The 112,664-nt window shown below is 50.7% G+C and carries 111 protein-coding genes and 1 other RNA gene (2 of these 112 running past the window's edge); 56 read left to right on the forward strand and 56 right to left on the reverse strand.

Annotated features, from left to right (window positions below; genetic code table 11):
- The 5 genes from ACNA05_RS03180 to ACNA05_RS03200 form a co-directional block, all read right to left on the reverse strand.
- Window positions 1–11, reverse strand: partial view of an S-methyl-5'-thioadenosine phosphorylase gene (locus ACNA05_RS03180; protein WP_415809923.1) — the start only. The gene continues 871 nt to the left of window position 1, outside the view; the window shows 11 of its 882 coding nt (coding positions 1–11); the start codon lies at window positions 9–11; its stop codon lies off the left edge, out of view.
- A 105-nt stretch (window positions 12–116) separates the two neighbouring features.
- Window positions 117–2,198 (reverse strand): M13 family metallopeptidase, encoded by a 2,082-nt coding sequence (locus ACNA05_RS03185; RefSeq protein ID WP_415809924.1) that lies wholly within the window; start codon window positions 2,196–2,198, stop codon window positions 117–119.
- Between the two features lie 114 nt (window positions 2,199–2,312).
- Window positions 2,313–5,525, reverse strand: a complete 3,213-nt coding sequence (locus tag ACNA05_RS03190; RefSeq protein WP_415809925.1) for an efflux RND transporter permease subunit — start codon at window positions 5,523–5,525, stop codon at window positions 2,313–2,315.
- Window positions 5,522–6,898, reverse strand: a complete 1,377-nt coding sequence (locus ACNA05_RS03195; RefSeq protein WP_415809926.1) for an efflux RND transporter periplasmic adaptor subunit — start codon at window positions 6,896–6,898, stop codon at window positions 5,522–5,524. The genes ACNA05_RS03190 and ACNA05_RS03195 overlap by 4 nt, the downstream gene beginning before the upstream one ends.
- 8 nt (window positions 6,899–6,906) lie before the next feature.
- Complete coding sequence (locus ACNA05_RS03200) at window positions 6,907–8,364, reverse strand: efflux transporter outer membrane subunit (protein ID WP_415809927.1); 1,458 nt, start codon at window positions 8,362–8,364, stop codon at window positions 6,907–6,909.
- Between the two features lie 262 nt (window positions 8,365–8,626).
- Between ACNA05_RS03200 and ACNA05_RS03205 the strand changes: the two genes are divergently transcribed.
- The 3 genes from ACNA05_RS03205 to phoB all read left to right on the forward strand — a co-directional run bounded on the left by ACNA05_RS03205 (window position 8,627) and on the right by phoB (window position 11,494).
- Window positions 8,627–9,973, forward strand: a complete 1,347-nt coding sequence (locus ACNA05_RS03205) for an ATP-binding protein (protein WP_415809928.1) — start codon at window positions 8,627–8,629, stop codon at window positions 9,971–9,973.
- Between the two features lie 105 nt (window positions 9,974–10,078).
- Complete coding sequence (phoU, locus tag ACNA05_RS03210) at window positions 10,079–10,783, forward strand: phosphate signaling complex protein PhoU (RefSeq protein ID WP_415809929.1); 705 nt, start codon at window positions 10,079–10,081, stop codon at window positions 10,781–10,783.
- Between the two features lie 18 nt (window positions 10,784–10,801).
- The gene (gene phoB / locus ACNA05_RS03215) at window positions 10,802–11,494 is read left to right on the forward strand and encodes a phosphate regulon transcriptional regulator PhoB (RefSeq protein ID WP_415809930.1); all 693 of its coding nucleotides are present in this window, start codon (window positions 10,802–10,804) and stop codon (window positions 11,492–11,494) included.
- Between the two features lie 3 nt (window positions 11,495–11,497).
- Here phoB and ACNA05_RS03220 read toward each other — a convergent pair whose 3' ends face one another.
- Together ACNA05_RS03220 and ACNA05_RS03225 are read right to left on the reverse strand one after the other, a co-directional pair.
- Window positions 11,498–12,901 carry a gliding motility protein GldB-related protein gene (locus ACNA05_RS03220; protein ID WP_415809931.1) on the reverse strand — a complete coding sequence of 468 codons (1,404 nt, stop codon included), beginning with the start codon at window positions 12,899–12,901 and terminating at the stop codon, window positions 11,498–11,500.
- A gap of 82 nt (window positions 12,902–12,983) precedes the next feature.
- Window positions 12,984–14,177, reverse strand: a complete 1,194-nt coding sequence (locus ACNA05_RS03225) for an amino acid aminotransferase (RefSeq protein WP_415809932.1) — start codon at window positions 14,175–14,177, stop codon at window positions 12,984–12,986.
- 190 nt (window positions 14,178–14,367) lie between these two features.
- Here ACNA05_RS03225 and ACNA05_RS03230 point away from each other — a divergent pair, with 190 nt between their 5' ends.
- The 9 genes from ACNA05_RS03230 (at window position 14,368) to ACNA05_RS03270 (ending at window position 24,261) form a co-directional block, all read left to right on the forward strand.
- Complete coding sequence (locus ACNA05_RS03230; RefSeq protein ID WP_462937953.1) at window positions 14,368–15,837, forward strand: alanine/glycine:cation symporter family protein; 1,470 nt, start codon at window positions 14,368–14,370, stop codon at window positions 15,835–15,837.
- A 112-nt stretch (window positions 15,838–15,949) separates the two neighbouring features.
- The gene (locus tag ACNA05_RS03235; protein WP_415809934.1) at window positions 15,950–16,585 is read left to right on the forward strand and encodes a histidine phosphotransferase family protein; all 636 of its coding nucleotides are present in this window, start codon (window positions 15,950–15,952) and stop codon (window positions 16,583–16,585) included.
- A gap of 171 nt (window positions 16,586–16,756) precedes the next feature.
- Complete coding sequence (locus ACNA05_RS03240; protein WP_415809935.1) at window positions 16,757–17,824, forward strand: hypothetical protein; 1,068 nt, start codon at window positions 16,757–16,759, stop codon at window positions 17,822–17,824.
- Complete coding sequence (locus ACNA05_RS03245) at window positions 17,821–18,195, forward strand: response regulator (RefSeq protein WP_415809936.1); 375 nt, start codon at window positions 17,821–17,823, stop codon at window positions 18,193–18,195. Before ACNA05_RS03240 ends, ACNA05_RS03245 begins: the two co-directional genes overlap by 4 nt.
- Window positions 18,196–18,197: 2 nt before the next feature.
- Window positions 18,198–19,133: a CheR family methyltransferase gene (locus ACNA05_RS03250; protein ID WP_415809937.1), complete on the forward strand. Its 936-nt coding sequence runs from the start codon at window positions 18,198–18,200 to the stop codon at window positions 19,131–19,133.
- Window positions 19,134–19,253: 120 nt separating this feature from the next.
- Window positions 19,254–20,321, forward strand: coding sequence for a phenylalanine--tRNA ligase subunit alpha (gene pheS / locus ACNA05_RS03255; RefSeq protein ID WP_415809938.1), 1,068 nt, complete (start codon window positions 19,254–19,256; stop codon window positions 20,319–20,321).
- Window positions 20,321–22,708: a phenylalanine--tRNA ligase subunit beta gene (gene pheT, locus ACNA05_RS03260; RefSeq protein ID WP_415809939.1), complete on the forward strand. Its 2,388-nt coding sequence runs from the start codon at window positions 20,321–20,323 to the stop codon at window positions 22,706–22,708. The genes pheS and pheT overlap by 1 nt, the downstream gene beginning before the upstream one ends.
- A gap of 48 nt (window positions 22,709–22,756) precedes the next feature.
- Window positions 22,757–23,905, forward strand: a complete 1,149-nt coding sequence (locus tag ACNA05_RS03265; protein ID WP_415809940.1) for a DNA recombination protein RmuC — start codon at window positions 22,757–22,759, stop codon at window positions 23,903–23,905.
- Window positions 23,902–24,261, forward strand: coding sequence for a n-acetylglutamate synthase (locus ACNA05_RS03270; protein WP_415809941.1), 360 nt, complete (start codon window positions 23,902–23,904; stop codon window positions 24,259–24,261). Before ACNA05_RS03265 ends, ACNA05_RS03270 begins: the two co-directional genes overlap by 4 nt.
- On the opposite strand, the gene ACNA05_RS03275 is transcribed toward ACNA05_RS03270, so the two are convergent.
- From ACNA05_RS03275 to ACNA05_RS03285, 3 genes are all read right to left on the reverse strand, one after another.
- Window positions 24,258–24,917, reverse strand: coding sequence for a DUF6498-containing protein (locus ACNA05_RS03275; protein ID WP_415809942.1), 660 nt, complete (start codon window positions 24,915–24,917; stop codon window positions 24,258–24,260). The genes ACNA05_RS03270 and ACNA05_RS03275 overlap by 4 nt on opposite strands.
- 20 nt (window positions 24,918–24,937) lie before the next feature.
- On the reverse strand, window positions 24,938–25,543 hold the full coding sequence (recR, locus tag ACNA05_RS03280; protein ID WP_415809943.1) for a recombination mediator RecR: 606 nt from the start codon (window positions 25,541–25,543) through the stop codon (window positions 24,938–24,940).
- A 61-nt stretch (window positions 25,544–25,604) separates the two neighbouring features.
- The gene (locus tag ACNA05_RS03285) at window positions 25,605–26,528 is read right to left on the reverse strand and encodes an endonuclease/exonuclease/phosphatase family protein (RefSeq protein ID WP_415809944.1); all 924 of its coding nucleotides are present in this window, start codon (window positions 26,526–26,528) and stop codon (window positions 25,605–25,607) included.
- A 243-nt stretch (window positions 26,529–26,771) separates the two neighbouring features.
- On the opposite strand from ACNA05_RS03285, the gene ACNA05_RS03290 reads away from it, so the two are divergent.
- On the forward strand, window positions 26,772–27,911 hold the full coding sequence (locus ACNA05_RS03290; RefSeq protein WP_415809945.1) for an endo-1,4-beta-xylanase: 1,140 nt from the start codon (window positions 26,772–26,774) through the stop codon (window positions 27,909–27,911).
- Here the strand turns inward: ACNA05_RS03290 and ACNA05_RS03295 are convergent.
- From ACNA05_RS03295 to ACNA05_RS03305, 3 genes are all read right to left on the reverse strand, one after another.
- Window positions 27,908–28,231: a YbaB/EbfC family nucleoid-associated protein gene (locus ACNA05_RS03295; protein WP_415809946.1), complete on the reverse strand. Its 324-nt coding sequence runs from the start codon at window positions 28,229–28,231 to the stop codon at window positions 27,908–27,910. The two genes, ACNA05_RS03290 and ACNA05_RS03295, sit on opposite strands and share 4 nt — an antisense overlap.
- Before the next feature lie 3 nt (window positions 28,232–28,234).
- Window positions 28,235–30,016: a DNA polymerase III subunit gamma/tau gene (locus ACNA05_RS03300; RefSeq protein ID WP_415809947.1), complete on the reverse strand. Its 1,782-nt coding sequence runs from the start codon at window positions 30,014–30,016 to the stop codon at window positions 28,235–28,237.
- Between the two features lie 110 nt (window positions 30,017–30,126).
- Window positions 30,127–30,255 (reverse strand): hypothetical protein, encoded by a 129-nt coding sequence (locus tag ACNA05_RS03305; protein WP_415809948.1) that lies wholly within the window; start codon window positions 30,253–30,255, stop codon window positions 30,127–30,129.
- Window positions 30,256–30,317: 62 nt separating this feature from the next.
- Between ACNA05_RS03305 and ACNA05_RS03310 the strand changes: the two genes are divergently transcribed.
- Window positions 30,318–31,613, forward strand: a complete 1,296-nt coding sequence (locus ACNA05_RS03310) for a cation:proton antiporter (protein WP_415809949.1) — start codon at window positions 30,318–30,320, stop codon at window positions 31,611–31,613.
- 27 nt (window positions 31,614–31,640) lie between these two features.
- Here ACNA05_RS03310 and ffs read toward each other — a convergent pair.
- Window positions 31,641–31,739: signal recognition particle sRNA small type (ffs, locus tag ACNA05_RS03315), an RNA gene on the reverse strand.
- A gap of 122 nt (window positions 31,740–31,861) precedes the next feature.
- On the reverse strand, window positions 31,862–32,389 hold the full coding sequence (locus tag ACNA05_RS03320) for a porin family protein (protein ID WP_415809950.1): 528 nt from the start codon (window positions 32,387–32,389) through the stop codon (window positions 31,862–31,864).
- Window positions 32,390–32,599: 210 nt separating this feature from the next.
- Between ACNA05_RS03320 and nudC the strand changes: the two genes are divergently transcribed.
- Window positions 32,600–33,499 (forward strand): NAD(+) diphosphatase, encoded by a 900-nt coding sequence (nudC, locus tag ACNA05_RS03325; RefSeq protein WP_415809951.1) that lies wholly within the window; start codon window positions 32,600–32,602, stop codon window positions 33,497–33,499.
- A 9-nt stretch (window positions 33,500–33,508) separates the two neighbouring features.
- On the opposite strand, the gene ACNA05_RS03330 is transcribed toward nudC, so the two are convergent.
- Together ACNA05_RS03330 and ACNA05_RS03335 are read right to left on the reverse strand one after the other, a co-directional pair.
- The gene (locus ACNA05_RS03330; RefSeq protein ID WP_415809952.1) at window positions 33,509–33,973 is read right to left on the reverse strand and encodes a YHS domain-containing (seleno)protein; all 465 of its coding nucleotides are present in this window, start codon (window positions 33,971–33,973) and stop codon (window positions 33,509–33,511) included.
- A 54-nt stretch (window positions 33,974–34,027) separates the two neighbouring features.
- Window positions 34,028–34,867: a prephenate dehydratase gene (locus tag ACNA05_RS03335; RefSeq protein WP_415809953.1), complete on the reverse strand. Its 840-nt coding sequence runs from the start codon at window positions 34,865–34,867 to the stop codon at window positions 34,028–34,030.
- A gap of 175 nt (window positions 34,868–35,042) precedes the next feature.
- Between ACNA05_RS03335 and ACNA05_RS03340 the strand changes: the two genes are divergently transcribed.
- Window positions 35,043–35,828, forward strand: a complete 786-nt coding sequence (locus ACNA05_RS03340) for a c-type cytochrome (RefSeq protein WP_415809954.1) — start codon at window positions 35,043–35,045, stop codon at window positions 35,826–35,828.
- Between the two features lie 25 nt (window positions 35,829–35,853).
- On the opposite strand, the gene ACNA05_RS03345 is transcribed toward ACNA05_RS03340, so the two are convergent.
- From ACNA05_RS03345 to ACNA05_RS03355, 3 genes are all read right to left on the reverse strand, one after another.
- Window positions 35,854–36,669 (reverse strand): C40 family peptidase, encoded by an 816-nt coding sequence (locus ACNA05_RS03345; protein WP_415809955.1) that lies wholly within the window; start codon window positions 36,667–36,669, stop codon window positions 35,854–35,856.
- A 3-nt stretch (window positions 36,670–36,672) separates the two neighbouring features.
- A complete protein-coding gene (locus ACNA05_RS03350) occupies window positions 36,673–37,131 on the reverse strand; it encodes a MarR family winged helix-turn-helix transcriptional regulator (protein WP_415809956.1) in 459 nt (152 codons plus the stop codon).
- A gap of 139 nt (window positions 37,132–37,270) precedes the next feature.
- The gene (locus ACNA05_RS03355; RefSeq protein WP_415809957.1) at window positions 37,271–38,707 is read right to left on the reverse strand and encodes a leucyl aminopeptidase family protein; all 1,437 of its coding nucleotides are present in this window, start codon (window positions 38,705–38,707) and stop codon (window positions 37,271–37,273) included.
- 204 nt (window positions 38,708–38,911) lie between these two features.
- Between ACNA05_RS03355 and ACNA05_RS03360 the strand changes: the two genes are divergently transcribed.
- Window positions 38,912–40,273 (forward strand): tetratricopeptide repeat protein, encoded by a 1,362-nt coding sequence (locus tag ACNA05_RS03360; protein ID WP_415809958.1) that lies wholly within the window; start codon window positions 38,912–38,914, stop codon window positions 40,271–40,273.
- Between the two features lie 83 nt (window positions 40,274–40,356).
- On the opposite strand, the gene ACNA05_RS03365 is transcribed toward ACNA05_RS03360, so the two are convergent.
- The 10 genes from ACNA05_RS03365 to ACNA05_RS03410 form a co-directional block, all read right to left on the reverse strand.
- Window positions 40,357–41,322 (reverse strand): type II secretion system F family protein, encoded by a 966-nt coding sequence (locus ACNA05_RS03365; RefSeq protein WP_415809959.1) that lies wholly within the window; start codon window positions 41,320–41,322, stop codon window positions 40,357–40,359.
- A 12-nt stretch (window positions 41,323–41,334) separates the two neighbouring features.
- Window positions 41,335–42,318 carry a type II secretion system F family protein gene (locus ACNA05_RS03370; RefSeq protein WP_415809960.1) on the reverse strand — a complete coding sequence of 328 codons (984 nt, stop codon included), beginning with the start codon at window positions 42,316–42,318 and terminating at the stop codon, window positions 41,335–41,337.
- Between the two features lie 2 nt (window positions 42,319–42,320).
- Window positions 42,321–43,727 carry a CpaF family protein gene (locus ACNA05_RS03375; protein ID WP_415809961.1) on the reverse strand — a complete coding sequence of 469 codons (1,407 nt, stop codon included), beginning with the start codon at window positions 43,725–43,727 and terminating at the stop codon, window positions 42,321–42,323.
- A gap of 6 nt (window positions 43,728–43,733) precedes the next feature.
- On the reverse strand, window positions 43,734–45,407 hold the full coding sequence (locus ACNA05_RS03380; protein ID WP_415809962.1) for an AAA family ATPase: 1,674 nt from the start codon (window positions 45,405–45,407) through the stop codon (window positions 43,734–43,736).
- A 76-nt stretch (window positions 45,408–45,483) separates the two neighbouring features.
- Complete coding sequence (locus ACNA05_RS03385; RefSeq protein WP_415809963.1) at window positions 45,484–46,161, reverse strand: CpaD family pilus assembly protein; 678 nt, start codon at window positions 46,159–46,161, stop codon at window positions 45,484–45,486.
- Between the two features lie 9 nt (window positions 46,162–46,170).
- Window positions 46,171–47,691: a type II and III secretion system protein family protein gene (locus ACNA05_RS03390; protein ID WP_415809964.1), complete on the reverse strand. Its 1,521-nt coding sequence runs from the start codon at window positions 47,689–47,691 to the stop codon at window positions 46,171–46,173.
- Window positions 47,691–48,554 carry a Flp pilus assembly protein CpaB gene (gene cpaB, locus ACNA05_RS03395; RefSeq protein WP_415809965.1) on the reverse strand — a complete coding sequence of 288 codons (864 nt, stop codon included), beginning with the start codon at window positions 48,552–48,554 and terminating at the stop codon, window positions 47,691–47,693. Before cpaB ends, ACNA05_RS03390 begins: the two co-directional genes overlap by 1 nt.
- A 251-nt stretch (window positions 48,555–48,805) precedes the next feature.
- Window positions 48,806–49,312 carry an A24 family peptidase gene (locus tag ACNA05_RS03400; RefSeq protein ID WP_415809966.1) on the reverse strand — a complete coding sequence of 169 codons (507 nt, stop codon included), beginning with the start codon at window positions 49,310–49,312 and terminating at the stop codon, window positions 48,806–48,808.
- Between the two features lie 113 nt (window positions 49,313–49,425).
- A complete protein-coding gene (locus ACNA05_RS03405; RefSeq protein WP_415809967.1) occupies window positions 49,426–49,587 on the reverse strand; it encodes a Flp family type IVb pilin in 162 nt (53 codons plus the stop codon).
- 121 nt (window positions 49,588–49,708) lie between these two features.
- The gene (locus tag ACNA05_RS03410) at window positions 49,709–49,900 is read right to left on the reverse strand and encodes a Flp family type IVb pilin (RefSeq protein ID WP_415809968.1); all 192 of its coding nucleotides are present in this window, start codon (window positions 49,898–49,900) and stop codon (window positions 49,709–49,711) included.
- A 321-nt stretch (window positions 49,901–50,221) separates the two neighbouring features.
- On the opposite strand from ACNA05_RS03410, the gene ACNA05_RS03415 reads away from it, so the two are divergent.
- The 3 genes from ACNA05_RS03415 (at window position 50,222) to ACNA05_RS03425 (ending at window position 52,191) form a co-directional block, all read left to right on the forward strand.
- Window positions 50,222–50,830 carry a pilus assembly protein N-terminal domain-containing protein gene (locus ACNA05_RS03415; protein WP_415809969.1) on the forward strand — a complete coding sequence of 203 codons (609 nt, stop codon included), beginning with the start codon at window positions 50,222–50,224 and terminating at the stop codon, window positions 50,828–50,830.
- 135 nt (window positions 50,831–50,965) lie between these two features.
- Window positions 50,966–51,559 (forward strand): TadE/TadG family type IV pilus assembly protein, encoded by a 594-nt coding sequence (locus tag ACNA05_RS03420; protein WP_415809970.1) that lies wholly within the window; start codon window positions 50,966–50,968, stop codon window positions 51,557–51,559.
- Window positions 51,559–52,191, forward strand: coding sequence for a TadE/TadG family type IV pilus assembly protein (locus tag ACNA05_RS03425; RefSeq protein ID WP_415809971.1), 633 nt, complete (start codon window positions 51,559–51,561; stop codon window positions 52,189–52,191). Before ACNA05_RS03420 ends, ACNA05_RS03425 begins: the two co-directional genes overlap by 1 nt.
- 21 nt (window positions 52,192–52,212) lie before the next feature.
- Here the strand turns inward: ACNA05_RS03425 and ACNA05_RS03430 are convergent, their stop codons facing one another.
- The 3 genes from ACNA05_RS03430 to ACNA05_RS03440 form a co-directional block, all read right to left on the reverse strand.
- Complete coding sequence (locus tag ACNA05_RS03430; RefSeq protein WP_415809972.1) at window positions 52,213–52,992, reverse strand: tyrosine-protein phosphatase; 780 nt, start codon at window positions 52,990–52,992, stop codon at window positions 52,213–52,215.
- Between the two features lie 99 nt (window positions 52,993–53,091).
- Complete coding sequence (locus ACNA05_RS03435; RefSeq protein WP_415810114.1) at window positions 53,092–54,126, reverse strand: ribonucleotide-diphosphate reductase subunit beta; 1,035 nt, start codon at window positions 54,124–54,126, stop codon at window positions 53,092–53,094.
- A 212-nt stretch (window positions 54,127–54,338) separates the two neighbouring features.
- Window positions 54,339–54,467, reverse strand: coding sequence for a hypothetical protein (locus ACNA05_RS03440; RefSeq protein WP_415809973.1), 129 nt, complete (start codon window positions 54,465–54,467; stop codon window positions 54,339–54,341).
- On the opposite strand from ACNA05_RS03440, the gene ubiB reads away from it, so the two are divergent.
- Both ubiB and ACNA05_RS03450 read left to right on the forward strand, forming a co-directional pair.
- Window positions 54,466–56,022, forward strand: a complete 1,557-nt coding sequence (gene ubiB, locus ACNA05_RS03445) for a 2-polyprenylphenol 6-hydroxylase (protein WP_415809974.1) — start codon at window positions 54,466–54,468, stop codon at window positions 56,020–56,022. The two genes, ACNA05_RS03440 and ubiB, sit on opposite strands and share 2 nt — an antisense overlap.
- A gap of 110 nt (window positions 56,023–56,132) precedes the next feature.
- Window positions 56,133–56,390: a hypothetical protein gene (locus ACNA05_RS03450; RefSeq protein WP_415809975.1), complete on the forward strand. Its 258-nt coding sequence runs from the start codon at window positions 56,133–56,135 to the stop codon at window positions 56,388–56,390.
- A gap of 114 nt (window positions 56,391–56,504) precedes the next feature.
- Here the strand turns inward: ACNA05_RS03450 and ACNA05_RS03455 are convergent, their stop codons facing one another.
- Entirely contained in the window at window positions 56,505–56,897 is a 393-nt protein-coding gene (locus ACNA05_RS03455) for a hypothetical protein (protein ID WP_415809976.1), read from the reverse strand.
- A 146-nt stretch (window positions 56,898–57,043) separates the two neighbouring features.
- Here ACNA05_RS03455 and coaBC point away from each other — a divergent pair, with 146 nt between their 5' ends.
- The 3 genes from coaBC to dut all read left to right on the forward strand — a co-directional run bounded on the left by coaBC (window position 57,044) and on the right by dut (window position 59,387).
- Complete coding sequence (gene coaBC, locus ACNA05_RS03460; protein WP_415809977.1) at window positions 57,044–58,267, forward strand: bifunctional phosphopantothenoylcysteine decarboxylase/phosphopantothenate--cysteine ligase CoaBC; 1,224 nt, start codon at window positions 57,044–57,046, stop codon at window positions 58,265–58,267.
- Window positions 58,268–58,270: 3 nt separating this feature from the next.
- Window positions 58,271–58,792, forward strand: a complete 522-nt coding sequence (locus ACNA05_RS03465; protein ID WP_415809978.1) for a hypothetical protein — start codon at window positions 58,271–58,273, stop codon at window positions 58,790–58,792.
- 142 nt (window positions 58,793–58,934) lie between these two features.
- Window positions 58,935–59,387, forward strand: coding sequence for a dUTP diphosphatase (gene dut / locus ACNA05_RS03470; RefSeq protein ID WP_415809979.1), 453 nt, complete (start codon window positions 58,935–58,937; stop codon window positions 59,385–59,387).
- A gap of 10 nt (window positions 59,388–59,397) precedes the next feature.
- Here the strand turns inward: dut and ACNA05_RS03475 are convergent, their stop codons facing one another.
- Window positions 59,398–60,501: a hypothetical protein gene (locus ACNA05_RS03475; protein ID WP_415809980.1), complete on the reverse strand. Its 1,104-nt coding sequence runs from the start codon at window positions 60,499–60,501 to the stop codon at window positions 59,398–59,400.
- 112 nt (window positions 60,502–60,613) lie between these two features.
- Entirely contained in the window at window positions 60,614–61,003 is a 390-nt protein-coding gene (locus ACNA05_RS03480; protein ID WP_415809981.1) for a VanZ family protein, read from the reverse strand.
- 258 nt (window positions 61,004–61,261) lie between these two features.
- Here ACNA05_RS03480 and ACNA05_RS03485 point away from each other — a divergent pair, with 258 nt between their 5' ends.
- The 3 genes from ACNA05_RS03485 (at window position 61,262) to ACNA05_RS03495 (ending at window position 64,051) form a co-directional block, all read left to right on the forward strand.
- A complete protein-coding gene (locus ACNA05_RS03485; RefSeq protein WP_415809982.1) occupies window positions 61,262–61,534 on the forward strand; it encodes a 4a-hydroxytetrahydrobiopterin dehydratase in 273 nt (90 codons plus the stop codon).
- A gap of 147 nt (window positions 61,535–61,681) precedes the next feature.
- Window positions 61,682–63,544, forward strand: coding sequence for a DUF885 domain-containing protein (locus tag ACNA05_RS03490; protein WP_415809983.1), 1,863 nt, complete (start codon window positions 61,682–61,684; stop codon window positions 63,542–63,544).
- Window positions 63,545–63,598: 54 nt separating this feature from the next.
- Window positions 63,599–64,051: a hypothetical protein gene (locus ACNA05_RS03495; RefSeq protein WP_415809984.1), complete on the forward strand. Its 453-nt coding sequence runs from the start codon at window positions 63,599–63,601 to the stop codon at window positions 64,049–64,051.
- Window positions 64,052–64,074: 23 nt separating this feature from the next.
- On the opposite strand, the gene ACNA05_RS03500 is transcribed toward ACNA05_RS03495, so the two are convergent.
- From ACNA05_RS03500 to ACNA05_RS03530, 7 genes are all read right to left on the reverse strand, one after another.
- Complete coding sequence (locus tag ACNA05_RS03500; RefSeq protein ID WP_415809985.1) at window positions 64,075–64,851, reverse strand: NAD(P)H-hydrate dehydratase; 777 nt, start codon at window positions 64,849–64,851, stop codon at window positions 64,075–64,077.
- Between the two features lie 51 nt (window positions 64,852–64,902).
- On the reverse strand, window positions 64,903–65,454 hold the full coding sequence (locus ACNA05_RS03505; protein ID WP_415809986.1) for a gamma-glutamylcyclotransferase family protein: 552 nt from the start codon (window positions 65,452–65,454) through the stop codon (window positions 64,903–64,905).
- Between the two features lie 5 nt (window positions 65,455–65,459).
- Window positions 65,460–66,044, reverse strand: a complete 585-nt coding sequence (locus ACNA05_RS03510) for a poly-gamma-glutamate hydrolase family protein (protein WP_415809987.1) — start codon at window positions 66,042–66,044, stop codon at window positions 65,460–65,462.
- Between the two features lie 57 nt (window positions 66,045–66,101).
- Window positions 66,102–67,052: a class II glutamine amidotransferase gene (locus tag ACNA05_RS03515; protein ID WP_415809988.1), complete on the reverse strand. Its 951-nt coding sequence runs from the start codon at window positions 67,050–67,052 to the stop codon at window positions 66,102–66,104.
- 202 nt (window positions 67,053–67,254) lie between these two features.
- Window positions 67,255–67,650, reverse strand: coding sequence for a YidH family protein (locus tag ACNA05_RS03520; protein ID WP_415809989.1), 396 nt, complete (start codon window positions 67,648–67,650; stop codon window positions 67,255–67,257).
- 20 nt (window positions 67,651–67,670) lie between these two features.
- Window positions 67,671–70,112 carry a DNA topoisomerase (ATP-hydrolyzing) subunit B gene (gene gyrB / locus ACNA05_RS03525; RefSeq protein WP_415809990.1) on the reverse strand — a complete coding sequence of 814 codons (2,442 nt, stop codon included), beginning with the start codon at window positions 70,110–70,112 and terminating at the stop codon, window positions 67,671–67,673.
- Between the two features lie 123 nt (window positions 70,113–70,235).
- Window positions 70,236–70,706, reverse strand: coding sequence for a hypothetical protein (locus ACNA05_RS03530; RefSeq protein ID WP_415809991.1), 471 nt, complete (start codon window positions 70,704–70,706; stop codon window positions 70,236–70,238).
- A gap of 239 nt (window positions 70,707–70,945) precedes the next feature.
- Between ACNA05_RS03530 and ACNA05_RS03535 the strand changes: the two genes are divergently transcribed.
- The 6 genes from ACNA05_RS03535 (at window position 70,946) to ACNA05_RS03560 (ending at window position 74,196) form a co-directional block, all read left to right on the forward strand.
- Window positions 70,946–71,476, forward strand: coding sequence for a DUF421 domain-containing protein (locus tag ACNA05_RS03535; RefSeq protein ID WP_415809992.1), 531 nt, complete (start codon window positions 70,946–70,948; stop codon window positions 71,474–71,476).
- Window positions 71,477–71,577: 101 nt separating this feature from the next.
- Window positions 71,578–71,805 (forward strand): hypothetical protein, encoded by a 228-nt coding sequence (locus ACNA05_RS03540; RefSeq protein ID WP_415809993.1) that lies wholly within the window; start codon window positions 71,578–71,580, stop codon window positions 71,803–71,805.
- Between the two features lie 8 nt (window positions 71,806–71,813).
- Window positions 71,814–72,551 carry a guanitoxin biosynthesis heme-dependent pre-guanitoxin N-hydroxylase GntA gene (gene gntA / locus ACNA05_RS03545; RefSeq protein ID WP_415809994.1) on the forward strand — a complete coding sequence of 246 codons (738 nt, stop codon included), beginning with the start codon at window positions 71,814–71,816 and terminating at the stop codon, window positions 72,549–72,551.
- The gene (locus tag ACNA05_RS03550) at window positions 72,548–73,153 is read left to right on the forward strand and encodes a DUF1989 domain-containing protein (protein ID WP_415809995.1); all 606 of its coding nucleotides are present in this window, start codon (window positions 72,548–72,550) and stop codon (window positions 73,151–73,153) included. The genes gntA and ACNA05_RS03550 overlap by 4 nt, the downstream gene beginning before the upstream one ends.
- 13 nt (window positions 73,154–73,166) lie before the next feature.
- Window positions 73,167–73,430 carry a DksA/TraR family C4-type zinc finger protein gene (locus ACNA05_RS03555; RefSeq protein WP_415809996.1) on the forward strand — a complete coding sequence of 88 codons (264 nt, stop codon included), beginning with the start codon at window positions 73,167–73,169 and terminating at the stop codon, window positions 73,428–73,430.
- Between the two features lie 94 nt (window positions 73,431–73,524).
- Window positions 73,525–74,196 (forward strand): DUF2959 domain-containing protein, encoded by a 672-nt coding sequence (locus ACNA05_RS03560; RefSeq protein WP_415809997.1) that lies wholly within the window; start codon window positions 73,525–73,527, stop codon window positions 74,194–74,196.
- Window positions 74,197–74,221: 25 nt separating this feature from the next.
- Here ACNA05_RS03560 and ACNA05_RS03565 read toward each other — a convergent pair whose 3' ends face one another.
- Window positions 74,222–75,124, reverse strand: a complete 903-nt coding sequence (locus ACNA05_RS03565) for a DMT family transporter (RefSeq protein WP_415809998.1) — start codon at window positions 75,122–75,124, stop codon at window positions 74,222–74,224.
- Window positions 75,125–75,650: 526 nt separating this feature from the next.
- Between ACNA05_RS03565 and ACNA05_RS03570 the strand changes: the two genes are divergently transcribed.
- The 3 genes from ACNA05_RS03570 (at window position 75,651) to ACNA05_RS03580 (ending at window position 79,656) form a co-directional block, all read left to right on the forward strand.
- Window positions 75,651–77,327 carry an AIPR family protein gene (locus ACNA05_RS03570; RefSeq protein WP_415809999.1) on the forward strand — a complete coding sequence of 559 codons (1,677 nt, stop codon included), beginning with the start codon at window positions 75,651–75,653 and terminating at the stop codon, window positions 77,325–77,327.
- 753 nt (window positions 77,328–78,080) lie between these two features.
- Window positions 78,081–78,410 (forward strand): hypothetical protein, encoded by a 330-nt coding sequence (locus tag ACNA05_RS03575; protein WP_415810000.1) that lies wholly within the window; start codon window positions 78,081–78,083, stop codon window positions 78,408–78,410.
- 79 nt (window positions 78,411–78,489) lie between these two features.
- A complete protein-coding gene (locus ACNA05_RS03580) occupies window positions 78,490–79,656 on the forward strand; it encodes a BaiN/RdsA family NAD(P)/FAD-dependent oxidoreductase (protein ID WP_415810001.1) in 1,167 nt (388 codons plus the stop codon).
- Here the strand turns inward: ACNA05_RS03580 and ACNA05_RS03585 are convergent.
- Window positions 79,653–80,402: a sulfite exporter TauE/SafE family protein gene (locus tag ACNA05_RS03585; RefSeq protein ID WP_415810002.1), complete on the reverse strand. Its 750-nt coding sequence runs from the start codon at window positions 80,400–80,402 to the stop codon at window positions 79,653–79,655. The genes ACNA05_RS03580 and ACNA05_RS03585 overlap by 4 nt on opposite strands.
- 83 nt (window positions 80,403–80,485) lie before the next feature.
- On the opposite strand from ACNA05_RS03585, the gene ACNA05_RS03590 reads away from it, so the two are divergent.
- The 11 genes from ACNA05_RS03590 (at window position 80,486) to ACNA05_RS03640 (ending at window position 92,029) form a co-directional block, all read left to right on the forward strand.
- The gene (locus ACNA05_RS03590) at window positions 80,486–81,271 is read left to right on the forward strand and encodes a 5-oxoprolinase subunit PxpA (protein ID WP_415810003.1); all 786 of its coding nucleotides are present in this window, start codon (window positions 80,486–80,488) and stop codon (window positions 81,269–81,271) included.
- Between the two features lie 22 nt (window positions 81,272–81,293).
- On the forward strand, window positions 81,294–81,968 hold the full coding sequence (pxpB, locus tag ACNA05_RS03595) for a 5-oxoprolinase subunit PxpB (RefSeq protein WP_415810004.1): 675 nt from the start codon (window positions 81,294–81,296) through the stop codon (window positions 81,966–81,968).
- On the forward strand, window positions 81,965–82,912 hold the full coding sequence (locus tag ACNA05_RS03600; RefSeq protein ID WP_415810005.1) for a 5-oxoprolinase subunit C family protein: 948 nt from the start codon (window positions 81,965–81,967) through the stop codon (window positions 82,910–82,912). Before pxpB ends, ACNA05_RS03600 begins: the two co-directional genes overlap by 4 nt.
- An 18-nt stretch (window positions 82,913–82,930) precedes the next feature.
- Complete coding sequence (gene pabB / locus ACNA05_RS03605; protein WP_415810006.1) at window positions 82,931–84,691, forward strand: aminodeoxychorismate synthase component I; 1,761 nt, start codon at window positions 82,931–82,933, stop codon at window positions 84,689–84,691.
- A 54-nt stretch (window positions 84,692–84,745) separates the two neighbouring features.
- A complete protein-coding gene (locus ACNA05_RS03610) occupies window positions 84,746–85,714 on the forward strand; it encodes a zinc transporter ZntB (protein ID WP_415810007.1) in 969 nt (322 codons plus the stop codon).
- Between the two features lie 72 nt (window positions 85,715–85,786).
- A complete protein-coding gene (locus tag ACNA05_RS03615; protein ID WP_415810008.1) occupies window positions 85,787–86,503 on the forward strand; it encodes a hypothetical protein in 717 nt (238 codons plus the stop codon).
- Entirely contained in the window at window positions 86,500–87,774 is a 1,275-nt protein-coding gene (locus ACNA05_RS03620) for a hypothetical protein (RefSeq protein WP_415810009.1), read from the forward strand. Before ACNA05_RS03615 ends, ACNA05_RS03620 begins: the two co-directional genes overlap by 4 nt.
- A complete protein-coding gene (locus tag ACNA05_RS03625) occupies window positions 87,771–88,736 on the forward strand; it encodes an AAA family ATPase (protein ID WP_415810010.1) in 966 nt (321 codons plus the stop codon). The genes ACNA05_RS03620 and ACNA05_RS03625 overlap by 4 nt, the downstream gene beginning before the upstream one ends.
- Before the next feature lie 4 nt (window positions 88,737–88,740).
- On the forward strand, window positions 88,741–90,099 hold the full coding sequence (locus ACNA05_RS03630) for a DUF58 domain-containing protein (RefSeq protein ID WP_415810011.1): 1,359 nt from the start codon (window positions 88,741–88,743) through the stop codon (window positions 90,097–90,099).
- Window positions 90,099–91,151 (forward strand): stage II sporulation protein M, encoded by a 1,053-nt coding sequence (locus ACNA05_RS03635; protein ID WP_415810012.1) that lies wholly within the window; start codon window positions 90,099–90,101, stop codon window positions 91,149–91,151. Before ACNA05_RS03630 ends, ACNA05_RS03635 begins: the two co-directional genes overlap by 1 nt.
- Window positions 91,148–92,029, forward strand: coding sequence for an RDD family protein (locus ACNA05_RS03640; protein WP_415810013.1), 882 nt, complete (start codon window positions 91,148–91,150; stop codon window positions 92,027–92,029). The genes ACNA05_RS03635 and ACNA05_RS03640 overlap by 4 nt, the downstream gene beginning before the upstream one ends.
- Window positions 92,030–92,060: 31 nt before the next feature.
- Here the strand turns inward: ACNA05_RS03640 and ACNA05_RS03645 are convergent, their stop codons facing one another.
- Window positions 92,061–92,309 (reverse strand): helix-turn-helix domain-containing protein, encoded by a 249-nt coding sequence (locus ACNA05_RS03645; RefSeq protein ID WP_415810014.1) that lies wholly within the window; start codon window positions 92,307–92,309, stop codon window positions 92,061–92,063.
- A 303-nt stretch (window positions 92,310–92,612) separates the two neighbouring features.
- Window positions 92,613–93,449 (reverse strand): WecB/TagA/CpsF family glycosyltransferase, encoded by an 837-nt coding sequence (locus ACNA05_RS03650; RefSeq protein WP_415810015.1) that lies wholly within the window; start codon window positions 93,447–93,449, stop codon window positions 92,613–92,615.
- A gap of 88 nt (window positions 93,450–93,537) precedes the next feature.
- Here ACNA05_RS03650 and ACNA05_RS03655 point away from each other — a divergent pair, with 88 nt between their 5' ends.
- Window positions 93,538–95,424, forward strand: coding sequence for an ABCB family ABC transporter ATP-binding protein/permease (locus ACNA05_RS03655; protein ID WP_415810016.1), 1,887 nt, complete (start codon window positions 93,538–93,540; stop codon window positions 95,422–95,424).
- Here the strand turns inward: ACNA05_RS03655 and ACNA05_RS03660 are convergent.
- A complete protein-coding gene (locus tag ACNA05_RS03660; protein WP_415810017.1) occupies window positions 95,421–96,230 on the reverse strand; it encodes a porin family protein in 810 nt (269 codons plus the stop codon). The two genes, ACNA05_RS03655 and ACNA05_RS03660, sit on opposite strands and share 4 nt — an antisense overlap.
- A 220-nt stretch (window positions 96,231–96,450) precedes the next feature.
- Here ACNA05_RS03660 and ACNA05_RS03665 point away from each other — a divergent pair, with 220 nt between their 5' ends.
- From ACNA05_RS03665 to ACNA05_RS03680, 4 genes are read left to right on the forward strand one after another with little or no spacing between them, the layout of a single operon-like run.
- Window positions 96,451–97,332, forward strand: coding sequence for an SDR family oxidoreductase (locus tag ACNA05_RS03665; protein WP_415810018.1), 882 nt, complete (start codon window positions 96,451–96,453; stop codon window positions 97,330–97,332).
- 2 nt (window positions 97,333–97,334) lie between these two features.
- On the forward strand, window positions 97,335–97,757 hold the full coding sequence (locus ACNA05_RS03670) for a DUF1330 domain-containing protein (protein ID WP_415810019.1): 423 nt from the start codon (window positions 97,335–97,337) through the stop codon (window positions 97,755–97,757).
- Window positions 97,758–97,767: 10 nt separating this feature from the next.
- Window positions 97,768–98,853 carry a DUF2855 family protein gene (locus ACNA05_RS03675; protein WP_415810021.1) on the forward strand — a complete coding sequence of 362 codons (1,086 nt, stop codon included), beginning with the start codon at window positions 97,768–97,770 and terminating at the stop codon, window positions 98,851–98,853.
- 9 nt (window positions 98,854–98,862) lie between these two features.
- The gene (locus ACNA05_RS03680; RefSeq protein WP_415810022.1) at window positions 98,863–99,696 is read left to right on the forward strand and encodes an enoyl-CoA hydratase-related protein; all 834 of its coding nucleotides are present in this window, start codon (window positions 98,863–98,865) and stop codon (window positions 99,694–99,696) included.
- 49 nt (window positions 99,697–99,745) lie between these two features.
- Here ACNA05_RS03680 and ACNA05_RS03685 read toward each other — a convergent pair whose 3' ends face one another.
- The 3 genes from ACNA05_RS03685 to ACNA05_RS03695 form a co-directional block, all read right to left on the reverse strand.
- A complete protein-coding gene (locus ACNA05_RS03685; RefSeq protein ID WP_415810023.1) occupies window positions 99,746–100,687 on the reverse strand; it encodes an electron transfer flavoprotein subunit alpha/FixB family protein in 942 nt (313 codons plus the stop codon).
- Complete coding sequence (locus tag ACNA05_RS03690) at window positions 100,687–101,436, reverse strand: electron transfer flavoprotein subunit beta/FixA family protein (RefSeq protein ID WP_415810024.1); 750 nt, start codon at window positions 101,434–101,436, stop codon at window positions 100,687–100,689. The genes ACNA05_RS03685 and ACNA05_RS03690 overlap by 1 nt, the downstream gene beginning before the upstream one ends.
- Window positions 101,437–101,616: 180 nt before the next feature.
- Window positions 101,617–103,254, reverse strand: coding sequence for a hypothetical protein (locus ACNA05_RS03695; protein ID WP_415810025.1), 1,638 nt, complete (start codon window positions 103,252–103,254; stop codon window positions 101,617–101,619).
- A gap of 64 nt (window positions 103,255–103,318) precedes the next feature.
- Here ACNA05_RS03695 and ACNA05_RS03700 point away from each other — a divergent pair, with 64 nt between their 5' ends.
- Together ACNA05_RS03700 and ACNA05_RS03705 are read left to right on the forward strand one after the other, a co-directional pair.
- Complete coding sequence (locus tag ACNA05_RS03700) at window positions 103,319–104,050, forward strand: M48 family metallopeptidase (protein WP_415810026.1); 732 nt, start codon at window positions 103,319–103,321, stop codon at window positions 104,048–104,050.
- Between the two features lie 109 nt (window positions 104,051–104,159).
- Entirely contained in the window at window positions 104,160–106,868 is a 2,709-nt protein-coding gene (locus ACNA05_RS03705; protein ID WP_415810027.1) for a porin family protein, read from the forward strand.
- Between the two features lie 27 nt (window positions 106,869–106,895).
- Here the strand turns inward: ACNA05_RS03705 and ACNA05_RS03710 are convergent, their stop codons facing one another.
- The 3 genes from ACNA05_RS03710 to rimM all read right to left on the reverse strand — a co-directional run bounded on the left by ACNA05_RS03710 (window position 106,896) and on the right by rimM (window position 110,303).
- The gene (locus tag ACNA05_RS03710; protein WP_415810028.1) at window positions 106,896–107,381 is read right to left on the reverse strand and encodes a hypothetical protein; all 486 of its coding nucleotides are present in this window, start codon (window positions 107,379–107,381) and stop codon (window positions 106,896–106,898) included.
- Between the two features lie 16 nt (window positions 107,382–107,397).
- Window positions 107,398–109,620 carry a phosphoenolpyruvate--protein phosphotransferase gene (gene ptsP, locus ACNA05_RS03715; protein ID WP_415810115.1) on the reverse strand — a complete coding sequence of 741 codons (2,223 nt, stop codon included), beginning with the start codon at window positions 109,618–109,620 and terminating at the stop codon, window positions 107,398–107,400.
- A gap of 149 nt (window positions 109,621–109,769) precedes the next feature.
- Window positions 109,770–110,303, reverse strand: a complete 534-nt coding sequence (gene rimM / locus ACNA05_RS03720) for a ribosome maturation factor RimM (RefSeq protein ID WP_415810029.1) — start codon at window positions 110,301–110,303, stop codon at window positions 109,770–109,772.
- 53 nt (window positions 110,304–110,356) lie between these two features.
- Between rimM and ACNA05_RS03725 the strand changes: the two genes are divergently transcribed.
- Entirely contained in the window at window positions 110,357–110,866 is a 510-nt protein-coding gene (locus ACNA05_RS03725; protein ID WP_415810030.1) for an energy transducer TonB, read from the forward strand.
- A 4-nt stretch (window positions 110,867–110,870) separates the two neighbouring features.
- On the opposite strand, the gene ACNA05_RS03730 is transcribed toward ACNA05_RS03725, so the two are convergent.
- Both ACNA05_RS03730 and ACNA05_RS03735 read right to left on the reverse strand, forming a co-directional pair.
- Window positions 110,871–111,119, reverse strand: a complete 249-nt coding sequence (locus tag ACNA05_RS03730; RefSeq protein ID WP_415810031.1) for a GlsB/YeaQ/YmgE family stress response membrane protein — start codon at window positions 111,117–111,119, stop codon at window positions 110,871–110,873.
- Between the two features lie 182 nt (window positions 111,120–111,301).
- Window positions 111,302–112,664, reverse strand: partial view of an amidohydrolase family protein gene (locus ACNA05_RS03735; protein ID WP_415810032.1) — the 3' portion only. It continues 56 nt past the right edge of the window; only the last 1,363 of its 1,419 coding nucleotides appear in the window; the start codon falls outside the window, past its right edge — the gene reads right to left on this strand; its stop codon occupies window positions 111,302–111,304.

The raw sequence follows: 112,664 nt of genomic DNA on the forward strand, positions 1-112,664 counted from the left end.
TCTTTGCTCATATTCTTCTCCATCGACCCGCCTTGGCAGAGACAAGGCATTTGCTCAAGCGGCTGTCATAAAAAAACCCGCCAGATGGCGGGTTTGTGATCATTTATTTGGGAATGCTACCAAATTTTGACGCGCTCTTCTGGCGGCAAGTAAAGATCGTTTTCTGGCGTAACATTAAAGGCCTCGTACCAGGCATCGAAATTACGCACGATACCGTTGGCGCGATACTCACCCGGGCTATGCGGGTCAGTTTTCAGCCGGTTGCTGAGCGCTTCATCCCGGAACTTAATCTGCCATATCTGAGCCCAAGCGAGGAAGAATCTTTGATCCCCTGTCAAGCCGTCAATGACAGGCGCTTCTTCGCCATTCAAGGAACGCTTATAAGCATTATAAGCCATTTGGACGCCGGTCAGATCACCGATATTTTCGCCCAAAGTGAGCTTACCGTTTATATTTTCGCCTGGTAGCGGCTCAAAGGCAGCATATTGGGCAACCAGCGCATCTGATCTTTCGGAAAAGGCTTTTCCGTCTTCTTCCGTCCACCAGTCGCGTTGTAATCCGGTGCCGTCGGTTTTGCGGCCTTGATCATCGAAACCGTGACCCATTTCGTGGCCAATCACCGCGCCGATACCGCCGTAGTTAACGGCTGCATCTGCATTTGGATCAAAGAATGGCGCCTGTAAGATAGCTGCCGGAAAAACGATCTCGTTCAAAGACGCATTATAATAGGCATTTACAGTTTGCGGATTCATACCCCATTCGTCACGGTCAATCGGGCCGCCGAGCTTGTCGATGTCTTTTTTCCAATCCCAAGCACTGGCGGATTTTACCGTGCCGATAAGGTCGTTTCGATCAACTTCTAATGTGCCGTAATCCGTCCACTTGTCAGGATATCCGATTTTCGGATTGAATTTGGCGAGTTTATCTTGCGCTTCAACTTTCGTTTCTTCGCCCATCCACTCGAGGTTCGTGATACCTTCTTTAAAAGCGGCCCGAAGGTTTTCGATTAGATCGTCCATTTTTGCTTTGGACTCTTCTGGGAAATGCTTTTCAACATACACCTTGCCGACGATTTCGCCCATGCGTCTGTCGATTTGGTCAACGGCGCGTTTCCAGCGAGCTTGTTGTTCAGGTGTGCCGCTGAGCGTGGTTCCGTAAAAGGCAAAGTTCGCATCATCAATCCGCTTAGGAAGGTAAGCCGATTTTCCGCTTACGTAGCCCGCCGCCATATAGTCTTTCAACACATCTAAGTCAGCTTCGGCGAACGCCTCGGCCATGCCTTTAAAGGCATCCTTTTCACGAATAACAAACTCTGTCTGGCCAGTAAGACTAGCTGCATCCAGCATCGGATCGAATGGGAAGCCTTCTGCGTAAGCTTTCAGCTCTTCCAGGGTCATTTTATTATATGTCAGGCTCCGGTCACGGCGTTTTTCAGGCTTCCACTGCGGTTCAGCCAGTGTTTTCTCAAATTCGAAAACATTTTGAGCGCGCTCTTCTGGGTTTTCCTTGCCAAGCTCGGTCATCAGCGTTGTGAGATAATCAATGTAACCCGCGCGGATTGCGTCGGATTTTTCACCCTCATCAAAATAATAATCGCGGTTAGGCAAGCCTAGGCCGGACTGCGTCATATACACAATGTAAGCAGTTGGGTTTTTCAAATCGACACCAACATAAGGCACCATCGGCGCGCGAATGCCCAGGGAAGGATCGCCCATCAACGTTGCGACGCCATCTTTACTGTCCACTGCCATGATACGGTCAATATCAGCTTGGATTGGCTCTAAGCCAGCGGCTTCAATTGAGTCTGTGTCCATAAAGGCAGCGTAAAAATCACCAATTTTTTGCTCATCAGACCCCGGAGCCGCATCTTTCGCGGCGGCTTCTTCGATGATTTCGCGGACGTCCGCCTGTGATTCATCCCGTAAAACGTTGAAGCTACCATAAGACGATCTGTCGGCCGGAATTTCTGTTTGGTCCAGCCATTTGCCGTTCACATATTGAAAGAAATTATCCCCGGGATCGACGGTTTCATCAACATATTCCATCGCGATACCAAATTCACCCAGCTTAGGCTTGGCAGGTACAGTTTCAGTTACTTCTGTCTGGGTATCTGTTACCTCTGGCTCGTCTGAATTACCGCCACAGGCGACCAGACCAATCACCATCAGGCTTGGAATAATCAATTTCAAAGATTTCATTTTTTTGTCCTCAGTTTCTTATTTTTATGTCTAACCCGATTATCGGATTAAACCATATGCGTTGGTTATTAATTGGGCCTTTTTCCTGCTTTTTCAACTTTTCTCAAAAAATACCTATTCCGCTGGAGCTGGAACGCCGCTGCCTGAAGTCGGCTTAGAAGGCGTACCTTCGACGATTTCCATATCCTCCAACGCCAGAATCATATCCGGATCATAGTTAGCCCCGAGCCCAGGTTGTTTCTCCCCTCGCCACAGCCCGCGGAAGGTCCGGGTGATATCAACGCCAATACCATACATGGCAGGCACTAGCATCAGCGTGAGGAAGAAATCGAACAATACGCCGAAGGCAAGAGCCACAACCATCGGCTTTAGAAATTCCGCCTGGCTGGATGTTTCGAACAGAATAGGCGTAATCCCGACAAAGGTCGTCACAGAGGTCAGCAAGATAGGCCGGAAACGGGCCACGCAGGCATCAAGCATAGCTTGGTAAGCGCCTACGCCTTTCGCCCTCAACCTATTGACATAATCAATCAGGACGAGGTTATCGTTCACAGCCACCCCGCCAGCGGCGAAAAGCCCGAAGAGAGAGAACATTCCGAAAGGAACTCCGGTAATAATATTCCCAAAAATCATGCCGACCAGCGCAAAGGGTAGAGCCACCATGATCAATAAGGGCTGTGCATAGGAGCGGAAAGCAATCGCCAGCAAAATATACATCGAAAATAGAATGACAATTCCGGACACTTTGAGTTCGGTCATAAGGTTCGCCTGAACCTCATCATCACCCACGTTAATGCGCGTGACGCGAGGGTTGCGAAGTTCCCATTGCGGGAAGAAGTTCTCATTCATATCGGCTTTAATCTCAGCGACTTCCGTCTGTTCCCCGCGAACCCGTCCGCCTGTATAGGTCACCTGCTTTCGGTCACGGCGCTGAATGCGTCCAATGCCGTCGGCGAAGGTCACATCAGCGACAGAGAAAAGCGGGACTTCGACGCCGTCCGCCGCACGAATGCGTAAGGACTGAAGGCTGTCTATGCTCTCCCGCGCGGCCTCAGGATATCGCACCATCACACGAACGTCTTCGCCGTTACGCGGAAGGCGTTGAACTTCCCGTCCAAAAAAGGCTTCTCGGACCTGGCGGGTAACATCCTGCAGCGTGATACCTAGCGTTTCGGCGCCCGGTTTCAGAGTAAACTGGATTTCACGCGCTGAACTTTCTAACCCGTCCCAGGCTCTTGGAACCTGAGCGTAGCTTTCAATTTGCTCTTTGATTTCTTTAATTGCGACTTCCAACGCATCAGCATCCGCAGAGGCGACGCCGTAATAGAGACCACCACCGCCTCCATTGCCGCCTTCGGTGGTGCCGTAATTCACACGATAAGCATCCGGAATAGGACCAACATATTGTTCAAGCTTATCGGCAATCATTTTCGTCGAAACGCCAGGTCTTTCCGAATTCAACCCGAGGAAACCTTCTACGCGATTGCCCTCGGCAATCGTGGCCGGGCGCGTAATCAGATCCCAGTCAATCTCAAAATCACCCTGAGTGTTCTCATTCAATTGAGCAATTCCGTTATCGAGCTGGTCACGTACCTGATTGAGGCGTTTGAATGTCGTGCCTTCCGGGAAACGCGCCGAGAATTGAATCATATCGGCTTCGACTTCCGGCAAGAACGCTGCCGGCGCCACACCTGACATCAACAAGGCCATGGCCATGCCGAATAATCCGACAAAGGCGGAGACAGTCACATATCGCCAATGGATGAGCGTCGCGACCAGAGGTCGAAAAACTTTTACCGCAAATGTATTGAGGCTGTCCGCCACACGCGTCTGGAATCTAAGCAAGCGATTTTGACTCGGCTCGACATGGCGCAAGTGACGCAAGTGAGCCGGGAGCACGAAAAAGGCTTCAATTAGGGAGAAAGCCAGCACAGCAATCACAACCAGACTAATTTGGGCCGTGATGGCGCGAATAGGCCCGGTAAACAACATGAAGGGGACAAACATCAAGATAGTTGTAATAACCGCAAAGAATACCGGCTTGATGACCATATTGGCGCCGGCAATTGCGCCGCGTTGACCTGAAATTCCATTTTCCACGTGAAAATGAACCGATTCCCCGACCACGATGGCGTCGTCCACCACGATCCCGATCACTAAGAGGAACGCGAACAAGCTGATCATATTCAAGGTAATGCCAAGAAACGGCGCAATAGCGATTGCGCCCGCAAAGGCGGCAGCAATACCGACGGTGACCCAAAGCGCGACGGCTGGTCGTAGGAATAACATCAGCACAATCAAAACTAGGATCATCCCTGAAATCGCATTGCTGCCAATCAGACTCATCCGGCTGTCAAACATTGTGGAGCCGTCGAAGTGAATCTCGAAATGCAAATTTGGCGGGAGTTTGTCGACAATATCTTTTTCAAACTGACGAATAGCATCGCCAGATTCCGATATGTCCATAGTATCCGGAGATGAAACTCGATAAATTGCTGTAGGCTGCCCTTTAAATCGGGCGTCAAATTTTTGGTCTTCGAACCCGTCAATAACGTTGGCGATGTCGCGGACGCGTACCGTGCCGCCCTGATTGGTCTGGCGGACAATAATATTCTCAAATTCTGTCTGGGTATTCGCCAGGCTGCGGGCACGCAGCTGTAAATTGCCTCCGGTGGTCTCCACGGTTCCGGCAGAGAGATTTACGGATGAACCCGAGATGGCTTGAGCAACTTGAGAGAAAGTCAGATTGTAGCGTAAAAGAGCGTCTTCTGAGACTTCAATTGTAACCTGCTCAGGAATTTTCGAGACTTGCTCGGTTAATTGCAAGCCCGGCAATTTGGTCAGCTGTTGACGAAGATCAGTCGCTTCGCGTTGAAGGGTCAGTCGATCCACGTCCCCGTAAAGGACAAGATACATGATATCTGCGCGAGCGTCCCATCTAAAAATCTGGGGTCTGAAAGAGTCTGGGGGAAGGTTCTGCACAGCGTCGACCCGACCTTTGACCTGATCGAGCATTTTTTCATAATCAATGTTGAGCTTGGTGCGCACATTGATGCTGCCGCTGCCTTCACTCGCCGTACTTTCCATATAATCGATACCGTCCAGGCCATCGATGGCTTCTTCCAGACGGGTGACAAGTTGCTGCTCAACGTCGCGCGGGCTGGCACCGGGCCAGGAGACGCTGACGGTCATTCCATTGACAGTGGTTTGAGGAATAAATTCGCGCTCTAACGAGAAATAGCCGTAAGCACCGGCGGCAAACATGACGACCATCATGAGGTTTGCCGCAACAGGGTTGCGAACAAACCAAGCGACTAAGTTTCTCATTCTGATCCTCCAGAGCTCTCAGATGTCGAAGCAGTTTTATCAGAATTGCCGCCAGCCGTCTTATCACTCTCTTGTGTCTCAGACTCATCACCTGAATTTTCGTCAGAATCTCCGCTCTGCTTCATCCAGTCCGGACGGGGTGGATCCACGATAACGGTCTGAGGGTTATTGATATCAAGGACCTTCAAAGGGGTTGCAATTCGCGAGCGCTCGAGCGGAGAAACAACAACCAAATCGCCTGGTTCGACTCCGGATGTAATGACAGCCCGCGTCGCGTCACTATCGGCGACTGTCGCTTTTCGCACTTCGGCATTCCCTTTTTCGTCCACAACATACACTTCGTTCTGCGGACGCAAGCCATCCCGAGACAGCACAATCACATTCTCAAGTTTTTTACCCTCGATCATTGCGTCTACAAATAGACCCGGCGCGAGAGGAACGCCATTTTGTGAAGCCCCTTTCCCGTAAGGATCGAAAACCTCAACGATTGCGAAAAGAGCACGAGACTGAGTATCATAAGTCGAATCCGTTCTCATGATATAGCCCGTCCACTCCTGTCGTTGCCCTGCAATGTTCGTGCTGAGCATAACTTTCGGCGCGGCTTCCCGGCTTGCCGCATTGAAAGCGATCGGGAGATCGACCTTAGCTAAATCGGCATCAGTCAGTGGCAACCGGACCTGAACAATATTGGTCGAGAATATACGGCCAAGAGGAGAGCCCGCAGATACAAATTGGCCAACATCCGACGATTTAGTTCTAACCCGTCCGTCAAAAGGCGCCCGAACATTTGTCCGGCTTAATTGCAAATTCGCTGACTCAAGATCCGCCTTCGCCGCGAGTAAAGAGGCCTCTGCCTCTTGTCGCTGAGGCAGTCTCATGGCGAGAGCACTTGGTTCCCCGCGCCCTAACTCCTCGAAGTCGCTTTTGGCAATTTCGCCTTCAGCAATTTCACGCGCGAGCACCTGTTCAGCTTGGGCAATTGTAGCTTGCGCCCGAATTTTAGATATTTTGAAATTGCTATCATCAATCCGAATGAGCGTTTCACCCTTTTTGAAAAAGCCGCCTTCGATAAAATTCGGAGAAACATATACAATTTTGCCACCGACTTCTGGCACCAAATCGATTTCTGTCAAAGGCTGAACCTCGCCCTGGGTCTGGACTCTAAGGGTAACGTCCTCCTCAAAAGCCCGCGCGCCCATAACAGCCAAACTATTAAAGGTGCGTTCTTTTTCTTCAGGTTTAGAAGTTACCTTTATCCATATAAAAGTCGCAACCCCAAGCGCAACCAGGACTAAAATGGAAAAAACGAACGCCCGAAATTTGGGATATTTTTCGTTTTGCTCGGGCGCGCCGACAGTCTGTGGCTGTGTCATTTTTTGTCCTAGTTTTCGTTTTCGGCTAGTTGGACGAAATTGGCTTCCGAGCCATATAGTCCACCGCCCATCGCAACATGCATACGAACGCGATTGTTTAACCGTTCGGTTCGTGCGTTAATTAATTGTCCTTCAGCCGACAAACGACGTGATTGAGCGTCCAATAACTGCAAAATCGTTGCCAAACCCTCAATATATCGAGATTCAAGTCTGTCCTCGGCTTTCTGCGCTTCTTCAACAGATATGCGCAAGGCCGCCTCACGTTCGCCCAATCGTTGTTCTGCATCTATCGCGTTTTCAACTTCGCTGTAAGCTTGCAATACAGTTTCTACATAAGTTTCAACTTGAGAACGGAGCTGCGCTTCTTGCCCGTCAATCTGCCCCCTTATACGGCCACCTTGAAAAATTGGCGCCGTGAGCTGAGCCGTCAGTCGAAACGCAATTTCCGCGAAATCAAAAGTATCTGCCAGGTTCAGCGCTTGTTCGGACGCCCCTCCTGAAAGGCTCAAACTCGGATATAGATTTTTCCTCGCCGCATCGACATTGAGTCCGGCTTCAGTAATTCTGCGTTCGGCAGCCAAGATATCCGGCCGGCGATTTAGAAGATATTCCGGATTTGACAAACCTTGAAGTGCGGGAAGCTCTGGCAAGTCTTCAGGAACAAGAAGATCCGCATCCGGGTAGTCGCGCAAGAGAATTTTCAAGTTCCGAATTTGAGCGTCTCGGTTTTGGAGCCGCGTTGCTTGTAACGCTTGTGCGTTTGCAACGGCGGACCGGGCCAAACGCACATCTGAAGAACCTGTGATTCCGCTTTCAAAACGTCTCAATGTGAGGCGCTGAGCGCGTTCCTGTGTTTCAATATCCCGCTCGGATAAATCTACGAGCAAGTTGCTCTGAATAATATTAAACCAAAGCTGAGACACTTGCCCCGCTACAGACACTCGTACGCCGGCCAGATCTGCCGAACTCGCCGCCGCCGCCGCTTCTGCTGAGCTGACTTGGTCTCTGATCCGGCCAAATAAATCAGCTTCCCAGCTGGCGTTCAGCCCGAAATCGTAGCTGGTTTGACCTGCCAGAAATCCTGTTCCGCCTTCACTTCGAGACACCGAAGAGCTTAGACCCAAAGTAGGGTACAGCTCAGATCGACTTGTTCTTATGCGGGATAATACGACATCCAATTGAGCTCTACTCCGCCCAACCGTTGGGTTTTCCGCCAAGGCTTCGTTGACGAGTTCAACCAATCTTTGATTTTGAAAGCTGGCGACCCAATCCGCATTGGGCAAAGCGTCCGGCGCGGGTTCAATCCAATCCGGCTCGACCGGAACTGTGGATTTTGCCTCTACAATGGTCGGGTCAGGCCCCAACCCGCTCAGCGTTTGACAGGCCGGCAGGGTCAAAACAGCCGCGCCCATCATTAACCCACGCGACCACGCGCTGACTTTCATATGTTTCTTAAATGACGGCATAGTAACTCCTTACCCTGTCATTGGCGAATATCATGCCGAAAGTCAACGAAATATTATCGAAAAACAATAATTCTCTGAATTTCCCCCAAAGTGAGCGCCCTTTAGCAACCTGCCGTTATTCGCGCAATCTACAAAGCTTTGAACTAAGACTACAAATTCGTCATAATTGACGTGAAGTGCAGAGCCTGATTAAAGGCCACAACCCTTGGATTTTTAAATTTGAAAAGGGAAATATCAGGATCGCTTCAGGGGCCCTTATCGGATGACGTCATACCCAGAATACGGCCTTCTCGCCTGTATCGGAATCATCGCGCTCCTCGTGTTGGGCGTCGTGATCAACGCCCCGATTTTGACGACCCTTTTACTTGTCGCGGCCTTTACACTCCTCTCCTTTGGTTTGAATCAGCTTAGCAAAATGAGGCGAGAGCGGGCGGATAAGCTCTATGGAGGAGGGAGACGCACCCAGCGTCATATTGATAGTTGGGTCACTGTGATTGACGCCCTACCTGTCGCTTGCGCTCTCATTGATAGCGACAAACGCGTTGTCCATGCCAATACCTTGGCGCAAGAGCTCGCCACCATGGATAAATTTGGATTGCCTTTAACCAGTTACCTTCGCAGCCCCGCAATTTCCCAAGCTCTCACTAAGGCTCAAGCCGGCTATAAAACAAACGCGGTCGAGATACACAAACTTACCCCCACAGAACGATATTTACGGGTAAAATTGACGAAGGCGAGCCTAATCCGTCCTAGCAATGGCCAAAGCTATCTCATGGCCGTTTTTCACGACATCACCGAAGATCGTCTCAGCCAAATGCAAAAAGCGGACTTTCTCGCCAATGCGTCACACGAGCTAAAAACCCCAATCGCCTCTCTGATGGGGTATATTGAAACGCTCCGCCATCACGCCAAAGACGATCCGTCGGCGCAAGAGAAATTTCTTGGCATAATGCAATCCCAAGCCGAGCGCATGGTCCGGCTGATAGACGACCTTCTGTCTTTGCGGAAGATTGAGCAAACCGAACATATCGCTCCGGAAGAAACAGCTAATTTGAACCAGTCTATCACCGCTGCAATGGAGGCCGTAAAACCGCTCGCCGACAAGCGCGGCGTAACTCTCTCTTTTAACAGCCCCGGTCCGGCGATTACCCGGGCCAATTCGGATGAATCCGTTCAGTTGTTTCTAAACCTGATTGACAATGCGGTTAAATTCACCCCGTCAGGAAAGTCCGTAAAAATTAAATTACGGTTCGTCCCTGACTGGTCGTCCGCCCTGGCTTTTCGCGACAGTAAACTTGCCGCAACCTCCCCTAGTCGCCGTATTGCCGAAATGACAAAACCAATGGGAACTCAAGGGGCCTGGCAAGTTCAAGTGAGAGATCGTGGTCCGGGCTTTGCAAGAGAACATTTGCCGCGGATTGGCGAACGGTTTTACCGGATCGCAGGGGACCTTTCCTCAAAGGAGAAAGGCACGGGTCTTGGGCTGGCGATCGTTAAACATATCGTTATTCGACACCGCGCGGGACTTTATATTCGCAGTGCCCATGGCAAAGGGACAGAATTTACGGTCGTCTTTCCCAACAGCAAGCCAGAAGAAGAAAACGCGTAAGACTTCTAGGAAGAAAGGGCGAAGACCCTTTGTCACAGACATGTCGCCACGGTGTCATAAATCTGCTATAAAAGCGACATAGAGCAAGCTCCAAGAGGAGATAACATGGCAGCTATGGCCGATCATATTGTTAGCGGATACGACGCAGACCTTAATGCCCTTAATGCGCAAATCTCTGAGATGGGTAGTATTACAGAGACCATGTTGTCCGATGTTATACGCTCTCTTAAAAAACGCGACAATGAGTTGGCGGAAGCCGTTATTGAACAGGACAGTGAAGTTAATCGTCTCCAAAGAGAGGTCGATGAAAACTCTATGCGGATCATGGCCCTGCGCCACCCTATGGCCTCTGACCTCCGCCGTGTCATCGGAGCCGTCCGAGTCGCCAATGATCTGGAACGCGTTGGCGATCTATCTGAAGGCGTTGCCAAGCGCACCCTCTCTCTGAATGAGGTTGACCGCATCAGCCACGCCAAAGGTGTGGCGCGTATGGGTAAAATGGTTAAATCCCAGCTTTCTCAAGCGCTGGACGCCCTGCTACGCGAAGACGCCGATTTGGCTGTCCAGGTCTGGCTGGCGGACGACGATGTTGATGAGATGTACAACTCTATTTTTCGGGAATTGCTGACATATATGATGGGCGATCCGAGAACAATTTCCGCCTGCGCCTCGCTTTTATTTGTTGCAAAAAATCTCGAGCGCATCGGCGACCATGCTAATAATATCTGCGAAGCTATTTATTTCACGGTGAATGGCACACAATTGATTGCGGACCCCCGTGTCATCAAAGCTAGAAAGGGGGGAAAGTAATTTCCCCAGCCCATCTCTATGAAACCTTTTGTCCTGATTGTCGAAGACGAAGACGCCCTGTCAACGCTTCTAGAGTATAACTTTTCCAAAGAAGGATATGACACGGCGATTGCCGAGGATGGAGAAGAGGCTCTCTTAATTGCCGAAGAACGCGCTCCGGATCTGATATTACTGGACTGGATGCTCCCTAAACTCTCTGGCGTTGAAGTCTGCCGCCGCCTGCGCCGTCGCAAAGAAACCGTCAGCACGCCTATTATCATGCTCACCGCGCGCGGAGATGAAACTGATAAAGTGACAGGTCTGGATTACGGGGCGGATGATTATCTGGTGAAGCCTTTTTCCATGCCCGAGCTTTTTGCGCGGACACGGTCTCTCTTGCGGCGCGCCCAGCCATCTCTCCTGCAGGACATCATCACGCAAGGCGATATCGAAGTAGATATGCAAGCATTTCGAGTAAAACGCGGCGAAAACACCGTGCATTTGGGCCCGACGGAATTTCGCCTTCTAGAACATTTCATCAAAAACCCAGGGCGCGTTTTTTCGCGAGAACAACTTCTCGACGCCGTCTGGGGCCGAGACGTCTATGTCGAAGCCCGCACCGTCGATGTCCATATTGGCCGGTTGAGAAAAGCCCTCGGCGCGCCAAAGAAACCAGACCCAATCCGAACCGTCAGGTCTGCCGGATACGCGTTCGAGCCTAAACTGGCTTAAAAATTAGTGGAACTTTTCCGCATACCCGCTAGCGACTAAAATATCATGCGGGTTTTTAACGTATAAGAGGTCTCTGACCGCCTGCTCTTTGTCCTCTGCCTGTTTATAGTAAGCTTCGGCAATTCTAGCCCCTAGAAAATATCCGACATCTGCATGCCAATCCGCTGAGATATTGGAACTGTTATTTCCGATCCAGTTGCTTAAGTCGTTTCCATCCATTTCCTCTACAAACCGGGCCCAAATGCGGGTCTCATGTTGCAAGCCCCACTCATAATAAGGTGGATTAGATTGTTCAGGAAGAGCGAGCTTTGCAAGAAAATCCGCCGAACCCTCCTGAAGAACTGACAATAAAAGAGAAGGTTCGCCAGAATAAGATTGCATTGCATGAACCTGCTCATGCACGACGACCCAAGGCAAGCTTTCCAAGCTAAAGGACTGAAGCACTTTTTGGAACCCCTTGGAAATGCCGTCTAGCGGAACACCTTCTGTCCATGACCAAACATCAAGTCCGATCAACATTCCCTCCTCACCCGCCGTGCCCCCGGAATTTAATCGACCAATAACGAACGTGACAGGGGGAAAATAGGCCTCCGGATAGATCGCCTTAAATCGGCGAAATCCAGCTCTGATATCAACGCCATAGCCTTCCGCTGTTAAGGTTCTATCTCGAATACCGTCATAAAACCCAGGGATTTCATCTATTCTTTTAACGAGCTCTTCGGCTGTTCCCGTTTTTATCCAATGATAATCAATCAGTCCCGGAGACCCTTCGGCGAGATAAAAATGGCGGAAAATGGCAGCTTTTTTTTCATCACTCTCTTCATTCAATGCTAAGTCATAAGCCTTCCAAAACCTTTTAACATCGGAGAAAACAAGTGGGGTTTTTTCCGGGTCTTGATAGCGTTTCTCAAAAATATTGCGATTATTTTCTAGTTTGGAAATAATGGATTGAAAGGCCTCTTCGTCACGTAAGGCGGAATACTTCGCAGAAAATTCCACGTAATCCGACCATCTTGCTCCTTTCTCCGCAGCCTCTTGCAAGGCGTTAAGGGCCAACGCTTTCTCACTTGCTTTCACATAGTGCTCCGCCGCACTCAACAAGAGCGTACGGCTTGAGCTCGATGGAAAACTCTCCCCAAGGTTGGCTGCTTTTTCATAAAGCTGGGCGGCCTGAAAATAGTTCTCTTCTTCAACATATAATCCCGCTTGCTCTCTAAGAATACGGACTGAGGCATAGTCCCCTAGCCATTGGGCGGCGGACATAGGGTGAGCTTCATTGACAACATTGCTCTCAGTTTGAGCTTCAGCTATCTCATCAGGTAAGACTACGTGCTTTTCCAGAGCATTATAGTTGACACTTTCTTGTTCGGCCGGAGAGCATGACACCACGAAGAGGCACAACGTCATGCAACCCAAAATTCGTGCCAACATTCTCACCCGTAAACCTAAAATTCGTGCCAACATTTTCATCTGTTGCTAGGCTAACTTCTTACAAAACATCCAGAATGGCTTTGGCCAATTGCGGGATGTTATTTTTATTGGCTCCGGCGATATTTATCCGTCCGGAATTTGTCATGTAGATAGAATATTTCTCCCGCAAGGCTTCCGCCTGCTCCGGCGAGACAGGCAAAGTCGAGAACATGCCATTCTGGTTTTTCACCGCGGCCGCAATCGTTTCGGCGCCCTGCACAGACAGCGCTTCTGAGAGCTGACGGCGCAAATCAATCATGCGGGTGCGCATTTCATCCAACTCCTCAACCCACAATTTACGAAGAGACTTGTCGCCTAGAATGCGCGCCACGAGCGCCGCTCCGTGATCAGGCGGCATAGAGATGATCTTACGCTGTATAGACCCAAGCTGGCTCTGCGCGATTTTGGCAGTATCTTCGTCTTTTGCGACAACTACAATCAGGCCGACGCGTTCGCGGTAAAGACCAAAATTCTTAGAGCAACTTGCGGCGACCAAGGCCTCCGGGCAAATTTCCAATATCTTGCGAAGGCCGTAAACGTCGTCTTCCATACCGCGTCCCAGACCGAAATAGGCGAGGTCGACGTAAGGAATTAAGGACTCATTTTTCAAGAAATCAGCGAGAATATCCCACTGAGCATGTGTCAGGTCAGCACCTGTGGGGTTATGGCAGCAGCCATGCAAGAGCACGACATCGCCCGGTTTGGCTTTGGCGCGTAAGTGATCCAGCATGTCATGAAAATCGACGCCCAAAGTCTCGCGGTTATAATAGGGGTAATAATCAATCTTAAGTCCCGCAGAGCTGATAAGCGGAATATGATTGGCCCAAGTCGGCGTGCTGGCCCAGACCGTCGTGTCCGGCGCGGCTGATTTAATCACCTCTGCGCCAATCCGCAAAGCTCCGGAGCCACCTGCTGATTGAGATGTGGCAATTCGGTTTTCAGTAATAACCGGATTTGTCTCGCCAAACATCATTTCGACCATAGCTTGACGAAAATCGGGACGACCCACAGTGGAGACATAAGTTTTAGTGGTCTCTTCTTTCCACCAAAGTTTCTCGGCCTCTTTGACGGCTTTCATGACGCGTGTTTCTCCGGCGTCATCCTTATAAACGCCAACGCCCAAATCAATTTTATCAGGGTTTTTATCCGCTTTGCAGGCTTCCATCAGAGCAATAATGGCATCCGGCGGGCGAGGTACGAGATATTCAAACATAATGTGTTTCCGGCTAGCTAAGAATTAAGGCGTCATGATTTAAAATAGGGCTATATCAGGGCACAAGGATTTTTAAAGCGCTCAAAGCGCAGTTTACTCCCAGAAATCACGCTTTTTCATTTGGCATGAGTCAATTCCCTCGCCTATGGTCGCAAAAATTTTGAAGGACCCCTCAAGAGGGCTGGGAGATATAATGTCATTTGAAGAAATTCTTAACTTCGTCAATTCGCAGGTCTGGGGTTGGCCCATGTTGGGGCTATTGCTTTTAACGGGTTTGTATCTGACCTTTGGTCTGCGCCTTCTTTCGGTCGTGCGCATTCCTTATGCTTTCAAACAGCTCTTCAAAAAACGAACCGGGAATGAAGATGAGGGAGATGTCTCGCCTTTTGCGGCGCTAATGACGGCCCTCTCCTCCACTATCGGGACGGGTAATATTGCGGGCGTCGCCGCGGCCATTGCGATTGGCGGCCCCGGCGCCGTTTTCTGGATGTGGATGACCGCCATTGTCGGCACAGCCACAAAATTCTCCGAAGGCGTATTGGCCGTTCGATTTCGTGAAATCGACAAAAACGGTAATCGTCAGGGCGGACCCATGTATTATATCAAAAACGGTTTGGGCCCGAAATGGAAATGGCTCGCCTATACTTTTGCCTTTTTCGGATTCTTTGCGGCGCTCGGAACGGGCGCCTCTATTCAGTCCAATTCTGTGGCCGATGCTCTGAGAAGTACTTATGGTCTCAGCCCGTGGATTACGGCGGTCTTTATCGCCGGCGGCGCTGCGGCGGTGATTATTGGCGGAATTAAACGGATCGGCGTGGTGGCCTCTTCCGTTGTGCCGATCATGGCGGGACTTTACCTCTTGGCAGGAATTACCGTCATAATTATGCATGCCAACGCAATTCCAGAGGCGTTCGGAAGAATCTTTGCAGGCGCGTTTGGTCTGCAAACAGCCGGAACAGGTATCTCTGTCGGTCTATTAGTGCTTGCAATGCAAAAAGGTGTCGCCCGCGGCATTTTCTCGAACGAAGCCGGACAAGGCTCCGCGCCGATTGCTCACGCCGCGGCGCGGAACAATGACCCCGTAAACCAGGGCATCATCGCCATGTTGGGCACAATTATCGATACACTTATTGTTTGTACGATTACCGCTTTGGTAATCCTGACCTCCGGCGTCATCCCAACGGAATGTATCGCCAGCCCTGAAAACCTACAGACCCTCATGACCGGTTTACAGCCTCCGGGATGTGATACAGGCGCGCCTCTAACGGCCTCGGCTTTTGACGCCAGCTTGTTTGGATGGGGCGGTCATATTGTGGCCATCGGCCTGACGGTCTTTGCGTTCACCACCATTCTTGGTTGGAGTTATTATGGCGAGCGTTGCTCTGCCTTCTTGTTCACCGAGAAGTCCATTCCGATTTATCGTATTCTGTGGATATTGGTTGTCTTCTCATCAGCCGCCGCAATTGCGCTGCAAGATCAAGTCGGAAACATCGTCAACCTCTTCTGGCTGATGGCCGATACTTTGACGGGGCTCATGGCCGCGCCAAACCTCATCGGTATCATCCTGCTGTCACCCATCGTCTTTAAATTGGCGAAAGAATATTTCGACAAGGACAAAACCGCGAGAGACGGTCTGATCGATCAGGAAGACCTGCCTTAATCTTTAGTAAAATTTAAAAATTGGAACCCCGGCACTGTGCCGGGGTTTTTTATTTGTCGTGCAGAGCAAATCAGCCCAGAAGAGAAATATAGAAATTTTCGGAGTGTGACTCATGAGCGCCAATGTCATCAAACTTACCCCGTCAAGCCTCGCGGCCCTTTTGTGTTCGCGCGTCTGTCACGACTTGATCAACCCGGTTGGAATGGTCAATACGGGTCTCGAAGTCTTGGATGATGAGAACAATACGGACATGCACGCAGACGCGATTGACCTCATCCGCAATGCCTCCCGGCAAGCCAATGCCAAGCTGAATTTCCTTCGTGATGCCTTCGGCGCCGCCGGATCTGCTCCGGGCGTTTTTCCTATCGGAGATATTCAGAAAAAAACAATGGATATGTACGCCGATAGCAAGGCAACTCTGAAATGGGAGCTTTCCACTGACGGGTTAGAGAAATCGAAAGCGCGGCTATTAATGAATATGGTTATGATCGCCGCAAACGCGATTCCGCGCGGCGGGGATGTTGTCATTTCGGGCGATGAATCACAGCTCAAACTTGTCGCCACAGGCCGCCGAGCCGGCCTTAAACCGGAAATAGAGAAAGCCCTGAGCGGGAAAACCCCTGAGGACGGGTTTGACGGACGCTCAATCCAGCCTTTTTATGCCGGAATGATCGCGCGTGAATTGGGCGGCGCCCTAACCCATCAGTCGGACGAAGAGTCTGTTACCCTGACAGCTGATTTCGCCTAATCTGCCACCTCGCCCTCCTGCGACATAAATTCTATCATTTTTCTGAGGGTCAAACTGGAAATTGTGACGACGCTTTAGTCCGTCTTAACCCTTTTTGGTCATGATTTACACAAGATGTCGTGGATGATCCGCGAACATCGTTTGGTGAAACAGTTTGGATGATCAGACCATATGGGTGATTGCATAAAACAGGCCCGCGCCTTCGTGCAGTGCTGTCACAAAGCCCTGGACCGGGCAAATGTGGACTGCGCGCAGGATATGACAGATGTTTTGGCGGAAATCCAAAGCGGCGCAAAGTTAAACCATGCCCGCGCCATTTACCGTTCAGCTCAAGATGCCCTGCAATCGCTGGGGGATGAACACCGTCTCCCTTTACGCCTTCACGCCCTCTCCAATGTCGTAGCGCTATACGAAGTCGGCCTAACAGAAATGGAAGAAGGCCAAGAAGACGTGTCTATAGAATCAGAGCCGAAGGAAAGCGCCGATATTATTCCCGTCGACTTTTCTGAAACGGCCCGTCAGGCCCGCGCCGTAGAAGCTATGCAATCCACATTGCCATTTGTCGACGCTGCGCATAAACCTGCTTTTGACTCGCTTCTGGCATCTTTTCAATCATCGTCGAATCCTGAAAACATCGTTCCAGAAGACCCTTCTGATGCAATCGACCTTCAAGTGGAAACTCTCGCAGAACCGATAGAGCCTGACGTCGTTGCAGCATCTGAGCCTGCATCTCGAGAATCCAAAGTGGCGCTTGAAAGTTTTATCCGGGACATTATTCAAAATGGCCTCTCTGTTGCCCGGCAGGCGGCCCTCACCCTCAGCCTTTCTTATGATATGGGCGGCGTCGCGCTCCCGGAATCAAAAGCTGATCTATTGAAACACCGAGCCGAAACTTGGCTCTCTTGTCTCATTCGGCATTTAGCGGCCACCACAAAACCTGAAACGCTCTGTCAGATTGATATTAGCGCAACAGCAAAAACTATGACATTTCGTACTAATGCGGATCCTCTCAGCGAGGCTTGGGCTAACGTCTGTGACCATCCCGATTTGGTGTCGATTGAACATGACCCGATGAGCAATTCGCTCAAGTTAATGCTCAATTACACTGCCAAAAAAGAAAAACCCATACCGAAAATGCCCGTTGAAGAAGGAATAAGCTCTCGGCTTGAAGCTTTACTCGACACGACATTGGCTGACGGGTTCTCACCGAATGAATTTAGGGTCGGAGCCATTTCATGAGCAAAGTAAAACACTGCCTGATTGTCGATGATTCCAAAATGATCCGCCGTGTCGCCACGCGTATCCTGAAGGATATGAATTTTGAGGTATCCGAAGCTGAGAACGGAAAGGACGCTCTGGATCTTTGTAAATTAAGCATGCCTGACGCTGTTTTGCTGGATTGGCGCATGCCGGTTTTGGACGGATTCGGATTTTTGCAGGCCTTGAGAAAATTACCCGAGGGCGACGCCCCTGCGGTCGTTTTCTGCACCGCCGAGCGTAGCGTTGAACGGATTACTGAGGCCCTGCAAAACGGCGCCGACGAATATATTATGAAGCCTTTTGATTCAGATATTATCGAATCGAAATTCCAACTTGCCGGTTTGATATAATCATGGCGGGGGCGCTCAGCTTAAACCCTCCCTATTACGAGGCTTTGAAACGGCTCACTTTAGAGCTGGCAGGCGTCAATTTAGGGTCGGATCATGCTTTTTTGGTAGAAACGCGGCTCTCTGCCCTCGCGAGGAAAGAAGGATTTCAGTCTCTCGACGCCCTTGTGGATGAGTTATTCGGCACCGGAGAAAGCCGGCTAGCCGTTCAGGTGGTCTCGACTTTGTTAGAGCGTGACAGCCATTTCAATAAAGACCCAAAAAGCTTTACCCTTTTTACGGACAAAATTCTCCCTGATTTATATGCCGTCCGGGGCGGAGGTCAGGTGAGACTTCTCTCTTTTGGCTGCGCGGCCGGACAGGAAGCTTATGGCATGGCCATGGCGTTTGAACGGGTCAAAGATCAATTTCCCGGACTGAGCCTGGAAATCATCGGGGTCGATTACCCCTCCGCTGCCTTGGATCGGGCCAAAGCTGGGCGCTATACACATTTCGAAGTGCAGCGAGGCTTACCCGCCCGCGATCTTATTAGATTTTTTGATCCGTCGCCCGAACCGAGTAGTAGCGATTGGATTGTCAAAGACTCGTTGAAAGCCATGGTACAGTTCAAAGACGTGCACTTGCTCTCAAGTCTCGGTAGCCTCCCAAAATTTCACGGGGTCCTCTTTCGCGGCGCGTTGCCGCATTATTCCGGCCCGGCGAAACTTCGGGTTTTGCGCGGCCTTTCGTCCTTAGTGCTTCCTTATGGCTATCTCTTGCTCGGCAGCCATGAAACGTTGAAACAGATCAATTTCGGCTTCGACTCGGTTGATGAAGCGAGCTGTCTTTATCGCAAACGAGAAGAGATTGCCGAAGACTTAGATCCTCTCGACGATCCCGCCGCTAAAAAATCCAATGGCCGGACAACTTTTACAAAAACGAAAAAGAAAAAATCCGGCTGATCCTCAATCGCAGACCGGCCCAGGCTTTTGGTTGACGGACGCGGCGCAAAACGTCAAAACGCGGCTCATATAAAGCGGGCAATATGTCCGCCTGTCAGCTACGCCGAAAGACCCGCCACTATGGCCGATATCGACTCCGTCAAAACAAAGATTGCCGCCCAGATAGAGGCCGCTTCAGACCTTCAGACCCTGGATGACGTTCGTGTCGCCGCGCTCGGCAAAAAGGGCGAAGTCTCTCTGATGATGCGCGAGCTCGGAAAGATGAGCGTTGAAGAGAAGAAGGTCATGGGCCCAGCGCTGAACGGTTTGAAAAACGACCTGAACACTTTAGTCGAGCACAAGAAATCAGAGCTTGAGAACAAAGCGCTCGACGCAGCGCTCGCCTCTGAAACCATGGACATGTCGCTACCGATTGCCCGCCGCAAAGGCACGCTCCATCCTGTGCCGCAAGTCATGGAAGAAATGGCCGTCATTTTTTCCGATATGGGGTTTTCTGTCGCCGAAGGCCCGGACATCGAAGACGACTTTCATAATTTCACCGCGCTGAATTTCCCGCCCGGCCATCCGGCCCGCGATATTCACGATACATTTTTTATGTCCCCTGTGGGTGACGAAGAAAAAAAGGTTTTACGGACTCACACCTCGCCAGTGCAAATCCGCACGATGATTTCGCAAAAGCCGCCCATTCGCATCATTGCGCCGGGCCGGACATACCGATCTGACTCCGACCAAACCCACACGCCGATGTTCCATCAGGTCGAGGGTCTGGTGATTGATAAAGGCATTCACATGGGCCACCTCAAAGGCGTGCTCATGGATTTTGTCAGCGCGTTTTTCGAAACAGATGTCGATGTTCAATTCCGCCCGCATCACTTCCCTTTCACCGAACCCTCGGCTGAAATGGATGTACGCTATGAGCGCGACGGCGCGGCCATCAAGATTGGCCAGGGCGAAAGCTGGATGGAAATTCTTGGCTGCGGCATGGTGCACCCGAATGTGCTGCGCGCCTGCGACCTCGATCCCGAAGAATATCAGGGCTTTGCCTTCGGCATGGGCGTCGACCGCCTTGCCATGCTGAAATATGGCATGCCGGACCTGCGCGACATGTTCGCCGCGGATACACGTTGGCTCGGCCATTACGGCTTCGACCCACTCCTACAAGCTAACCTCGCGACGGGGCTATCCTAATGAAATTCACACTCTCATGGCTGAAAAAGCACCTCGAGACAGAGGCGACGATTGACGAAGTGGTCAAGGCGATGACGCTGGCCGGTCTCGAAGTCGAGGACGTTGAAAATCCGGCAGAGAAACTGTCAGAGTTTTCTATCGGCAAAGTTCTTACGGCGGAAAAGCATCCTGACGCGGATAAACTCAAGGTCTGCACGGTCGAAACCCGTGACGGCACCAAGACAATCGTCTGCGGCGCCCCGAATGCGCGCGCTGATATGACCGTCGCCTATGCCCCGCTTGGCGCCTATATTCCGGGTCTGGATTTCAGCCTAGATAAGAAGCCCCGCAAAATTCGCGGCATTGAGTCCTCCGGTATGATGTGTTCCGGCAAAGAGCTTGAAGTCGATGAGGAAAATGACGGCATTATGGATTTGCCGCAGGAGCTTGAAATGGGCACGCCTCTGGCCGACGCCCTGAATATGAATGACCCCGTCATTGATTTCGAAGTGACGCCTAATCGCCCGGACTGGCTTGGCGTGAATTCGATAGCGCGCGATTTGGCCGCGGTCGGGCTGGGCAAATTAATTACCCCACCGACAAATCTGACCCCGCCAAAATTCGAGACGGATCAGAAAATTCGCGTGGACGATACGGAGGGCTGTCCGGCTTTTGTTGGCCGCCACATTCGCGGCGTCAAAAACGGCCCCTCGCCGAAATGGCTTCAGGACCAATTAAAGGCTATCGGCCTGCGCCCGATTTCAGCGCTCGTCGATATTACAAATTACATCACCTATGACCGCGCGCGGCCTCTGCATTTCTATGACATGTCCAAGCTGACCGGCTCTATCATAGTGCGCCGGGGCAAAGACGAGAAATTCGAAGCGCTGGATGACCGCACTTACACAGCAACCGCAGACGATGTCGTCATTGCGGATGAGAGCGGCATTCTTGGCCTTGGCGGAATTGTCGGCGGCGAGGACTCGAGCTGTGATGAAAACACGACGGATATTTTAATTGAAAGCGCCTATTTCGATCCGCTGACCATTCGCCGCTCCGCCAAACGGCTCGGCGTCAATTCCGATGCGAAATACCGGTTCGAGCGCGGCGTCGATACGGGCGGACTGATTGACGGCTGCGAACTCGCAACACAGCTCGTTCTGGAAATCTGCGGCGGTGAAGCCAGCGATATCGTGATTGGCGGCGAAATTCCGACTGACCCTGACCCCATCGAATTTGATCCCATGCAGGTCAACAAACTGACAAGCCTCAGCCTGTCAGATGAGGAGATGAACACAATTTTGACCAAACTCGGCTTTACCGTCAAACACGGCCCAATCTGGAAAGTAACCGTGCCAAGCTTCCGCCGCGATTGTACCGAAGGCGCGGACCTAGTCGAAGAGATCGCCCGTATTCACGGCTATCATAATCTGGAGGCCGTCAGCCTGCCGCCTTTGCCCGGGCGGCGCGAACCCACCGCGACCCTGACACAAAACCGGACGCGGCTTGCGCGCCGGGCGTTGGCCCTGCGCGGCCTGTCCGAGTCTGTGACGTGGTCGTTCGCATTAGACGAACACGCCGCGCTTTTCGGCGGAGATAATCCCGCCCTGCGCGTCGATAATCCGATTTCGAATGATTTGAATACCATGCGCCCTAGCGCGCTGATTCACCTTTTGCTCGCCGGACAACGCAATGCTGATAAAGGCTATCCGGGCGCGGCCTTGTTCGAGCTTGGCCCCGTCTTTGCCGGGCAAGAGCCGAAAGATCAGCGTCTTTCCCTTGCGGGAATGCGCCGCGTTGAAAGCGCGCGGGATTGGGCCGGAGCGGAAGAGGTTTCTGCCTTGACCGCCAAAGCAGACGTTATCGAAGCTTTAGACGCCATGGGCGCCTCTACCGACAACCTCATGCTTATGGAAGCTGTTGGAGACTATTGGCACCCGGGCCGCTCGGGGTCGCTTCGGATGGGGCCTAAAAAGGTTTTAGCGAGTTTTGGGGAACTGCACCCGCGCGTTTTGAAGGCTTTAGGTGTTGAAGGTCGTGTGGCGGCCTTTGAAATTTGGCCAGAAGAACTGCCGGCCCCGCGAAAGAAAAACGCCTCTAAATCCAAAGGCGCTCTGACCTTATCAGATTTCATGCCTGTGACGCGCGATTTCGCCTTTATCGTTCCGGAGGCGACAGCGTCGAATGATGTGTTACGTGCGGCCCAGGGCGCGAACAAAAAGCTCATTACCAATGTGAGCTTGTTCGACGTCTATCAGGGCAAGGGCGTAGAAGATGGTCACAAATCTCTGGCAATAGAGGTGACTTTGTCTCCGACAGACGCCACTCTTACGGATAAGGAAATCGACGCAGTCAGTGACAAAATCATCGAAAGCGTGATGAAAGTCGGGGGGCGTTTACGAGGTTAAGCTTGTAGCCCCTTCCCCGACTCGATTTTCCGTGTCATTAGAACAAATATGGAACCTCTCCTTTCATTTGGCGGGCTAGACCTTTCTCTGGTCCACATTATTCTGCTCTTGGCCTTTGCGTTAATCGGCGCAATGATCACGATGATATTTTCGAGCGGGCGCAAGGACCCCGAAGGCGTGAGACAGGCCGCGCAGCTTCGGGAAAAATTACTGGAAATGCAGGCCCAGCAAGGAGAGCTTCAGGGACGCTTGTCGCAATTTGCCGAGGATAGCGCCCAGCGCGATACCATGTTCCGCCAGAGCCTGGACGAACGCCTATCCAAAGTGTCTGAGCGGGTGGGGAAATCCATTGTCGACACGCAGGAACGAAACTCTGCCAATCTGAAACAACTCCATGAGCGGCTGGCGCTGATTGATCGTGCGCAAAAGAATATCGAGACTTTGTCCGGCGAGGTGTCCGGCCTGCAATCTCTGCTTTCCAACAAGCAAGCCCGCGGGGCATTTGGCGAAAAACAGATGCAGGACCTCATAGAGACCTATCTTCCGCCCAACGCCTTTTCCTTTCAGCATACTCTTTCAAACGGCAAACGTGTGGACGCGCTTATCCATCTGCCCGGAGAGCAAGGCGATGTCGCGATTGATTCCAAATTTCCAATGGAAGCCTGGCGGCGGCTAACCGAAGCGGACAATACGGATCAAACCACCGTCGCCAAACGAGGATTTGCCGCAGATGTCACCCGTCATATCAATGATATCGCCGGCAAATATCTTATTTTTGGCGAGACACACGATATCGCGATGCTCTTCCTTCCGAGCGAAGCCGTTTATGCCGAGCTCCACACGCATTTCCCGCAAGTCATTGAGCACGGCTTCACAAAAAAAGTTATGATTGTCTCGCCGACGACCTTTATGGCGACGCTCCATACTATGAGGGCCGTGATGCGCGACGCCGCCATGCGGGAGCAAGCGCATATTATTCAAAGCGAAGTCGGGAAAATGTCCAAAGACGTTACTCGTCTGGATGAAAGAGTCGCGAAGCTTCAAAGTCATTTTAATCAAACCACGGAAGATATGCGTCAAATTCGAATCTCTACCGAAAAGATTTCCGGACGAGCCGATAAAATTGAGAGCCTCGAATTGAAAGAGCGGGACAGCTCGACCGGCAATATCGCTCAATTTCCTAAGACAAGTGAATGACCAAGCGGCCGAAGATCCCCATCTATTATGGCGGAAAACTTTTCCGGCCCGTCCAAACGCAAGGGGCGTCAGAGACCACGTCCGAGACAATCTTCATCTATCAACAAGATCATGACTTGGTTACGGCCACTTATTCAGGCGGCGAAATTGCCTTTGGGCAGCTTATCGGCGTCATAGCGCGCGACGGTTCACTCGATCTGAGGTATCACCACCGAAATAAGTCAGGCACCCTGATGACCGGAAAATGTCATACCGTGCCGGAAATTTTGCCGTCGGGTAAATTACGCCTGCATGAGACGTGGCACTGGACGAGCCCGGATCAAGGCACGGGGACCTCCATACTCGAAGAATTTTAAGGTTTAACCCTGGCCGGATCTGATTTCTGAAATAGGTTTTGATGTTCTGCCCCATGCGCAAACAGATCAATTCCGATTTTAAGAACCACCAAAAGGATCAGCGCCAAAACAGGCGCGCCAAAGGATTGCACCAAAGCGCCCCCGATAATGATCACCACATGCATGATAACGATTCGCCCGTAAGGGATAAACATCTGCATGTCGGGGGAGCGAGTTTTATATTCTTGTTTTCCGTAAAAATTGATTCCCATTGAAATCAAGTGACTGACCAGCAAGCCCAACGTCGCAAAGAAGAGGCCTGTCGCAGAAAACAGAGTTTTTCCAAGCTCAAATAGGGGCGGAACGGCGTCGAAAAAACTGCCTAAAAAGGCGTAATGCCCAAAGCTGAAACCTCCAAAGTGGACGGTGAAAAAAGCGCACAAAAAGAGTTTGCCCCCCAATCCCATTTTCGATTTAGAGTTTTCCGCAACGCCTTGGCAGCTGAGCATTTTAGGTATGTTGAACAGGCCAACAATGACGGTCTCCAACCAGTAAAGCAGTAGCAGCGTGCCGACATCCCAGCCGAAAAAATAAACTCCGGCGATCGGAATAAGATTCATTGCGAAAAGAATGGTGACGGAAAACGTCAGCTCTAGTTTTTTCCCGAAAAATGACATTCCGCGCCCCCGCTATTTTGTCAGAATGGTCGCCGGCTTTTCATCGCGGTGGAAATGGTCCCGTCATCCAGATAATCTAATTCTCCGCCAACCGGTACGCCATGCGCCAGACGCGAGACGGAGACACCCGTCCCCGAAAGATGATCCGTGATGTAATGCGCCGTGGTTTGCCCGTCGACAGTGGCGTTCATTGCCAGGATAACCTCCTTGAGGTCTGGATCGGAAGCCCGCTCTATCAAAGCAGCAATATTCAGATCCTCAGGCCGGATACCGTCCAGCGCTGATAGCGTCCCGCCGAGAATATGATACTGGCCTTTAAAGGCGCTCGCTCGCTCCATCGCCCAAAGATCGGCGACGTCCTGCACGACGCAGATTATAGATTTGTCCCGCCCGGGCGCGGTACAGATATGACAGGGGTTTCGGGAGTCCACATTACCGCAAATGCGGCAGGTGGAAATGCGCTCTGCCGCCTCGCCCAAAGCAAGTGATAAGGGCCGCATCAGGGCGTCCGGTTTTTTCAGAAGATCAAGAGCCGCGCGCCGCGCCGAACGCGGTCCCAGCCCCGGTAATTTTGCCAAGAGCGAGATTAAGCGCTCTATTTCCGGACTGACATTCAAACCTGACATAACCATCCTTTTGATTCGCGGTCAGCTTAGCAGGCAAAGGACCCAGCAATAGAGACTGAATTCAGTCTTCGAAAGATTCCAGTTTTAATTCGACAAACATGGGGAAATGGTCCGAGCCAAATTTAGGCAACCGTTCCATACGCACCAATTTGAAATGCGGCGTATGAAAAATATGGTCCAGCGGCCACCGCTCAAGAATATTTTTGGCGTTAAAAGTGTTGTAAAGACCTCTGCCCCGTCTCGGATCCTGCATCTCACTGATCGCGAGGAAGCGCTTTGTTGTGGGCGACCACCCCACGTCGTTCAAGTCCCCCATGACCAGAGTTGGTCCATCGGTCTCTCTGACTTCTTTGGCAATAATTAGCAGCTCGTGATCCATATCTTCGGTATCGTCTTGCGGACGCGGAGGGCGAGGATGAACGCCGTAAAGTCGGAAATTACGACCTTTCTCCAGCTCAAGATCAATTTTTAGCGAGGGAATATGATCCTGAATTAAGCGCCTGTCCTGAACATCTAAAATCGGAAATTTGGAATAAAACAACATCCCATTATGGTCCGGCAGGGGCAGTAAGAAGCTATGCGGATAGCGGGCTTCGACATCTTTCATAAAACCGCGCCATTTCTCATCTGTCTCAACCATAAGAATAACATCCGGGTCTTTGTCCTCTATGGAGGTCAGTAACCCGCGGGCGTCGTCATTCTCCATCAGAACATTCGCCGCGAGCAGTTTAATACTGGGCGCGGTAGAGTTCGGGTCGGCGTCTTCTGTGAGCTTCCGTCCAAACACGGTGAAGGCAAAAATATCCTTCAGACAAAAACCCACAATAATGAGTAGCCCGACGAGCATGAACACGTTCAATCCGAAGAGTATGTGATAAACAATATAGAGAATTGCGGCGAGATATAAGAGTTGAATTCGTGTATAGGTCCAGGCTCTCAACCACCAGATTTGGAGGTTGAAAAGCGGGATTATGGCGCCGGCCACCCCCACCGCCATTAAAACGAAAAATATATATTCGATGAAATGTATGACTCCGTCCCCCTTTTGTTGCCCTTTATATAAAGCAATAATCCGAAACTTGTTCCAATTCACCTATAAACTTAAATATTCGCTCGTGGTGCAGGTATTGATGAGGCTGCGGAGCTTAAAAACGAAAAAAGACAACGTTGTCATTATCACCTTCGGATGGTAGCTTGACGAAACGATACATAAATGAGGGAGAGTCCAATGGACTTTAATCGCCGCAAACTAATGACTTTAATGGGCGGAGCGGGACTCGCCGCATTAAGCGCTTGCGCAAGCACGCGTCAAAACACTGGAGTTTCCGTCACGAATGGATTGAATGATCTGGCCGAGAGCAAAGGCTTGCGGTTTGGCACGGCGATAGGCTCTGACGCATTGCAAGACCCAGCCTATCTGGACCTAATTAAACGCGAATGCGGTATCCTCGTCGCTGAAAACGAACACAAAATCTATGTTACACAAGGCGTTGAAGGCCCAATGGATTACGCCCGCGGTGACGCCATCGTAGATTTCGCTGAAGAAAATGACATGGCGATGCGCGGCCATGTTTTGCTTTGGAATCGGGATGACTTCCTCCCGTCCTGGATGCCGGAACACGATTTTGGCCCTGACCCGCGCCAAGGTATGAAGGGCTATCTGAGTGACTATATCCGTGATCTCGCAACGCATTATAAAGGGCGTATATCCAGTTGGGATGTGGTGAACGAAACTATTACGCCAGAAACGGGCTTGATGCGCGACACGGTTTTCACACGAAACTATGGTCCGGATGTTGTTGATTTTGCTTTTCGGGAAGCCCGGAAACACCTCCCAGATACACAACTCGTTTATAATGACTATATGATTTGGGAGCCCGGAAATGAAAAACATATTTCGGGCGTCTTAAAGCTCTTGGAACATTTCCGTAAAAATGATGTGCCAATAGATGCGTTCGGCGTGCAATCCCACCTGGGAACAGGGGACGGAAGCCTTTATCCGTCCGGACGTTATCCGGATCCCCAGCGTAAAGAGTTCCGCCAATTTATCGATGAAATCGTCGCTATGGGCTACGACCTCATTTTATCCGAATTTGATGTGAACGACACTCGCCTGCCGGCGGATGTCGCTACCCGCGACCGATTGGTGGCGGATTATGGCGGCGCTTTCCTCGACATGATGTTGGATTACAGCGAAGTCAAAGATGTTCTCGCCTGGGGTCTGTCAGATAAATATAGCTGGCTACAGGAATGGTGGCCGCGCGAAGACGGAATAGAAAAGCGTTCGACTCTATTTGATAAAAATATGGAACCGAAACCGCTTTATTACGCCGTAGAAAAATCGTTCAAGGCGGCCAAACCGCGTTAAAACGGCATTTTCATCCCGGGCGGTAGCTGCACGTCGCCCATGGCATTCTTCATAGTTTCGCCTTGCGCCGTATCCAGCTTGGCCTTGGCGTCTTGGAAAGCCGCAACGATCAAATCTTCAAGAATCTCGGCTTCTTCGTCAGATAAAAGGCTCGGATCAATTTTGAGCCCTTTCATATTGCCGCCGCCTGTCAGCGTGACTGTGACAAGCCCGCCTCCTGACTTTCCTTCAACAACCAGGTCGGCGACTTCTGCCTGAGCCTGTTCCATTTTCTTTTGCATGTCTTTTGCCTGTTTCATCAGGCCCATCAAATCTTTCATGATTTAATCCTCTTCATCGTCTATCTCGGCAGATGTCGGCTCATGTCCGAAATCGCCTTTAATGACGTTATGGTTTTCTATTTCCGTAATTCCGAGTAATTTGGCGTTTTTAAGAAGCGAGTGGGAGAAAGCCGGATGCGCCCGGTCTTTCTCGGCTTGGTCTTTTTTTGCCTTGCGCCGAAGCTCCGCAAGAGTCGGCCCTCCGCCAGTTTTTTCCGTCGAGATAATCCAAAGTTCGCCCGTAATGTCCTGTATGGCGCTCACCATTTTTCCGACCATTGCAGGCGGCGCGGCATTGACTAATTCGATCGTGAGGCTGCCACGGCGAAACCGAATGGGGCGAACATAACGTTCAATGTCCGACCGCAATTTGATTTGGGTTTCCGGCAATGCCTCCACCAAATCTTGAAGGCTCTTTAGATCAACAGGGGGCGGGCCTGCAGAAACGGGCTTTGGCGCCTGGAGCTGGGCCGTAGCTGTAGATGAGCCGCTAGCTTCAATATTACTTTTAGTGGGGGAAGCGCTAGCCGACGGCATTGTAGCCTGAGGTGCTGTCGTGGCCGGCGACGAAGACGGCAGGACGGGTAATCCCTCCCCGCCCTCTTTTGCGGCTTTCTGCGCGCGCTCAATAATTTGAGCGGCGAGTTCCGGCGGCGGCATTTGTCCAGATACAGCCAATTTCAGCATCGCCATTTCTGCGGCCGCCAATGGCGCAGGAGCCATGCGAACTTCGTTATGAGACTGTGTCAGAATTTGCCAGAGGCGGGTCAACTGTCCCATGGAAAGTTGCTCTGCTAGTTTTTCAATCCGCTCTATCTGATCCGGTGCGGCATCAAAATCCGCGTCATCGCCCAAAGTTTTCGCTCGGCTAATTTCGTGGCAAATATCCATGAGATCGCGGAGCACCACTGCCGGGTCAGCCCCGTCGTCATATTGCCCCCGCATTTCTGTAATTGCGCCTTTGCCGTCGCCAAGCGCCGCCATGCCAAATAAATCGAGCACCCGTACGCGGTCGGCCAAACCCAACATGGATCGGACCTGCTCGAAACTAACTTCGTCGCCTTTCAGTCCCGCCTGTACAATGGCTTGATCCAATAGAGATAAAGAATCTCGAACAGACCCTTCGGCCGCTCGCGCGATCAGAGCCAAACCGTCTTCGGAAACTTTGACATTTTCTTTTTCGCAAATACCGCGCAAGTGTTTGGCAAGCGCCCCGGCTTCCACCCGCCGAAGGTCAAATCGCTGACAGCGGGATAAAACCGTGATCGGCACTTTACGGATTTCGGTTGTCGCGAAAATAAATTTCGCATGGTCAGGCGGCTCTTCGAGAGTCTTTAGGAGCGCATTAAACGCCCCGGCCGAGAGCATGTGTACCTCGTCAATAATATAAACTTTATAACGCGCCGTCGCCGGAGCGTAACGCACCCCATCCAGCATTTCGCGCATATTTTCGACACCCGTCCGAGACGCGGCGTCCATCTCCAGCACGTCCATATGAGAGCTGGCCATGATAAGCTCGCAATGTTTGCCGGGGTTAGAGAGATCCGTTGACGGATGATCGATTTCATCTGTCTCGTAATTTAAGGCCCGCGCGAGAAGCCGAGCTGTAGTTGTTTTCCCGATACCGCGAACACCGGTCATCATAAAGGCATGAGCAACGCGCCCCGCCTCAAACGCATTGGTGAGGGTTGTCACCATCGCGTCCTGACCGATCATATCTTCAAAGGTATAGGGCCGGTATTTCCGGGCCAGAACCTGATAGGATTGTTGCGGTGTCGTATTCATCCCAAAATATATAGGCAGAATGAGTGAGCGGGGAAAGGGTGAAGACCGTAAACTCCGCTGCGCGTCCACAGTTTATGCAATCCATGGAAGGATTGAATTTCGATTCCTATTTAAAGGAACACGACGATGGCTATAACGCCAATAAATACGGCGAGAATAATAAAAGTACTCAACCGTTTATGATGAGGCTTAGGCGTGCTTGGCATATCATCTGTTCTGGCTTGTTCATTGTCAGGCATATAAGCTCCTTTTTTTATAAACGAACTGGAGCCAAAGCGGTTCCCCGCGCGTAAGGCAAATAATGGCCGATTTCATCATGCAAAACCAAATTGCCTTCTATTATAGCTTGATAGGAGCAGCGTTTATGGGGCTGACGTTCCAGCCCGCCTTCCGCGATAAAATGTTATTCAACATTCCGATTATCTACATCCTTGTAGGCATTATAGGCGCGCTGATAGGACTCCCTGTCATCAACCCAATGGGCACTGAGACAGAAGCTAAAATTGTCGAACATGCCTCGGAGTTAATCGTTATTATTTCTCTTGCGGGTGCGGGACTTTCTATTGACCTCAAAGCCCGCTGGCGAACATGGCAACCGACTTGGCGCCTATTGGCAATCGCCATGCCTTTAACAATCTTATGCGTTGTCTGGCTCGGAGTTAATCTTGCGGGACTGAGCGTAGCGGGCGCAATTCTATTGGCAGGGGCCCTGGCCCCAACAGATCCGGTGTTAGCAAGGTCCGTCTCCGTCGGCTCGCCGCATAGCGAGCAGAACGGAACGCGGACAGCGCTCACCTCCGAGGCAGGATTGAATGATGGATTGGCTTTTCCCTTCATTTGGCTAGCCGTAGGCGTGGCCCTAGCCACAGGCGATTTTTCATGGGGAAGCTGGGTTCTGGAAGATGTCCTATACCGCACCACGGCAGGGGTAATCGCGGGACTCGCCGTAGGGTGGTGCCTGACGAAGATCCTATTTTCTTCTATCGGGGACGCCACCAACAATCGCTCCAACGCTGCCTTGGTCTTATTGGCAGCTACCTTCCTCTCATACGGACTTGCGGAACTGGTTCATGGCTACGGATTTTTGTCTGTCTTTATTTCCGCCCGCGCCGCCAGGGCATTTACCAAAGACACCAAAGCAGAACCTTACGAGAATAAGGCACACAAATCGGCCGACCAGCTGGAGGCAATTTTACTCGCCGTCATACTTTTATGGTTCGGAACCTTCATCGGAGGGTCGCTCTGGCATGTCTGGACATGGCAGGATTTTGCGATTGCTATGGCAGTCGTCTTTGTAATCCGCCCGATCGCTGCGTGGATTTCCCTATTAGGTCACGATATGGAAAAGGTCGACCGCGCCAAAATCGCCTTTTTCGGTATTCGGGGGATGGGCTCAATTTTTTACGCCGCGTTCGGTCTTAATCAGGTTGAATTTGCCGATCCGGAGAGAATTTGGTGCGTCATTAGTTTCACTATACTGATCTCCGCACTGGTACATGGGAGCCTTGCTAATCGCTGGATGGCTGACGCCGGCGTCGACGAGCCGGACGACACCGAACAACGCAACGCCAATACAAACGACAAAAAGACCGCTTAAAAACTGAGATAGAAATTTTAGAAAAAGAGTGGAAGGCTGAACCCTGACCCGAAAAAGCCACGTTACGGCTGCTTCGTTCCCGACCTGACCGGGTTGGCGCGGATTCCCGTCCAAAGCCAACCTTCCGGGCGGCTATATGGACAATAGGTAACGACGGGGCAAGTCCTAACCCCATAAAAAAACCCCGGCCAGATGGCTGACCGGGGCTCTGGAGAGACGGTAATCCCGCCCCCTTTAAGCTAAAGTGCTTAGAACTTCCGCACATAGGAAACATCCCAAACGTCGGCATCGACATCAACACCGTCTATTTCGCCTTCCTTATAGGTATAGCCAGCGCGAATTCCGTTTCTATCGTCGATATTATACTGAAGTCCGCCGCCGACTGCGTAGCCGTCTGCTTCATCCTGAATGCTGACGCCGCCGCTTTCGGCCTTAAGGCTGACGACAGAATAACCTGCACGCGCAAAGGCATCCACGCGTTCCGTAATCGGGAGACGGCCTACAGCGTAAGCGCCCAAATCCCAGTCAGTTTTCACATCGACGCCATTTTGCTCTTCACCGGCAATGCCAACGGAGCCTTCACCTTCGACGCCAAAATACTGGTTGAAATTATACCCTAAACGCCCCGTCGCGTTATAGGTATCGAATTCATAGGTGCTGGCACCGATCGTACCGTAAGCGCCTGAGTCTTGAGCCTGAGCAACACCTGTTCCCGCAAAAAATGCCATGGAAAGTGCCATTGAACCCGCTAGGGCGGAAGTTGTTAGTTTTCTCATTTTATTTTCCTTTCGTGATGAATCACGGAGAAGGATATGCGGATAGCGATAGGTTCGTTCCCGTCCTTTCTGCACCCGGCAGGAGCCGTTGTAATTTTGCCACGGTTTCTAAATTCGAGGTAATTTTGGGTAAGCTCTCCCTTAGCCCGGAAAACTCACCCTTCATGATTTCAGTCGTGTCTTTTCCGGCTGACATCGTTATAGAGCCGCATGACCTATACTGACCTTATGCCCTTTGCCGGCAGCCCTATCGATTTTTGCGAAACTCAGCGCTCCCCCGAGGAGCTTCAAGATTTCATGGCGAAACCGGCGGCGCGCGCCATTTTGTTTTATAAAGGTCAGCCCGCTGTCGATGCGAAAGGAAAACTTATCCGCGTGCATCCAACGGAACTCATCGGTCAAAACCTGGTCGACCCGCATGTTATTTTCGTAGGATTGGAAGGAAACCGACCTATATTCGTCGGCAATCTACAGAAGAACGACGCTATCACCTTAGAAAAGGACTTCCAGAACCTACGTACGGTGGGCGGACAAATGAGCGCGGAAGAACTCTCGCTGGCCGGTCGGGCGAAATCCATCCTTGATTGGCATTTTCAGCATCCATTCTGCGCCAAATGCGGAGCCCCGAGTAATCCCGGCGAGGGCGGCAATAAGCGAATTTGTTCGCGGGAAAGCTGCGCGACGGAGCATTTCCCGCGGGTCAATCCGGTTGTGATTATGCTGGTTGTACATGATGACAAACTCCTTCTGGGCCGCGGACCTGGCTGGCCGGAAGGTTTTATGTCTGCTCTGGCTGGATTTGTTTCTCCCGGCGAGACAATAGAAGAAGCTGTCGCGCGCGAAGTTGAAGAAGAAAGCGGTATAAAAACAAAAAATCATCGTTACATCGCCAGTCAGCCCTGGCCGTTTCCGAGCCAGCTTATGATTGGGGTCATCAGCGACGCCATAAATACGGATATTACAATTAACAAAGACGAGCTGGAGGACTGCCGCTGGTTTACCCGCGAAGAGGTGAAAGCGGTTTTTGATAAAACTGGCGACGCCTTTACTTGTCCGCCGCGCGTCACCATCGCTCATCAGCTTATGAAATACTGGGTCGAGCAAGGTTAAAGGCTCGTTTTACTTTAAAATCTCAGGCCATCTTGAGTTGGCTTTGCTGATAAAGTCATTTTTATCGGCGAGCCAGCGATCACGAATGCGTTCACTAAAATTCAGATAGAGTTTGCCGTCCTCGACATACCAATGTTTTGGAGAGCCTTTGGCCAGTTTGCCTTTTGCCACAGCCCATGCGCAATAGCCGCCAAATTGCGGTTCAAATGCGCTCGGATTAGCTAAAAACAGATCGCGATTGGCTTCGGTCTGGAAATACCATTTTGCGCTTTTATAAAAAGTGGAGAACTCTCTTTCTCCTCTCTGAGGATTGCCAGAGTAAAAGCTGACAGCGTCATACCCCCCAATGGCGGCATTATTCCGCCATGAAGTATAGATCACATCATGCCCGGCATAGGCGCTTAGCGGCGTGAGCGTAGAAAAGCCGAGAATTGCGGCTGTCGTAATGAAAATAATTGATTTCATGACCTTCATATAAGACGTCCTCTGTCGCGGGAAAAGCCATACGCGCTCAATTTGATGTGTTCGCTATCCCAAATTTCGGCTGGAATCGGCCGGATAGGTCCCAAGGATCGTCAAATTTTCCGAGAAAAAGGCGAGCTCTTCCAGCGCGTGACGCATTGCCGGGCTATCCGGATGTCCCTCTACATCGGCGTAAAATTGCGCTGCTTGGAACGACCCTCCGACCATATAGCTTTCAAGTTTCGTCATATTGATACCGTTCGTCGCAAACCCGCCCAGCGCCTTATAAAGGGCAGAAGCGACACTTCGGACTTTAAACACAAAACTGGTAACAACAGGGCCGTCTGTCTGGATCGGCATAACCGGATTTGGCGATAAGATAAGAAACCGGGTCGTATTATGAGACTCATCTTCAATATTCTCGGCTAGGATGTCCAGATCATAGGTTTCCGCGGAAAGCTTGGACGCAACCGCTGCAACCGATTTGTCCCCTTCTTCGGCAACTTTGCGCGCCGCGCCGGCCGTATCCACATCCGCAACAGAGCGTATATTCCACTCGAGCAGTTTTTTTCTGACTTGTCCCAACGCCATAGGATGCGAGCGGGCCGTCTTAATGTCTTCTTTTTTTGCCCCCTTGACGCCCAGAAGCTGATGGTGAACCGCCAGATATCGTTCTCCGACAATATGCAGCCCGCCCTGCGGCAAAAGGTGATAAATATCCGACACACGCCCCGCGACAGTGTTCTCGACAGGAATCATGGCGAGTTGCGCTTCCCCGTCCCGAACGCGCGCAAACGCACTCGCAAAACTTGCACAAGGCATCGGAGTGTGGTTCGGGAAAAAAGCCTGACAGGCCAGATGGGAATAGGCCCCGGATTCCCCCTGATAAACAATCACATCGCTCATATTGGTCTCAATCCTGAAATAAACGTCTCAAACAGGGCTTAAACCCTTTGCGACTGTGTGCCGCAAGTGGTTTTCCATTTGCTTTCGCGTGATATGTTTATATTAAGACCACGAAACAAAACGGGACGGGCACTGCTCGGCCGTCTAAGAATAAGATTACGAAGGAAATCGTCCCATGGATGAGCTTGGTTTCAACAAAATCGCCGGCGCCATTTTGGCAACCGCTTTGGGTGTCATGGTTCTACGTGAAGTGCCGCACTTCCTTATGCACACAGACGCCCCTGAAGTTCCGGTTTATTCCGTTGGCGCCATTGATTTAGGATCAGGCGAAGAAGAAGTCTTGGACCTGCCCTTCCCTCAGCAAAGCTGGGTAGATGCCATGGACGCCGATGAAGGCGCCAAGGTCTTTAAAAAATGCCAGTCTTGCCATAATGTCGAAGCCGGCGGGCCCAACGGCACAGGGCCGAACCTTTACGGCGTTGTCGGAGGCCCAACAGCGCATAAATCTGACTTCAGCTATTCCTCCGCCATGGCCTCCGCCGGTTATGACTGGACGTATGAGCAATTGGACGGATTTCTGACGAGACCTGCGGCTCACCTAAGCGGCACCAACATGGCTTTTATCGGCCTTAAAAATGAAGAAGACCGCGCAGCTGTGATTGAATATTTGCGCGTTAATGCGGCCAGCCCGGTTGATAGACCTGAACCCAAAGCCGCTCCTGAACCAGAAGAGCCAACCGAAATGGTTGAAGGCGAAGAAGTACCCGTTGTTGATGAGGACGGAGACGTCGTGGAGGCCAGCACTGAAAACCCAGTTGCCGACCCAACCGACTCCGAAAATGAGGGTGAAGATACCACGTCGACGACAGAAGAAGCAGCTGGGGATGAAACAGCTGAAACTGAATCCGATTCTTCAGATAATTCTGCGGCTAACGGAAATGATGAAACTGAGCCTCAATAAGCTACACTCGGCGCTTCTGAGGTAATTAGAAGCGCTTAATCGAGCGAGGCGTTCCGATTCGGTTGACCGCTTGGTCATAAGGCTCTTTTGCCGTGATCATGTGAAAGGCGTTAGCGTGAAGCAATGTCTCTTCATCTGACATAATTCCAATATGCCCCGGCCAGAAAATAAGATCGCCGCGCCGCAGCTCATCCGTTTCGCCTGTGGTCTTAAGCCGTTCCCCTAAATCCTGCTCCTGCATATCGGCATCCCTAGGCGCGTCCCGGCCGACAGCACACAGAGCCATTTGCAAAAGTCCTGAGCAATCCAGCCCCTTGTCACCGGTCCCGCCCCAAACATAAGGCGCGCCCAGATACATTTCGGCAAAATCGACGTAATCTTGTCCAGAAGGTAAATTTGATAAGGCCTTCAAATGGCGGGAGTGGATAAAGGCCCCGACGCCGACTTCAATGAAATCGCCCTCCTCCTTGCCGCCTTGGACTTGCGCATTAAGAGGCAGAAACTGTGTAATATGAGATTTTATATCCGGATTGTTAAAGACGGGAGCGCGTAGCGCAGACACGCTATGGCTTGGTTCGAAGGGATCACCCGATATGGATTTTTTCGGGATGTATCCGACATAGCCCGGACGCTCACTCCCCGCGATTAACGGGATAGCCTGACCAAAAACCCAACCACGGCCTTCGCCGTAAATATTAAACCTCTGTCCGTGAAGGAGTTCGGTCTGCAACCCTTTACGCCATCCCCGATTATCCCGCAAAGGCGCAGAAGAGCTAATGATATGAGCGGTAGAGAGAAGCGGCGCCTGCGCTTCCGGTAAGCTGATACGAGAGTCAGCCATGGGTTAAGACGTGAATTCCGTCTGGATTACCCGCGCAAAGTTACGCAGGTAATGTATCCCGCCCGAAGTTCGGCACATAACTACAGATCGTTTATCCCGGTGATCCGGGGCGCGTTCGACATATCCGTGATGCGTGAGCCGGTCTATAGCCCGAGAAATAACCGCTTTGGTGACTTGTAAATGCTGAGCGAGCGAACGAACCGTATGAGGCCCTTCTGATAGATATATCGTCATAAGAACGGCCATTTGCCGCGTCGATAAGTCCGGCTCGCTGGCGCGCACAGATTCGACTGTCACGCGGTGCCAAAGATCCAGCCCTTCAGACAGGTTTATTTTGGGTCTCGAAAGGGCTGTGGGCGCTTTATTATAAGGGCGTGAGGTCTGAGTATGCGGAGTTTGCGGACGCGGTGCGTTCGGAACCGGCGCCAAAAAAACCACCGTATTGTCCGCACCATCTGCCATATATGCCCTGTCCCTGATTTGTATTCGAATCAAGGAATCGCATAAGCGGGATTCTTTGGTCAAGGCACAAAGAAGGGACGAGTCCCCACTTTGGGCTAAGGCCTTAAAAGGACTCTATATTTTTTTAAGACTTTATTAACTATTTGGAGAGGTCAGAGTTTAACCCGCCCGCTTTGAGCCAAAAATACAGGGCCCGCACGCCATACATGTCTCCGCCCTTAGGGTGACCAGCCCGGGCACTCGGGTTCCAGCCATAAGTATCGAAGTGCATCCACGGGCGGTTTTTGACAAAGCGCTGCAAGAATAAAGCGGCCGTGATGCAGCCCGCAAAACTACCGCCGGAGTTTTTCATATCGGCTATCGGGGAGCTGAGCAGAGAATAATAAGGCTTCCAAAGCGGCAATCGCCAAATCGGATCAACCTGCTTTTCGCCTTGCGCCAAAACATCCGCCACAGGCTTTTCGCGGTTAGAGAAATACGGCGGGACTTGAGGCCCCATGGCGACCCGCGCCGCGCCCGTCAACGTGGCAAAGTCGATGATCAGGGCGGGTTCGCTTTCTGCCGCTTTCGTCAAGCTGTCGCCCAAAACCAAGCGGCCTTCAGCGTCCGTATTATCAATCTCAACCGTCAGCCCTTCGCGAGAGCGGAGGATATCGCCCGGGCGATAAGCGCCGGCGGACACCGCATTTTCAGCCACCGCGACCAAGCAGTGCAGCCGGATTGGTAAATTATTTTCCATAATGAGTTTGGACAAGGCCAGAACATGAGCCGCTCCGCCCATATCCTTTTTCATCAAGCGCGCACTGGACGCGCCTTTAATATTCACCCCGCCGGTATCGAAGGTGATCCCCTTCCCGACCAAGGCGAGCCTTGGGTGGGACGGGTCCCCCCATTCAAATTCTACTAAACGGGGTTCTTCATGCGCGGCGCGGCCGACTGCGTGTATCATCGGTAGGTTTTGTGCAAGCAGGTCTTCTCCAACAGTCTCCGTCACGACCGCGCCGTATTGCTTTGCCAAATCAACGGCGGCTTTGTGCAGAGCGACAGGCCCCATATCACTTGCCGGCGTATTTATAAGGTCGCGGCAAAGCGCCGTCGCGTCAGCCAGAGATTGTGTTTCGGTTAAAGGGCTATCTTCTTCCAGAACCAGTGTCGGAAAGTGAGTTTCATCCTTTAGATAGGTCTCGAACTTATAAGCACCCAGGCCCCACCCTGTTTCGGCCAAATTGCGATTCCAGTCTTTCGGGATGGAGACGAGTTTATAAAACCCATTCGGCAAAGTAGAAGAGAGACCGCCGACGCGTATGGGTCCAAGGTCATCATCTTCAACCAGGCCCAAACCATAGAGGACAAGGGCGACTTCGCCGTCACTATTCGGCACGCGAACTCTTTGCCCGGCTTCCGCTGCAAAGCCTCTCGCCGTTGCATAATTTTGCCCTACACTCTCAAGCCCCTCTTTGACTTTCTCCCAGTCGTCAGGACGTACGCAATAGATAGGAATTATGGACGCAGCCTCCTTATCACTGAGCTCTGAAGCTTTTACAAAAATTGGGGTCTCTGTTTGGGGGTCGGACATTGCTTTTCTCTTCTTTCTGCGTGTCGGTCTATCTATCGCAAACCAATCAAATTTCCACAGTGATCATAGTAGGAGACTAACGAAGCGTTAACCGTCTCTGTTTACGTTTGTTAACGCAATTATAGGCAGGTGCAAGCCGAGTCGCGAGACCGGAACGCATAACGCAGGACGCGAACGCCCTATAGGCAGGAGGCTAAACGGATTATGGCATTTCAGAAATTACGTTTATTACTGGGAACAGGGTTACTTTCCATCTGCGTTACAGGAGGTCTCATCGGCTGCGCCGCTGCGCCGCAATACACAGACACAGAGCGCGAACTTTCCAACACAATGGGGAAGGACAGTTTTCAACCTGCTAATCGCGCCTTGCGCGACGGAATTGAAACTCAGGATAAATTGGCGCAAGCGGCCTTCTGGATGCGTGAATATGATCTCAACCCGGGAGACTTAGAGGCCGCCATCAAACTATCGGCGGCTATTCGGAAAATTGGCAATCCTCAGCGCGCTGTCGAAATCACCCAAACCACACGTGCTCTTTATCCACGCGACCCCTATTTGGCAGCCGAATATGCAGCCTCTCTAATTGCGTCTGAACGTTCTGTTGACGCTATGCAGCCACTTGATGAGGCCTTGGCTTACGCACCCGCTTATGGCCGCCTATGGTCTTTAAAAGGCGCGGCCTTGGACCAGCAGGAAAACTATGATCTCGCCCGCAAATATTATGCTCGCGCCCTGGAAATAACGCCGAACGACCCTAGCGTTATGTCCAATTTGGGTCTGTCATATGCTCTATCAGGTGACCCGGTTACGGCGGAGAGCTGGTTGCGCCGCGCGGTAGCTGTTCCGGGGGCGTCTCAGAGCGCAAGACAAAACCTAGCATTGGTTTTACAAATTCAAGGCAAGAACGAAGAAGCAGAACAAATGGCTCGTCTGGCGCAGAGCCAATATTCGGCGAAACTGCCCGATTTAAACGCTCAGCCGGCCCAGAAACTTCGTTCCGCCAGCCCAGTCGCGCCTTCCGGGCAAAATACTTATCAAAGCAGCGGGTTCACCTCTCCCCCGCCGAAAGTAACGGTTCAGAACTCTCCTTCCGTGAATGCCCCAGCCGTCCAATCTTCAGGGCAGACCGCCACGAGGTCCTATTCTTCAATTCAATCCGCATCGCCAAATTCCGCAGCGCCCCAGACACGTTCGGCCAGCGATGCAGCGCGCCTCGCCGCCCAGCAATCAGGGCAACGCCCTCAACGCGATGTGATTACACCTCAGCAACAACAAGCCCAGAAAGATATTCTAGAGAGGCTCGCGGGAAATGTCGGGGCGAAACCGGCTAATCCAGCTCTGCGCCAACCCCAGCCATCACCTCAAGGTAAGACCGAAAAACAAGTAGAGAAATCTACGCCTTATTATCCGGGCCGCGTAGATCCAAGACAGGCTCCGGCTCAATCTCAACAGCGCGCGCCATATCAGGGGCAGCCCTCTCAAGCTTATAACTCACAGCAATCCGGGGGCCAACCTTACCCCCCTCAACCCCAAGAGCGGCGCGGCGCCTCTCGCGACAGGCGATAAATTCATTCCGTCTTTGACCTATTAAAACCAGAAAGGCCGCTGAGTTTTCAGCGGCCTTTCTAATTATTGTGTCTCTGATCATTCTAACCGAGAGCGGCTCCGAGGCGCATGGCGGCCGGCGTAAGGATAACAATAAACAGAACCGGTAGGAAAAACAGGATCATCGGCACAGTCAATTTCGCCGGGAGGGACGCCGCCTTTTTCTCAGCCTGCATGACCCGCATCTGGCGGTTCTCATTCGCCATGGTACGCAGGGTATCTCCCAATGGCGTACCATAACGTTCAGCCTGAATAAGGGCGGTGGCAACGGCCCGGATGCCGGGATGGTTATTACGGCGCGCCAGATTTTCATAGGCCACGCGGCGACTGCTTAGGTAAGAGAGCTCTGCCGTGGTTAGCGAAAATTCCTCGGCAAGCTCAACTGAACTTTCTGCCATTTCATCCGCTACTCGGCCAAAAGCCAATTCGACCGACATGCCGGATTCAACACAAATGAGAAGCAAGTCCAATGCGTCCGGAAAGACAGGGACAATATTGGCCAGACGTTTGCTCGCTGCGTTCTTGACGTAAATGGCCGGCAGGTAAAATCCGAATAGGGTCAGACAAATCGTCACGAAAAGATTCTGCATGAGCGTCCATTCGCGGACATTCAGACCAACAAAAAAGACCAACCCCAATAAAAGCAAAACAACCGGCGCAATGAGACGGAACAGATAAAATGTATAAATTGGTTTTTGACCGCGCATCCCGGCCTGAGATAATTTGTCCTTTAGGTCTGAGGCTTCGAGAAGTTTTTCCAGTGAAAAACGATCTACCAGGTTCTTAACGGCGCCTTTATTTTCAGTCCGCAATCCTTTTTGAGCTGAATTCAAATCCGCCATGCGGTTCTGCTTCAAGCTCTCTCGGGCACTTGCGACCGAATCCATACGTTTCTTGAGGCTATCCCCTTCGAAAATAGGCGCAAAAATAACGTAAAGTGTCGCCACAGTTAGAAGCGAGATAATTAAAAAGCCAAAATTCTGAAGAAGAGAAAGGGATTCAGCTGTCACGTCTATCTCCCCTTAGAATTTGAAGTTAATCATTTTGCGCATCATGAAGGTCCCCATGAACATCATACCTGCACCGATCATCATATTTCTTTGACCCGTAGGCGTGAAATATAATTCGTTCATGTAGTCCGGGGACATTATTGTGACCAAGAGCATGACGACGATGGGCAAGGCCGCAATAATAATTGCGCTCATTTTGGCTTCCGCAGACAAAGCCTTAATTTTTTCACGAAGTATTTTTCGTCCCCGCAAAACAGCGGACAAATTCGCGAGACTTTCCCCTAAATTACCACCTGTCGATTTCTGAATATTTAAAACAGTCGAAAAGAAATTTACTTCTGAAATTGGCATACGTTCGTAAAGTTGATCCAGACAGACTTCGATAGGAATTCCGACGCTTTCTCCCTCAACAACGCGGCGAAATTCCGAGCCAAGCGGATTGGGACTTTCATGGGCAATGATTTTCAGACAGTCATTTAGTGGTAAGCCAGTCCGGACACCTCGAACAATAATATCCATTGCATCAGCGAAATGAGCGGTAAATTTTTTCTGCCGTCTGGCGATCGCACTATTGAGAACAAATCTCGGCACACCAAATCCAATGACAAAGGCGAGACCTAGACACAGAAAGGGATTCAGTCCCATTAAGAAGGCGGGAGCCCCGGCGAAAACGGCGAGGACAGCAGAAATAATTAAAAACTTCTGGGGACTCGTCGACCAATCGGCCTGAATCAATTTCATTTCCAGTGACTTCGCTTTTTTCTTTTTCTTTTTCTGTCTTTCTTCAATTTTTGACAGAGTTTCTTCAATTTGCTTCCGGCGCGCCCCCTGATCTTCGACCTTTAGCTTGCCAAGAAAGCTCTCTTTTTGATTTTTCTGTCCAGAGATAACTCTCAAGCGTTCTGATTTTTTTCCGCCGCCGTCGCCTATGAGAATATATCCGGCCACAAGTACGAAGCCGACCGCAATTATTCCGATAAGCGTAGCCTGATCCACGATTAGCCCCCAGCCTCATCTAGGGCCTGCGCCAATTCTTTTTCAAGATTAAAGTAGCGCGCTCGATCCCAGAACGCCGGGCGGGCGATACCCGTCGATTTATGTTCGCCGATAATATTTCCCTGTGCGTCCTCTCCGTCCATTTCATAAACGATAAGGTCCTGGGTGACGATAACGTCGCCTTCCATTCCGATGACCTCTGTAATTTTCGTGATACGGCGAGACCCATCCCGCAAGCGGGCGGCCTGCACAATGACGTCGACAGAGCCGACAATCATTTCCCGAATTGTTTTCGCCGGAAGGGAAAACCCGCCCATTGTAATCATGGATTCCAGACGGGACAGAGCCTCTCGAGGGGAGTTCGCATGGAGCGTTCCCATGGAGCCGTCATGGCCTGTGTTCATCGCCTGCAAGAGGTCAAAGGCTTCGGGCCCCCGGACCTCGCCCACGATAATGCGTTCAGGACGCATCCGCAGACAGTTTTTAACCAAGTCGGCCATTGAAACCTTGCCCTTGCCTTCAAGGTTTGGCGGCCGTGTTTCAAGACGGACAACATGCGGCTGTTGTAATTGGAGTTCGGCAGCATCTTCGCAGGTAATGATCCGCTCATCCGGATGGATAAATCCGGTAAGACAGTTCAAAAGCGTCGTCTTACCGGAGCCGGTACCGCCGGAAATTACAATGTTACACTGACAGGCCCCGATAATTTCCAGGACGCGAGCACCGGCCGGAGAAATGGATTTAAAATTCACCAGATCCTTGAGCTGGAGCTTGTCCTTTTTAAATTTCCGAATAGTCAGCGACGGCCCGTCAATAGAAAGCGGCGGCGCAATCACGTTAACCCGCGATCCGTCAAGCAGACGCGCGTCACAAATTGGGCTGGCTTCATCAACGCGTCGGCCTACTTGGCTCACAATCCGCTGACAGATATTCATGAGCTGGGTATTGTCACGGAAACGGATATTCGTCTTTATCATCTTACCATTGGTCTCGATGAAAACGTGCTTTGCGCCATTGACCATAATATCCGCAATATCGTCCCGGGCGAGCAATGGCTCGAGCGGGCCATAACCAAGGATGTCATCGCATATTTCAGTTATAAGCTGATTTTGCTCAGCCACAGACAAGCGCACATTCCGGATGGCGATAATCTCATCAACAATTGTGCGAATTTCCTCGCGCGCTTTATCCATCTGCATTCCGGCCAGAGCCGTAACATCAATGGTTTCAAACAGAGCGTTAAAGATAGTCGCCTTGGTTTCGTAATACTCATCTGACGGATCCGCACTGCGCGAAGTCGTCGGGGCCTCTGTCACGGGCTTCGGAGCCGCTTCCGACGGAGGAGCAACTACCTTTTTCTCGGTGACAGGCGCTTTGAGCGCTGTAGCTTCTGAACGTTTACCGAACATGGGCGCTTATTTTCCTTTTTTCAGGAATGAAAAGATTGATTTTCCTTTTTCCCCACCACCGTCTTTTTTCGGCAATTTGAACTTTCGTTTTCCGCCTTCATTTTGCTGGGCGGCGTCGAAACGTCCGGTTTTCAAACGGTTGGCAACATAATTCAGTCCGGAAACAGTGCGTTCTGCCGCTTTGACCTGATCGAGCATTTTCCCTTCATTGGCGGCTTCGAAAAAACTTTCCGGGTCAAAGCTGATAACGAGGCTGGGTTCGAGACCCACGGCGGACGCAAATTCCTTTACCGGAATTTCAGCTGATTTACTCATCCCAGTTTTATTCAAAATTAGGATAGGGTCTGCATCATTCGGGCGTTGTGAGCGTAAAAAATCAACCAAGTTCTTTGTATTGCGAAGATTGGCCAGATCCGGCGTTGCCGTAATCACAACGTCATCGACACTCGTTAGCACGCCGGTCGTCCAGTCAGCCCAATAATGCGGCATGTCCAAAATCGTTAGGGGGCTGATCGACCGCACGCCATTGACCACGGCTTCATAAGCTTCGCTGTCGAGAACGGGTTTACTATTCAAAGAACTTGCCGCCGGCAGGATGGAGAGTTTTGCCGTATGCCGGATCATGATCCGATCGAGCAAAGTTTCGTCCAAGCGATCCGGCTGCCCAAGAGCTTCTTCCAGCCCCTGAGAATTGTCATAGGCAAAATCGAGTCCTGTCGTCCCAAAGGAACTATCGAGATCCACCAGAGCCGTTTCCTGCCCGAGTGTCTCAGACAGACACCACGCCATATTATGCGCCAAGGTAGAGGAGCCGACCCCGCCTTTTGCCCCGAAAAAGGCTGTAACTCGACCGATAAAGGGTGCTTCCGGATCTGAATAAAGATCCCCTAGGGACCGAATTAGATTCAGCGACATCAACGGAGGGACGATATAGTCTGACACGCCCTTATCCATCAACTGACGGTAAAGGCGGATATCGTTTGCTGCGCCAATAATAACAACTTTGGTTCCTTCATCACAAACAGAGGCAAGTTGTTCTAGCTGGGCAAAAAGCTCTGGCCCGCGCATCCCCGTTTCAACCAAAATGAGGCTAGGGGTGTTTTCCTTGCGATAATATTCAATCGCCGATGGGAGTCCGCCCATGTAAATCTTCATATTGACGCGTTTCATGCGCCAGTCTCGTGTCGTGGAATTTATAACGCTTGCGGATTCCTGGCGATCACAAAAGGCGTGAATCGAAATTTGCGGCAGGGCTTTCTCTCCCCCTTCGCGCGCCGCTTCTTCTTCCATCGCATCGGCGGGCATTCCCATTTCAACAGGAGGCGGCATTTGTCCGGCAGGCATTTGCGTTTCAGCGGGCGGCATCTGGCCGTGCGGCGCCGCCTGTTGCGGGGCAGAATTCGGAGTGGGCATCGACCGGGGGGGATGGCCGGGATTTGGCTGGGCCATTGGGGCTGGGGAAAGTGGAGCCGCAGCCTGCTGTTGAGGCGCATGCGATTGAGGGGCTTGGGGTTGCCGAGCCGGCGCAGGTTGCGGTGCCGCCATAGGCTGCGGCGGCGGCATTTGACCGTGAGGCATATTATTTTGAGGCATTTGCCCTTGCGGCATGGCCATGGGCTGTGGAGTCGGCATTTGACGCAAAGGGGTCGGCTGGGAAGGCGATGTAGGACTTTGGGTCATAGAGTATATCCGGTCATTTCTATCCAGCCCCGACTAGAGGAGCCATCAGAGTGATATGGGGCCAAATTGAGTGTCATTATTCTGCGTCAAACTTCACGGACTGTTCAGGAGGCCGTTCAGCTGCCGTAGATTCGCCTTTAATATATTTGTCATACACAACGGTGCGGCGCTGCGAATTTGGCGCCGTTCCAGCGTAAGGCTCTAGGAATTGACGCGGATCAGATACCATGGCGGCTAGATTGGCATTTGCTGAACATCCAAAAGACTGATTGGGCTGATTATTATATGTTCGGGTAAGATCATCCATAAACCGGCAATCGGCCGGAATAGCGCGTAAAGTACGGTAGGAGACTACGACAGGCGCCGGGGCCTCTGGCTCGCTCTGATATTCGCCGGTTTGAAGCGCGGCAGGGTTCACCCCGGCTTGCGCCATCAAGGTGCGAACCAAAGTGTTTGCTTGCTGAGCGCCAAGACCGGATAACTTTCCGGTTGGCATATTGACATAAAGTGGGCCGTCGCCGCTGACGCGGTAACTTTCTAGAAACTGGCCGACTGCAAACTGATCCCGCGCTGACAGCTCCAGCCCTTCGGGGCGAGCGTAAAGTTCTAGACGTTCAATAGATTCGGCTACCTTGATTTGATTGCGGAGCGGCGTTGGCGGGTGCGACGGCATTGGCGTCGAGCAGGCCGATAAAACGCCTGCTGCCACAGACGCCAAGACCAGATGCCGGATATTTTTGGAGGATTGTTTCATCATTATCTCCTAATCGACCACATGACCGAAGGGACCGCCCAGAGCGGGCTGGGAAATTCTCGGCTGACCATCATCGGAATAAACCTTGTTCAAACGTCCGAGCAGGATTGAATCGGTATCTGTCGGAGAGACAAATCCGTCCAGCGGCGTCTGTAACTTGTCCGGGTGGGTCGCATCGACCAAATAAGGCGTAACAATCACAACCAATTCGGTTTGCGTATTTGTTGTATCACTATTGCGAAACAGCGCGCCAAGGCCGGGTATGTCTTTGGCCCCGGGTGTCCCGTCACTAGAGCTTCGGCTCTCTTCCCGTATGAGACCTGCGATGACAAGGCTTCCGCCCGCCGGCATTTCAACGACCGTATTCGCGCGCCTGACGCGCAAACCCAGAATGTCAGACGACAACCCGCCGGTCTCGAAAGACCCTTCAGTTGTCGGCTCTGAGACTTCTGTCGAGATATTCAGCGAGATCAGCCCTTCGCTTAGAACAACCGGCGTAAATCCGAGGGAAACGCCGTAAGGTTTGAATTCAAATTCGCGTTGCGTCCGTCCAAACTCATCCAAGAAGACATTTGTGAGGAGTGGAAACTCCCCCCCGATGAGAGTGTTTGCTGTTTCACCGGAAATAGCGGTTAAGCTTGGCTCGGCAAGTGTCCGAATAAGGCCAACGCGTTCAAGCGCTTGAATGGCTCCAGTGAGAGACGTAATATCTCCGCCGCTCGGGCGAATGGTGGCGTCCCCAGTTAGCCCGGCCAAAGAATCAAGACCGTTATTGCTGACGAGAGAAACAGTGGATTCGCCCAGCTGCGCGACCGCGCCGATATTGAAGCCTAGCTGTTTCGTGACGGAGCGCTGCATTTCCACAATGCGCACTTTCAACATGACCTGATCTCGGCCTTCAATCGCCATCAGATTGACTATTTCGCCTGGATCGTAAGTGCCTGTTGCAATTTCATTCAGCCAAAGCCTGGCCAGTTTTTCAATTCTATCCGCAGAAGCTGCATTTTGAACAGAACCGGTCAAAAGGATATTATTGTGTATCGCCTGGACTTCGACCTCCGCGTCCCCGACATTCTTACGAATAAGGCGCGCCAGCTCAGAGATGTCGCGTTCAACGCGGATATTCAGGTTCAAGAGCTCCTGATCGTTCTGCCCGTAAAAATAGGCATTTGTCTGACCGGCCTGTTTACCGATTAGGACGGTTCGCGTGGACGTGTGAACAACGGCCTCGACGACATCAGGGTTTGAGACAATAACGTCCTGAATGCCCTGCGGAAGCTCAATCACTTTGGATTTGCCATATGGCAGAACAATGTCGCGTTCGTTCGTCGTCGCGCTCTGAACGCTCATTGGCGCAGCGTTTACTGAGCCTATATCGGCGTAGGAACGTGTATTCGCTTCGGCGGAAAAGGCCAAAAGGGTTGCAGCCGTCAGGCCAGCGCCGCTTAGGGCGGCAGCTTTAAACGCTCCCTTTTTCTCGGCTATGGAACGGCAAAACACCTGGCTTAGAGTGTGGCGAATATTCGTCATTATTGACCCCTTATCGCAACGCGTTGTGGCTCACCCGAACGATAAACGACGAGATCAGAAGGCGGCGCTTCTTCTTGGTATACGGCTCGCTTAGCCGCGCTCGGGGCTGATGATCGTGAGCTGTTTAATCCGCGCAGAGCCAAACTAATTTCTCCGGAAGACTGCGCTTCTTGTAGCAAAGTCGAGTCAGACGGGCTCAGCTCAAACGTCGCTGTAGACCCGATAACGAAAGCTTCGCCTTCCGGATCCGTGGCAAATGTCTGATCAATGGCAAGAACCTGAACATTTTCAAAAAGGATGTTGGAAACATTTACTTCATCGCGAACAATGCCGTTTGTGCGTTGACCCCCGGTATTAGAGGTTTGGAGATTAAACTTTTCTGTCAGAATAATATCGACGCGATCTCCGGGTTGAATGAACCCACCGGCGGCTGTTTCCACCGAAATCCGAGTTGTCACAGCGCGCATTCCAGGCTCCAGCATTGCCGCCATCACGCCTGCATTTCCTGCGCGAACGAGTTTAGCTTCATTAATGGGTTCACCTTCGAAAATCTCAGCCTTTACGATAGACCCTTCCAATTCCTGCATAGCTTCAGGGCGATCCGCCTCATCATTCGTAATCAAACTGGGTTGAATGCTTTCTTTCGGCCAAGGTTTCCAAGAAAGGTGGTCTGCTGTAATCCGTGTGCCTAAAGGGATATTCGCATTAGCGGTCAGAACTTCTACATATTCAACTTGTTGAACTACGGGCTCCGCATTATTCACCACCGGAGTTTTCGGGGCCGCGAATTTTTGAATAGCGAACCAGAGCACTAATGCTGCTCCTCCCAGTATCGCCACTTTTATAAGTTTTGAGCTGTCCATAACCCCTCACATGACCGGAATGGTCATTTTCCATTACGCCTCTCTTAGACAGAGAATCGATAAAGTATGGTTAAGATGTAAAAAGGGACGGCAAAGAATTGGTTAACGCAGGTGGCAGAAAACTGAAATCTCTTGAAAATTCAATAATTGAGTGTTCTTAAACGGCTATGTGACCAATCAAATCGGGCCTGCCCCCTTCAAAACTAGGCAACCCGAGCCGAGGACAAAAGTAATCTAGGCAGACGAAGCCCTTAATTTCCCAACGCAACTTTGAAAAGTTCGCTTTGCGGTAGGGTGAGCAGCGCGCCGCCGGCCAAAGCCAATCCATAAGGCATAGCTTTTTCTTCTTTGAATAATCCATATCCCCAGGAAGAGGTAGACAGCCAAACCGGTGCGTATTTGCGGCCTATCAGCAAAATCAAAGCTAAAGCCCCGCCCAAAATGCCTGTGTAGCCAATATAGAGTACGACATCGCTCCAGGTCCACCAGAGTGACGTGGCCGCTAAAAGTTTAGCATCTCCACCGCCGAGCCACCCGAGGGCAAACATAATAAAACCTGCGATGAAAACGGTTAGACCCACCAAGACGTGCTCGCCCAGAACGGCAAATCCATCCCACGCGAAGGGAATCATAGCGAAAAACAAAGCTGCGGTTAGCAGGCTAATCCAATTTGGAATCTTCATGATAGCCGCGTCTTTAATTGCCGCCATGATCATGCAGAGGGAAAAAGCAAAAAATATAATAAAAGGAAATATCATTTGAACTACCGACTAACTATTTATGAGTTAGCGTAGCGCAACAGTCTTAATATTGGGTTTCTGAATATATTTCAGACCCTTTGACTATAGGACCCTTGGAGGAGGAGGATCAGTTACGATTCGTCGAGTTCTCCACTCGTCTCAAGAAAGAAATTGTTTATAGAGTCACCTAAAAGGCCTGCTCCGGCCACAATGGTTACGGCGATCATCGCAGCAATCAGTCCATATTCTACGGCAGTTGCCCCAGAGTCGTCGTTTAAAAATTTAATAAACATTTCAGCCCCACATGAATACGCCTGATATTTTTGCAAGATCGGATTGTTTGCAATCAGGTCTTCTTAAAAAAACAGGCCACACACTGGCGGCCTGTTTATAATAACTTACGTAATAGCGAGATTAACCGCCAGAGTTATCGTTTGATGCACCGTCAAGTTCATCAGCAACACCTGAGAATTTGTCGTTGATGGAGTCACCAAGTTGTGTCGCGCCGCCGATAAGAGCTACAGCGATAAGAGCGGCAATCAGACCATATTCAATAGCTGTTGCACCAGATTCGTCTTTGATAAAACGGTTTACTAAATTTTGCATAACTTACTCCCACGTATGCTAGTCAATTATAAAGGGACAATCCCAATTCACAGGGTTTTCCCTGATGTGATGACTTATAGGGAAGATGGATTACGGCCTGGTTAGGAGACGTGGTAAATTTGTAATTAATTCCGCCTTTTTTCGGCATTTTCGCTAAAAAACTTGAAATTTCATCGATTTTTTCCGGCCCTTTTCTTGGAATTTTTATAGCTATTATAATGTATAGGCGTCAAAAAACGTTTTATCGGGCTGGGTCGCCGCATTTGTAAACGCTTCATTCACCACATGGCTGTAGACAGATTGTGAACGCCGGAGGCATTTATGCGAAACCTGAAATCATTTACATTATCAATAGCGGCGGCTTTGGCCGTTGTGTCCCTCCCCTCGCTGGCCTCAGCGGGGCAATATGTGACGCAGGGGCACGCTTATTCTGTTGAATTGAATAAAACCGAAATTCTACGCCTTCCTGCTGCCGCAAGCGCGGTCGTGATCGGCAACCCTTCAATTGCCGATGTTTCTGTCCACGCTGCCGACACCTTATTTGTCGTCGGGCGGGGCTACGGAGAAACCAATCTTATTGTTCTGGATCAGCAGGGACGCACCTTGATGGATGCCGACATTCAAGTATCGCAATCTCCTACGTCTAAGAGCGTGCGGGTCTTTAACCGCAGCAGCCGACAAAGCTTTAATTGCGCGCCAAAGTGTCAGCCAGCCCCTGTTTTAGGGGATTCCCCTGACTTTATTGGAGATTTCACCTCTACGGAGCGCGCCATTGTTTCAAGTCAAGCTTTGGGCGCGCAATCTGGCGGAGCTCCGAGTTTCGGGGGCGAAGGGGTTTCCTCCTCTTCTCCGCAGATTTCACCCGAACCTATAATGGGCGGCCCAAATACCGGATTTGAAGGTCAGACATCAGGACGTTCAGATTTCTAAATTGCCGCGCGTATGAGCTGAAATTTGAAACCAGCCTCTTTGCCGCCTTAAATTTCACGCCCTGTTAAGCCTGTTTTTTGGACGAATTTTAAGCTCTTTCCTCTAGTCTTACGGGGAATGTCTGTGGGGTTGATAATGAATTTGCCTATCCAAAACTCGCTTCGGCGCTTACATGCCCGGGCCAAGACTTATCTCGACAACAAGGACGGAGCCACTGCGGTCGAATTCGGTCTTTTGGCGATTCCGTTTTTCATGCTGATATTCGGCATTCTCGAACTGGCCGTTATTCTTTTCCTAAATGCCAGTATGACCCATTCAGTTGGCGAAGCAGGGCGACAAATTCGCGTCGGAAACTTCCAAGCCTGCGGGGGCGATCCTGCGGATAAATTTAAAGAACTTGTCTGTAGCAATATGGCAAGTCTCGGGGATTGCTCAGAACGCCTGACAGTGGACGTTAAGACAGGGCCGAATTTCCAAAGTATAGTCCTACCAGACCCTCCGGATGCTGAAGATACAGAAAATGGCGCGCCGAACGGAACAGTCGATACCACGAAAGGTGGTGACCCGGTTGTTGCTCGAGCAGTCTATTATTACTCTTTAGCTCTACCGGCTCAGATGACGAGGCTTGAAACAGAAAAAGGAACAGGGATCCGCGAACTCGTCTCTTCTACGGCTTTTCGGAATGAACCCTTTTCGGTTCCAGGGTCTTGCCCGGCAGGAAAGACATAATGATGTTTAAGACACTGACCATAAGTTCGATGAAATCCCGGTTTCTACAGGGCGCCGCTAAAATTCGGCAGAATGATGACGGGCTTGCAGCTATCGAATTTGCTATTTTGGCGCCGTTACTTATTGCGATGTATTTAGGCCTCGCAGAGGTCGCCACGGCAGTCTCTACAGACAGATCTGTCTCACACGCGACAAACGTTATTGGCGATCTAGCGTCCCAAACCTCCAATGTGGACAAAGCCGACCTTGAAGATGTCCTCTCAGCAACTCTGCGAATTATGGATGTCGGAGAAGCCTCCAAAGTCACGATTCAACTCGATAGCTGGTCACGCAACTCAAGCGGCAAAAATGAACTTGTCGGCTCGGCTATTATGAACGAGGGGTCTGCTGCCCTCCCAAGTTTTGATCCGGCGACAATTGATGAGTCTCTGCTGAATGAAAATGCGGGAATTTTAGTCGCCCGAGTAGCCTATAAGTACTCCCCGCTAAAACTTCTTTATATGAAGCGAGATATCACCCTGTCAGATTCCTTCGTTCTGAAACCTAGGCGTTCAGACGTAATTACCTTTGGTTCTACAGAAGGAAAAAAATATACCTGTACTGGAACGGGGCGGACGGTTTCCTGCTCTTAGCTAAACTTAATTGCGCTGAGTCTATTCGAGATAATGCCCGCGAATTTTGGTGATTTGCTCATCACTCAGCCCCAGAACCTCTTTCGCATATTGGCGGAGATCGCCCATCTGCTCTAGCGCGGAAGTGAGATAGTCGGCCTTCACGCCGAACATGGGCCGCAGCGCGTCCGGATGAATCGTGCGGCCATAGCGTTTCGTGAAGGCTTTTGAGGCTGGCTCCAAAAAGCTTTCAACGTCGACCGCTTCATTGGTCAATAAATAATCACTTTCAATATCTTTGGCCGGGACGCCTAAAAGTCCTTGTATCAAGGCCACCAGAGTGCCGGTCCTGTCTTTGCCTGCCGCGCAATGCACTAAAATCGCATCGCCTGTGTCGGCCATATGATGCAGTGTATCACGGAAAATATCCTGAAACCCCTTATCCCCTGCCCGCATAGAATAGGACTTCATCATATAATTATGGGCATCCTCTGGGGTGTTGAGCTCTCGCTCCATAAAAGCTTCATGCGGAGCCGTTTTGGCGGCCTTATATTCTGGCGGGTCTATATAGGCGATAACCCGCGCTTCATCTTCCACGGGATAGCGAGAGGGCTGGCGAACGCGTTCGGGTTTATGGCGAAGATCCACAACCAGCCCAATCTCCATTTCCCCGATCAAATTAAGCTCGGAATCATCAAGACTGTTCAAATGCGCAGAGCGAAAAAGTTTGTCGCGGACGACCTTGGCCCCATCAAGGGTTTCATAATTTCCGAAGTCGCGGAAATTTAGAATGGTTTTAAAGGGTTTGACGCGGTCTTCCATACGCTTGGAGTAGCAGGCTCAAACCGCTTTCACAAAAGAAAAGACCCGCCCTGTACAGTCACAGAGCGGGCCTTGAAAATCTTAGATATGGAGCGGGGCTTAAACCGCGTCCTCAACGGCTTTTTTTGCGCGCATCTTCTCGAATTGCCCCCAAACGCCGTCATCGCCATGCCATTGGCCGCCCGTCGCGCCTTTGGAATATTCAGTCGCGCGCGCTTCAAAGAAGTTGGCATGTTCGACGCCGTTCGTAATCTCAGTCAGCCACGGAAGCGGGTGGACTTTCGTGCCGTAAATTTTCGGCAGACCAAGCTGGTTCATGCGCCAGTCTGCGATGTAACGAATATAGGCTTTAATATCCTCGGATGTCATGCCTTCAACCGGGCCCATTTCAAAGGCGAGGTCGATAAATTTATCCTCGAGCTTGACCACTGTCTGGCAACAATCGGCAATGTCATCGGCCACGGCAGGCGTCAGCGCGCCGGTTTCCTTGGCGAAAGTGTGGAACAGCTTAATCATCCCTTCGCAGTGGAGGCTCTCATCGCGAATAGACCAGGTCACAATCTGGCCCATGCCCTTCATTTTGTTCAGGCGCGGGAAATTCATTAACATGGCAAAAGAGGCAAAGAGCTGCAGCCCTTCGGTAAAGCCGCCAAAAACAGCCATGGATGTCAGAATATCTTTTTCCGTGTCTACACCGAATTTGCCGAGATAGTCATGTTTGGCGGCCATTTCCTCATATTCCATAAAAGCGGAAAATTCGGAATCCGGCATGCCAATCGTTTCAAGTAAAAGTGCATAGGCCGCAATATGAATGGTCTCCATATTGGAAAAAGACGCGAGCATCATGCGCACTTCCACTGGTTTGAACAGCGGCATGTAATTTTCCATGTAATTCGCGCCAACTTCGACATCGGATTGCGTAAAGAAACGGAAAATTTGTGTCAGCAGGTTACGCTCAACATCGGTCAAATTGGTCGACCAATCTTTCAGGTCTTCGCCCAGAGGCACCTCTTCGGGCATCCAGTGAACCTGTTGCTGTTTCTGCCAGAAGTCATAAGCCCAAGGATAGCGAAACGGCTTATAGCTGTGACTTGGCGTCAATAGCCCTGATTTCGTATCTTTCAAAAATTCCATTTTACCCATCGCTGCGCTCTCCCTGCCGCCAATTCATGACTCTGCTCTGAGTCGGTCCCGTTCAAAAATGCAATATCTTGACAGATTTGCAACATGACACACCATATATAGGGCGCGACTTGAATCAATCACAAACTGGACGGAAATCTTCGCTCTCGCAATAACGCCCTGATTTTAACCTGAATTTTCTTGTGCAGGCTCTGTGTATAAAATCAGGCCATATTTATAAGCGCCACATCTGGAACATTCTCAGATGAGAGGCGCGTCAAAATGGTCTGATTAGACCCTATCCGCCGCGCCGTCCCTGTCATATAAGCGGCCCATGTTAGAAGGCGTTTCATGATAAAATCTGTCGCGACATTTTTCCGGCTCATGCGGACAGGGTGGGTGCTCATCCGCCACGATTCGCTCGTGCCTGTGGAATATGCGCCGCTCGTTCCTTGGCCTGTGCGCGTTGTGGGCGGAATTTCTCGCATATTTTCCATCGGAAATCGTAAAGGGAATGCAGGAGAGCGATTCGCCAGTGCGCTCGAAGATCTCGGCCCAGCCTATATTAAATTCGGTCAAATCCTGTCCACACGCGGTGATATGTTCGATCCCGAATTTGCCGAAGGCCTGTCCCGCCTGAAAGACAAAGTGCCGCCCTTCCCTATGGAAAAGGCCGAGGCCATGATCGCCCAAGAATGGGGCGTGCCTTGGACAACCCATTTGAAATCTTTGAGTGAGCCTGTCGCCGCGGCCTCGGTCGCACAGGTTCATAAAGGCGTAATGCACAGCGGCGAAACCGTTGCCGTGAAAGTCCTCCGCCCGAACATTCAGCGCCGCATGACGCGTGATATGGATGTGATACAGCTCGTGGCCGATCTGGCACACAAAGTTGTTCCGTCTCTACGGCGATTGCGTCCCAAGGATTTTGTCAAAGAAGCCCGCCGCGCGGTTATGCTGGAACTTGACCTCCGGCTCGAGGCGGCCGCGCAGTCCGAACTCACCGAAGTGTCCGAGGAAACCGGACTGTTCCGCGTGCCAACGCTGTATTGGGACTTGGTCGGGAAAAACATCCTCGTCAGCGAATGGATTGACGGGGTGTATTTCTCCTCCCCTGAAATGCTCACCAATCCGGAAATAGATCGAATTGGCCTCGCCCGGAAAGTCATTCAGAGCTTCCTCGCCTCCACCTTTAATTTCGGTGTTTTCCACGCCGACATGCATGAGGGCAATTTGATCGTCGATAAAGACGGCAATTTGGTCCTGCTCGATTTCGGGATTCTAGGGCGTCTGGGCGAAGAGGAAATCCGGTTCGAGATTGATACGCTTTATGGGTTTTTACAGCGTGACTACTATAAAATCGCCAAAGTCCATTTCGACATTGGCTATGTCCCACCGCATCACTCTCTGGAAGAATTCGCCAGCGCTCTGCGCGCTGTGGGGGAGCCTATATTCGGTAAAAAGGCCGAAGACGTCTCCATGGCCAAAGTGCTGATGCAGCTGCTCGAAATTACCGAAATATTCGACATGGAGATGCAGCCGCAATTAATTCTTTTGCAAAAAACCATGATGCAGGCTGAGGGCGTCGCTCGCCGCCTTGATCCGAATTTTGATATGTGGGACGCCGCGAGGCCTATAGTCGAAAAAGCCGTCCGCCGAGAACTCGGCCCTGAACGCTATATCAACGACCTCCTCGATGGATTGGAGCGCACCGGCAAAACCCTGCGCACCCTCCCCGACGCCACAGACAATATCGCGCGTCTCGCCCAAGCTTGGGCCGACGGAGACATAGACCTCTCCCCGCAAAAAGATCCTGTGGCGCCCAAAAGAAGTGTCATGAAGCCCGTCGCCTATCTGGGCGCAGGCGCGGTAATTGCCCTCGGAAGCGCCTGGGCGGCGGGGCAGTTTTAGAAATATCTTCTCAAAAACCTCTTCCGTCATTGCAAGACCCCGTTCTTGCAATCCATCTCCGGGTGTTTTTGATTTTAGACGCAGGAGTTTTAGATAGCAGGTGTCGATAAATGTCCCTCAGCTCTCCAAAATTTAACCCGATTCTAGGCGCGCCGAATAAAATCCATCTTGTCAGATTTTACCAGAAGCGTATTTTTAAGGCGCGGGATATCTCGTCCCGCTACGGGGTGTTTTCCCCTTTGACGGAAGTGATTGTCATGGCAGGTAAATTTAAAACAACCGGCAAACCTACAAAAACGGCTCCGACTGAAACTAATCCGAAAAAAGGTCCAGACCATAAAGGGTCTCAACCTAAACCTAAGAAATAAAACTTAGGCGACGAGGTCGCTGGGGCACGACCAAGTCAAAATAGTGCTGCTCTATTTTCGAGCAGGTTTAGGGCGGCACATTTTTTTAAACTCACTTTCCCTTCCGATGAAAACCTACCGAATAATTATATTAATTGACGGGCTTTTAACAGGCCTAGGCGCTGCGCGGCGACGTTCGAAAGAATACGCCCCGCGATTGGAAATGTGGACGACCCTTGGGCCTGCATAGGCGGGTTGGTAACGTGATCGAGAATACCCATTTGCGGGTTGAAACTGCCAGGCAGACGCAGGACAGATCACGGTTCGAGCGTCGCGTTTATCCTCCCTCGCGTCGCGGCGAGATGTAGTGATGCGCGCGTCCCGGCGGTCTTCCACCAAATCAGGACAAGCGGACGGCACGAAGCTCCAACTCCCTCTAACGGCCTGAGCCGGATGTCCTGGGTTCGCATGTGCTGCAACAGGAAAGAATAATAGCGCGGCGACAATTGGGGCAATTTTTAAAAACATGTCTGTCTCCTTCAGTTGATGACACAGTACAAACGTTCTGGCCCCGCAAAAACCTTCGCTTTATTTTTTAAATGAGCAGATTGTCATAATTTCTAGAAATGGTGAATTCCCTTCCCACACCTGTCCGCACCCTCTAAACTCCCTCCATGACAAAACGAGTACTCCTCATTATTGGCGGCGGAATTGCGGCTTATAAATCGCTTTTCCTGATCCGGGTTCTGGCCAAGCGCGGGATTGAAAGCCGGGTTATCCTGACGCGCGGCGGGACAGAATTTGTGACGCCGCTTTCTGCCGGGGCGCTATCTGGCGACAAAGTTTATTCCGATCTTTGGGACTTAACGGATGAGGCCGAAATGGGCCATATAGAGCTGTCCCGTTCTGCTGATTTGGTTGTTGTAGCCCCAGCGACTGCCAACCTTTTAGCGCAAGCCGCCCACGGCCTTGCGGGGGATTTGGCGACCACGACATTGCTCGCGACCGACAAACGTGTCCTCTTTGCTCCGGCTATGAATGTGCGCATGTGGGAGCATCCTGCGACCCAGCGAAATATTCAGACCCTGCGGAATGACGGCCAGCTCTTTGTTGGGCCGGATAGCGGAGCCATGGCCTGCGGCGAATTTGGCGATGGCCGCATGGCCGAGCCCGAGGCGATAGCCGACGCCATTGAAGAGGCGCTAAAGAGCAACACTCATATTGATAGAGAGAAAAAGGTTCTACCTTTGAAAGGTAAAAAAGCTCTCATCACCGCCGGGCCGACGCGCGAGCCGATTGATCCCGTGCGCTATCTCTCCAACCACTCCTCAGGAAAGCAGGGATTCGCAATTGCAGCGGCTTTGGCGGAGCTTGGCGCCGAGGTCACATTGATTTCAGGCCCCGTTCATCTGCCCTGCCCTATTGGTGTGAACCGCATTGATATAGAGACAGCAGAAGAGATGATGGGCGCCGTTCAAGACGCTCTACCGTCTGATGTTTTTATCAGCGTCGCCGCTGTTGCCGATTGGCGTCCGGCGGAATGCGCGAGTCTGAAGGTGAAAAAGGATAAGCAAACAGACGGCCCGCCGCCGCTCATGCTCATAGAAAACCCTGACATATTAAAGACTGTATCGCATATGGAACAAGGCAGACCGGAGCTCGTTATAGGGTTCGCAGCGGAGACGAATGATGTGGTCGAGAACGCCCGCGCAAAACGTCTGCGTAAAGAATGTGACTGGATTGTCGCCAATGATGTCTCAGGAGACGTTATGGGAGGCGATCACAATGTAATGATACTGGTCACAGCTGACACAGAGACCGAATGGCCTCGACTGGACAAACAAGCGGCCGCCAGAAAACTGGCCGCAAAAATTTCGGAGGCCCTGACGGGACACTAATTGATGACAACATCTACTCTGACACCTTTTACGGCAAGACGCCTCACGTCATCCTGCCTGACCCTTGGCCTATTAACTTTTATGCCCGCCACAGCCGGAGCCGCAGAATCCACCCCTAATAATGCAAATTGCGAAATCGTTTTAACTAATCCCATTCATGACGAGAACGGTAAGGCCCGCGGTCTCGGCGCGACTTATTTTCCTGCGGATGACTTTCTGATCTCTGTGTATGAAGAAGGCACGCCGCCCATGACAGAATTCAAGGATCGACCTATTTCGGCCGTGATTTGCAAACGGTTGGACGTTATCCCAACGAAGAATGATTACTCAATTGTGGCGACAGGCATCCCCTTTAGTCTGTCTCAAAGCTTCGACAGCCGGGATTCAGATCTCGTAACGATTTATTACAAGGATGGCTCTTTCCAGAAAATCTACAAAGGCCCCGGCCTGAGCGAAGAAGCGACCACCTTGTTGGAGAAACGCCTCGCGACCTATGATAAAATGAAAGCTGGCGAAACTAAGTAAATATTTTAAGAGGGCCCATCGAGGCCCTCTTATTTAATGTGATTTTTTGTCCACGGCTGAAATTGCGCGGCCTCTGGCGGATGAGGCCCCCTTCCCCTACACCCTGAGTGTGTTTTTGGCCGTAGGCCTATAGGGGGACAACATGATCCGTATCGAATTTAAAACGTTAGACCATTTCGAAGGTCTTAAATTACCCGCTTATGAAACTGTTCTCGCCGCCGGGGCAGACCTTCGCGCCGCAGTGCGAGACGATGCGCCCATGACCCTTTCCCCGGGAGAGCGCGCTCTTGTGCCGACTGGTCTCTCTATGGCGCTGCCCGCCGGATATGAAGCTCAAATTCGTCCGCGTTCAGGCCTTGCTTATAAGCACGGAATTACCTGCCTAAACACGCCGGGGACCATTGACGCGGATTATCGCGGAGAGGTCAAAGTTCTGCTGATTAATTTGGGGCAAGAGGCTTTCACCATCCACCGCGGCGAACGGATCGCGCAAATGGTTATTGCGCCGATCACACAGCCTGAATTTGTCGAGGTTGATGTCTTATCCGAAACCGCCCGCGGCGCAGGCGGCTTCGGATCAACGGGCCAAAACTAATCGCCGCAGATTAGTCCCGAGAGCGTTTCGGCCCGTGATACGGCGCTTTATAGCCTTTATGGGTATAGGCCGTATTCCCCACAGGCCCGGAATAAGTCCGCGACTGATGGGAAGAAGAATGGCTCCCGTGATGCGTCGGCGCAGCGCCTGCCATAACGCCATCATGATGTGTCTTTGACGTGTAGGACGACGTAGTTTCACTGTGGCTATAGCTCGCAGATGGGCGAATAGTCCCGCTGCCCGGCGCGCATAAAACGCGGCGCCACTCATAACGGGACGGAGCGACAAGCGTCTTTGTCTGAACCTGTCCCCATTTCGCCGGAACATCAACATATTTACCGCTCGCTTCGCGAACCACATCCTCAACCGTATAGCTTCGGTATTCAGCGGGGACTGGAATTTCCGTCACGCCTCCAGGATCCGCGACAACCTGTTTGGTAATCGTCTGGTATTTCGCCGGTACGCTAACGCGCTGCACGCCGCCAGGGTTTGTCATAACTTTGCGCTTATAAGAAACGCTCTGGCCGGGTTCTTCGACCAGACACCAGATTTCGCACATCTCGCCGCATTGCGCGCCGCCTTGTGTGCCATATTGGGTCGTCGAGCTATAGCCTTGGCCATTTGGGCCGCCATCCGCAGTGGAGTGAATGATGTAGCCTTGCGCGCGCAGTTTTCCGGGATTGCCCCGTTTCCAGACCAGCTGCGGGGCAGATGTTTGAATGGTTTCGGTGACAGTAGAAAATTGCGGAGCGGACACGGTGAGCTTGTCATAAGATGGACGCACTAATAACTGCTCGCTTACAGATTTATAGGTCGGTTGACGCACTTGATAGCGCACAGAGGCCTCTTTTACGAGCACGTCCTTTTGACGTGTTGCCAGCTCTGGCGGGAGAACCTGAAGCGTTTGGTAGCCCTCTTCCGTCAGGACCGTTTCGGATCCATGCTCATATTGCGCCGGAATTTCAACGCGCGCGTAACATTCGCCTGCATTCGGGTTAGCGGGTAATAGATCGGGCGTATAAGCTGGTCCGGCAGAGTTTCCTGCAAAAGCGGTTCCGGCGAAAAGCGCTGCGGCGACAGAGGCCATCAGTCCGATATGAAGCTGTTTCGACATCTTGGTTGTCCTCAAAAGAGTTAGGTTAAAGATTTTGATGCCTCCAGCCCTTGCAAATTTCGTGCTAACTCCCTTAACCGCGTGTTTTTTCACCGCGTATTTATGGCGTAATTTATTTCCTCAGCGCTTTCGCGCCATTCCAAAGACCCCAAGCGACCATTATCCCGACTAAATTCGCCGCAATATCGGCTAAAGAGGCCGTCCGGCCCATATTCATCAGTCCCTGCATGGCTTCCATAAGCACACCAAAGACGAAAATTATTGATAGAACCCGCAAAGTTCGGGGAGTGAAACGCGACAGTAGCGCTAGGCCGGACAAGGTCAGATACGCTATAAAGTGCATAACTTTGTCCGTATAGGGCGAGCCGACTATCCCCGTCCCTGGCTCCAGAGATTGCCAGGCAATGTATAGAGCCGCCGCCAAACAGGACAGCCGCCAGCCCCACGTCACGGCAGAGATGGGCTTCATTTTTAAGCTTGGCTGGGGTGTAAAATCTGTCATCGCAATCGCTCTTAGACATAACTTATGGCAGAATCACGTCCGAATAGCTTTCTTTTCTGTAATTATTCAGACGCCAAATTTAGCAAATTTGCCCGCCTATAGTGGAACAGTTTCTGTCCAGAAGAATTGCATGAAAGCAAGCCGAGCCCCTCTAGGCTATGTGAAGGCAGGCTATGTAAAGGCGGTTACTTAATTTAATTGACCTTACCAAACGGCGATAACTATTCTAGAGACACCTAAAACAGAGAGACTTAAATCATGGAAGTTTTAAATCCCAAAGATGTTGCCGAAGATCTGCCCGGATGGACGGGCGGAGACGATTTCATTACGAAGGTTTTCAAATTTGAAGACTTTGCCGAAGCCTTTGGCTTTATGTCCCAAATTGCCGTCATTGCGAACACAATGGATCACCACCCGGAATGGTATAACGTCTATAACCGCGTGGATGTGACCCTTACGACCCACGATGCGGGCGGCGTTACAGAAAAAGATATCAAGCTTGCCGAAGCGATGGAAAAAGCTGCCGAATAAGACAAGGCCTCGGCTTTTCTTACTGAGGCAATTTCTTAAACCTCCCTCTGGGCCCTATTTATCACATCCTATTATCGGCTCTTGAATTTAACGCCGTAAAGCGTAGGGGAAGGGCTTGTCCAGTTTGATTATGGGATTCACGATCTAATGATGAAATATTTATTCGGCACAAGCCTCGCTCTCCTTTTTTCCGGCATAAGCCCTTTAGCGCTAGCCCAAACGCCATCTGCCCAAGCACCGAGTGTGGCGCCCGGTTTTTGCACAAACGGTCAAATTATTGTGGTGGACGGTCAGACCGAATGCCATATTGAAGACAGCTTAGAAGCGCTTATCGCGGATTACGAAGCCGCCCAGCTAAAACACGATCCTATTACTGCCGGAGAGCTGGGTGACACTGAGGCGCTTCGGAGCCTTCCCAATGTTTCGCTTGAGGCAGAGACGAAAAGGCAGGCTGAAAACACTGAATTCCTGTCCCGTCATGCCAAGCTGTCAACGCGTCCGATGGGCGAAGAGGAACGGCTGAACTATGACCTCCTCGGATTTGCCCTGAAGCAAAAACAGCGTCTGGCTCCCTTTGACGAAGCCCGCCTTCCCTTCACCAATGACAGTGGATTTTTTAACAACGTCATTTACCTTGCGCGTCAAACCCAATTTGAAAAAGCCTCCGATTACGAGGCTTACGCCGCCCGCCTCACCCGCCTGCCACGCTATTTCTCACAGCATAAAACAAATATGAGGCGCGGCATGGAAACTGGTTTCACGGCTGCGGCAGAGATTATGCCCGGCATTCTGGAAACGGTTGAGAATCTATCCGAAGGCCCTGCATCAGAGCACCCCCTTTATGAGCCTTTCAAGACATTTCCCGAGACCGTTTCCGCCTCAGACCAAACCCGCTTGAAAGCCCTCGGAGAAGCGGCCATCGAAAGCGCAGTTCTTCCAGCCTATAAAGACCTAGCCGCTTTTCTTGCGGACGACTATATCCCGGAAGCCCGTCAGACATCAGGGATCGGAGATAGTGAAGAGGCTCGCGATTATTACCGCGCCCTGGCCCGTTATTTCACCACTCTGGATCTAACCCCGGATGAAATCCATCAAAAAGGCATAACCGAGGTGGCACGTATCCGGTCTAAAATGGATAGTATTATCGAAGAGGTTGGTTTCGAAGGAAGCTTTTCCGAGTTCATCGCAGACCTAAGATCAAACCCGAAATTCTACGCGCAATCCGAGCGTGAATTGCTCATGACGGCGTCTTATATCGCTAAAAAACTAGACGGTAAAATGCCGGAATATTTCGGTAAACTCCCGCGTTTGTCTTACGGCGTTATGCCTGTCCCAAAAGAAATAGCGCCGACTTATACGACGGGTCGTTACTGGGGCGGAAGTCCCGAACAGGGCCGCGCGGGTAATTATGTGGTCAACACATATAACCTCAAACAACGCCCTCTTTATAACCTTCCTGCCCTCACCGCGCATGAGGCGGTTCCCGGTCACCATCAACAAATCGCTATTGCCCAGGAACTCGAAGATGTTCCGCGTTTTCGCCAATCCTTATACCCGAATGCTTTCGGAGAAGGCTGGGGCCTTTATTCTGAAAAGCTCGCCGGAGAAATGGGGATTTACGAGACGCCTTATGAGCGCTTCGGCCAGCTTACCTATGAAATGTGGCGCGCCTGCCGCCTGGTTGTAGATACCGGTTTGCATTGGAAAGGCTGGAGCAGAGACCAAGCCGAGGCCTGTTTCTTGGAGAATTCTGCCCTGTCTGCCCATAACGTCAGAACCGAAGTTGACCGCTATATCAGCTGGCCCGGTCAGGCTCTGGCTTACAAAATCGGCGAGATGAAAATTCTGGAGTTACGTCAGAAAGCCAAAGACACGTTAGGAGCGGATTTTGATATTCGTAGTTTTCATGACGCCGTACTCGAAGACGGCGGCGTGCCGCTCAACCTGCTCGAGAAAAAAATAAATCGTTGGATCGGACAGGAAATTCAGCGCGCTGCCTCAGAGAAGTAAGACCAATTTTCCTTTTAGGTTGAATTAAAAATTCTTCCCTCTCATAAAAGATAAATGAAGGTCATATATTTATTTATCGCGAGCCTTTGGCTCTCCGCCCTTACCGCTCAGGCCGACCCACTTGAATGGGCAAATGGAGCTTGGGGAATCGACGTTGAGACCGTCCCGGACGGATTAGATGCGGCGCAGCTCGATAAATTACGAGGGTGTGACGGATCGGCGGTTATGATCAACACTGACCGAGACACAATGCGATATCAGGCTATTCATACAGGCGAAGACGACCTTAAGGCGAAGGCCCCGATATTGGATATTGGCCCTCAATGGTTATCTCTTCGTTATGATGACGAGACAAGATTAATGAAGAATGGTGATCTTCAGATATGGCATATGTTTTTCGTGGATGAAGACACTTTTTATTGGGTTTTAGGATCTGGAGTCTCCGAAGATCAGCGCGAAGGCATTATACCTATAGCGAGAGTAAGGTGCCAGACTCTCATTGGTTAAGCACGGGAGAACTACCCGAACCTTTAATCAGAAAACACATCGTCAATAATTTGATTTAATTTTTCGATTAGGTCACTCGCCGCGAAACTATGGCCCGCATTTTTCGCGGCGCCGCTGTGAATCCAGACACCCGCGCACGCCGCCTCGAATCCCGGCATCCCTTGAGCGACCAACCCGGCGATTAGTCCTGCTAAAACATCGCCGGTGCCGCCCCGCGCCAAGGCCGGGTTGGGATAATCATGTTCAATAGATCGGCCATCCGGATGCGCGATTAGCGTGGCGTCATTTTTTGATACGATAATCGCATTGGCCGTCTTGGCGGCCTTCGTCACGTCATCGATTTTTTTAGAATCCAGTTCCGGAAACATCTTCTTAAATTCCCCGCCATGCGGCGTTAAAATCGTCTCTCCTTTGAGCGGGAATTTATCGGGCGTAGGGAGGGCGGAAGAATCCAGAATGCGCGGCGGACCCTCCATAGCGTCAATTTCCTCATGATGAGAAATGGCGATGCCCCCCGGCCCGGCCAGCCAAGCTGTTATCTTTTCCTCTTTCGGGTCCAACTTGTTTGCAACCATAATGTCAGCAGGCAGGGTTGATCGGTAAATATCATCCCGCACTTCCGCTACCACTTTGATAAGCCCTACCCCCGAGCTTAACGCTGCCTCCGCCGCTAAGCGCGTCGCCCCTGTCAGCTCAGGCGCTGCAATAATCGCGCAAAACCCCCGGTCATATTTGTGCGAGTCCGTCGTCGGGCGCGGCAGATTATCTTTCCAGAAGTCGGGCGAATTGGCTTGAGTCATGAGAAAGAAACGTCAGAGCTTTAGCGAAGGTTCCTTCTGCTGAGTTGCGCGTTAAGAGGCGCGAGGGGATGTAAATAAATCCTGCCAGTTCGAGTGACCTGTCGACTTCAACGTCTCCAAAGCGTCCAGCCTTGACGGGCGGTTTTGATTTTCATCTATCTGATAGGGAGTAGATTTTAATTTGTTTATGTAGTCTTGAGGCAGGCCATTCTCGATAGCTCCTGCAACGACCAAGGCTAAATACCACCCAAAGGGTTGTAGTTGAATATCCATTTTAGGGGGTAAATAGGTTGTTGTTTCAATTGTTTCTCCTGAATTTGTCACCACTTCAAAATCTGTTCTGCGGTCATATCCAAACCACACGCCTTCTGCTTTATCCAAACTCTTGAGATCACTTTTAGCAATCTCAAAAACGACGCCTAGGGCCGTGCTTTTTTGCTTTTCAAAAAGAGCGCCTTTCCCGGACGCATCTCTACCGAGCTTCGAGAAATTAACCGCGTACCCTTCGGCGGTAGCGGATTCAACAAATACGGCACTTGGGCATCGTTTTTGCAGCCGCAAAGCAAGCATGTTTGAGCCGTAGGCAAAATAGAAAAAGTTCATTTCGTTCAACCGTTGAGTTTGGCCAATATGGCGGTACGGATTGCCGAGCAGAACTGTTCCAAGAGGTCTTTTTCTTCCGCCAGCCTGCGTCGGAGCGTTCGCGGAAGCTCAAGCTGCACGCCTTCGCCAGAGCGGGTTCGATTGCAGATATTGGTCTCGTGGACGCCGGGCAGGGTCGTATTAGGCTCAACCCCAAAGCCCGCCTCGCGCAGCGATGCTCCGATGGCGTCGCGTAAGCCGGTCGCGCGGCCACCTAACCATACGGCGTCACTGCCATCATCCTTCCGCCCGTGGATCGCAACAGCCGCGGAAGACCTGCCGACGAGGTCGAGGGCTTTTGGTTCGTCGAAGAGGTGAGACGTTATGTGGAAGTCACCAAATTCCCCCTCTTTCAAGGCTTCAAAGGCGTAGAAGGAGAACGTCGTTCCCGCGATCTCCTCTGCTATTTTCGCAGTCTCAGGTTCAATGGTGCCGCCATGCGGCGCCAGAATCACCACGGGTGAGCCGCGGTCTTTGACGCGGATATCATAGTCGGCGCCCAGCTCATTATTCGCGGCGAGCGCTTTGAATTCCGTGTAGCGATCCGTCATCGACTGTCGTCCTGCCCGCCCGAAAGGCGTTTAACATGTACCCGCAAAATTGAGCGCTCAAACATTTAACTTACTTACCTTTTTCGAAATATTTTCACCTTTCTTCTCGAGCGCTACCATTTCTCCAAATTCGATTCTCAACCATTCCTCCCCGTTTTCGGTTAAGGGCTCTGAGGCGAAAATAGCGGAGGTTGCCTCCGCCTCAGAACAGGCATCGACTTCGTAAGAATTCTTATACTGTTGAAAGTTTTTTCCCATGAGAACATACATTGGCTCCAACAGCATGGAGAGTGCCATGTCGTCTTTTCCGGGCGCGGAGGGGCGTAGGTGTTTCCAATCCCCCTTAACGTCCGTCTCCCCTTCATGCCCGCATCCATAATTGACTCCGATAATCCGGTTCTGCGTGACCAGCGCGATTTTCAATTTGGTCAAGGCAGCCAAGTCGAGCTTTTTCATCGCGTCAAGAATGACGTCCAGCATCTTCTCGAACCCCTCCTTCACGTCTTCATCACTATCGCCGTTAAGAAGTGAGAGGAGAAGAACGAAAAGGAATTCCGTGTCTGTCGTGCCGCGCATCTGGTTGAGATACTCATCCTTACAGTGGGGCAGCAGTTCTCTTTGCAAGAGTCGCCAGTGCGGCAAAGCGCCGTTTTGCGCTATAATCCAAGGCGTCCCGTTAAAGGTGAAGGGGTGACAATTTTCATCGGTTTGGACGACGCCCGCGTGATAACCTGAGGCCCTAATATGAGCCAGCATTGTGCTCGCCTGAAGGCTCGGAATCACGCCCTTGGCGTTGTCGTCGTAAAAGGCCGCCTTCGGTCTATGATAGAGCAATGGCTCTTCCGGTTTCAAAAGATGTTCGCTCCAGGCTCCAAATCCCCACCCCGCCAGCTGAAGGTGTGGATGAAGCTCCGGGTCCAGACTCTGGTTTACGAGACTGTTCTCCGGCTCCAAGAGCAGGCTTTCAAGGGGTATTTCCGGGCCAATATAGGCGAGAACGCGACACATAAATTTCCTAACTTTTTAAATCAACGCAAGCCGGAGAAAAATGTTGCGCGCAAAGTAGGAACTTCAAGAAAACCGATTCCACCTCCAACTTTTTCTGGATAGGTGCATCGAAAAGTAGCCTGCACGTTGGGGGTGCCGCCATTGTTCTTCGCTCAAAATATTGGACTATTAAAACAGCTTCAGAATTAGCCTATGCGCGCGGTTAGGTCGTCCAATCAAAATACCAGATCCCGGAAGCAACTGCGATGGCACCGAGTATCATGATACCGCAAAGAAGGCGCAGATGGTTGCGCGACGAGGTTTCAAATTTATGACTATTCATGCGGTGAAAGACCTTGCGGGCCTGACGGTAGGCAGAAAAGAAAATCAGAACCGCAATGACGGCAAAGCCGGACGCGACAAGCTTGGGAAGCCAGACGGGCTCGATCTTACCAAACACCGCTTGAAAACCGAGCGCAAGACCAAGGCAGGCCAATCCCGTGCGCATCCAACCCGCAAAGGTTCGTTCATTGGCCATGAGAGTGCGATCTTCGGCAAAGTCTGTGCGGTCCTTGGCGAGACCGTTTTTACTCTTGGACTTTTCCGTCTCATCCGCCATGTCAGCCCTTCAAATGCGCCCTAACTATCCACCTCGGCGTCGAGCGCGTTGGAAATGATGAAATCCCGGCGGGGTTCGACCACATCGCCCATAAGCTTGGTGAACAAATCATCTGTAACGTCCGCCGCCTCGACCTTGACCTGTAAGAGCGAGCGCGCATTTGCGTCCAGAGTCGTTTCCCACAATTGATCCGGATTCATTTCGCCCAATCCTTTGTAGCGCTGGATCTTAAACCCTTTGCGGCCGCCTTCGAAGATGACTTCGAGGAGTTTGGCCGGGCCTGAAATTGAAACTGGGTCATCGTCGCCGCGGCGGAACTGCGCCCGTCCGACGTAAGTCTCTGCCAGAGCCGGAGCCAATTTATGTAGCCTCCGCGCATCGGAGCTATCCCGGAAACCAGGGCGTAGGATTACGCGGTCTGTCACCCCGCGCACATCGCGTTCAAACACAAGCGCCCCGTCGTCGTCATAGCGTCCGGCCCAGCCGTCTTCGCCTTCATCCGCCGTCAGGTCGAGACGCGCTGCTGCGGCGTCGAGGAGTTCCGGATATTCTTCCACATCCAGCACCCCGGCAATGGCGAGCTGCGCAATAGCAGAATTTGGCGCGCGGTGTTTCATCCGTGTGAGCAGGCTTTGTACTTGCAAGGCTTCTTTGGCCACACGCTTTAAATCTTCGCCGGAGACGACAGAACCGTCTTGCAATGTCAGCGTCGCATCCTTTACGCCGCCATCGATCAAATACTGGTTAAGCTGACTTTCGTCCTTGAGATATTGTGTGCTCTTCCCGCGCTCGACCTTATAAAGCGGCGGCTGAGCGATATAGAGATAACCACGCTCAATTAATTCCGGCATTTGGCGATAGAAAAATGTCAATAAGAGCGTACGAATATGCGCACCGTCGACATCGGCGTCGGTCATGATGACGACTTTATGGTAACGGATTTTTTCAATATCAAAATCGTCACGCCCAATCCCGGTGCCGAGCGCCGTAATCATCGTCCCGATTTCCTGGCTGCTTAACATCCGGTCAAAGCGCGCGCGCTCCACATTGAGGATTTTACCCTTGAGAGGCAAAATGGCTTGGTTCTGACGATCACGCGCCTGCTTGGCAGAGCCGCCCGCAGAGTCCCCCTCCACGAGGAAGATTTCAGCCTTGGACGCGTCGCGTTCTTGACAATCGGCGAGCTTGCCGGGGAGCGAGGCAATATCAAGCGCCGATTTGCGCCGCGTCAGATCGCGGGCCTTGCGCGCCGCTTCGCGGGCGGCGGCAGCTTCAGCAATTTTCTGAACAATGATTTTAGCCTCGGCCGGATGCTCCTCAAACCATTCACCGAGCGCCTCATTCATGGCGGATTCGACAACCGGACGAACTTCAGACGAGACAAGCTTGTCTTTAGTTTGAGAGCTGAATTTCGGATCCGGCACTTTCACAGATAGGACGCAGGTCAAGCCTTCGCGCGCGTCATCGCCGGAAATAGAAACTTTCTCTTTCTTGGCCGTGCCGGAACTCGCCGCATATTTATTTATGGTGCGGGTCAGCGCCCCCCGAAAGCCCGCCAAATGCGTTCCGCCGTCGCGCTGCGGAATGTTATTAGTAAAGCATCGGACATTCTCGTGATAGCCGTCATTCCACCACATAGCGGCTTCGACGCTAATGCCTTCGCTCTCGCGCGTGACAGAAATGGGCCCGTCTATCAATCCCTGTTTATTTGTGTCCAAATGCCGGACAAAAGCTTCAATACCGCCCTCATAATAAAGCGGCGTGACAATGTCTTCTTCCGGCCGTTCATCGGTAAGGATAATCATGACGCCGGAATTCAAGAAGGCGAGTTCGCGTAACCGGCGCTCTAACGTGTCGCGGTCAAATTCGACCATAGTAAAGGTCTCTTCGGACGGCAGGAACCGCACTCGGGTGCCGGTTAGCACGCGTTGGGACCCATCGCGGCGATCATCCATCGGCGCGTCGCCGACAATCTTGAGCGGAGAGACGGTCTCGCCGTGAGAGAACTCCATGTAATGTTCTTTACTGTCCCGCCAAATCGTTAGCTCCAGCTTTACGGACAACGCATTTACAACCGATACGCCCACGCCGTGGAGGCCGCCGGAAACCTTATAGCTGTTTTGGTCGAACTTCCCGCCGGCGTGGAGCTGCGTCATGATAACTTCGGCAGCAGAGACACCTTCTTCTTCGTGAATAGCGACAGGAATTCCGCGCCCATTATCGCGGACAGAAACAGAGCCGTCCGTATGCAGCGTGACTTCGACGCGGTCGGCATGTCCGGCGAGGCTCTCGTCAATCGAGTTATCCACGACTTCATAGACCATGTGATGCAGGCCAGAGCCGTCATCCGTGTCGCCGATATACATGCCGGGGCGTTTGCGCACGGCGTCGAGGCCCTTCAGGACCTTGATAGATTCCGCGCCGTAATCGGCGTTTGGTAGGTTTTCAGCAGGTTCGGCCATAATCATCCCTCTTCCCGTTTATCCGACGCGAAAATCTGCACCGAATCACGGGTTTTACTTGGTTTTATATAAGGGGTTTGAACAGTAATTGGTAGGGCCGAGTGGGTATTAGCCCACAAGGACTTAGGCTTTGTCCGTCGGCGTAATACTGCGGATAACATGGAGCACTGTCTGCAAAAGAATGAGTACAATACTGACGCTGATGGCGCTGACGAAAATAATCAATCCGAAAGTGACATTGTACAAAACATAGTACCAAATTTCCGGCACTTTCTCGAACTCTCCGATCGGAAGCGACAGGGTCAAAAGCAAGATAACCGAGCTGATAAGGCCGATGGCACTGGTCAGCCCGATGAGAGCGACCGTGCGGTACAGCTCATCGCTGAAATCCTTGTCGATGCGCCTGACGAGGCCCACCATGGTCAGCATCAGCGCCAGCGTCGTTCCAGAACTGGCCATGGTCGCACTGCCCAAATAGAGTCCGCTTTGCTGTAAATTATCAAACAAGCTTAAAACTTCGGCTTGGGAGTAAATCGATCCATTTAAATATCGCGCTAATAGACCAACCAAGCAGATAATTATAAAGCCGGCCATTGCCGATTTATGTCGGAGAAGCGCCTTCAGCATTAACCGTTACCTCTCAAAAAATGTTCAATAACATAAACTCCAAAATTTAACCCGACTCCGGTCCATAAGTTCCTTCTAATCTCAGCCGAACTCGGATTTTGATTTAACGACCGAATTTTTTCGCAACCTCGTGCTTAGTCAGCTGTTCTAAATAAGTAGCCGGGGACATACTTCTTGTCCCGTCATTTAGACCAGAAGGTAAAGCTATGTTAGAGTGGATAAGTACGTCGCCCAAAACCGCTATGCTCATACTACTTAGCGCGGTTTTTATTTATTTAACCCTCATTTTGTTTACCCGCATATCAGGGCTTCGTAGTTTTTCTAAAATGAGCGCCTTTGATTTTGCGATGACCATCGCCGTCGGGTCGATCATGGCAAGTGTCATTCTTTTAGAGCGTCCTTCAATGATAGACGGGGCGGTAGGATTGGGGGCGCTGTTTGCACTCCAAGCCTCTGTTGCATTTTTGCGGCGAAAGTCATCCCGGTTTTCGAAACTGATAGATAATGAACCGAAACTTTTGATGAAAGACGGGAAAATTCTTTACGAAGCCTTGGCAAAAACGAGTGTGACTGAGGAAGATTTGATCGCCAATTTACGTAGCGCCAACGTGCTAAAATATGACCAAGTGCGTGCGGTGGTACTCGAAACGACAGGAGGCATGTCAGTGTTACACTCTTCTGACCCAAACATCGAACTTGAAGACCGCATTCTTACCTCTGTCAGGATGTCGAGTTAACCTATGTGAACAGAGTGCAGATACTAGGTCTCTCAAATCTTATTAGGGGAACCTTGCCGACGTTGCCACGTAGAATTAGTCCCGCACATATGGAGAGAGACGTGACAACACCCGAAGAGAAATCTGCTGAAAACCTTCACGAAAAAGAGAAGGAAGAATGGAAGGAAAGCCGAGATAAAGCTAATTCCACGAACATCAATGATGCCTCGCCTGCCCTAAAGCAGGACGCTTTGACAAAAACAAAAGAAAGCGTTGAAGAGGATGATTTGTCAGATCTTGAAAATGAAGATCTTCCTAAGAAACCCAGTAAAGCAGACGACCGCGGATAGGATTGACCATGGCGCGCCGTCAGAACAAAATTAGCTCTCAGCTTTCACCTGCCGTATTTTATAATACGAGTGAGTTGCACGCGATAAATGAGATTAAAAACTATATTCAGTCTCCTAAGTTCCCCTGTGTCGGCGCGAAGGGTGCGTTATCACAAAGTGCGGTGACTTTTCGTGTCTATGACGAATTGGCCGGCGAAGCTGGCGCAGCAAGCTTACATTTTGATTTAATGGAATATGTCGCTTCTCTTTCGCCGGATGATCCTCGCATCCAGTCTTTTGTAGCGATCTTCAAAACAACGGACGGCTCTTCGGAAATCGAATTTGAGGACAAGCTGTTTAGGCAGCTGAGCTACCTCGTTGACGAGAGCGACTCGCTGTCACTCAAATGGAATGCGGAAGTGTCCTCGGATCCTGAAAACCCTCACTTCTCAACCAGTATCGCAGGTCATCCCTTTTTTATCGTTGGCATGCATCCTAATTCTTCGCGCGCTGCGCGCCGGACGCCATATCCTGTATTGGTATTTAATTCTAATCTGCAGTTTAACCGCCTTCGGGAAGATGGCCGGTATGACAGATTAAAAAAGATTATTCGCGAAAGAGAGTTAGAGATAAACGGCTCCATCAATCCGATGCTGGATGACTTTGGCCGCTCTTCTGAAGCGCGCCAATATTCTGGCCGCAAGTTAGAAGAAAGCTGGAAATGTCCATTTCACTCCAAGGTCGCCAATACGGAGACCAAGAAATGAGTTCCGCGAAAACACATCGTATCCCGCCGCGTTCGGGGGTTAGTTTCAAAATTAAGAAGGGTCAGTATCTAACCGTGATTGATCCCGAAGGAGAACAAGTCTCCGATATGATTAGTTACAGTGTCGAAGATCCTCGAGAATACTTATCGTCGGGACGAAGTATAGATTATGCAAGCCGGCTTTTTCTCACAACAGATGACATCCTCTATTCAAACCGTAGCACGCCGATGTGGACCATAGGAGAAGACCAGGTCGGGCGGCATGACTTCACGTTGACGCCCTGTTCTGCCGAGATGTTCCGCAAGCTTTACAACGAAGATGACCCGCATCGCGGCTGCTTCGGGAATTTGTCGGCAGCGGTGGCGAAATATGGCATTGGTCCGGACCAAGTGCCCATCGCTTTTAACATCTTTATGTATGTGCATGTCGATGGCGATACGGGGGAGATTGAAGTGCGGCCGCCCAAAAGCAAAGCCGGGCAGTTTACCCGCTTTCGGGCAGAGATGGATATGATCGTCGCGCTCACAGCTTGTTCGGCGGGACAATCCAATAATTTTGATTTTAAACCCATTGATTACTACATTTCTGAAGAGGGAGTTTAAAAGGAGGCGGCTTATGGCAGGCGGATGGACGCGCGACGGCGCAATCCAAGATCAAATTGACGATACAGTGTCAGATGCGGTGAAAGCCGCCCGAAAACGCATGCCCCAAGGCGAAAGTGCCAAAGAATGTGTCGAATGCGGAGACGAAATCCCCAAAGCCCGAAGAGAGGCCCTGCCGGGCGTAAAGACCTGCGTGCTGTGCCAAGCCGAACGGGACGGGCAATATGTGAGCGTCGGCATTAACCGACGCGGCAGTAAAGACAGTCAGTTGCGATAGGGCCTGCTCACGGTGATCTGGTCAAACGGAGCAGATGCGCCTATTAACGTGTTTTCAAACTGCCCCACAATTTCTTGAACCCAAAGAGTGATTTATGCCGCAACCTAAAACGCCCCTCGCCCCTCTGATAAAATTCATTGGGCTGTTCTTAATCGCGCCCCTAATCCTCGCGAGCTGCGCGAGCGCTGCTTATAATATTCAGGAACGATTTGGGATTGAGAAACGGGACATCTTGGTTGACCGGGTCGAAAGCGCGGCAGAGTCTCAAGCGGAAGCCAAAGAAGAATTCGTCGACGCCCTCACCGCGTTCCGCGCTGTCGTAGCGGTAGACGCCGGCGAGCTTGAAGACACTTACGACAATATGAGCCGCGCCTATGACCGCGCCGAGAGCCAGGCCGATGACGCCCGCAACCGGGTCGACTCCGTCAAGCGCGTCGCCCGCGACTTGTTCAAGGAATGGGAAGAGGAACTGAGGCAATATTCAGATGCCAGCCTCCGCCGGAACTCAGAGCGTCAATTGCGTGACACGCAGCAACGATATGAAGGTATGGTGTCAAAAATGGACGCGGCCATCGCGTCGATGGATCCGGTCCTGACCGTGTTTAATGACCGCGTGCTCTATTTAAAACATAACCTCAACGCCCGCGCCATAGCCGCCCTCGGAACGGAAACGGCAGAGCTGGAAACAGACGTCGCGCGCCTCATCGCGGATATGGAACAATCCATAGCGGCGGCGGATGCGTTTATTAGTGAGATGAAGGGCTAAGCGTCAGGCGCGTCAAATTTCTAGTTTAGGATCCACCGCTCCCGAGCTTTTTCACAACCCCGGCGTCGGGCAAGGTTTTATTGGGACGCAGCGCAATAATAAGAACGCCGCCGAGGGAAATGGCTGACCCCAATATGAGCTGCGGCGTGATGGCTTCGTTCAATAAAACTATACTCAAAACAACGCCCCAGATCGGCGTCATAAGCGTCAGGGGTGACAATAGGGAAATGTCATATTTCTTTATGAGGTGATAAAAACCGCCATGACCAAAAATGGAAACGCCCACCACGGCGAAGGCTGTCGCGATCCAGACCCACCATCCTCCTGAAATATAGCTTCCCACCTGCCCGCGCTCTAACAGGGCGGAAACGACAAAAAGCGGCGCGAAAGAAAACAGGCCAATCCAGGCCTGACTTTGGAGGGCTGTGACAGGGGACATGCGTTTCATTAGAATACCGCCCACCGCGCCGACAAAGGCCGCCGCCCCAATATAGAGCAGACCGAAAGAGATGGAGAAGCTCCCGGGATCCACGGCAATGAGGAGGACGCCCGCAAAAGCCAGCATGATTCCCAAACCCCGTCGCCAGCCGATCGTTTCGCCTAAAAACGCCATGCTCATCAATGTTGCAAAAGGCACGCCCATTTGCCCGACCACGGCGGCCGCGGACGCTTCTGCATTTGCCAAACCGACAAAGAGCAATGCGAAATGTCCTGAACCGATGAAAAAGGAAATCAGAAACAAGGTTTTTAAATCTTTGGGAATGGGCCGTAAAAAAGGAAGGAGACAAAGCGCGACGCCAAGAAAACGGGCGGCAGCAAAAAAAAGCGGCGGGACAGCCGCGTCAAATACAACCCACCGCGTGACAACAATATTTAGGCCCCACACAAAGCAGACCGAAGATAAAAGAATGAAATCACGAAAATTCATTCGTCGAGCTTAGGATAATTTAAAGGTGAGCGCACCTATCTATACTCGCGATAGCGGATCTGAGCGCATACGCGGTCGTTAACGAATGGCCCGGTTTTTAATCCCAACTATAAGAAGCGTTATGAGGACCGATAGAACGGCCCAAGCAATCGCAATGGCGATGCTTAAAGGCATTATTGTATATAGGAGAGAAGGACCGTTTCCGGTTCGAAATTCCAAATAGAAAGTGTAAATGACGAGCGCCAACTCCAAAGCGGCGACCCCCCACATAAAAACAGGCTGAAAGACCTCAATGAACTGTGCTTGGAAATCTCGCTTGTGCCCCATGGCCAAATCTATACCACGGAATTTTTATTCTTCAATGCTCCAAGAAGTCCTCTAAGGGCACGTTAGTAAGAGAACTGGAAACCCCAAAACAGGGCGCTCAAATATCTAGCTCCCAAATTGGTTGAGGGTTTGTCTATTGCTTTGTAAGATTGAGTTCTTCAATACAATAATAAACGTAGAAATCACGAGAAAAATTAGAATGAAAAAAACTGATCTAGAATTTGTCCATTTGAAACGTAGATTGGAAGACGAAGTAAATGACGGAAAACCCACGCACAAAAAATTTCTTCGTTGGTTTCTTTTGTATGTTTTAGGTATTGATGAAACTGCTGCTGATGACGCAATTTGCGACGGTCCGAACGACAAAGGAATTGATGGAATATTTGTTGACGATGACAATGAAGACATTATCTTCATGCAATCAAAGGTCAAAGAAAGATCCAAATCTAAAATTGGTGACAAATTTATAAGGGAATTCCACGGAAGTTACTCCCACTTGAACACGTCGAAAACTATAAAGAAATTTATGGAGGGCACACCAAATCAAGATCTCGCCAAACTTATAAATGATAAGAAAATTGGAGAACTCATTGATCGTGGGTACACCGTAAAATCGATGTTTATAACAAACAGTGAATTAAATACGGTAGGCAAAGAACAAGTGGCACTTCATCCTGAGATGCAAATATTTGATGGAGAAAGAATAGCCGAGCAATATCTAGGAAATGATAAAGTTTCTGGTGTCACAGGTAAATTTGAGTTTTCTTATGATTCTGACCCTCTAGAGTATGCTGCCAACTCAAAAGTAAATCAAATAGTTATAATGGCGAAAGCGACAGAACTGGTTGCATTACCAGGTATCGATAGCAATAAACTATTTGACCTCAATGTACGAAATCCACTCGGAAATACTAAAGTAAACAAGGGGATCCGAGATTCGATAAAGGTTAAAAACGAACATAGAAATTTTCCGTTATTTCACAACGGCATAGTAGTCGTTTGCAATAAGATGAAAGTTGACTCCGATGCTGATCAGCTGATTATTAATGATATAGCCGTTGTAAATGGCGCTCAAAGTTTGAAGCAACTTTACTTGCATAAAGAATTGCTAACCGATGACCTTAAAGTTTTAACACGCTTTATAAATGCTGGGCTAAAGTCAGATTTAGCAAACAAGGTAACTGACAGAACTAATAGTCAGAATGGCGTAAAGGCACGAGATAAACGCTCAAACGATTTGACCCAAACAGCTCTAGAGAGACAGGTTAAAAACCTTAATCTTGGCTATATATACGATATTCGACGTGGCTCTACTCTTGTATCTGGCGATATCATTTCAAACCAAAAAGCAGGGCAGCTACTTTTAGCTTTTGACAGAAAAGAGTCTTACGCAACTCATCTGATAAACAACATTTTTGACGGAAAGTATGTCGATATTTTTAATCGGAATATTGTTGATGGAGCGAGAATAGTCGCACTTCATGAACTATATAAAACTGTAGAAGATGCATGTGAGGCGATGTCCAATAAAGCTTTGGGTTCATATGCTCAAACAAAGTACCTTTTATTAAAAACGCTAAGAGATATTTTTGAGAGCGAAGAGTCTAGCGTCGACCTATATAAAGACCTCGGGGAAATTGTCAAAAATGGAAAGGTCGACGGTTTGAAGGAGATTGCATCAGTATTGTTGGAGGACTTGGTGGTAGACTTAGAAGAAATTGATGCTGATGTGGCAAATTTAGATAACTTTAAGTCCGATTTAAAAAATAGCCGGATATGTGAAAAAATCTCTGCCAACCTTCTGAAAGAGCGAAAGAGGTTAGTTAAACGTGGGCGCGCTGACAGCTTGGAAGATTTAGTTGAAGAATATCTTTGAGGTGCTTTTCAAGCCTTTCATTGTGTAACATTGAACCCAACATTTTTATTGTTCACTATGAAGATATGTTTTTAATCCCCGTCATTGCAAGACCCCGTTCTTGCAATCCATCTCCTTCTTGTGCGACTAAGGTCATGGGGTACGAGGCGTGTGATTACGTTGGTTTATTATATCCCTACCGTGATCGATTTACGGAATTGATGGATGATGGATTACAAGAACAAGTCTTGTAATGACGAGAAAATATACGCTTTTCGAAGTTCGTCCGCATTTATCGGATTGAAAGCCCTCGCCTTTTCAATACCTTATAAAATTTTCAGAGAGAATGATCCTGACTCTCCAATTTGCCGCTATATTCAAACTCGTTCTTTTGCTTATGGACAGGAAGACGTCACCTTCTGGAGCAAGAGACGGCGGGACTGAGCGACCTTTCGTGACAGAGGGGTGTGTGCCGGGTCACCGAGAGTGGGTTAGCCTGCCTACCGCGTCCAGGAGCTGTAAACGGCTTCGTACCGGCGTGACTGTGGGAGAATTGTAAGAGGCCGCTCCGGTTCCAACCGCTGCCGCGGGGTTTGCGCCCTTGCGAAACATATAGTTATCACGGTCTCCGGCAAGGGGGCCGACCCCGCGGGCTGTCCTCCCCTTTTGGATATACCCTTCGCCGCGCGCTTGATCGCCGGTCGGCATTTCCGCCTGGCATTTTCTTGCCCAAATCCTAATCGCCTCCCTTAATCCCAACCTGAAAGGAACCCCATGTCCCGAGCCAATATTCACAATATTTATATCGGTAATTTTCAAGAAGAAATCGTCGGAAAAAAGCTTCAGTCCAAGAAAGACGCCCACGCCAAAGAAAAGGAAAGGTTTCAAAAGAGCCGGAAAAAATCGAAACGATCCGCCCCGCGTCAGCCACAATATACAGCCTATGAAGATTTGCCGCCGCCAAATCCGGAAGAGCGGGAAAGATTTCTTGAACGGCTGGACGATATGGTCGGCGCGATGATGATAGAAGAAATTGAGGAGAAAGCCCAAGCCAAGCAAGCCTATTTCGACTGGCTCCTGCAATTTGCCGATGACTGGCCGTAAAAATGACGGGCCGTAAGGGGATCGTGGATATGGAAGGCAGCGCTTGCCAAAGGCGTCCACCCTCCCCTAAACGCCCCCTATGTCCTATGATACAATCATTATCGGGGCCGGCGCGGCTGGCCTCATGTGCGCGGGTCGGGCAGCCCAGCGCGGTCTGTCGGTTCTTTTGATCGATCACGCCGAAAGACCGGGAGAGAAAATTAGAATTTCCGGTGGGGGGCGGTGTAATTTCACCAATCTACATTCCGGGCCGGGAAACTTCATTTCCCAAAACCCGCATTTTGCCCGTTCAGCCTTGGCAAGATATACGCCGCAGGATTTTATTGACTTGGTCAATCGCTATAAAATTGACTGGCACGAGAAAACAAAGGGACAATTATTTTGCGACGGACCGAGCCAGCAAATAATCGATATGCTTCTGGAAGAAGCGAGCGGCGCGGAAATCCGCCTCTCCACCGAAGTGCTCGGCGTCGAGAAATTCGAGGAAGGGTTCCTCGTCACCACAGACCGGCAGTCATTGGAAACGCGCTCTGTCGTCATTGCGTGCGGCGGGCCGAGTATTCCGAAAATGGGGGCCACACGGTTCGGCTATGAACTCGCAAAACGGTTTGAACTGCCGCTGGTCGAACCTGTCCCCGCCCTTGTGCCGCTCACATTCACCGACCAACTCAAAGAGATGATGGCGTCGCTCTCCGGTGTTTCTGTTAATTGCCGCGTCACTCATACGGATCAGCTATTCGAGGAGGCTTTGCTCTTTACCCATCGCGGCCTGTCCGGCCCGGCTATTTTGCAAATCTCGTCTTATTGGTCGCCGGGGGACGCGATAGAGATCAACCTCGCCCCAGACGTGGATATTCTGTCCGAGCTCAAATCCGCGCGAATGGAAACACCAAAAGTCAGTCCGGAAAACTGGCTCGGGCAATATTTGCCGAACCGTCTTGCCGCCTATTTCGCCTCTCAGGTCAAACAAGTTCGCCTTGCCGATATGTCGGATGCCGCGCTTAACAATCTCGCCCTCATGGTCAATCACTGGCATGTCCGCCCCGGAGGGTCCGAAGGGTTTCGCAAAGCGGAAGTTACCAAAGGCGGCGTCGATACGGCCGTTCTCTCTTCGAAAACCATGGAGGTGAAATCCGTGCCGGGACTTTATTTTATCGGGGAAGTGGTCGACGTCACCGGGCATCTCGGCGGGCACAATTTTCAATGGGCCTGGGCCAGCGGGGTTGCCTGTGCAGAGGCGCTTTAAACAAATCCATCATAAAGGAGCTTGCACCCCGTCACGAAAATCAGGGTATAAATAATTCGGTAAAATATCTTTTGATCAATCCGTTTCACCAGCCACACGCCGAGCAGAACGCCCACCGGGGCGAGAGGAATCAGCATAGCGGAGGTTTTTAAATTAACCGCATCAAACTGCCCCAACGCTGCATAGGGAATGAGCTTGACGAAATTAACGACAAAGAAAAACATAACCGCCGAACCTGCATAAACGCGTTTCTCCAGACCTTGCGGAAGGGCGTAGGCTTGAAAGGGCGGCCCCCCGGCATGGGCGATAAAGCTGGTGAACCCGGCGACGCCTCCGGCAAAAGCGCCGAGCGGTTTGTTGCCTCTCACCCCGGCCCCCGGCGCCCATTTGAACAGAGACGACCCGACCGCATAGACAGGAAATAAAATCGCCACCAATCCGACGCAGAGGAGAACGACCTGTTCATTGACATACCCCGCTAACAGACCGCCAATGGCAATACCCGCAATTGCGCCCGGCAAGGTGACTTTCAAAAGGTCTTTATTCCAGGTCTTGCGGTATGACCAGACACTCACCCAATCCATGACAATCAAAATCGGCAAGAGAATGCCTGCGGCTTGAATGGGGGAAATAAATAGCGCCATAATCGGCACAGCAAACAGGGCCAGCCCGCCAAACCCGCCTTTGGAAATGCCCGTAATCAATGTCGCGACAACCGCCGCCGCCCAAAATAAAGGAGACTCCATTATACGTCCTCATTCATCATACGCCCTCATGACAACTGAATTTCCCATAGTCTATTGCTTATTCACGCGCTAAGAGTCGCCATATGAAGTTTATCGACCTAAATGCCGATGTTGGAGAAGCCGATACGCCCGAATGGGCAGACGCCGAGGCCGAAATTCTGCGCTATGTCACCTCTGCCAATGTTGCGTGCGGCGGCCATGCCGGGGATGACCAAAGCATGCGAAAAACAGTCAGGGCGGCCAAAGCCAATGGCGTGGTTATTGGCGCGCATCCTGCTTATCCGGATAAAGAAAATTTCGGGCGGCAATCACTGAAATTAGGAACAGATATTTCGTCAGAAGATCTAGAGGCCGCGCTAAAGCAACAAATTCTGCGATTAAGGGAAATTGCCAGAGAAGAAGGCGTAAGCGTCTCCTACGTCAAACCGCATGGGGCGCTTTATAACGACTCGGTTCAAGACGCCCGCAAAGCTGATTTAATCGCTAAAGTCATTTCGAAAATTGACTCTGGACTGACGCTTTTGGGTGGGCCGAATTCCGAGATGAAGCGAGCGGCAGAAAACTATAACTTAGGCTTTGTCGCCGAAGGATTTATTGATCGGCGCTATACAAATGAGGGACATCTCCTAAGTCGTTTCAAGGAGGGCGCCGTACTGGAAACGGATGAGGCGCGGATAGAGCAGGCTTTAGGTCTGGCGATAGAACAGAAAGTCTTTACGGATAGCGGCGACAGCCTAGCGATACACGCGGGCTCTCTTTGTCTTCATGGCGACAGCCAAGGGGCCATTCATACCGCTCAAAAAGCACGAGCCGCCCTTGAACAGGCAGGAATAAAAATTCAAGCTTTCATCTCCCAAACCGGGGCCTGAAAGAAAACGACAAGAGCACTGAATGGCGTCTAAATTAATCCCCCGCATCCGGCCCTTTGGCGATAACGGCATTTTAATATGCTATGACGTCAAAGGCTATTCTGAAACGGCGTGCAAAACCGTGCATGCCCTCGGCGAAATTTTGCGTGGACAGGATAATATATGGACGAATGTTATCCCTGCTTACGATAGCCTCATGGTGACGTTTAATCCTATGGTGACAGAAGCTGCCGAAGCTCTTCGAAAAGTAGAGGAAGCCTATGAAAAAATCTCAAAGCGCTTCCCCCGAACGAAAACGCGCGTAATTGAGGTTCCTGTTTATTATGGCGGTGAAAGTGGGCCGGATATCCAAAACATTTGCAAGTCTTCCAAACTTTCAGAAGATCAGGTTATCAAGCGTCACAGTAAAATCACTTACCGAGTCTGTTTGATGGGCTTTATTCCGGGCTTTGCGTTTTTGTCAGAGACAGACAAAAAACTGCACCACCCGCGCCATGAAACACCTCGCGGTCTCGTGCCTCCGGGATCCATTGGAATTGCGAATTGGCAGACGGGCATTTACGGGCTCGAAAGCCCAGGCGGCTGGCAAATAATCGGCCGGACGCCTTTATCTGTTTTCGACCCGAAACGTGAAACTCCCTTTGCTCTGAAAGCAGGCGATATGATCCGGTTTGTTCCTCAAGGAGCTCCGTCATGAGCGAGCCTGTTCTGAAAATCCTCAAAGGCGGCACGCAAACCACTTTGCAAGACGCCGGACGCCCCGGTTATCGTCATCTCGGTATTCCCAAAAGCGGCGCTGCGGACAGGCTCTCTTTTGCTCTCTCCAATTACCTTGTCGGCAATCCATGGGATGCGCCCGCTTTGGAATGTACTTTAGGAGGGCTTCATATCCGTTTTCTCAAGACATCACGGATTGCGATTTCCGGCGCGGATATGAAAGCGCAAATCAACGGTATGAATGTCGGTATGAATCGCTGCGTGCCTGTCGAGCCTGGTGATATCCTGACCTTCAGCTTCGGCCGTGTCGGATGCCGCGCCTATATCGCCGTGGAGGGCGGCCTGAAAGGCGAGAGCTTTATGGGGTCTGTTTCGACCTATATTCCGGCAGGGTTCGGCGGGTTAGAAGGCCGCGCCTATCGCGCCGGGGATGAAATCTGTTCGGCGGAGCTGGAAGCAACCGGTCCGAAAAGCCTGCCTTTTGGCTACGCGCCTCGTTTATCGCGGCATATCGTTCTTCGGGCCCGATCCGTCACGGAATGGGACTGGCTGAGCCCGGCGGCGCAGCGCTACATGTACACTTCTCCTTTTCACGCTACAGCCGACACAGACCGAATGGGCGCCCGGCTAAGAGGCGATAAAATTGATCTGGTCGAGAAGAAAGACATGGTCAGCAGTCCAATTTTACCGGGCACATTGCAAATTCCACCGAACGGACAACCTATTTTGGCTTTGATTGATGGGCATTGTACAGGGGGTTACCCCCGCGCTCTGCAGGTCATTACAGCTGATCTTTGGTTATTAGGTCAAATCGCGCCGAGCTCCCCTGTCAGTTTCCGGCGGTGTTTCCCCGAAGACGCCCCTGTCATTTTACGCGGGCGAAACGCCTTCTATGAAGGCCTTATGCCAGGGTTCAGGTTTTAAGGCTCGTTTCTCTCCACCATGACATTTGACTTCCAAAACCCCTATGTCTTGCTGGACGATCAGACGACCGGGATCACACGGTTTTTTTCCGAGCTTGTTGATATTATCCAAGCGAACCATCCAGATGAGATTAACGCGGCTTTTGAAGCTATAGATCACTATCAAAAAACCGGGCACTATCTCGCTGGGTTTATATCTTATGAACTTGGTTATACTTTAGAGGCCAGCCTGCGGCATTTATGGCGGGACGAAGCCGCGCCCCTTTTGACTTTGGGCGTTTTTAAATCTCCTCCCACTCCGGCTCCGGGCGACCTCCTCTACACCGCTCAATGCCCAGAGGTGAGCCTGACGCCGTCGTGGTCTCTAGAAGAATACACAAAGCGCTTCCATAAAATTCAATCCTATTTGCGCGACGGGGATATCTATCAAACTAACCTGACCTTTCCGCTGACGGGCGAAAGCGAGGCTTCAGCCCCTGAACTCTATGCAGCCTTCCGCCGAACTCAACCCGGCCGATACGGCGGAGTTGTCAGTTTGGGCGGCGCAGAAATTATCAGCTTTTCCCCTGAATTATTTTTCGAAAAAACGGGTCAGTTAATGCGAATGCGGCCGATGAAGGGCACGCGACCCAGACTAACCGACGCGGTCTCCGACCTCGCTCTGCTGCAAGAAATGCGAGCGGAGCCAAAGTCGCAAGCCGAAAATTTGATGATTGTGGATTTGCTACGCAATGATCTCTCTCGCTTATGCGAACCCGGAAGCGTGAAAGTACCAGAGCTTTTCACTTTGGAAACTTATCCGACTCTTCATCAAATGACGTCGCAAATTGAAGGCCGTCTGGCTGGGACCAAAAACTGGCGGGAGATTTTCACAGGACTTTTCCCCTGCGGGTCTATCACGGGCGCGCCTAAAATACGGGCTATGGAAATAATTCACGAATTAGAAAGCCAAAACCGCGGCCCTTATTGCGGGTCCATCGGATATATCTCTCCAGAGGGTGACGCTTGTTTTAATGTTGCCATCCGAACCTTACAAAAATCGGGACATCAAATGCAATATGGCGTTGGCAGCGGCATAGTTTTGGACAGCGAAGCCGAAGATGAATATCGAGAATGCCTTCTCAAAGCCCGCATTCTAACGTCCACTCAAAAAGGCTTCTTCGAAACCTTTCGATGGGATCCAGAGACCGGATATTGTCGACTAGATGGGCATAAAAAGAGGTTTCTCAAGGCCGCCAAAGCTTTCGACGTTAAAATATCGTCTGATGAGATAGACCATCTATTGCAAAGGCAGATTTTTAAAGAAAACCAGACGCCCCATCGAGTCCGACTTTCCTATACTCCGTTGACAGGTCTGACTCTGGAGGCAGTCCCCCTTCTCGATCTCATACAGCCATTAAAACTTTCCCTGTCGCAATACGCTCTCACTCCTCAGCGCCAAACCACAAATCACAAAGTTGGCGCTCGAGATTTTTATGACGGAGAAAGAAAAAGACTCCAGTCTTTAACCGGGTGTGATGAAGTTCTCTTCCTTGATGAGTTGAATAACCTTTGTGAAGGCAGTTTCACCTCGCTATTCATTCAAGAAGGCAATAAATTAATTACACCCTCCTTGCCAGGACCGCTACCTGGGGTATTGCGCGCAGAGTTAATAGCGCAAGACAAAGCTATTGAAGGGACGATTACTCTTTCTCGGGTTTTATCCGCCGAGGCAGTTTATGTGGGCAACTCCTTAAGAGGTTTAATCCGCGCGGAATTGATTGACTATGCCTCACACTAACATTGCTTGACCAGGTTATTTACCCGCCTAAAGTGTAAGAAAGGAACGAGTTTTATGGATTGTCTTCTCTACGCATTTCACATTGATAAAACGGGCAAAGGCACTCAGCTTCCTGTGGATGTAATCCCGAAGCCTCCTAAGAGTGACGAAGGTTTTATTTGGTTGCATTTTGATCGCCGGAACCCTCAAACCCGGCAGGTTCTCATTGATGACAAAATGGTTGATGATGTCGCGACCCGGACCCTACTTGCCGAAGATAGTAGACCCCGAACCATTATTCGCGGAACGGACGCACTTATTAATTTACGCGGCATAAATTTAAACCCCGGAGCAGAACCAGAAGACATGATTCCGCTCCGTTTCTTCGCCCAAGATAATCGGGTCATCACCGTCTGCGGTCGCGTATTAAAAGCGACAGAAGACAGGGTTCGGCAATTACAAAATCAAAAAGTCTCGGCGACCCCCGGAGGGTTTATAGCAGGTTATGCCTTGGCCCTCTCTGATAGAATGGCCCCGACCATTACGGATTTGAACGAACAAATAGATACACTCGAAGAAATGCTGGACGCGGACAGAGATGAGGAGGCCGCCTCGCAAGTTTCTGAATTTCGAAGAGAAGCTATCATTTTGCGGCGGTATTTGGCCCCTCAACGCGACGCATTGAATGTTCTGTCCGCCCAGTCCTTGCATTGGATTTCATCTGATGATCAATTGCGGCTTCGAGACGCCGCGGATCAAGCGACACGAATTACTGAAGAACTCGAAGCCGTGCGGGATCGTTGTGCCATTGTGAAAGACCAACTGACCGACATGCGAGCCGAGGAAATGAACCGTAACATGATGATTTTATCTGTCGTGGCAGCTATTTTTCTGCCTCTGGGCCTGGTTTCAGGGATGATGGGAATCAACGTTGGGGGAATGCCCTGGGTCGAAACAAATATGGGGTTTTGGTACGTTACGGCTATAGTCTTAGGTATAGGGGTGGTTCAGCTCATCGCCTTTCGTATCATGAAATGGATTTAGCCGGGTTTGATGTTCCGGGTTTTAATAGGCTTTGTTTTGTTCTGCGCGGCTCTTTTTATGTCGGGGTCGATCATGGGCCAAACGGCCTCCTCCGAAACGCCGCGCCCGCAAACAAACGCAAATATTAAGCCAGCAGATATCTCAAACGCCGAATTTGAGAGGGCCTTTCGAACTCTTAAATCTCAAGATCAGTTGCAATTTGAATTAGCGGAAGCCCCTCCGCCGCCAAAACTAGACTGGTTAGAGAGATTCTTAGAGCCAATTTTCAAATTTCTAGGAAACCTCCTCCCTCTTTTTACAATTCTGTTTTGGGCATTTATCGCCCTCGGGATTACCCTTCTTTTATATATTATCGGAAAGGCGCTTTGGGATTTTCGGCTCCATAGGTTTAATCGCGACAAGAAAAATGCAGAGACCTCGTCTCTTTATCGCCCATCTGAGATAAGAGCGCGGGTATTGCTGGCCGCCGTCGACGCGTTGGCCGCCAAAGGCCTGTTTGCCGAAGCGGTTCATCAGCTTCTTTTTCGGTCTATTCAAGATATTGCAGTGGCGAGACCCAATGTCATACGCCGGTCTTATACCTCGCGAGAAATTGCCGGTTTATCTGCATTAACGCCTGAAACCCGGACCGCATTTTCTCTTATCGCCGCCGAAGTGGAGAAATCACATTTTGGGGGGCGGGCGTTAAACGAGGAGGTCTTTTTACGCTGCAGGAAAGCCTATGCCCAATTTGCGGTATCGGAACCGTCGGATGAGACGCTTCCGATAACTGAAGGAGCCCCGGCATGAGTATTGCAAGTGGCTCACAGATTCACGAAACGGGCAATGACAACCGCCTGATGAGCACAGGTCTGATTATCGGTCTGGTTCTCATCGGGTTATTTTCTTTTTCCGCTCTTATGGGGCTGATGGGATATGCCGACGACATTCGTGACAAGAACAATGGCCAAGCCCACGCAATATCTAATTCAGCCATTGGCTTTGTTGGCTTGAAAGTTTTGCTAGACGAGACAGGGCAGAACACCTCTCTTGACCCCAACGAAGCCTCGCACTTTAGTGGTGATAGCCTTCGGCTTTACACGCTGACCTCTGCGTTCCAAACTGACGCTCTGGATGAGTTAAACCCAGAATCGACTAAGCTCATTATTCTCCCGAAGTGGAATGTTGCGCCTGTTCCAAAAGTAGCAGGTTGGGTCAGGAAAGCCCCGTTCGGAGAGATCGTAAGCCAGGAAACCCTCGCGTCTAATTTGGAAGATTTTGCAGGGGATGTAACTCTGTCACAAGCCGATAATAAAGACGAAACTATTGCAAAGTCGTACCGCTTGGCATTGGCTGAAACAGGCGCGACTTATACCAATCGCTTTCCAAGGCTTCAGACGATTAAAGGCTCGCAATTGGACGCCGTCCTGACCACGGAGTCCGGCGATATCCTTTTGGCCAAACTCAAAGGGTCACAAAGCTATATTTTATCAGATCCCGACCTTCTGAATACATCGGGATTGAACACACGTTCAGGGGCGCGGTTTGCTCTCGACATCCTCAACTATATTTCGGAACGCCACCAGACAGATCACTATGTGTTTGACCTGTCACTGCATGGGATCGGCGGGCGACAAAATATGATTAAGGTCTTTACCCAACCTCCGTTCCTGGGAATTACCTTTCTGATAATAGTAATGTTAATTCTAATCGCTTGGCAGGCGTTTCTTCGCTTTGGTGATGCAAAACGCGGCGCCGCCGAAGATTTTGGAGAGGATTTTCACATGGGGCCTCAGTCTTTGACACGCACGACGGCTGATTTTCTAGCGATAGCCCGCCGCGAGGCAAGCTTGGGTGATCATTACGCAAACCTTATCCGCCAACAGGCTCTAAAGGCTCTTCACTTACCGGGAAGTGAAGCCGTGGCCCGTCAAGAAGCTTTAAATAAACGCGAGGATAAGAAATCCTTGCAACCCACATTTTCTGAGTTGAAGAAACAGGCTCAATCCGTGACGACGCGGCACGACATGTTAAAATTAGCAGACGCCCTACAGGACTGGAAAAGGAAGATTATTTCATGAATGATGTAAAGTTAGAGGCCGTTGAAAGCCTGGCGGAAAAGCTTCGAACAGAGATTTCCAAAGCCATTATCGGGCAAAAAGAGACCGTTGATTTGATGTTGGTCTCCCTCTTGTCAGGGGGACATGTTTTGCTGGAAGGCGTGCCCGGAACCGCTAAGACTTTCCTGGCTCAGGTTTTTTCTCATGCAATGAAACTTGATTTTGGACGCATCCAGTTCACACCAGATTTATTGCCCGGCGACCTGATCGGGACAAATTTATTTAATTTTCAAACCTCTGAGTTCTCGCTCATCAAAGGCCCGATATTTTGCGACCTGCTTTTGGCCGATGAAATAAACCGGACACCGCCCAAGACTCAGGCGGCTCTCTTGGAGTCGATGCAGGAACGACAAGTCACAATTGACGGAAATGCTCACCCCCTTGGTAAGAATTTCATGGTTATCGCCACGCAAAACCCTATTGAACAGCAAGGGACCTACCCCCTCCCCGAAGCACAACTCGACCGTTTTCTTTTCAAACATGTCCTCGACTATCCAAACCGAGACGAAGAAATAGAAATTATTCAGCGCCACGGGTCGCAAAGCGGAACGCCGGATCTCAAATCATTGGGCGTCAAGCCTATTGCGACGGCCGCCTCTATCAAGGCAGCAAAAGCTGTTATTCCCGACATTAGGCTCGGGGAAGATATTACGCATTACATTGTAGACCTGGTTCGCGGCACACGCAGCAATCCTTTGTTTGAGACAGGAGCTTCGCCGCGCGCAGCCGCCATGATTGCCATCGCGTCACGGGCGAAAGCCGCTCTAAATGGCCGGGATTTTGTTATTCCGGATGATGTAAAAGCAATAGCACTTCCCGCCCTGCGCCACCGCGCTATCTTATCCCCAACCGCAGAAATCGAAGGACGCAGCGCAGATGCCGTGATTACAGCCGTTATCGAGCAGACGGAAGCCCCGCGATAGTCACTTGGCGGCAAAGTCGAATATCTCGCGTTTCGCGCTCTATCCTACCGCCCGCGCGGTATGGCTTTTGGCGTTGGGTTTGCCTGTCGCTTTACTCATCGCGGTTCTTTTCCCGTCGATATGGGCGATAGGGGCCGCTTGGGCCGCCGCGATTATAGGGTTAATTCTTCTAGATACGACTTTGGCGGTTTCCAGCAAGTATATGCGGCCCGAATTGAAAATATCTCCACGCCAATATGTTGGCTCTACTCAAACCTCTGTTTTTGAATTGCCCGACTTCAAAGGACGTTTGCCGCGTGAGGCGGAATTCAAACTAACTTCAAATGACCGGTTGGACGTATCGCCCGAAACCGCCTCGCTTAACGTCAGTGAAGGCACGCCCCGCATTGCCTTTGATTTACACGCTAAGCGACGCGGCGAAGCTGTCCTCAACCGGCTTTGGAGCCGCTGGCAAGGGCCTCTTCGCCTGATTTGGATGCAAAGATGTGATCCTCTAGAGTATTCGATTGCGGTTGTGCCGGACACGCAGTTGGTCAAGGACACGGCAATTGATTTCTTCTCCCGGGACGCTGTTTTTGGACAAAAAATTCAGAACTTGCGAGGGGAAGGGTCAGAGTTTGATGCGCTATCAGAATTTCTCCCGGGCATGGATAAGCGCGCCATCGACTGGAAACACTCTGCCCGGCACAACACCTTGCTTGCGCGGGAATACAGAACAGAACGCAATCATAATATCGTCTTTGCGCTCGATAGCGGCTATTTGTTGTGTGAAGATATGGTCGACGAAAGTGGTCATAACCTGACCAAGCTGGACCGCGCTATCTCGGTGGCATTGGTTATGGGCTATGTCAGTTTAAAACTCGGAGATCGTGTCGGCATTTATAGTTTTGATAAGACACCGACTTCTTTTACTCCGCCTGTTTCCGGCCCCGCCTTATTTTCGAGGTTGCAAAGCGAGACGTCTAAAATTGATTATTCCCACGAAGAAACTAATTATGCATTCGGATTATCTTATCTGGCGCAAAAATTAAAACGAAGAAGCCTTGTCGTGGTCTTCACCGACTTTATTGATACGACACAGTCTGAATTAATGCTCGAAACTATGACGCGACTCGTTAAAAAGCACCTCGTCATATTTGTAGCCTTTCGCAATCAACCTCTCAGCGCCTTAACGCAGATAGAGCCGCAAACGGCGGATGACGTTAGCCGGGCGGTGATTGCTCAAAGCCTATTGTCGGAACGAGAAATTGTACTCGCTAAGCTATCCCGGATGGGCGTCGATGTCATAGATGTCGATCCCGATACTCTAAATGCGGATGTCGTGAACCGCTATCTTGATTTAAAAAGTAGAGACGCGATCTGATGAGAGACTTCAGCCCCGCACCAGCCAGTCAGTCTGAACTGGATATCGCCAATCAGTCCTTAAAGTCTGAACGCTTTAGAGAGCTGCGTATGGCGCAATGGGCCCAATTAGAAGACTTGCTCAACCGCATGGATAAGCGCGGCATTCGAAGTCTCGATACTCAAGACATATTAGACCTCCCGAAGTTATATCGTGGTGCCCTGTCGGCATTATCTGTTGCTAGAGCCACTTCTCTAGACCAAAACGTGATCGCTTATTTGGAGAGCCTCTGCACCCGAGCTTATTACCGCCTCTATGGAACTCAGGCGGGTCTCGGCAAACGCATCATCGCTTTTTTAAGTCGAGACTGGCCTCAAGCTGCAAAACGGCTCTGGAAAGATACGGCCATATCTGCCCTTCTTATTCTCATTTCAACAATCGCCGCCTATTTCCTCGTCCAAAGTAATCCTGACTGGTTTTACAGTTTTGTAGATGCGGGCCTTGCAGGCGACCGTACCCCGGCGGCTTCGACGGAAGCCTTGCGATCTACTCTTTATGACAGACCCAACGACGAAACAGGGCTAGGTATATTCGCAAGTTATTTATTTTCAAATAATTCCCGTGTTGCAATTTTTGCCTTTGCTCTAGGGTTTGCCTTTGGCATTCCGACGATATTTTTCATGTTAAGCACAGGCTTTATGCTTGGCGGCTTCATTGGTTTATTTGCCTCTCGGGACTTAGGGTTTGAGGTTGGTGGATGGCTGATTATCCATGGGTCGACAGAAATTTTCGCGATTATTCTTGCCGGGGGGGCAGGCCTCCATATTGGCCGGGCGATTGCCTTTCCCGGCTCTTTATCGCGAACGCAGTCTGCGGCCTTAGCGGGTAGAACCTCCGGTCTATTAATGGTTGGGGTTGTTCTCATGCTATTAGGCGCGGGGCTCTTGGAAGGCTATGCCCGCCAGCTAATAACCAGTGACGCGCTCAGATATAGTATCGGGATCGGCCTGCTCACCCTTTGGATGATGTATTTATATATCCCTCGTAGCCAGAAGGATCCGACGGCGCGATGAACGAAACGCTCCAACATAACGCCCAAATCAAATCAACGGATCGCCGGAGTTTGATAACTCCGGAGGGGATTGACCTTCAAATACAGCTTGCTGATGTAGGGGCGCGTATCGGCGCAATTGTAATTGATCTTGTTATTATCAATATCGCCTTGGTTCTTGGTTTTTTCGTCTTTGTTCTGGCCGGCATTACGGTAAACCCAGAAGTTGCTATCAGCCTCTATATTGTTTTCGCCCTGTTCTTGCGGAGCTTTTACTTCCTCGCCTTCGAGATGGGGCCAAAAGCGGCGACCCCCGGTAAACGAATGATGAAAATCAGAGTGGCCGCACGCAATACAGCTATTGGTCAGGCCCGCCTATCCGCCAACGCTATATTTGCGAGAAACGCCTTACGGGAAATCGAAATCTTCCTGCCGCTTTCATTTCTAATGGCAAATACCGAAAGCGTTGACGGGTTGGTAGGTTTACTCGGCCTTATCTGGAGCGGGCTATTTTTGCTTTTCCCTTTATTCAATAAGGACCGCTTACGGGCCGGAGATCTGATCGCCGGCACTTGGGTTGTCCGAGCTCCGAAACCCCTTTTAGGACGTGATTTGGCGAAACAAGATAGCCATAAAGTCTACACTTTTTTATTTTCCGCCGAACAAGTCGAAGCTTACGGCATTCATGAACTCCACGTTCTTGAAACCGTTTTACGCACGAACAAAGCCGCCACCTTGCAAGAGGTCGCCGACCGAATTCGGAAAAAAATAAAATGGGAAAAGTCCGTACAAGAAAATGACCGAGACTTTTTGAGTGCCTATTACCGCGCTCTCAGAAAACGACTAGAGGCCCGCTTAATTATGGGCGTCAGGCGCAAAAATAAGTTCGATGCGCGGTAATTAAGTTCGATGCGCGGTAATAGAGAATAAATCAGGCGACTTTGGACGTCTCTTCAATATTAAAAAAGTCATTCGGCATTTTATCAAAAACTTGGCAAATAGCGTAGAGACGGCTTGCAGAAATGCGGTTTGTTCCGCGCTCATATTTTTGAATTTGCTGAAACGTCACGCCGAGAGAGTCTGCGAGGTCTGTTTGCGTCATTGACGCATCTTTACGCAATTGTCGGAGATATCTACCAATATGCTGGTCGATATGATTAGGGTTTCTTGGATTGGTCATTACTATGTCCCGTCAGTTATTAAATGCACATGCGCCTTTTTCACATGTGCCTAGGCCATTCTATCTACTTAATAGAAAGAATGGTAGGCCGACCGGGGTCGGTCTGAAATTATTAACGATATAAATACCGTTATCGCTGACTTAAATCACTTTAAGCTAAATTCCAGTCGTAATTGTGCTAGGTACACTTAAATTTCAGACACAATCACGTGAAATTCCCCTGATAACGGGAGCTGAACGACAGCTTTACCTCTTATTTGACGAATATTGAGCGACTGATGACAATAAAGGCTCTTTCGGGAATCAAGAGGTTTTACGCTTGAAAATCCACCTTATCCAAAGATAGAATATTTTTGGGGCCTCTAGCAGGTACCGCTTCCAGAGTCGCTTAGGCTCGCTCCCCAAGCGAAATAGCCATTCCAGACGCATATTTTGCATCCATTTTGGCGCGCGTTTGGTCCGTCCGCTCAAGAAGTCAAGAGATGCGCCGACACATAGCCCTAACCCGACACAATCGCCCCGTTCCAGACAGGCTTTCGCCACCATTTCTTGTTGCGGAGACCCGACACAAATAAATGTATATCGAGCCGGATGTTTTGCAACGAATTCTGCTGCGTCGGCAATCGCCTGCGGCTTATAACGCATTCCCATGGGCGGTTGATGTATATTGACTTTATCCAATCCATAAATCGACTTGACGGTTTCAACAATCTCTTCATCCGCGCCGATGATATTAATTTTGTCTTCCGATGTAATGACATTGTCGAAAAGTTGCTGAGTAAGGTCGGATCCTGGCACAGCCTTGAGAGGAATACCGGATATCGCTGCCAGTAACTCCAATATACGGGAATCGCAAACAGACAGCCAAGAGGCTTCGTAAAGTGGTTTAAAAACTTCCGGTTCTTTGGCCAAACGAACAAGATGGTCCACATTGGGGGTTACGATAAACCGAAACCCGTGATTCATAGTCATCCATTTAGCACGAGCCAGAGTTTGCATGGGCGTTAAAGGATCAAAGGTTGCCCCAATGAAATCATAAGATCGTTGGTTAATTCGCCAGTCCACTTGTCCATCGCGTTGTTCCAGTCTTCTGTCTTCACCTCGCGGCACAGGGGGTACAATATGTTTTGTGGCGCCCATCACGTTCTTACTTTCTTCTCGTTTTCATTTCCAATCTTTACCAAAAGAGAGTTAGGATTGGGTTTACAAGACAGCCTCTGCCCCCCACATGAACGGAATGTCGAAAGCCCTGCCCGAAAACCATTCCGCCGAGACTGATGGCTCGGCCCCCTCTCCGATTGGGTTTGACCAACGCATTGAGGCAATGAAAGAAAGACCAATCGGGGAGCAATTGAAGAGCCTCTTACGCTTAAAGCCTTACCTCTGGCCAGATGGCAATTGGGCTTTTAAATTCAGGTCTGTCCTAGCCATTCTTCTGACAATTGCCGGAAAATTTGTTCTGGTAGGAGCCCCTTTCGTCTTCGGCTACGCCGTCGACGCCGTAAGCGAATCAAAAAGTGCAGGTGATGACTGGACGGCTATCTGGGTTGGGGTGATTGGATTTATCTTAGGCTATGGGGCCTTGAGGTTGTTTTCTGTCATGCTCACAGAAGGACGTGAATATATATTCGCTCCTGTCGCCCAATTTGCGCAGCGCAGTATTGCGACAGGCACCTTTAAACATATGCACAGACTGTCCTTGCGCTTTCATTTGGAGAAACGGACAGGCGGGCTGACGCGCATTATGGAACGCGGCGTAAGGGCCATTGATTTTCTCTTCCGCTTTCTGCTCTTTAATATCGGTCCGACGCTTTTGGAGCTAACCATTGCGGCTATCGCTTTCTGGCTAGCTTATAATGGCGGTTTCGCCATTATCGCGGTTGTGGTGGTTACAGGTTATATCATTTTTACGATCTTGACGACGGAGTGGCGTCTTAAATTCAGACGGGAAATGAACAAGCGCGATACAGAGGCGGCCGGGAAAGCCGTAGACAGCCTGTTGAACTATGAAACCGTCAAATATTTCTCTGCTGAACCATTTGAAATCAACCGCTACGACAAAGCTATGGAAGGCTACCAGGAAGCCGCCATTCGGTCTCGAACCTCTCTAGCTACAGTCAATATTGGTCAGTCACTGATAATGAATGGCGGGTTGGTCGCCATAATCTCCCTTGCCGCTTATAATATCATTTCTGGCGATATGAGCATCGGGGATATGACCGCCGTCATGCTGGTTATGACCCAGCTCTACCGCCCGCTCAACATCCTTGGTTTTGCCTACCGTGAAATTAAACAGGCCCTGACCGATCTCGAAAAAATGTTCATATTGATGGATCTTAAACCCGAAATAAATGACAAAAATGGCGCCCGTCTGGCGAAAGACCTGAAGGGTCATATCGAATTTGATCATGTCAATTTCCATTATGATGAAGACCGCAAAATATTGGACGATATCTCTTTTGAGATGCCGTCGGGAAAGACCCTCGCCGTTGTCGGCCCGACCGGCGCGGGCAAATCAACATTGTCACGCATCCTTTTCCGGTTTTATGACATTAGCGCGGGTCAGGTAAAAATTGACGGCGTCGATATTCGAGATTTTACGCAAGACAGTTTGCGTCAAGCTATCGGAATTGTTCCTCAAGACACAGTTCTGTTTAACGACACGATTGGGTATAATATCGCTTATGCCTATCCGGAGGCCAGCCAAGTCGATATTGAACGAGCGGCCAAGGACGCTCAAATTCATGATTTTATTATGAGCCTTCCCAAAGGTTATGAAACTGTTGTCGGGGAACGCGGATTGAAATTGTCGGGTGGAGAAAAACAACGCGTCGCGATTGCCCGTACCCTTTTAAAAGATCCGGCCATTCTGATATTAGATGAGGCAACGTCTGCGCTCGATAGCGCCACGGAACGCGAAATTCAAACGGCGCTTGATAGGGCGACAACGGGCCGGACAACTCTGGTCATTGCCCATCGTCTATCGACCATCGTGAAAGCCGACAACATTCTTGTCATGGAAAACGGCAAAATAAAAGAGCAGGGCACCCACCCTGCCCTGCTCTCTAAAAATGGTCTCTACGCCGCGCTGTGGGCGCAGCAAGAAGACGCTTAGAATTTACGCGAATATCCGAGAGAAATTGCGTCCATATCGCCGTTATCCACTTCATATCGTGTATAGTCGAGACGAATAGCGCTGCGCGGCGAAAACGCATATTCCGCTCCGGCGCCGTAGGCAAATCCGTCGAGATCGTCAGAAAACTCAGTTGTTACGCCAGCTGTCTCCGTGTCCGCAGAAACGCCCGTTAGATGATATCCGCCTCTGGCATGAACGGAAAAACCTTTTGCCAAGGGTAGTTTCGCACGGGCAAATGCCCCGACCGAGTAATCTACACCTGACTCCACGGTTGTCGCACCAACAACATCTTCGTTGTCCGAAACGCCAAAAGAACCTTCAACTTCAGCCCCTAAAATTCCAGAAGATTGATATCCCAACCGCGCCTGAATTCCGTAGCTATCTGTGCCTTCGTCATAATTAACGAGGCCCAAATTCCCATATCTATATCCATGACGGACTTTGTGACCATACGCGCCCCGAAGTTTAGGGCTATGGCCGTAACCTGCACTGGTGTGGCTCTTTTCAACTTGAGTCCCGTAAGCGTCATATGAAGGCTGATGCGGTGCATGCCCATAATTATGGCTCGGTTTACTATTAACTGAATATGTTGCGCTTGGCGCACACCCGGCAGAACTACAAATTAGATCGCCTTGAGTTGAGACGCCTTGCGCCTGATAACTTCCACTGTGATGGGCGTATGAGGCTCCATTATAGCCGAATTCTTGGTTTTGCGGGCCATAACTACAGGCAGTTACAACGGGCGCCAGTAAAAGAGCCGGAATAAGTTTCAAAGAATATCGCATGTCATAAATCCCAGGTTTTAGGTCGTCAAAATCTTACGCTGGGACGTTTGTGACAGAAGATATTTAAATTTCGGTGAGCGCCGCGTTAAGGTTATGCTAAGTATGTTTTGCCGTTTTGGCATTGCCCTTATACAATTCTGAGGGATAAACCATTGCTGATAACGCTTGCTGCCTTGGCCGTTCCTGTTACCTTTTTATCAAAATTATAAAGAGGGAAATTATGTCATTATCCGGAAAAACAGTTTTCATGTCAGGCGGATCCCGAGGGATTGGATTGGCTATGGCTAAAAAATTCGCCGAAGACGGCGCCAATGTCGCCATTGCCGCCAAAACGGCGGAGCCTCACCCCAAACTTGACGGCACGGTCTATACGGCCGCCAAGGAAATCGAAGACGCCGGGGGGCAAGCCTTGCCTATTGTCTGCGATATTCGGGATGAAGACGGCGTGCGCGACGCTGTAAAGGCCTGCGTCGATAAATTCGGCGGAATTGATATCTGTATCAATAATGCGAGCGCCATATCCTTAACGCCGACGCCGAATACGACAATGAAACGCTATGATCTGATGAACCAGGTGAATGCGCGCGGCACGTTCTTGGTCTCTCAATCCTGCCTTCCTTACTTAAAGAAGGCCGACAATCCGCATATCGTAAACATTGCGCCGCCCTTAGATATGAAAGCAAAATGGTTCAAAAATCACGTCGCCTACACCATGGCAAAATACGGAATGAGCCTTTGCACGCTTGGCATGAGTGAAGAATTTAGACCCGACGGTATTGCAGTGAACTCCCTCTGGCCTATGACGTCGATTGATACGGCCGCCGTTCGGAATGTCCTCGGCGGAGACAGTATGGCCAAGATGAGCCGCCTACCTGAAATTATGGCAGACGCCGCTTATGTTTTGCTCAACAAGTCTGCGAAAGATTTCACCGGCAACTTTGTCATTGATGAGTTTATACTGGCCGAAAGCGGCGTCACAGATTTCAGTGTTTATACACATCCCGATTATAACGGCCCGCTCGCCGCAGACTTTTTCGTTCCCGATGATTTTCTGGCAAAATCAAAGTCTAAAGTCATGCAACATCCGGGATATAAGGATTAATCATGGCTACTTTGAACGCTATCGATCCGACCCCTGAACAAATTAAAGCCTTTCTAGGAGACAGCGCGGAAGGCGAACCTGTTTTTATGCTCAATCTTTTGAAGTTTAAAGACAAGGCGACTTATAGAGACAGAGAAGATGTGTCCGGCGCCACAGCTTACGGCAGATATGCCAAAGCTTTTTCTGCTATGCTATCTGATCTTAACCTTGAAGGTGTCGAGACTGTTTACAGTGGCCACGCCCATAACTTTTTGATTGGCGATGGCGAGGGTGAATGGGATGCCATCGCTGTCGTTCGATATCCTGACGCGAAAACAATGTTCGAAACCGTTAGCTCTGACGCATACCGCAAGTTCCATTATCATCGCAAAGCCGGGCTGGACGGGCAGCTTTTAATTCGCTGTGATGATGAAAACGTATTTTAGAAAATCCATAATGACACAAACACTACTCGTAAATAAATCTGATTTCTCTGACGTCTCAGTCATCACTCAGGACGCCGATCCGCTCGCGGACGGCTTCATTCGCTGCCAAGTTGGTCCGTGGGCGCTCACCGCGAATAACGTGACCTATATGGTCACGGGCGACAGGATTGGATATTGGAATTATTTTAGGCCTGACGCCTATGGCATTGACATTGAGAGCCACGGGCGGATGCCGGTTTGGGGTTTTGCCGAAGTCATTGAGAGCGAATGCGAAGGCGTTAGCGCGGGGCAAAAGATTTACGGTTTCTTCCCAATAGTTGACAAATTCGATATCCAGCCTGTCAGTGTCTCGCCGATGGGATTTCAAGACGGAAATGATCACCGCACGAAATTACACAGCATTTACAATCGATACATATTTACGGACGCCGACCCGTCATTCGCGAAACATGAGGATCTACAGCCCATATTACGCCCCCTTTTTACAACGAGCTTTCTGATTGATGATTTCCTCGCCGAAAAAGACTATTTTGGAGCAGAGCAAGTTCTTATCCTCTCCGCCTCGTCCAAAACCGCCCTCGGTACAGCCTTTTGCGCGAAACAACGCGGCGTAATTAAAGTTGCGGGCCTCACGTCAGAGGGAAATAAGGATTTCACGGAAGGCACGAGCTTTTATGATAACGTCGGGACCTATGACATCATCACCGATTTGAACCCGGATATTAAAACCGTCGTGGTGGATATGTCCGGCAATGGAAAAGTCCTTTCGACAGTTTCCGATCATTTCAAAGAAAACCTAAAGTATGTTTGCAAGGTCGGTCTGTCACACTGGGAGGCTGCCGCCAAATCTGCTCCCAAACCTTCTGCCCCAACGGAGTTTTTCTTTGCCCCTGATCAGGCGAAAACACGGATTGCGGAATGGGGCGGCGCAGGTTTTGCCGAAAAACTCGGTGAACGCTGGATGCCTTTTTTGGAAAGCGCAAGTGACTGGCTCACGGTAGAAAAATCAACCGACATGGCTATGATGCTCAAAACCTATCAAGATGTTTTGAGCGGGGATGCGTCCCCCAAAAAAGGCTTTCTTTTTTCTCTCTAGGAATTTCTCATGACCTATAAATGTTTCGACGTCTCCATTGCGGATAACATCGCGCATATCGTGATGTCCCGGCCAGAGAAGCGCAATGCAATGATTAGCGAGTTCTGGTCTGAGTTGCCTGATATTATTCGGGACATTGACAATAATTCCAAAGCCCGCGTCATTGTTATTTCCTCGACCGGCCCCGTCTTTTCGGCCGGGATTGATCTGTCCATGTTTGCCAATGATGTCGCGGGGCCGAAAGATAAAAACGATCCGCTTTTCGGTGCGAGTTTTTATGAAAACGTCAAACGGCTGCAAGACAGTTTCACCGCGATCGAAGATTGCCGCATTCCGGTTCTCGCGGCTATTCAAGGCGGATGCTACGGCGGCGGTGTGGATCTTATCACCGCTTGCGATATGCGTTACGGCACAGAAGACAGCTTCATCACTATCTACGAAATTATCGTCGGGATGACGGCCGATGTCGGTACCTTCCCGCGCATTCTCAATCACCTGCCTGAAGGCGTCGTCCGCGAACTTGCTTACACGGGCCGCAAAATGCACGCCAATGAGGCGAAAGCCCAAGGCCTGTTTAACGCCGTTTACAAAGATCATGCCGCGATGATGGAGGCGGTGATGGAGACGGCCAAACAAATCGCCAAAAATCCGCCTCTCGCTGTGTATGGCTGTAAACGAGCCATCACCTATGGCCGCGACCATTCCACAAAAGACGCGCTGGACAATATCGCCGTCTGGAACATGTCCATGCTGATCCCGACCGAAATGATGGAGGCCATGCAGGCCAAGGGTCAAAAACGGGATGGGAATTACGCGGATTTGCCGAAACGCACTCACAATTAAAAAAGCCCCGCAAAAGCGAGGCTTAATAACTTTAAATCTAAAGGCTGGATTAATATCCGGCCTTTTCCAATTCCGCTTCAAATTCCGGCAGAGCCTTGAAAAGGTCCGCGACCAGGCCGTAATCGGCAACCTGGAAAATCGGAGCGTCTTCATCCTTATTGATTGCGACGATAATTTTGGAATCCTTCATTCCGGCCAAATGCTGGATCGCGCCGGAAATACCTACGGCGATGTAAAGCTCTGGCGCCACGGATTTCCCGGTCTGGCCCACTTGCCAGTCATTGGGGACAAATCCCGCATCGACGGCGGCGCGGGAGGCGCCCATTGCGGCGCTGAGCTTGTCGGCAATGCCTTCGATGAGTTCAAAGTTTTCACCGGAGCCCATGCCGCGTCCGCCGGAAATCACAACTTTTGCAGCCGTTAGTTCAGGGCGATCAGATTTTGACAATTGCTCGCCTACAAATTCGGATTTGAAATCACCGGAAGGCTGCGGGCCGTCTTTCGTTTCGGCAGAGCCGCCTTCGCCGGCGGCGTTAAACGCCGTGGTCCGAACGGTAATCACTTTCTTAGCATCAGACGACTGTACGGTCGACATAGCATTACCCGCATAGATCGGGCGCACGAATGTATCCGCGCTCTCAACGCCAGTGATGGAGCTGATTTGCTGAACGTCGAGCTTGGCGGCCACGCGCGGCATATAGTTTTTATGCGTTGTCGTGTCGGGCGCAAGGACCGCGTCGTAATCATCCATCAAAGGCACAAGAACGGTTTGCATCGATTCAGCCAGTTGACGTTCCAGCGTGTCGTGATCGACACCGAGGACGGCGCGGATGCCGTCAATTTTCGCCGCGGCGGCGACAACGTCTTTAATGCCTTTACCAGCGACGAGTATGTCCACATCTCCGCCCATTTGGGCAGCTGCCGTAACGGTTTTATGAGTCGCGTCCTTCAAAGACACATTGTCATGTTCTGCAACAACAAGAATAGCCATTAGATTACACCTGCTTCGTTTTTAAGTTTATCCACCAATTGAGCGGCGTCTTCGACTTTGATGCCCGCTTCGCGCTTGGGCGGCTCTGTCACTTTCAACGTCTTTAGACGCGGGGCCGTATCTACACCGAAATCGTCTGGCGTTTTCGCCTCAATCGGCTTCTTCTTGGCCTTCATAATATTCGGCAGAGACGCATAACGCGGCTCGTTTAAGCGAAGGTCGGTTGTGACAATCGCCGGCATTTGCAGTTTCACTGTCTGCAGGCCGCCATCGACTTCTTTGACCACGTTTATTGCGTCGCCGTCCTGTTCAATAGAATTGGCTGCTGATCCGATAGGCCAGTCAAGAAGAGCGGCGAGCATGCCGCCCGTCGTACCGAAATCATTATCAATCGCCTGTTTGCCCAGGATGATGAAATCAGCTTCTTCAGATTCAGCAACAGACTTAAGGATTTTCGCAACGGCCAAAGGCTCCAGATCTTCATCCGTCTGAATGTGAATGCCGCGATCCATACCCATGGCGAGCGCTGTGCGGATAGTTTCCTGCGCCTTTGCGGGGCCGATGGAGACAACAACGGTTTCTGTTGCCGTGCCGGCTTCTTGCATTTGAACAGCCTGTTCGACGGAAATCTCGTCAAACGGGTTCATGCTCATTTTAACATTTGCGAGATCAACGCCGGACTGGTCTGGTTTGACCCGGGCTTTGACATTGTAGTCAAGCACGCGCTTGACGGGAACGAGGACTTTCATGAATTACTCCGAAGGTTTGGACCTGAATTCTCTATTAGCCAAATTTTGGCCATATGACTGCTAATATATGTGCTAGAAGTCTATCAGTTTCAAGATGCGGTTCCCTTGCGTTACCGCATAGCGACAATATATCTACGTTTAGGCACAACAAGGGGACAAGGCATCAATCTATCCAGCCCATTACTCTTCCGGCGGCGTCACACTCGCCGAAAAGCCAATATCTTTTGGATTTAAATTATTTTCGCGAGACTCTGCCAATGCTTTTACAGAAATCGGCGCGGGAGGGTTTACGGAGACCGTCAACGTGCCGCCATCTTCAATAAATTCGGTGGCTGCCATGCCAAATTGTCCGATGATTTCGCTCTCTAAGTCTGACTTCCCCATAAAGGTGGCGGCCATAATAGCGAGCTTGAGCTGTTTTTTGAGGTTTCCTTCAGACTGACCAGACATTTCACTGGCCAGTTTAAGGCCCCGTTCTACGATGGATTTATCTTCCAGGCTCATTTTCATCGTACGAAGTTTTACAGGCTCAAGCGCGTTGAGGGTTTCTTCGACCGTCGGAGCCGTGACCTCGTCTGTGTCAGAATTATTATTTGCCTGTTGAAGCTTCGCTTTTTCCACCATGGCGGACAGGCCCTCAGCCTCATAGGTATAATTCAGACGAAAGCCGTCTTCCATATCTATCAGACCATCCTGCACCGCGATGGTGTCGTTATTTTGATCCAGAATTTGCGTCTGTGAACTGCGTAGAACAATTTCGTCAAAGCCGAGACGTTTCAACGTGTCATACCCTTGCGCGGCGCGCGGCCCTTCGGGCTGTTTCAGGAAAGAGAAACGGAAAGGTTTGCCGACTTGAGTGATTGTTGTCACGCCGCCTTTTTCAACGGCTTTTCCTTCAAACCCTTCAAAGGTTGCTTTTACGAAATCATTCGTAAAGCTGCCTTCTCCAACAACTATGTTGTCATATGGCTTTGCATAAAGATTCATTTGCCCAAGAATTTGACCCAGACCGAGATTAGGACCGGTAGGCGACACATCCTGATAAGCGTTCATATTCAGACCCCGCGCAGACCCGCCTTCAAAAACGAGTTTAGACGTCGTGTTATTTTGCCCGGTCAGAGTGAAATCAACCTTGCCGATCTTCCCGTCCGCGACACGGTTTTCTTCGTCAACGCCCCAGACGATATGACTAATATTCCCGTTGGCTTCGTCGCCGCTCACATTGATATCATCAATAGATATGGCTCCGAAGCTAACAGTTTCGTCAACGTCAATCTTAGTTTCTAAATCATCAAGTCCATCTTTGCTTTGCAGAGCGCTTATAATTGCTTGCGCCATTTTCGGGCTCGGACGTGCCACGCTCATAGCGCCAATGTTCAGATTAACGTCTTCGCCCTGAAGAACCATGTCCTTGAAATTTGCGCGGTCAAAACTCGCTTCGTCATCAACCATATGGACGCCGAATAGTTCTGCCGTGCCAATAGAGAGGCTCCCTTCATCGGTTTTTGACGTGACATCAGTATAAACGTAATTCCCTGCTTGGCCTTTACGGCTCTCCCAGCTCATCACACCTTCCGCGTCGAGGTTAAGGGCTTTCAGAGCCTGATTAGCTTCTGTTTCAGACACATCCCGCTCTGCAACATTGAAATATTGAGCGAATACTTTCTCATCCGGCGCTGACAGGCCCAAAGGCGCAGCTTCCGCTGAAATTTGTGCGCTCTCCCCCTTGTCCTTTGGTGCACACGCCCCCAAAACTAAGCTGGTGGAGGCCAAGGCAAGCGCCGCTGTGCCGAGAAGGAATTTTCGTAGAGTCATCATGGGTCGTGTCCATTCACATTTAGGGTCGGCGAGTCAAAAAGCCCGACAGTGGCTGTCTGGTAGCATGCCAGAGACGCCATCAAAAGAAGCTTTTCCTTTACGCGACAATCATGACCCCCGTATTACATATGTGCTTAGCGACAGAGCCCGGCGCATATCTTTAAAGGTCAAGACCTCTGAACGCGAGGTCCATGTCGTCGTTCCCGGCCTGCGCCATTTCAAAGCTGCCCAGAAATTTGCCCGTCAGCAAGCCGATTGGATAGATGTGCAGCTGGAAACCCTGCCTCCACCTCAGCCTTTCGTGCCAGGAGAGAGCATTCTCTATCGCGGCGTTCCCTATCGCCTCATTAAGCCCGAAGGTCGCGGCAGAGCCAAAGTTGACAACGCCATGCGCAAGATTGTGGTGCCCTCCCCTGACCTAGAGAGTTTCCCGGGGCGTGTCAGGCGGTTTCTCATTCGTGAGGCGCGGGAGGAGTTAGAAGCAGCGAGCCATCACTATGCCGAAAAACTCGGCAAACGGATCGGTAAGGTCAGTGTGCGGGACACCTCTTCGCGCTGGGGGTCATGTATTACCCGCAAAGGCGAAGGCCATATCAGCTATAGCTGGCGGCTCATTTGCGCCCCGGCTTATGTCCTTGATTATGTCGCAGCTCACGAATGCGCGCATATGGTAGAAGCCAATCACTCCCAAGCGTTTTGGGATGTGTGTGAGTCAATTAATGATGACGTAAAGAAATCCAAAAAATGGCTCAATCAGAACGGGGCGCATTTGCACGCTGTAGGTGCAGAGTTTTAATTTCATATAATTTATTACGAACATTTCACAGATTTCTGCGAAGGTTAATCAGGCCTGATCCGTTTATGGCGTGAAGATTAATTTTCACGGTATCTATAGGCCCTTTTCCATGACCAACACCTCTCGCCCTGCAAATATGTCCGCTTGGGCTACCTGTTTGATTTTGGCTCTATCCGCCCCTCTCTGGGCCTGGCCAATAGCAGCCGGGGCTCAAGTCGAGACAGAGACAGAGGCAGAAACAGAAACGGAAGCCTTACTCGAGGAAACTTTTGCCGATGACCTCTTAGTGGAAGACGAAATCATCGTAACAGGAACGCGTCAGCAATTTTCCTCTGTCGACATTATCACGCCGGATGTTCAGTTTGGGACGGGTGATATTCGCGCGCTGGGAACCACGGATATCGGCGAACTGATAGAGGCCATAAACGCCGAAATTGGATCAGATTCCTCTGAGCCTCCGATCATTTTGTTAAATGGCCGTCCGGTTCAGAGCCGAAGACAAATCAGAAGCTTCCCATCCGAAGCTATTCGCCGCGTCGATCTTCTTCCGCCTGATGCCTCACTAAAATTTTCTTCCAGCCCAAATCGGCGCGTTTTAAACTTTGTACTAAGAAACCGATTCAACGCTCTGACCGCCGAGTTGGAAGGCGGAACATCGACCGAAGGCGGGCGCCATTCCGGAGAAGCCAGCGCTAATTATTTAAAGATTATCAATGAAACGCGGCTGTCTCTCGACCTAAGCTATGAAATCGCAAGCAACCTCGGAGAAACGGAACGCGACATTTCGTTCAGCGATGATGACGGGCCGTTCTCCTTTGCCGGCACGCTTACCGCGCCAGACGGGGCGTCCGAACTGGACTCCGAGCTATCTCGTCTCTCCGGAGCGCCCGTTTTTTCGGCGCTCATTCCGCGCCCCCTTTCCAGCAATGTTCTTTCAGTGGAAGATTTTCTCCCGAGCGCAAATCAGACCGCGCCCGTCGACACTCAGCTCTACCGGGACCTGCTCCCTGAAACAGAAACCATTTCTATTGGAGGCAGTTATTTCCGTCCGGTCGGCGAGAGGCTGTCCGTGACTGCAGGGTTTAATACAGATTTCACCCAGTCTGACAGTCGGCGCGGATTGATCAGTTCAAACTTTTTAATCCCCAGCGACAACTCGTTTTCTCCTTTCGAAAATGACGTGTCTCTGTTCAGGCTCGGAGATCCTAATATTCAGGAAAGTGATACCTCTGACATTGGCGCAACATTAAGTGTTTTCGGAGATTACCCAGGGTGGCGCTGGTCTCTCGAAAGCGCTTACTCGAAAGCGACAGGTAAAACAGAGACAAACCGCGCGCTCACTGCGGACGACTTGCAAAATGCTATCATTGCAAACGATCCCGATTTGAATCCGTTCGCAGAGTTTTCGCTGTCGGAGCTTTCCCTCAGTGAGCGGGAGCAGGAGAACTTCAATATTAAAGGCCGGGTGAACGGAACTCTCTTCGCTCTTCCCGCCGGAGATATGACTGGCTCCGTTGGTTTGGAATATACAAAGACGGACCTCGAATCGATGACGCGATTTGAAACCGCTCAAACTGACATCTACCTCTCGCGCCGAGTCACAGAGCTCAGCGGGGAGACGAATATACCTCTCTTAGGATCTGCTGGCGGCCGGGATGAGCGAGCAGGCAATGTTTCTTTGCGTTTGAACGGAGCGCTAAAGGATGTCGAAGCAGTAGGCACTTTGGAAGGTTACGGCACGGGATTGCGTTGGGACGTTAGCAATAATCTCTCCCTTGAAGGATCTGTGGACCAGACCCAAAACGCGCCAAGCCTTTCGAATATTGGTAATCCGATAATTGTTGAAAATAACGTTCGCTTCACAGATTTTGACACCGGCAATGCTGTTTTCATTGATAGAATTACCGGCGGAAACCCGACCTTATTGCCCGAAAAACAGCGTGATTTCCGGATCACCGCGCGATATAGCCCTAGTCGGGAGCTGCAATTCAATACCCGATACCTCTCTCGTAAAACCGAAAACTCTATCACCTCGTTTCCATTTTTGACGCCGCAACTTGCCGAGGCTTTTCCGGACAGACTTGCGCGGGACGATTTTGGCAATCTGGTTAGTTTAGATGCGCGGCCCGTAAATGCCTATCAGGTTGATAAAGAGTCTCTGCGGACAGGATTTAATTGGCGGAAACGGTTTGGGTCGTCTCAGGAAAGAGAAGGAAATAATTCTTCTCGCCGGGGCGATGGACCACCGAATAGAGGTTCCGGCGGGCCGAGAAGCGGCGGACGAGGCGGCGACGGTAATTCTACGCAGTTGGGTCTGTCGATTTATCACACATTGCGCCTTACGGATGAATTCAGATTTAGCGAAGACGGACCGGTCTTCGATCTCTTAAACGGCGGAGGCTTCGGGCAACAAGGCGGCGAGCCTGAACATGAAATCGAAACGCGGGTAAGTCTTCGCCACAAAAATATGGGAGGCCGGTTGTCACTGACTTATCAAAGCGGCACCGAGCTTTCAGCCGCAAGTTCAGATCTTGGGACCTTGCAATTTGCCCCCCTGACAACAGCGGATTTGCGACTTTATTATGATTTGGGTCGCACGTCCGAAGGTCGTCCCGTGAGCCGGGATAGTTGGCGCCGAAATCTTCGTTTCTCGATTGATATTGATAATATCACGAATTCAAAACAGTCCGTTATTGACGTGGCCGGACAGGTCCCTTTTGGGTATGAAGAAGATGCGCTCGATCCCTTGGGCCGTACCGTTATGTTTTCTATTCGAAAGCTGTTCAGCACCGCCCCAGAGCGCAGAGGCCGGGGGTGAGCGGCAGGAACCTTGGCCAAATGGTTCTTATTCGCGCTGAAAAATCAGGCCGTCTTGGGCTTCGAACTCAATAGCGTCAGAACAATCTTTCCCCCCGCTTTGGCAAGTCAGGTCCGGAGCTGTAATCACGCTTAGCTCTTCGCATTGGCGCGTTGGGAATAAGAGGCGCGCTGTATTCGTCTCGCCCGGAGAAACGGTCTGCGCGAACATATTGCCACTATCATCCTGACCAGATCCCGTAATCTTGAACCCCATCATTGAAACGATTGTCTCTGTCTCTGTGCCGTTGGTAATTGTTATCGGCAAGATACAGGCATTCGGCTCGCTAACTTTAGGCAAAGAAGAAATAACGATCCGCCCATCCGCCGCGAGGGTCTTTTCCTGGGTTGCTTCTGCATTTGGAGCGTCAGCGCCTTCGATTTCCGGCTGCGAGGTTGTGTCTCCACAGGTCGAAAGTAGAGTAGCCGAGGCAACCGCGCAAAAGACTGACGTGGAAAGTTTTCTAAATCGCATTATAAATCCTGACTAATTAAACGGGTATACCTTCTCTCTCACAGAACTTTTTAACGATGTCACGTAATGAGGAAAGGCGTGTATTTATATTTAGGTGGGGTTCGATTTCGGCGCGCAGCTTTTCCGCATCTAATGCGAGAAGAGCCGATTTAACGGGCCCAATCCCCGTCACTGGCATGGAAAGAGTTTCATAGCCCAAAGCCACAAGGCAGGCTGCCTCTAACGGGCGTCCGGCTATTTCTCCGCAGACGCTCACGGGCGTGTCGTTCATTTTGCAACCCGCCGCGATGAATTTGAGGATAGAGAGCGCCGCCGGGTGAAGGGGATCATACCGATCGGAAACCCGGGAATTATCGCGGTCAGCGGCGAAGAAAAACTGCATAAGGTCATTCGCCCCGACACTAACAAAATCGGCATGGTCACAAACGGCGTTGACCTGCCAAGCCAGAGACGGGGTTTCTAGCATAACGCCAATTTCAATCTTTCTAGGCAACTCATGGGCGAGGTTTTTGGCTCGCTCGACTTCGCGGTTTAGCAAAGCCCTCGCCGCGACCATTTCATCCACCGTGGTGACCATGGGGAACATGACCCGCAAGTGCCGTCCAGCGCCGGCCGCTACGAGAGCGCGTAATTGATAGCGCATCAATCCGGGACGATCTAAAGCAATTCGGATGGACCGCCATCCCATGGCCGGGTTTTCTTCCGGCACGGGGTCCATATAGGGCAGGATTTTGTCCGATCCCAGATCCAACGTTCGGAATGTGACCGGGCGATCGCCTGCCGCGTCCATAGCTTCCCGATAGAGCTGCGTCTGCTCTTTCAGCTTCGGCATGAAATCACTCACCATAAACTGAAACTCGGTCCGGAATAGCCCAATTCCGTCCGCCCCCGAAATATCCATTTGAGGCAAATCGACGAGAAGCCCTGCATTTAATTGAAGAGATATATTTAGCCCGTCTTTGGTTTTCGCTGGTTTAAGTCGCAGCGCGTCATAGGCTCTGGCCATTTCGCCGCGCACCGTCTGGCGGAGTTCAAAGCCATGTATTTGCGACTCTAGCGGACGAATGTGCACGACCCCGGTTTCCCCATCGACCAGAACGTCATCCCCTGTTTCGATTTGGTCCAACACGCCTTCGGCGCGGCCGACGAGCGGTATGCCGAGCGCCCGGCAAATGATAGAGGTATGAGAGCTTGCCGCGCCTTCTTCTAAAACTATGGCGCGTAACTTTGTCCGGTCATAATCCAGTAATTCGGCTGGACCGATTTCCCGGGCGAAAATTACGGCGTCATCGGAAATATTCTTATTTCCTGGCATCAGAGCTTCGCCCGACAGGGCCCTTAACAGACGATTGGCGAGGTCTTCCAAATCATGCAGGCGGGCCCGCAAATAGGCATCGCGGGATTTCATCAAACGCGCCCGATGCTCATTCCGGACACGTTCGACCGCCGCCTCCGCCTTTAATCCGGAATGCACGGCTTCGCGAAGTCGCCCGACCCATTTCCGGTCATAGGCGAACATGCGATAAGTCTCGTAAATCTCTTTCGACGCTCTGGATATGCCGGCGGCTTCTCCGGATACCATTGTATCAACCGAGGCGCGGAGCTTTTTAATACCCTCTTCCAGCCGGATTTCTTCGGCGGCAATATTTTCAGATAAAAGATTGGCGGGCGGAACAGGCGGAAGGTGAAGATAAGCGTGTCCCTGCGCGAGGCCGTCCGCAAAGGCTTTGCCTTTTAATGTCTCCGGTTTGGTTGCGGCGAGCGTGATGCCTTTTAACGCCGCTTTTTTCCCGCCGACACGTTCGTCGTCCACGATGATTTCCCCAATCACCATGGCAACGGTTAAGAGGTCTTCGACCTCTTCTTCGTTAAAGCTCCGCGCGTCTTCAGATTGAACCACCAAAACCCCGAGGACGCGGCTGCCGCGCAAAACCGGTACACCGAGAAAAGAACGGAACGGATCTTCTGCCGTTTCAGGACGGTAAGAAAAGAGCGGATGGCTGGGGGCGTCAGCCAGATTAAGCGGACGCGCTGTCAAACAAACATGGCCAACCAGACCTTCGCCGGGTTTCAAACGTGTTTTATGGACGGCTGATTTCTTTAGGCCTTCAGTAGCTGATAATTCCAGTTCGTCGCCTTTTCGGAGCAAATAAACCGAAGCCACCTTGACCTGCATCGCCGCAGAAATAGCCGTCACAAATCCGTCCAAACGTCCCTGAACAGACTCCGTCCCGGCCATCGCCGCGCGAATAGCCCGCATGAGTTTTGGCGGGTTTGTTTTTATGTTCGGCTCAATACTCACGCCCCTTCTATAGCAAAGGAATCTGAGATTGCCCTAATTGAATTTATGAATTCCAGTTAATCAGAAGTTCTAAGAGGTTTCGGGGCTTACTCCGCCTCTTGGGGAACAATTATCAGGCGCCCCGCAGGAATATCCACTTTTGGCGTTGCCGCCTTGGTAAAGGGGTGGAAAAAACTGGCCGGCGTTTTTTTAGTTTTCTTGTCCATATGCGGGGCGATTTCCAGCATATCACCTGCGCCGAATTGGTGTACAGCCACGACTTGGCCGATGCGTTTTCCATCATTTGACTTCACATCCAGCCCCACCAGATCGGAATAATAGAAATCATCCTCTTCAGGCGTCGGCAGCTTTTCCCGAAGGACGAAAAGCTGAGTTGATTTTAGAGCCTCCGCATCTTCCGGCGTGGTGACTTCCGGGGCGGTAACGGCCACAAAGTTTTTCATGACGCGGTGGGTTTTCGGAGTCAGTACAACCTCTCCGGCTTCATTGAGTAAAGGGCCATAGGTCACGCAGTTTTCAGGTGTTTCGGTGAAAGATTTGATTTTCACCTCGCCTTTTACCCCGAAGGCTCCGGCAATGGCGGCCACACAAATGAGGGTGTTTGCAGTTTCTTCGTTCATTTATTTTGCCCTTGGCAATTGACGCGTATAATTCGCCTCCCTACCCTGAGCGAATGAAAAAGTATATTAGCGTTATCGCTGCTCTAATGGGATTAGGCCTTCTCGCAAACGCAGCCCCCGCAAACGGTCAATCACTTGACGAAAATGGGACGAGAGCCGCAGAAGTAACAAAGCAGGTACCGCCCACTATGCCGCGCCAGGCAAGAGAAAGCGGGTATTGCTGTATGGTCTTTAATGTGAACCGCTCTGGATCGCCTGTAAACGTAAATACAAGTTACTGCACAAATCCCGTATTTGCTGAAAGCTCTAAAGACGCCGTTTCTAGGTGGGAATTCTCTCCCGCTATGAAAAACGGAAAACCAGTAGTCTGGTTAGACGAAACAACGTTGATGAGATTCAATATCGCTACGGTTGAAGGCAGCCTGATACCTAGCTCAACAGGATATTTGTCCCTGAGGGAGGGGGCCGAACCGACCCCGCCTCCCCGAGACCGCACAGCTTACCGCAAGTGGCTCGATAAAAACTTCATCACCGAGACGACTTGCGGCGAGCTTGTAAGTTAATGGCCTAACCTTTGGTGACCTTCCCATAGATCAGAAGAAGAATGATGGAGCCGACGACCGCGCCGATAAAGCCGGCAGCCTCATCGACTTCATAAACCCCGAGCAACCCGCCCAAATAGGTAGCCAGCAAAGCCCCAAGGATGCCCACAATCGTGGTCATTATAATTCCGCCGGGGCGTGTTTTTCCCGGAATGAGGAAGCGGGCAACAACCCCAGCCAAGAACCCAATGATTATCGTTCCAATGAACCCCATAACGCTCTCCATTATTAAAGGGCACAATATGGGTTGAATTGCAGAACCTGTCTACCGTCTCAGGGTCTTATCTTTTCATCGACGGTTAAAGCGCCTCTGCCGCCGGGTCAGGAGCCAAACCTGTCTTTAAGCTTCACGAGGCCAGGATCGCTTGCTCCTTCAAAATAGCGGACGATCTGTATCTATTTGTTTCTATTCTTCACATCCTCAAGCATATTATCGAGTTGGATTTTGTCGTAAACTTTCGCCTTTTTTACCAATCCGTATATCTCCCTTGTCGCCCTGATGTCTTCAACAGGATTGCTGTTTAATATCAACAAATCCGCTATTTTCCCTTCGCTCACACTTCCGTATCTATCTTCTAGTCCAAAGTATTTCGGCCCGTTGACCACCGAAGTTTGTAAAGTTTGGAGTGGCGTCAGGCCGCTTTCCTGATAGATTTCCAGCTCGTCATGCAAGGCGAAACCTGGGTAGATATAGGAGTTTAAAAACCCCGCATCTGTACCGGCAATGATGTCCATTCCGGATTCCTGAACCACGGGCAAAAGGCTTACAAGCTTTTGATAGTGCGCTTTTCGAGCGGCAATCTCTTCTACGGACGCCTTATTGGCCCTGTTGACGCGCCAGTCATAGGTTTTGATAATTCCGGGGCCGATATATTGGAGTTCAGGATCAGATAAATGATCATCCTCATCCAGATAAGACGTGATACGGCTCCCGATCAATGTGGGCACGACAGCGGTTCCATTTTTCGCCAAATGTTTATACCGCTTTCTGGCCGTGGAGTTGTCAAAACTTTCTTCTAGCTGAGCGCTTGCTGCGGCTTTGTCTATTTCCCCGTTTCTATAGGCATTAATGATTTCGCTCTCCTGAGCGGAACCCGCCTTGAGCATATAGGCCATGTGTTCGACCGTAGATAATCCGGCTTCTGAGACGTCTTGGATTGTCAGTTCGAAAGGAATATGGGCGGAGGTTGCATAGCCCCTGCGGGTCGCGGCCTTTACGCTTTTCAGGAATAATTCCGGGGACAAAGTATTATCCGTTATTTTCACGAAATCGACTTTTAAGCTGTCTAGTTTATCTAATGCCGCCGTTAACTCCGCCTCTGAGTCTATTTCCAGATCGCCTGGCCAAATAGAGTCTTTCCCTTCCAATTTGGGTCCCGCCGTAAAAATGGTCGGCCCCAAAAGGCCTTCGCTCTCTATTTGGTCGCGCCAGTTCAGCACGTCCGTACTGATATCCGCCGCGCAATCCCTAATGGTTGTCACGCCATTCGCGAGATAGAGCGGCAACATATTTTTGTTTTCATCGACAAGGGTTTCGTCCCCGAAATGCATATGCATATCCCACAGGCCGGGAATAACGTATTTACCTTTGGCCTCAATTATTTGACTGCCGTTCCAGTCTGCTGAGCCATCAAGCGAAGCGATTTTTTCTATAATCTCGCCATTAATACCAATGTATTGATTTTGGAGAATATCACCTGTTTGCGTATCCACGATATTTGCGTTTTTGATTAAGATATCAAAATTCACGCCCTCATTC

The sequence above is a fragment of the Litorimonas haliclonae genome (assembly GCF_965138505.1).
Lineage (GTDB): Bacteria > Pseudomonadota > Alphaproteobacteria > Caulobacterales > Maricaulaceae > Litorimonas > Litorimonas haliclonae.

What these genes read in the sequence shown, in the direction of transcription:
- pabB (WP_415810006.1), top strand. Translation starts at nt 82,931, where the DNA reads ATGACATTTGACTTCCAAAACCCCTATGTCTTGCTGGACGATCAGACG.
- ACNA05_RS03330 (WP_415809952.1), bottom strand. Translation starts at nt 33,973, where the DNA reads ATGAAGGTCATGAAATCAATTATTTTCATTACGACAGCCGCAATTCTC.
- gyrB (WP_415809990.1), bottom strand. Translation starts at nt 70,112, where the DNA reads ATGGCCGAACCTGCTGAAAACCTACCAAACGCCGATTACGGCGCGGAA.
- ACNA05_RS03355 (WP_415809957.1), bottom strand. Translation starts at nt 38,707, where the DNA reads ATGTCCGACCCCCAAACAGAGACCCCAATTTTTGTAAAAGCTTCAGAG.
- ACNA05_RS03475 (WP_415809980.1), bottom strand. Translation starts at nt 60,501, where the DNA reads ATGTCGAAACAGCTTCATATCGGACTGATGGCCTCTGTCGCCGCAGCG.
- ACNA05_RS03550 (WP_415809995.1), top strand. Translation starts at nt 72,548, where the DNA reads ATGAGTTCCGCGAAAACACATCGTATCCCGCCGCGTTCGGGGGTTAGT.
- ACNA05_RS03690 (WP_415810024.1), bottom strand. Translation starts at nt 101,436, where the DNA reads ATGAAAGTCCTCGTTCCCGTCAAGCGCGTGCTTGACTACAATGTCAAA.
- ACNA05_RS03565 (WP_415809998.1), bottom strand. Translation starts at nt 75,124, where the DNA reads ATGAATTTTCGTGATTTCATTCTTTTATCTTCGGTCTGCTTTGTGTGG.
- ACNA05_RS03420 (WP_415809970.1), top strand. Translation starts at nt 50,966, where the DNA reads ATGAATTTGCCTATCCAAAACTCGCTTCGGCGCTTACATGCCCGGGCC.
- ACNA05_RS03590 (WP_415810003.1), top strand. Translation starts at nt 80,486, where the DNA reads ATGAAGTTTATCGACCTAAATGCCGATGTTGGAGAAGCCGATACGCCC.
- ACNA05_RS03700 (WP_415810026.1), top strand. Translation starts at nt 103,319, where the DNA reads ATGCCAGAGACGCCATCAAAAGAAGCTTTTCCTTTACGCGACAATCAT.
- ACNA05_RS03335 (WP_415809953.1), bottom strand. Translation starts at nt 34,867, where the DNA reads ATGAGCGATGTGATTGTTTATCAGGGGGAATCCGGGGCCTATTCCCAT.
- ACNA05_RS03560 (WP_415809997.1), top strand. Translation starts at nt 73,525, where the DNA reads ATGCCGCAACCTAAAACGCCCCTCGCCCCTCTGATAAAATTCATTGGG.
- ACNA05_RS03505 (WP_415809986.1), bottom strand. Translation starts at nt 65,454, where the DNA reads ATGAACTTTTTCTATTTTGCCTACGGCTCAAACATGCTTGCTTTGCGG.
- ACNA05_RS03290 (WP_415809945.1), top strand. Translation starts at nt 26,772, where the DNA reads ATGGACTTTAATCGCCGCAAACTAATGACTTTAATGGGCGGAGCGGGA.
- ACNA05_RS03250 (WP_415809937.1), top strand. Translation starts at nt 18,198, where the DNA reads ATGGCGGGGGCGCTCAGCTTAAACCCTCCCTATTACGAGGCTTTGAAA.
- ACNA05_RS03190 (WP_415809925.1), bottom strand. Translation starts at nt 5,525, where the DNA reads ATGAGAAACTTAGTCGCTTGGTTTGTTCGCAACCCTGTTGCGGCAAAC.
- ACNA05_RS03275 (WP_415809942.1), bottom strand. Translation starts at nt 24,917, where the DNA reads ATGTCATTTTTCGGGAAAAAACTAGAGCTGACGTTTTCCGTCACCATT.
- ACNA05_RS03705 (WP_415810027.1), top strand. Translation starts at nt 104,160, where the DNA reads ATGACCAACACCTCTCGCCCTGCAAATATGTCCGCTTGGGCTACCTGT.
- ACNA05_RS03710 (WP_415810028.1), bottom strand. Translation starts at nt 107,381, where the DNA reads ATGCGATTTAGAAAACTTTCCACGTCAGTCTTTTGCGCGGTTGCCTCG.
- ACNA05_RS03680 (WP_415810022.1), top strand. Translation starts at nt 98,863, where the DNA reads ATGACCTATAAATGTTTCGACGTCTCCATTGCGGATAACATCGCGCAT.
- ACNA05_RS03465 (WP_415809978.1), top strand. Translation starts at nt 58,271, where the DNA reads ATGACAACATCTACTCTGACACCTTTTACGGCAAGACGCCTCACGTCA.
- ACNA05_RS03600 (WP_415810005.1), top strand. Translation starts at nt 81,965, where the DNA reads ATGAGCGAGCCTGTTCTGAAAATCCTCAAAGGCGGCACGCAAACCACT.
- ACNA05_RS03570 (WP_415809999.1), top strand. Translation starts at nt 75,651, where the DNA reads ATGAAAAAAACTGATCTAGAATTTGTCCATTTGAAACGTAGATTGGAA.
- ACNA05_RS03730 (WP_415810031.1), bottom strand. Translation starts at nt 111,119, where the DNA reads ATGGGGTTCATTGGAACGATAATCATTGGGTTCTTGGCTGGGGTTGTT.
- ACNA05_RS03610 (WP_415810007.1), top strand. Translation starts at nt 84,746, where the DNA reads ATGGATTGTCTTCTCTACGCATTTCACATTGATAAAACGGGCAAAGGC.
- ACNA05_RS03620 (WP_415810009.1), top strand. Translation starts at nt 86,500, where the DNA reads ATGAGTATTGCAAGTGGCTCACAGATTCACGAAACGGGCAATGACAAC.
- ACNA05_RS03295 (WP_415809946.1), bottom strand. Translation starts at nt 28,231, where the DNA reads ATGAAAGATTTGATGGGCCTGATGAAACAGGCAAAAGACATGCAAAAG.
- ACNA05_RS03375 (WP_415809961.1), bottom strand. Translation starts at nt 43,727, where the DNA reads ATGTTCGGTAAACGTTCAGAAGCTACAGCGCTCAAAGCGCCTGTCACC.
- ACNA05_RS03555 (WP_415809996.1), top strand. Translation starts at nt 73,167, where the DNA reads ATGGCAGGCGGATGGACGCGCGACGGCGCAATCCAAGATCAAATTGAC.
- ACNA05_RS03415 (WP_415809969.1), top strand. Translation starts at nt 50,222, where the DNA reads ATGCGAAACCTGAAATCATTTACATTATCAATAGCGGCGGCTTTGGCC.
- ACNA05_RS03440 (WP_415809973.1), bottom strand. Translation starts at nt 54,467, where the DNA reads ATGAAACGCCTTCTAACATGGGCCGCTTATATGACAGGGACGGCGCGG.
- ACNA05_RS03405 (WP_415809967.1), bottom strand. Translation starts at nt 49,587, where the DNA reads ATGTTTATTAAATTTTTAAACGACGACTCTGGGGCAACTGCCGTAGAA.
- ACNA05_RS03455 (WP_415809976.1), bottom strand. Translation starts at nt 56,897, where the DNA reads ATGTTTTTAAAAATTGCCCCAATTGTCGCCGCGCTATTATTCTTTCCT.
- coaBC (WP_415809977.1), top strand. Translation starts at nt 57,044, where the DNA reads ATGACAAAACGAGTACTCCTCATTATTGGCGGCGGAATTGCGGCTTAT.
- ACNA05_RS03575 (WP_415810000.1), top strand. Translation starts at nt 78,081, where the DNA reads ATGTCCCGAGCCAATATTCACAATATTTATATCGGTAATTTTCAAGAA.
- ACNA05_RS03520 (WP_415809989.1), bottom strand. Translation starts at nt 67,650, where the DNA reads ATGGCGGATGAGACGGAAAAGTCCAAGAGTAAAAACGGTCTCGCCAAG.
- ACNA05_RS03200 (WP_415809927.1), bottom strand. Translation starts at nt 8,364, where the DNA reads ATGCCGTCATTTAAGAAACATATGAAAGTCAGCGCGTGGTCGCGTGGG.
- rimM (WP_415810029.1), bottom strand. Translation starts at nt 110,303, where the DNA reads ATGAACGAAGAAACTGCAAACACCCTCATTTGTGTGGCCGCCATTGCC.
- ACNA05_RS03615 (WP_415810008.1), top strand. Translation starts at nt 85,787, where the DNA reads ATGGGCCAAACGGCCTCCTCCGAAACGCCGCGCCCGCAAACAAACGCA.
- ACNA05_RS03225 (WP_415809932.1), bottom strand. Translation starts at nt 14,177, where the DNA reads ATGTTTGAATATCTCGTACCTCGCCCGCCGGATGCCATTATTGCTCTG.
- ACNA05_RS03685 (WP_415810023.1), bottom strand. Translation starts at nt 100,687, where the DNA reads ATGGCTATTCTTGTTGTTGCAGAACATGACAATGTGTCTTTGAAGGAC.
- ACNA05_RS03385 (WP_415809963.1), bottom strand. Translation starts at nt 46,161, where the DNA reads ATGAAACAATCCTCCAAAAATATCCGGCATCTGGTCTTGGCGTCTGTG.
- ACNA05_RS03515 (WP_415809988.1), bottom strand. Translation starts at nt 67,052, where the DNA reads ATGTGTCGCGTTCTCGCCTATATTGGCCCGGAAATACCCCTTGAAAGC.
- ACNA05_RS03425 (WP_415809971.1), top strand. Translation starts at nt 51,559, where the DNA reads ATGATGTTTAAGACACTGACCATAAGTTCGATGAAATCCCGGTTTCTA.
- ACNA05_RS03410 (WP_415809968.1), bottom strand. Translation starts at nt 49,900, where the DNA reads ATGCAAAATTTAGTAAACCGTTTTATCAAAGACGAATCTGGTGCAACA.
- ubiB (WP_415809974.1), top strand. Translation starts at nt 54,466, where the DNA reads ATGATAAAATCTGTCGCGACATTTTTCCGGCTCATGCGGACAGGGTGG.
- ACNA05_RS03265 (WP_415809940.1), top strand. Translation starts at nt 22,757, where the DNA reads ATGGAACCTCTCCTTTCATTTGGCGGGCTAGACCTTTCTCTGGTCCAC.
- ACNA05_RS03380 (WP_415809962.1), bottom strand. Translation starts at nt 45,407, where the DNA reads ATGACCCAAAGTCCTACATCGCCTTCCCAGCCGACCCCTTTGCGTCAA.
- phoU (WP_415809929.1), top strand. Translation starts at nt 10,079, where the DNA reads ATGGCAGCTATGGCCGATCATATTGTTAGCGGATACGACGCAGACCTT.
- ACNA05_RS03320 (WP_415809950.1), bottom strand. Translation starts at nt 32,389, where the DNA reads ATGAGAAAACTAACAACTTCCGCCCTAGCGGGTTCAATGGCACTTTCC.
- ACNA05_RS03305 (WP_415809948.1), bottom strand. Translation starts at nt 30,255, where the DNA reads ATGCCTGACAATGAACAAGCCAGAACAGATGATATGCCAAGCACGCCT.
- ACNA05_RS03235 (WP_415809934.1), top strand. Translation starts at nt 15,950, where the DNA reads ATGAGCGCCAATGTCATCAAACTTACCCCGTCAAGCCTCGCGGCCCTT.
- ACNA05_RS03345 (WP_415809955.1), bottom strand. Translation starts at nt 36,669, where the DNA reads ATGGCTGACTCTCGTATCAGCTTACCGGAAGCGCAGGCGCCGCTTCTC.
- dut (WP_415809979.1), top strand. Translation starts at nt 58,935, where the DNA reads ATGATCCGTATCGAATTTAAAACGTTAGACCATTTCGAAGGTCTTAAA.
- ACNA05_RS03310 (WP_415809949.1), top strand. Translation starts at nt 30,318, where the DNA reads ATGGCCGATTTCATCATGCAAAACCAAATTGCCTTCTATTATAGCTTG.
- ACNA05_RS03535 (WP_415809992.1), top strand. Translation starts at nt 70,946, where the DNA reads ATGTTAGAGTGGATAAGTACGTCGCCCAAAACCGCTATGCTCATACTA.
- ACNA05_RS03205 (WP_415809928.1), top strand. Translation starts at nt 8,627, where the DNA reads ATGACGTCATACCCAGAATACGGCCTTCTCGCCTGTATCGGAATCATC.
- pxpB (WP_415810004.1), top strand. Translation starts at nt 81,294, where the DNA reads ATGGCGTCTAAATTAATCCCCCGCATCCGGCCCTTTGGCGATAACGGC.
- ACNA05_RS03435 (WP_415810114.1), bottom strand. Translation starts at nt 54,126, where the DNA reads ATGGAATTTTTGAAAGATACGAAATCAGGGCTATTGACGCCAAGTCAC.
- ACNA05_RS03185 (WP_415809924.1), bottom strand. Translation starts at nt 2,198, where the DNA reads ATGAAATCTTTGAAATTGATTATTCCAAGCCTGATGGTGATTGGTCTG.
- ACNA05_RS03485 (WP_415809982.1), top strand. Translation starts at nt 61,262, where the DNA reads ATGGAAGTTTTAAATCCCAAAGATGTTGCCGAAGATCTGCCCGGATGG.
- ACNA05_RS03640 (WP_415810013.1), top strand. Translation starts at nt 91,148, where the DNA reads ATGAACGAAACGCTCCAACATAACGCCCAAATCAAATCAACGGATCGC.
- ACNA05_RS03350 (WP_415809956.1), bottom strand. Translation starts at nt 37,131, where the DNA reads ATGGCAGATGGTGCGGACAATACGGTGGTTTTTTTGGCGCCGGTTCCG.
- ACNA05_RS03530 (WP_415809991.1), bottom strand. Translation starts at nt 70,706, where the DNA reads ATGGCCGGCTTTATAATTATCTGCTTGGTTGGTCTATTAGCGCGATAT.
- ACNA05_RS03670 (WP_415810019.1), top strand. Translation starts at nt 97,335, where the DNA reads ATGGCTACTTTGAACGCTATCGATCCGACCCCTGAACAAATTAAAGCC.
- pheT (WP_415809939.1), top strand. Translation starts at nt 20,321, where the DNA reads ATGAAATTCACACTCTCATGGCTGAAAAAGCACCTCGAGACAGAGGCG.
- ACNA05_RS03245 (WP_415809936.1), top strand. Translation starts at nt 17,821, where the DNA reads ATGAGCAAAGTAAAACACTGCCTGATTGTCGATGATTCCAAAATGATC.
- ACNA05_RS03495 (WP_415809984.1), top strand. Translation starts at nt 63,599, where the DNA reads ATGAAGGTCATATATTTATTTATCGCGAGCCTTTGGCTCTCCGCCCTT.
- ACNA05_RS03665 (WP_415810018.1), top strand. Translation starts at nt 96,451, where the DNA reads ATGTCATTATCCGGAAAAACAGTTTTCATGTCAGGCGGATCCCGAGGG.
- ACNA05_RS03655 (WP_415810016.1), top strand. Translation starts at nt 93,538, where the DNA reads ATGAACGGAATGTCGAAAGCCCTGCCCGAAAACCATTCCGCCGAGACT.
- ACNA05_RS03580 (WP_415810001.1), top strand. Translation starts at nt 78,490, where the DNA reads ATGTCCTATGATACAATCATTATCGGGGCCGGCGCGGCTGGCCTCATG.
- ACNA05_RS03360 (WP_415809958.1), top strand. Translation starts at nt 38,912, where the DNA reads ATGGCATTTCAGAAATTACGTTTATTACTGGGAACAGGGTTACTTTCC.
- ACNA05_RS03220 (WP_415809931.1), bottom strand. Translation starts at nt 12,901, where the DNA reads ATGACGTTGTGCCTCTTCGTGGTGTCATGCTCTCCGGCCGAACAAGAA.
- ACNA05_RS03450 (WP_415809975.1), top strand. Translation starts at nt 56,133, where the DNA reads ATGTCCCTCAGCTCTCCAAAATTTAACCCGATTCTAGGCGCGCCGAAT.
- ACNA05_RS03650 (WP_415810015.1), bottom strand. Translation starts at nt 93,449, where the DNA reads ATGGGCGCCACAAAACATATTGTACCCCCTGTGCCGCGAGGTGAAGAC.
- ACNA05_RS03390 (WP_415809964.1), bottom strand. Translation starts at nt 47,691, where the DNA reads ATGACGAATATTCGCCACACTCTAAGCCAGGTGTTTTGCCGTTCCATA.
- ACNA05_RS03490 (WP_415809983.1), top strand. Translation starts at nt 61,682, where the DNA reads ATGATGAAATATTTATTCGGCACAAGCCTCGCTCTCCTTTTTTCCGGC.
- ptsP (WP_415810115.1), bottom strand. Translation starts at nt 109,620, where the DNA reads ATGGCCGGGACGGAGTCTGTTCAGGGACGTTTGGACGGATTTGTGACG.
- ACNA05_RS03430 (WP_415809972.1), bottom strand. Translation starts at nt 52,992, where the DNA reads ATGGAAGACCGCGTCAAACCCTTTAAAACCATTCTAAATTTCCGCGAC.
- ACNA05_RS03195 (WP_415809926.1), bottom strand. Translation starts at nt 6,898, where the DNA reads ATGACACAGCCACAGACTGTCGGCGCGCCCGAGCAAAACGAAAAATAT.
- ACNA05_RS03510 (WP_415809987.1), bottom strand. Translation starts at nt 66,044, where the DNA reads ATGACGGATCGCTACACGGAATTCAAAGCGCTCGCCGCGAATAATGAG.
- gntA (WP_415809994.1), top strand. Translation starts at nt 71,814, where the DNA reads ATGGCGCGCCGTCAGAACAAAATTAGCTCTCAGCTTTCACCTGCCGTA.
- ACNA05_RS03480 (WP_415809981.1), bottom strand. Translation starts at nt 61,003, where the DNA reads ATGACAGATTTTACACCCCAGCCAAGCTTAAAAATGAAGCCCATCTCT.
- phoB (WP_415809930.1), top strand. Translation starts at nt 10,802, where the DNA reads ATGAAACCTTTTGTCCTGATTGTCGAAGACGAAGACGCCCTGTCAACG.
- ACNA05_RS03675 (WP_415810021.1), top strand. Translation starts at nt 97,768, where the DNA reads ATGACACAAACACTACTCGTAAATAAATCTGATTTCTCTGACGTCTCA.
- ACNA05_RS03695 (WP_415810025.1), bottom strand. Translation starts at nt 103,254, where the DNA reads ATGATGACTCTACGAAAATTCCTTCTCGGCACAGCGGCGCTTGCCTTG.
- ACNA05_RS03500 (WP_415809985.1), bottom strand. Translation starts at nt 64,851, where the DNA reads ATGACTCAAGCCAATTCGCCCGACTTCTGGAAAGATAATCTGCCGCGC.
- nudC (WP_415809951.1), top strand. Translation starts at nt 32,600, where the DNA reads ATGACCTATACTGACCTTATGCCCTTTGCCGGCAGCCCTATCGATTTT.
- pheS (WP_415809938.1), top strand. Translation starts at nt 19,254, where the DNA reads ATGGCCGATATCGACTCCGTCAAAACAAAGATTGCCGCCCAGATAGAG.
- ACNA05_RS03240 (WP_415809935.1), top strand. Translation starts at nt 16,757, where the DNA reads ATGGGTGATTGCATAAAACAGGCCCGCGCCTTCGTGCAGTGCTGTCAC.
- ACNA05_RS03340 (WP_415809954.1), top strand. Translation starts at nt 35,043, where the DNA reads ATGGATGAGCTTGGTTTCAACAAAATCGCCGGCGCCATTTTGGCAACC.
- cpaB (WP_415809965.1), bottom strand. Translation starts at nt 48,554, where the DNA reads ATGGACAGCTCAAAACTTATAAAAGTGGCGATACTGGGAGGAGCAGCA.
- recR (WP_415809943.1), bottom strand. Translation starts at nt 25,543, where the DNA reads ATGTCAGGTTTGAATGTCAGTCCGGAAATAGAGCGCTTAATCTCGCTC.
- ACNA05_RS03625 (WP_415810010.1), top strand. Translation starts at nt 87,771, where the DNA reads ATGAATGATGTAAAGTTAGAGGCCGTTGAAAGCCTGGCGGAAAAGCTT.
- ACNA05_RS03660 (WP_415810017.1), bottom strand. Translation starts at nt 96,230, where the DNA reads ATGCGATATTCTTTGAAACTTATTCCGGCTCTTTTACTGGCGCCCGTT.
- ACNA05_RS03645 (WP_415810014.1), bottom strand. Translation starts at nt 92,309, where the DNA reads ATGACCAATCCAAGAAACCCTAATCATATCGACCAGCATATTGGTAGA.
- ACNA05_RS03300 (WP_415809947.1), bottom strand. Translation starts at nt 30,016, where the DNA reads ATGAATACGACACCGCAACAATCCTATCAGGTTCTGGCCCGGAAATAC.
- ACNA05_RS03400 (WP_415809966.1), bottom strand. Translation starts at nt 49,312, where the DNA reads ATGATATTTCCTTTTATTATATTTTTTGCTTTTTCCCTCTGCATGATC.
- ACNA05_RS03585 (WP_415810002.1), bottom strand. Translation starts at nt 80,402, where the DNA reads ATGGAGTCTCCTTTATTTTGGGCGGCGGCGGTTGTCGCGACATTGATT.
- ACNA05_RS03270 (WP_415809941.1), top strand. Translation starts at nt 23,902, where the DNA reads ATGACCAAGCGGCCGAAGATCCCCATCTATTATGGCGGAAAACTTTTC.
- ACNA05_RS03725 (WP_415810030.1), top strand. Translation starts at nt 110,357, where the DNA reads ATGAAAAAGTATATTAGCGTTATCGCTGCTCTAATGGGATTAGGCCTT.
- ACNA05_RS03635 (WP_415810012.1), top strand. Translation starts at nt 90,099, where the DNA reads ATGAGAGACTTCAGCCCCGCACCAGCCAGTCAGTCTGAACTGGATATC.